The organism is Kineococcus rubinsiae, assembly GCF_011839805.1.
Taxonomy (GTDB): Bacteria; Actinomycetota; Actinomycetes; order Actinomycetales; family Kineococcaceae; genus Kineococcus; species Kineococcus rubinsiae.
The window spans coordinates 1-111,908 of the sequence record NZ_VWPY01000008.1 but is presented as its reverse complement, the minus strand read 5'-3'; the positions used below and the strand labels follow the sequence as shown (position 1 = coordinate 111,908).

Genomic DNA, 111,908 nt, shown 5'->3' with positions numbered 1-111,908 from the left:
AGCCGGGGCGGGCGCAGGGGCCGGCGCGGGGGCCGGCGCGGGCGCGGGGTTCCCGCGCGGCGGGGCGACCTCGCCGGCGGGCAGCTTGTAGACCTGCACGACCCACAGGCGGCCGTCGCCCGAGCGGACCGCCCCGACGCCGAGCTGGGTCACGTCCTGGCGCAGCTCGTTCGCCCGGTGCCCGGGGGAGCCCCAGAACGCCTGCTGCAGCTGGTCGGCGTCGCCGCCGACCCCGACGTTCTCGGCCACGAGGCTCCAGCCGGACAGCTGCCGGGAGAGGTCGGGGTTGTGCGTGAGGGTCCCGACGGTGGCCAGGTGGAACGCCCAGTCGGTCGCGACCTGCGTGGTGTCCGGCGCCAGGCGCAGCGGGGCCAGCCCGGCCTCGACGCGGGCGGCGTTGACGAGGTCGTAGGCGCGCCCGGCGGCCGTGCCGTCGCCCGTGACGGCAGCGGTCGCGGCGGGAGTCGCGGCGGGGTCCACGTCGTCGGCCTGGGCGGGCGCCGCGCCGAGCAGGCCGGCGGAGGAGGCGACGAGCGCGGCGATCGCGAGCGCCCGGCGGGCGCCGGTGCGCGGGCGGGGGGTGCGGGCGGGGAGTGCGGGGGCGGCGGCCACGGGGGTCCTCCAGGTCGGCGTCAGGCGGTGCGGCGTCGGGCGTCGGCGGTGCGTTCCCCGTCTTGGTCGGCGCCCGGGGCGCCCGCCTGTAGGCCGTCCGGGTGGTTCCGCGTAACGCCCGCGCTCCCCGCCGACCGCGCCGCACCCCTCGAGCAGCGCCGTCGGTAACCTCCGGCATGGACACCACGCCGCTGGCCCGCGAGATCACCGCTGCACTGCCCGGCTGGGTCGACGACGAGCTCGCGCCCCTGCCGGCGACGGCCACCGACGAGGGCTGGATGGCCGTCGTGAACACGCTCGCGGCGCGCAACCCGCGCGAGGGCAGCGGTGGCCCGTTCGCCGCGCTCGTCGTCGAGACCGCGACGGGGGCCCTCGTGTCGGCGGGGGTGAACCTCGTCCTCTCCAGCGGGTTGTCCTCCCTGCACGCCGAGGTGACGGCCCTGTCCCTCGCGCAGCGGCGGCTGGGGTCGTGGGACCTCGGGGCGGCGGGGCTGCCGGCCCACTCCCTCGTCGTCAACTGGCGCCCGTGCGCTATGTGCTACGGCGCGGTCGTGTGGTCCGGCGTGACCCGGCTCGTCGTCGCGGGCTCGGGGCCGGAGCTCGAGGAGCTCACGGGGTTCGACGAGGGTCCCGTGCGCGAGGACTGGGCGGAGCAGTTGCAGCGCAGGGGGATCGAGGTCGTCTCCGACGTGCTGCGCGAGGAGGCCCTCGACGTCTACCGCGGCTACGGGGAGTTCGTCGCCGGCAGCGGCGCGACCGTCTACAACGCCCGCGGCACCGCCCCGGCCTGAGGCCCGCGCCCGCCGGCCGGGAAGGGCGTCGAACCGCACGACCCGCCACGCCGTTCTCCGTGGTGAGGGACTCCCCCGTCCCCATCCGCCCCACCTGGAGGACCCGTGCTCGACACGTTCGACGGCCTGCCCGTCCACGCCCTGGTCGTCCACGGCGTCACCGTCCTGGTGCCCCTGACCGTCCTGGGGGTCATCGCCATCGTGGTGCGGCCCCGCTGGCGGGAGCGCTTCGGCCCGCTCGTCGTCGCCGTGGGCGTGGTCGCCGCGGTCCTCTGCCCGCTGGCCACCCAGAGCGGCGAGGCGCTCGCGGGACGGGTCGGGAACCCCGGGCAGCACGCCGAGCTCGGCGACCAGCTCGTCTTCTTCGTCGTCCCGCTCGTGCTGCTGTCGGTCGTCCTGGTCCTGCTGGACCGCCGCACGCGCCGCACCCCGGGGCCGCGCCGCACGGCGAGCAGCGTCGTCGCCGTCCTCTGCCTCGTCGCCGCCGTCGCGGCCGGCGTGCAGGTCTACCGGGTCGGGGAGTCCGGCGCCCGGGCCGTGTGGGCCGACCAGATCGCGGCCACGTCCTCGTCCGGCGCAGCTTCCTGACGGAGTCACTCGCCGTGAACAGAGCGTGACTGTCAGACTGCGGGGGTGATGCCCCGACGAAGCCTGGACACGGCGGTGCCGGAACGCGCCTCCCGGCGCCGCGAGGCGGTCGTCCTCGCGCTCGCCATCGCCTGGGTCCTCGTCCTGGGCGGGGCGCAGGCGACCGTCAGCGGTCGGCTGGTGGTCGTGCCCTGGCTCGCCCTGGGGCCGCTCGCCGCCTCGCTCGTGCTGACGTGGCGCCGGACCGCCGTCGTGGCGGTCCTGTCCGTCCTGGCCGTGGCGCTGCTGTCCCTGCGGGTCGGCGACCCGTTCCTCTGGGCCGGCGCCATCCGCATCCTCGGCAGCGCAGCCCTGGCGGGCTTCGCCGTGTTCGGCGCGTCGGTCCGCGCGCAGCGCGAGCAGCGCATCCGCGCCGTCACCGAGATCGCCACCGTCGCGCAGACCGCGATCCAGCACCCCGTGCCGACCCTCGTGGCGGGTCTCGCCCTGGCCTCGCGCTACGTCTCCGCGAGCGCCGACGCGCTGGTGGGCGGCGACCTCTACGACGTCGTCGCGACCGAGCAGGGCGTGCGGGTCATCGTCGGCGACGTGCGCGGCAAGGGGCTGCCGGCCGTGCACACCGCCGCGGCCGTGCTCTCGGCCTTCCGGCACACCGCACCGCTGCCCGCGGCGCGGCTGGACGACGTCGCCCGCGCCGTCGAGCAGGCCGTCCTCGCCCGGCTGGGGCCGGAGGACTTCGTCACGGCCGTGTTCTGCGACGTGCACCCCGACGGCCGGCTCGACGTCGTGCTCTGCGGGCACCCGTCACCGCTGCGGCTCACGGCCGGCTGCGCCCCCGTCGCGGTGGGCGAGCACCGCTCCCCGCCACTGGGGCTCGGCCTCGACGTGCGCGTGGAGACGGCGACGCTCGGGGAGGGCGAGCGGCTGCTGCTGTTCACCGACGGCCTCGTCGAGGCCCGCTCGTCCGACGGGGAGTTCTTCGACCTGACCAGCCAGCTCAGCCTCCTGGCACCCCGGGAACCCGTCACGCCGCAGTCGCTGGAGACCGACCTCGACCGGCTCCTCGGCGCCGTGCGCGGGCACGTCGGCGGGGTGGTCGGCGACGACCTCGCGCTCCTGCTGCTGCAGCACGTCCCCGCCCCGGGCGCCGGTCGCCGCTGACCCCCGCGCGTCCGGGAGACTGCCGCCATGTCGCCCGACGGCTCCGCGCCCCCTCCCCTGACGCCCGAGGAGGAGCTGACGTGGCGGACCCTCATGCGGCTGATGGTCGCGCTGCCCCGGGCGATCGACGAGGACCTGCTGCGGCGCAGCGGTCTGGGGCTGACGCGCTACGTCGTGCTCATGCGGCTGTCCGAGGCGCCCGCGCACACCCTGCGGATGAGCGACCTGGCCGAGGCGGCCTCGATCTCGCCCAGCCGGATGACCCGCGTGGCGCAGTCGATGGCCCAGGACGGGCTCGTGGTGCGCAACCCCGACCCGAGCGACGCGCGGGCCGCGCTCCTGACGCTCACGGACGAGGGCCGGGAGCGGCTCGAGGAGGCGTGGCCCGCCCACCTGGCGGGGGTCCGCGCCCTGGTGATGGACCACCTCGGCGCCGAGGACCTGCCCCGCGTCCGGCGGTTCACGGACCTGCTGCTGCGGGCGGTCGAGGGCTCCGCCCCCGAGGGACCGTGAGCGCTCAGGAGGCGAACCGCTCGCCCGCCGAGTCCTCCGCCTGACCCGCCTGGTCGACCTCGGCCCAGACGGCGTCGAGGGACAGGCCGAGGACCCCGGCGATGGCGGCGATCGTCGGGAACGCGGGGCTGGGCACGCGGCCTGACTCGATCTTGCGCAGCGTCTCCGGGGACACCCGGGCGGCCAGGGCCGTGTCGAGCATCGGGCGGCCGCCCCGCGCGCGCCGCAGGACGGCCCCGAGGCGCTGACCGCGCGCGATCTCGGCGGGGGTGTGGGGCAACCGGACCATGCCCCGATCCTAGGCCGGGATAACATGGCCGGGATAGTTGTTGGTCGCGAGGAGGGTTGCACGGTGATCGAGATCCTGAACGGCACGGAGCTGGCGCGGGCCAGGGACACGGGGGGCCTGGTCGCCCGCATCCTGCAGACGCTGAAGAGCCGCGCAGCCGTGGGCACGAACCTGCTGGAGCTCGACGGGTGGACCCGCGACGCGATCGTCGAGGCCGGCGCCGTGTCCTGCTACGTCGACTACGCGCCCTCCTTCGGGCGCGGACCGTTCGGCCACCACGTCTGCACCTCGGTCAACGACGCCGTGCTGCACGGGCTGCCGCACGACTACGTCCTCGCCGACGGTGACCTGCTCTCCCTCGACCTCGCCGTGTCCCTCGGCGGCGTCGTCGCCGACTCCGCCATCAGCTTCGTCGTCGGGGACACCGCCGCCCCCGAGGACCTCGCGATGATCGCCGCGACCGAGCGCGCGCTGGCCGCGGGCATCGCCGCGGCGGGGCCGACCGCCCGCGTGGGGGACCTGTCCGCCGCCATCGGCGCCGTCCTCACCGAGGCCGGGTACCCCGTGAACACGCAGTTCGGCGGCCACGGCGTCGGCTCGACGATGCACCAGGACCCGCACGTCGCGAACACCGGCCGCGCCGGCCGCGGGTTCCCCCTGCGCCCCGGCATGCTGCTGGCGCTGGAGCCCTGGATCATGGCGGACACCGCCGAGCTCGTCACCGACGCCGATGGCTGGACGCTGCGCAGCGCCACCGGCGCCCGCACGGCGCACAGCGAGCACACCATCGCCATCACCGAGAACGGGGCCGAGGTCCTCACCCTCTCGTGACACGACCCGTCAGATCGGCTCGTCCGTCCCGTGCCCCGGAGGGGCCGTGCCGGCGACGAGGTAGTTCTGCGCCAAGTGGAAGGACGACGCGGCCACTTCGCCCGGCTGCCGTCAGCGTGTTGGGCCGCTGGGTCGAGTGCCTCGTTGGGAGTCCTGCATGAGTAGCCTCATCCGCTGCCCCGGTCCGGCTGCCTCCTTGGAGGAGCTGCAGGAGTTCGCCCTCTCTTACAACGCCTACCGGCGTATTGCCGACTCGCCGGAGCGCCTGCTGCAGGTAGTGCGGCCCGTCGTCCGCGCCCTCGACGCCAGCAAGTCCATCCCCACCTGGGTGGGGATGGACTTGCTGAGGGCCGCCATGTTCTACGTGCAGCGCCGGGCCCGCGCTACCGAGTACGACGACCCCTCGCCTACGGCGGAACGCTACTACCGCCTCCTGGCACGGCGCATCAGTGAGCTGGCCGGCTCAGAACCTCTCCCGCGTGACCACTTCGGCTAGTGGCTCAAGGCGGGTTGGGTCGAATCCTGTCCTGTCACTCTGCGACGGGCTCCTCCTGATCGCGCTGGCGCAGCACGTCCGAGGTCATGCGCTGACCCTCGGTGAGCACTAACGATGGCACCTGCCGCGCTCGCCTCTGCCTTCCGCCAGACCTTGACCGCCGGCTCATCGCGGTCAATGACCCTTGAGTGCCGACTCGCGTGCCAGGGTGAGGCTCGTGCCTCCCGCACCTCGACCTGGGAGCCTTTGGGCCACCCGTGTGCGGGTCTCCACTGCGGAGCAGGCCGACTCCGGCGCTGGCCTGGAAGCCCAGCGCGCCGCCCTGCAGGCTGAGGCTGACCGGCGCGGCTGGGGGCTGGAGTACCTCGTCGACGCCGGCTGCTCCGCCGAAGACTTCAACCGCCCGGCCCTGATCGGCGCGCTGGGCCAGCTGAACGCACGCGCGGCCGACGTGCTGCTGGTGGCCAAGCTGGACCGCCTCTCCCGCTCGGTGCACGACTTCTCCGGCCTGGTGAAGGAAGCCACCCGGCGCGGGTGGTCCGTGGTCTGCCTGGACGTGGGCGTGGGCACCTCACCCCCAACGGCAAGTTCATGGCCACCGTCACCGCAGGCATCGCCGAGCTCGAGTGCGAGCTGATCGGCCAGCGCACCCGCGAGGCTCTGGCGGTGAGGAAAGCCACCGGCGTACGCCTGGGCCAGCCTTCTGTGCTCCCGGTGAGTTGGTGCGCGGCATCCTCGAAGAGCGCGACGCCGGCCGCTCCTAGCGGACCATCGCCGACGCCCTGACCGCCGACGGCATCTCCACCGCCTGCGGCGGTGTCCCCTGGACCTTCTCCTCCGCGCGAGCCGTCTACAACTCCCAGGCCGCCCCTAGCCGCAACGCTTCTCAGCCCTGAGAAGCGTTCCCTGACTCGCCGACTTCGAAGCTTCTGCTGCCGCGACACACCCGATCGGAGTCTTCAGTCGTCCCCAGGACCGCGTCGATCACTTGAAGCAGTGGCTTCGAACGCAAGGGATGGTCATGAGTCAGTCCAGTCCGGTCTACAGCCCCGACGGGCGTCACCTTTGGGACGGCCAGCAGTGGGTGCCGATCGCCAGCGGTACCTCGGCCACGCTCCTGCCCAGCCGGCCGCCTGCTGCTCCCTGGTACCGCATGCAGATCGCCAGTCCCGGCATGGTCATGATTCTCTTGGTGATTTTCGGTCTGCTGGGCTGGGGCATCGTCTCGCAAGCGCAGGCCGACGACGAGAATTCGCAGCGAGCCGATCAACGCGCCTGCTATCGATTCAGCGAGGACATCAGCCAATGCTGGACCGGTGTGCCGTCACGGCAGCTGCTGTCACCATCGCCGGCCTGATGAGCCTGGCCGGTTGCAGCGGAGGAGCCGAGGTCAGCAGTCAGACCATGAACACCGGGGACTGGCTCGAAGGCCCCATGGACTCCAGCCTCGACTCCTTGACCTCAGCGGGGCACAACCGTCAGCGATCACGCCACCCAGACGACCTTCGTGCCCGCGGACTGCGACGCCCTGGCAGCCGCTGTGTCCGGCGTCCGCACTGAACCGCTGCCCACAGACGTTGAGCTGGCCGGCCACTGGGGCAGCCTCGTAGACACCTTCGACGGAATGGCCGACGCCTGCCGAGCCAACGACCTCGCCGCGTTCCAAGCCCAGCTGCAAGCGATGAGCCCCTTGGTAGATGCCATGCAGGCCCGCATCGAGCAGCTCTGAACGAGGAGGACAAACACCGCACATCGATGAGCTAGCCAGAGCGGCGCGATTCGACCGTCACGGACATGAGTTCTAAGGCGGCATGTCGCGGCCCAGCGGCCTCTCCCCCGCCGCGTCTCGCGATCGGTGCATCTTGAGACGCCGTCACCCTCTGGCTACGCCGGGGCCGTCGGCTCCTGCAGCGCCCGCCACACCCGGTCGGCGCTGAGCGGCAGCTCCCGCAGCCGCACACCCGTGGCGTCGCGCACCGCGTTGGCCAGCGCGGGCGCGACGGGGTTGTAGGGCGCCTCGCTCATCGACTTGGCGCCCAGCGGCCCGATCGTGTCGACGGTGTCGGCGTACAGCACTTCGGTGTCGACGAGGTCGCCGATCTGCGGCACGTGGTACTCCCGCAGCGTCGGGGTCGTGACGCGGCCGTCGGCGTCCGTGCGGACCTCCTCGAACAGCGTCGAGCCGATCGCCTGCGCGACCCCGCCCTCGACCTGGCCGCGCAGCTGCACGGGGTTCATCACGACGCCCGCGTCGACGGCCTGCACCGAGCGCAGCAGCCGGACCTCGCCGGTCGCGGTGTCGACCGCGACCCGGAAGCCCTGCACGTTGAAGGCCACGGACCGGCGCGCGGCGTCCTCGCGCCCGTCTGCGGACGGTGCGGAACCGCTGCGGCGCAGAGCCTCGGCGTGGACGTCGGCGAGCGGGACGAGGACCGCGCCGCAGCGGACCCCGCCGGGTTCCAGGACCGCGTCGTCGACGGGAGTCCCGGCCAGGGCGGCGGCGAGCGCGCGGACCTCCTCCGCCAGGCGGCCGCAGGCCACGAGCAGCGCCTTGCCGGCCACGACCACCCCCGCGGACCCGAACGCCCCCGTGTCGTGCGCCGTGACGTCGGTGTCGGCCTGCCGCAACCGGATCCGGTCGGCCGTCGTGGCGAGCGCCCCGACGGCGATCTGGGTGTGCACGGTCGTGGTGCCGTTGCCGAACTCCGCCGTGCCCACGGACAGCAGCCACGTCCCGTCGGGTTCCAGCGCGGCCGTCGCGTCGGCGTAGTGCCCGCGGGGCGGGGTGGTCGCGATCATCGACGCGGCCATGCCCGTGCCCGTGCGCCACTGCGGACCCTCGGGCGCGGGCAGTCCGTCGCGGCCCAGCGCCTCCTCGACGAGGTCGAGGCACTGGTCGAGACCGTAGCTGCCGTAGCGCAACCCGTCGTCGACGCCGCCGTGCTCGGGGTCGGAGGTCACGACGAACGGGTCCCCCGGCACGACGACGTTGCGCCGGCGCAGCTCGAACGGGTCGATCCCCAGCTCCCGCGCCAGGTCGTCCAGCGCGGACTCCAGCGGGAAGATGACCTGCCCGAGGCCGTACCCGCGGAACGCGCCCGACGGCACGTTGTTCGTGTAGACCGCGCGGGCGTCCACGCGCTTGTTCGCGCAGCGGTACACCGCGATGGACTCGTGGCAGCCGTGGAACATCACCCCGGGCGAGTGGTTGCCGTAGGCGCCCGCGTCGGACAGGACGTCCACCGCGAGCGCCGTCAGGACGCCCTGCGCGTCGGCGCCCAGGCGGACGCTCACGCGCATCGGGTGCCGCACGGGGACCACGGTGAGCTCCTCGGTCCGCGTCAGCTCGAACTGCACGGGCCGCCCCGTGCGCAGCACCGCGAGGCCGACGAGGTCCTCGGTGAGGAGTTCCTGCTTGCCACCGAAGCCCCCGCCGACGCGCGCCGCGAACACCCGGACCCGCTCGGGTGCGAGCCCGAGGATGCGCGCGAGCTCGTCGCGCACGAGGAACGGCACCTGGGTGGAGGTGCGCACCACGAGGCGGCCGTCGTCGTCGAGCCACCCGAGGGCGGCGTGCGTCTCCAGCGCGACGTGGGACACGCGCTGCGTCTGCCAGGTCCCCTGCACCGTGACGTGCGCGGCGGCCAGCGCGGCCTCGACGTCGCCCACCCCGCCGTGCAGCTCGGCGACGAGGTTGCGGTGCGGGTCCGCGATGCGGGAGGCGGCGGGGTCCTTGTCGCCGTGGACGAGGGGCGCCCCGGGCAGCAGCGCCTGCCCGGGGTCGAACACCGCGTCCAGCACCTCGTACTCGACCCGGACGCGCCGCAGCGCCTCCTCGGCGGTGCCGCGGTCCTCCGCGACGACGGCCGCGACCCGCTGGCCGTGGAAGCGGACGACGTCGTCGAGGACGCGGGTGTCGTCGGGGTCGTCAAGGCGGTCCTCGTGGCGGCCGGTGGAGAACAGCACGTCGGGGGAGTCGCGGTGGGTCAGCACCGCGACCACGCCGTCGAGGGCCTCGGCGGCCGAGACGTCGATCGCGGTGATGCGCGCGTGCGCGTGCGGGCTGCCGAGGACGGCCAGGTGCAGCAGCCCCGGCACGGCCGTGTCGAGCGTGTACGGCTCGGTGCCCGAGACGACGCGGCGCGCGGCCGGGGCACCGACCCGCTCCCCCGTCGCGCCGCTGTCCCGCAGGTCGGCCGCAACTCCCTCGACCGCGTCGCGCGCGGCCCGGTACCCCGTGCAGCGGCACAGGTTGCCCTTGAGGTGCTCGTCGAGGTCGGCCCGCTGCTCCGCGTCCAGCGAGGCCGCCGTGACCACCATCCCCGCCGTGCAGAACCCGCACTGGAACCCGGCCGCGTCGACGAACCGCTGCTGCACGGGGTGCAGGGCGGCCGGGGTGCCGAGGCCGGTGACCGTGGTGACCTCGCGCCCCGCGGCCCGCACGGCCGGGTACAGGCACGAGTGCACGGCGGCGCCGTCGACGAGGACGGTGCAGGCACCGCAGTCGCCCGAGTCGCAGCCCTTCTTCACGCCGTGGTGGGCGTTCTCGCGCAGCAGCGTGCGCAGGCACTGGCCCGGGCGGGGTTCGACCTCGATCGCGGTGCCGTCGACGGTGATCTTCACGCGAGCTCCTCGCAGACCTCGGCGACCGAGCGCAGCGTCGTCGCGCGCCGCCAGTCGGGCGCGCCGTGCACGTCGTCGAACCAGCCGCAGCTCGCCGCCACGCGCTGCTCGACGTCGCGGGCCACGACCGGCGCGGGCGGCGCCTCGGGGTAGCGCAGGACGACGGGCCGCTCGGTCGCCGCCGTGACGGTCACGACGAGGCCGCCGTCGAGGTCGCGGCGGCCCACGACGAGCGACGCCGAGCGCCCGAGGCGGCTCAGCGAGGTGCGGCGGAACGCGGTCGTGGCCCGCAGCGCCGCGTCGGGCAGCGTGACGGCCCGCAGCACCTCCCCGGGGCGCAGGGCGGTCCGGCGGTCGCCGAGCACGAGGTCCGCCACGGCGAGGCGGCGCACCGAGCCGTCCGCGGCCCAGAGCTCCGCCGTGCCGTCGAGCGCCGCCGCGAGCGAGGTCATCGACCCGGCCGGCAGCGCGAGGCAGACGTTCCCGCCCACCGTGGCGACCGAGCGCACCTTGAACGAGGCCAGCAGCGCGCGCACGCACTGGCGCAGCAGCGGGTGCGCCGCCCAGCCGGGCTGCGCCGGGACCTCCGCGACCGCCGAGACCGGGCAGGTCCCCGCCAGCCGCAGCCCCTCGCCGGTCACGGTGAACGGTTCCCAGCCGAGGGTCGTGAGGTCGACGAGGCGCCGCAGCTGCGGCTGCGGGGTGGAGAACAACCAGGTGCCGCCGGCGAGCACCGCGGTCGCCGGGTCCCCGTCGTGGGCCGCCGCGAGGGAACCGCGGTCGTGCACGGCGACGACCTCCTCGAGGCCGGCGAGGTCCACGGTCAGTACGCGACCCGGGCGGCCGCGGCCAGCCAGGCGTCGAAGGGGGCGGCCGCACCGGCGCCGCGCTGCTGCTCGATCCGCACCGACCACAGCGAACGGTCGGTGGCGAACAGGTCGTAGAACGCGAGGTCGTCGAAACCCCCGCGCGCGGCGTCGTGGCGGTCGGCCGCGAACAGCACCCGGTCCACGCGCGCCCACAGCGCCGAGGCCAGGCACATCGGGCACGGCTCGCAGCTGGAGTACAGCGTCGCCCCGGCCAGGGAGAACGTGCCCAGCACGCGGCACGCCGCCCGGATGGCCTGCACCTCGGCGTGGGCGGTCGGGTCCACGTCGCGCGTGACGCGGTTCTGCCCCGTCGCGACGACGGCGCCGTCGAGGACGACGAGCGCGCCGAACGGCCCGCCCCCGTCGGTGACGTTGCTCGCCGCCAGGTCCACCGCGGCCTGCAGGTGGCGCCGGTCCAGCTCGGCCGTGCCCTCCAGCGCGGGCGCGCTCACAGCAGCGACCCCGTCTCCCACGCCAGCGGGGCCGCGGGTTCGTCGTCGCGCACGATGCGCGCGTGGATGTGGCCGTAGGGACGGTCGTCGGCGTGGAACACCTCACCGCGGTTCTCGACGCCGAAGCGGGCCAGGTCGTAGTCGAAGTGGTGCTTGTTCGGCGCCGACAGCCGCATCTCCGCGATCTCCGGGACGGCCTCCAGCGCGGACCGGCCCATGTGCCACATCGTCTGCTGCAGCGCGGAGGAGTGCAGGGTCGCGAACACCCCCAGCATCGTGCGGCGCACGGTCTCGTAGGCGGCGTCGAAGTCGTAGCCGTCCGCCAGCGCGGCCGGGGTGTAGCGCCACGCCACCGACAACGACGTGGCCATGACGCGGTCGTCGGTCTCCGGCAGCGTCGTGTACCCGTCGACGAGGAAACCCTTGAACTCCGACCCCGTGGACTTCAGCACCACGAGGTCCTTCAGCCCGGCCACGACGTGGGTGACCTGCTCCGCGCCCGTGCCGTCCACGGTCACGGCCGCCGTGCGGACCTCGGTCCCCGAGCGCACCCAGGAGTGGTCGTGCTCCACGCCGTCGACCACGACGCGGTCCCACAGGTAGGACTCGACGTCGATGCGGGCGCCCGTCACGGGGGCCACGTCGTCGACGAAGTGGCGCGCGAGGTCGAGGGCGTACGTCTCGACGCTCGTGAGGCCCTTCTCCTTGGCGTAGGAGTAGATCGTGTTCTTCTGCGTGTCGGTGGGCAGGACCTTCGCCTGGTCCCCCGCGAGGTAGGCGTCGGAGAAGTCGCCGCGCAGCGTCGAGGTGACGTTCAGGTCGACGATCTCGTGCCGGGCCGTGTCGCGCTGGAAGCGCACGACGCGGTTCTCGGCCTTCCCGTACTGGTGGTCCGCCAGGACGATGGCCATGTCAGCTCCCTCGGTAGGTGGAGTAGGCGAACGGCGACAGCAGCAGCGGCACGTGCAGGTGCTCCCGGTCCGCGGTGACGGTGAAGGCGACGACGACCTCCGGGTAGAACGCCTCCCGCTGCGCCGCCGCGAAGAACTCCCCCGTGGCGAACGCGAGCCGGAACGTGCCCGGGGCGAGGTCGGGGCCGAACCGCGCGCGACCGTCGGCGTCCGTGCTCGCGCGCGCGAGCTCCGCGCCGTCCGCCCCGGTGAGCAGCAGGCCCACCCCGGCGGCCGGCGTCCCGGTGCTCGCGTCGAGCACGTGCGTGCTCAGGGTGGTCACGCCGCGGCCCCCTCGAGGGCGCGCAGCAGCCGGAGACGCGTGATGGCGGCGAGCTCGGTGCGCAGGACGCGGCGCTCGGTGGCGGGGTCGTTGCCGAGGCGGGAGCGCAGGACGGCCAGCAGCTCCTCCGCGCTGCGCCCCGACGCGCACACCAGGTAGACGTGCCCGAAGCGCGCCTCGTAGGCGGCGTTGCCCTCCGCGAGCTCCGCGAGGACGGCCGGGTCCGCGGCCAGCGCGGCCGACTGCTCGCGCTGCGAGGCGGCCCCCGCGGGCCGTTCCCCGATGCGCGGGTGCGCCGCGAGCGCCGCGTCGACGTCGGCCTCGCTCGTCGCCGCCAGCTCCTGCTCCGCCGCCGCCAGCAGGGCCTCCGGGCCGTCGAACGGGCGCCGGGCGAGGACGTGCTCCGCCCACGCCGGGGCGTCGCAGCAGGAGAGCAGCAGCGCGCGGAACGCGTCGTCGTCGTCCACCTCGGGCAGCACCCGTCACCTCCGCACCTCGTGGCCGGGGACGTCCCGGTCCCCAGAGTTCTACGCCATCCCCGGGGGCCCGAGCGCCCGGACCACCCGGACGCACCGCCGCCGGAACCGGCGCGAAACCTGCCCGAAACGTGGCGCCCGGACGCTCCGCCCCGTGTGGTGGGATCTCGATCGTGAGAGCGCTGGGGATCGTGCTGGCCGCCGGGGCCGGGCGGCGGATGGGGGCGCCGAAGGCCCTGCTGCGCGGGCCGGACGGCCGGACGTGGGTGGCGCGGGCCGCGCAGGCGCTGCGGGCGGGCGGCTGCGCCGAGGTCGCCGTCACGCTCGGGGCCGCAGCCCCCGACGTCCTGGCGGAACTCCCCCCGGGGGTGACGGGGCTGGCCGTGCCGGACTGGGCGGAGGGCGTGGGCGCGGGGGTGCGGGCTGCGCTGGAGCACGCCGCGGCGGGCGGCGCCGACGTCCTGGTCCTCGTGCCCGTCGACCTGCCGGGCCTGAGCGCCGACGACGTCGCCGCCGTCCTCGCCGCGGCCGCGGCCGCCCCGGAACCCGCCGCGGTGCGCGCCACGGACGGCGGACGCCCCGGGCACCCCGTCGCGCTCGGGCGCGGGCACTGGGCCGCGGCCCTCGCCGCGACGGGCGGCGACACGGGCCTGCGGGCGTTCCTGGACGGCGTCGGGGTGCGCGAGGTGCCCCGCGCGGGAGCGGTCGCAGACGTCGACTCCCCCGCCGGACTGCCCCCCGGGACGCTGCTCCCGCCGCCGCACGCGTAACGCACTCTTCACACGGCGAGGGGCCCCGGGCCCTGCCGCGGGCCGTCCCCGGCTGCCACCGTGGAACTTCCCCACCCGAGGAGGCCGCGGTGTCCGCACCCACGCTCGAGGTCCACGGCACGCACCCCGTCGACCAGGTCCCGCCGCTCGCGCGCCTCGCGCCGCTCGGCCTGCAGCACGTGCTCGCGATGTACGCGGGGGCCGTGGCCGTCCCGCTCATCGTCGGCGGCGCGATGATCTCCGCGGGGCAGATGGCCCCCGACGACCTGGCGCACCTCGTCGTCGCCGACCTGTTCGTCGCGGGCATCGCGACGATCCTGCAGTCGGTGGGGTTCTGGCGCTTCGGCGTCCGGCTGCCCCTCATGCAGGGCTGCACGTTCGCCGCCGTCGGCCCCATGATCACCATCGGGACGAACCACGGCATCACCGCGATCTACGGCTCGGTGATCGCGTGCGGGCTGTTCATGATGCTGCTGGCACCGGTGTTCTCCACGCTGCTGCGGTTCTTCCCGCCGCTGGTCACGGGCACGGTCATCCTGCTCATCGGCCTCTCGCTCATGAGCGTCGCGGCCGGCTGGGTCGGCGGCGGCACGGGCACCCCGGACTTCGGGGCGCCGTCGAACCTCCTGCTGGCCCTGTTCACCCTCGTCGCGATCCTGCTGCTGGAGCGCCTCGCGCCGCCCGCGGTCGCCCGGGTCTCGATCCTGCTGGGCATCGCGGCGGGCACGGCCGTCGCGGCGCTGACGGGGAAGGTCGACGTCTCGGGGGTCGCCGCGCAGGACTGGGTCGGCATCTCGACGCCGTTCGCGTTCGGGGCGCCGACGTTCGAGGTGGGCTCGGTGATCGCCATGTGCGTCGTCGGGCTCGTCATCATGACCGAGACGACCGGCGACATCCTGGCCATCGGGGAGATCGTCGAGCGGCCCGTGACCCGGCGGGCGGTCGCCGACGGCATGCGCGCCGACGGGTTGTCGACCGTCCTCGGTGGCGTGTTCAACACGTTCCCGTACACGGCGTTCGCGCAGAACGTCGGCCTCGTCAGCATGTCGGGCGTCCGCTCCCGCTACGTCGCGACGTTCGCCGGCGGCGTGCTCATCGTGCTCGGCCTGCTGCCCAAGCTCGGCGCCGTCGTCGCGGCCGTGCCCGTCGCCGTCCTCGGCGGCGCCGGGGTGGCCCTGTTCGGGATGGTCGCGGCCAGCGGCATCCGCACCCTCGCCTCCTGCCGGCTCGACTCCCGCGCCCTGCTGATGATCGCCACGGCGATCGGCGTCGGCCTGCTGCCCACCGTCAACCCGGAGATCTACGCGCAGACGCCGAGCTGGTTCCAGACGATCTTCGACTCGGGGATCTCCTCGGGGGCGATCACGGCGATCGTGCTGCACCAGGTGCTCTGCACCACCCGGCACACCCCGCAGGAGAACGCCGCCGCCGCCGCGGAGGCCGCGGGGGTGGTAGGACTGCGACGGTGAGCCAGGCCACCACGGACGACGCCCCCCGCCGGCGCTGCGGGACCACCGACGTGCACGTCCGGCTGCTGGAGCAGGACCCGGACTACCGCAGCGCGCGGGCCTCGATCGCGCAGGCCCGCACCGCGGCCACCGCACGGACGGCGCCCGGGACCGAGGAGGTCGTGCGGATCCCCGTCGTCGTGCACGTCGTCTCCCCCTCGCCGCAGGACGTGACGGACGAGCAGGTCGCCGGCCAGGTCGCGGTGCTGAACGCCGACTTCCGCGCCGCCAACACCGACCTCGACGCCGTGCCCGAGCCGTTCCGGCCGCTGGTGGGCGACGCCCGCGTGGAGTTCGTCCTGGCCACCACGGCCCCGGACGGCTCGCCGTCGACCGGCACCACCCGCACGAGCACGGACGTCGCGGAGTTCACCACCGACGACGCCGTCAAGGCCGCCGCGACGGGTGGCGCCGACCCGTGGCCCGTCGAGACGCACCTGAACCTGTGGGTGTGCCCGCTGGGCGGCGGGCTGCTCGGGTACGCGCAGTTCCCCGGGGGCCCGCCCGCCACGGACGGCGTCGTCGTGAACATCACGGCGTTCGGCACCACGGGGACGGCGAGCGCCCCGTTCGACCTCGGCCGCACGGCCACCCACGAGGTCGGCCACTACCTCGACCTCTTCCACCTGTGGGGCGAGTTCGCCGCCAGCTGCGAGGACACCGACGAGGTCGACGACACCCCCAACCAGGGCGGCCCCAACCACGGCCGGCCCGCGTTCCCGCACGTCAGCTGCGACAACGGGCCCGACGGGGACCTCTTCGTCGACTACATGGACTACGTCGACGACGCGGCCATGGTCATGTTCACGGCGGGCCAGGTGACGCGCATGCGGGCCGCGCTCGCCGGGGCCCGCGCGCCGCTGGCCGCCGCGGGCGCCGGACCCTCCGGCTCCCCGGCGACGGCGGGCACCCCGTGACGCAGGAGCCGCCGGACCCCGCCGGGGACCTCCTGCCCGGCGCCTGGGGGCACTCCTTCGAGGAGGACCACGACGGCGTCGCCGTCTACCGGCCCGCGGGCTTCGCCTTCCCCCGGGCCCGCGGCCGCGACGGGCTCGAGCTGCACCCCGACGGGACCTTCCTCGACGTCGACGCCGGGCCGGGCGACGCGGGCCGCGCGCGGTCGGGGAGCTGGGAGACCGCCGAGCGGGACCGGCTGCGCCTGCGCGGCCCCGCGGGCGAGCGGACGCTGCGCATCGTGCACCTCTCCCCCGAGCGCCTGGAACTGGGGCCCGGAGACGCGTGACACCGCTCTCACGGGCGAGCACACTCTCTGCACCCGTGATGTGGTGGGACGTCACCACCGAGCGTTCATGCCCGAGCGCGGCCAGTGCGACGACTCCCCCCGGCGAGTCGTGCCTCGACGAGCCGCCCGGAGGACGCCGTGCACCGCATCCAGGACGTGCTCGCGCGCGGAGCCGTCCGCAGCGAGTTCCAGCCGATCGTCGACCTCGTCAGCGGTGACGTCGTCGCCCACGAGGCGCTGGCCCGCGGGCCGGAGGGGCCCCTGCAGACCCCCGACGCCCTCTTCGCGGCCGCCCGCGGCGAGGGGCTGCTCGCCGAGCTGGACCAGCTGTGCCGCGCGGCCGCGTTCCGCGGCGCCCTGGCGCAGGAGGTCCCCACGCCGCTGACGGTCTTCGTCAACGTCGAGCCGGAGGTCCTGGACACCGCGCCGGTGGACGAACTGCTGGCCCTGGTCGACAGCGCCCCGGGGCGGCTGCGCATCGTCCTGGAGATCACCGAGCGCGCCCTGTCCGCCCGCCCCGCGGAGCTGCTGCGCACCGTGGGCCGCGTCCGGGACCTGGGCTGGGCCATCGCCCTCGACGACGTCGGCGCGGACTCCGCGTCCCTGGCCTTCATGCCGCTGCTGCGGCCCGAGGTCGTCAAGCTCGACCTGCGCGTGGTGCAGGAGCGCCCCTCCCCCGACGTCGCGGCGATCGTCAACGCGGTCAACGACTACGCCGAGCGCACGGGTGCCCTGCTGCTCGCCGAGGGCATCGAGACCGAGGCGCACCTCGCCACCGCCCGCGGGCTCGGCGCGAGCCTGGGCCAGGGCTGGCTCTTCGGCCGTGCGGTGCCCGCCCCCGAGGCCCGCCCCCAGGTGGGGGAGCTGCGCTTCCCGCCGCCCGTGCCGCGCCCGGACGACGCCGTTCCGCCGTCGCCGTTCGCCTGCCTGCCCCCGGGCACGGAGCTCAAGCACGCCCCCAAGCGGCTGCTGGTCGAGCTCAGCCGGCAGCTCGAGCGGCAGGCCGTGCAGCTGGGCAAGACGTGCGTCGTCGCCGCGACGTTCCAGGAGGCGCGGCACGTCACGCCGCGCACCATCGACCGCTACCGCGAGCTCGCCGCCGCCACCGCCTTCGTCTGCGCGCTGGGCCACGACGTGGTCCGGCAGCCGCTGCCGGGCGTGCGCGGGGCCGCGCTCGAGGCCGACGACCCCGTCCGCGCGGAGTGGGACGTCGTCGTGGTGAGCCCGCACTTCGCGGCCGCGCTGCTCGCGCGCGACCTCGGCGACGTGGGCGTCCCCGACATGGACCGCCGGTTCGAGTACGCGCTGACCTACCGCCGCCAGACGGTGCTGGCCGCCGCCCACAGCCTGCTGCTGCGGGTCGCGCCCGACGGCGCCTCGACGCTGACGCGGGTGCCCCGGAGCGAGCCCGCCCCGCCCGCCGGGGCCAGCGCGGGCGAGCCGCCCCTGCACCGGGCGCTGCGGGCCGCGACGAGCGGCATCACCATCGCCGACCTCCGCCGGCCCGGTCACCCGCTCGTCTTCGCCAACCAGGCCTACGCCGACCTCGCCGGCCAGCCGCTCGGGGAGCTGGTGGGCCGCAGCGCCCGCCACCTGGACGGCGGGTGGACGGACCGCGCGGCCGTGGACCGCCTCGTCGCCGCCGTCGCCGACGGGCGGAAGGTCCGCGAGACGCTGCTGCAGCACCGCGGCCCCGACCGCACCCCCTGGTGGAGCGAGGTGCAGGCCTCCCCCGTCGTCGACGAGCGCGGCCGGGTGGTGCAGTGCATCACCGTGCACACCGACGTCACCCGCACCCGGGAGCGCGGGCAGGCTCCCCGGCGCGAGGGCCGCGGGTTCGCGGGCCTCCCGGACGTCTCCCGGGAGGGCGCCGGGACCGACGCGCTCACGGGCCTGCTGGACCGGCACCGCTTCCACGACCTCGCCGAGCGCGAGCTGCGGGCGGCGACCGGCGCGGGCACGGGGACGGCCCTGCTCAGCGTCGGCCTCGACGGACCCGGCGTCGACGGGTTCGGGACCGCCGGCGACGCGGGGCGGGCGGCCGCCGACCTGCTGCTGGTCTCGGCCTCGCGCCGGCTGCAGTCGCGCCTGCGGCGCAGCGACCTCGCGGGCCGCCTCGGGCCCCGGGAGTTCCTCGTCGCCCTCGTGGGCCTGGACCGCGACACCGCCCGCGCCGAGGCCGGCCGCATCGCCGCGCACCTCGGGTCCGCGCTGTCCGCGCCGTACCGCATCGGCGGGCACCCGGTGGACGTGTCGGTGAGCATCGGCGTGAGCAGCTGCCCCGGCGACGAGGGGAGCCTGGGCCGGCTGGTGGTGCTCGCCGGGGACCGGATGCGCGAGCGGCAGGAGGCCCGTCGCCGCGCACCGGTCCTCGACGTCGCCGGGGAACCCGGCCCGCGGGGCTGACGGGCGGGGAAACCGGTGGACGGGGGTTCCGGCCGCCGAGCACCCTGGACGGCGTGCAGCAGCAGGACGTGTGGGACGACGAGGCCGCCCGGCGCTACGACACCCCCGGGACGGGGATGTTCGCGCCCGGCGTCCTCGACCCCGCCGTGGAGCGCCTCGTCGCCGAGGCGGCCGGCGGCCCGGTGCTCGAGTTCGCCGTCGGGACCGGCCGGGTGGCCCTGCCGCTCGCCGCGCGGGGCGTCGCCGTGACCGGCCTCGAGCTGAGCCGGCCGATGGTGGACCGGTTGCGCGAGAAGGCGGACGAGACGGCCCTGCCGGTCGTGCTGGGCGACATGGCCACGACCCGGGTGCCCGGGGAGTTCTCCCTCGTCTACCTGGTGTTCAACACGATCTCGAACCTGGTGACGCAGGCCGGGCAGGTCGCGTGCTTCCGCAACGCCGCCCGCCACCTGCGCCCGGGCGGGCGGTTCCTCGTCGAGCTGTTCGTCCCCGACCTGCGCTCCCTGCCACCCGGTGCGGGCGCCGCCGTCTTCGCGCAGGAACCCGGCTACCTGGGGGTGGACACCTACGACGTGCTCGCGCAGCAGCTGGTCTCCCACCACGTGCGCTTCGGCGCGGGCCGCTCGGCCGAGGTGTTCCGCAGCCCCCACCGCTACGTGTGGCCCTCCGAGCTCGACCTCATGGCGCAGCTGGCCGGGTTCGTCCTCGAGACCCGCGACGCCGACTTCGCGGGCGCGGAGTTCACCGCGGAGTCGACGTCGCACGTCTCGGTCTACCGCCTCCCCGGGTAGTTCCCGGCCCGCGCGCGACGGCCCGGTGCGAGGGACCGTGCCCGGGTGCGGGAGCGCCGCGCGTCCCCGAGGATCGGCGCGTGGATCGAACGGTGCGCCTGCTGGACGACGTCGTCGCCGGGGCCTTCCGGCTCGCCGCGAGGCTGCGCTCGGCGAAGGCGGTGCACACCGTCGGCACGGTCGTGGCCGCCGACGTCGTGCGCCACGGGCTGCACCCCGGCACGGGCGTGGCGTGGATCGACGAGGCCGGCGTCGACCGGGCCGTCGTCCGGTTCTCCCGCGGCGCCGGGCTGCCCGCCCCGCTGCCCGACGTGCTCGGCATCGCCGTGCGGGTCAGCAGCCCCGCGGGCGACCCGTGGGACCTGCTGCTCGCCTCCAGCGCGGACCGCTGGCCCGCCCGGCGCTTCCCGCTGCCCAGCGCGCACTGGCGGCGCCCCACCTACTCCAGCATCTCCGCGTTCCGCACCGCCCGCGGTCTGCTCGTCGTCGGGTCCCGCTGGCGCGACGGGCGGTTCCTGCTCGCGGTGGCCGAGCCCCGCGGGCCGTGGCGGCCCTTCGCGGAGCTGCGCCTGCTCGACGACCCCTCGACCGCGCCCGAGCAGGTCATCACCTACGACCCGGTGCTGCACCCGTTCCCGGGCCTGGAGATGCCGGTGGGTTGGCAGCACGTGCGCGAGGCGGCCTACGCCGGGTCGCGCGACGGGCGCTCCGGCGCGCACCACGGCTGAGGGGCCGGGCTCCAGCGCCGCACCGCGCCGCGGTGGCAGGCTCACCACCGTGACCGAGCCGAGCACGAGCGCCCCCGTCGTCGCCGAGCACGAGGACACCCGCTCCGACGGGCCCATGACGGGCGACGAGCGGGCCGTGCTCGACCACTGGCTCGACCTGTACCGCGACACCCTGCTGCTGAAGGTCGCCGGGCTGGACGCTGAGCAGCTCGTCCGGCGGGCCGTCCCGCCGTCCACGATGAGCCTGGCCGGGATCGTCCGGCACCTCACGGAGGTCGAGGCGTACTGGCTGCGGGTCGTCCTGCTCGACGAGCAGGACGTGCCCGACTACTACTGCGTGCCGGACAGCCCGGACGGCGACTTCGACGACGTCGACGCCGCGACCGCCGCGGACGACGTCGCGGCCTACCGGGCCGAGCTCGTCACGACCCGCGCGAACACCGCGTCCTGGACGGACCTGGCGGCCCCGGTGCGCGGGCTGCGGCGCGGGCGCCCCGTGAACCTGCGGTGGATCCTCACCCACCTCGTCGAGGAGTACGCGCGCCACCTCGGCCACGCGGACCTGCTGCGCGAGGCCGTCGACGGCCGCACCGGCTACTGAGGCGGGCGGTCGCGCTCAGTCCGACTCGACTCGACCCAGTCTGACTCAGTCTGACTTAGTCCGACTTAGTCCGACTTAGTCGACTCGGCCCGTCGTGGTCCGTAAGGTGGAGTCGTGACGCAGACGGTGAACGTGCACGAGGCGAAGACGCACCTGTCCCGCCTGCTCGAGGCGGTGGAGCGCGGCGAGGACGTGGTCATCGCCCGCGCGGGCAAGCCCGTGGCCCGGCTGGTGCCGGCCCGCTCACGAGGGGTCCGCCGTCCCGGGTCCTGGAAGGGACGGGTGGTCATGGCCGCCGACTTCGACGAGTCCCCGCCCGAGCTGGTCGCGGCCTTCCAGGACGACCTCGACCCGCACGTCCCGTGAGCCTCCTCCTCGACACCCACGTCCTCCTGTGGTGGCTGGCCGACGACGAGCGTCTCCCCGAGCGGATGCGTGCGGCCGTGGCGGACGACGAGCAGGAGGTGCTCGTCTCGGCGGCCACGGCCTGGGAGATGTCGATCGAGGCTGCTCTCGGCAAGCTGACCGCGCCGGACGGCCTCCGCGAGGAGCTGCAGCGTCAGGGTTTCACCGAGCTGGCGGTCACGGTGGAGGACGGCCTGGCCGCCGGGGCGCTGCCCCGCCACCACGACGACCCGTTCGACCGCATGCTCATCGCGCAGGCCGCCCGACGCGGTCTGCAGCTGCTCACCGTCGACCGACGGTTCGGCGACTACGACGTCCGGCTCCTGTAGCGGGGCGCGCACGGACGGCGGGTGCGGGACCACCCGCCCGGACCGGCTCAGTCCCGGGCGGCCTCGCCGTCCGGGTCGTCGCTGCGCTCGCCGCGGCCGCCGGCCAGGTGGTGCGCCGCCACGACCAGCGGGAAGTGGCTGAACGCCTGCGGGAAGTTGCCCAGCTGCCGCTTGGAGACCGGGTCGTACTCCTCCGCGAGCAGGCCCAGGTCGTTGCGCAGGGCGAGGAGCTTGTCGAACAGGGCCACGGCCTCCTCGGTGCGGCCGATGCCCTGCAGGGCGTCGACCAGCCAGAACGAGCAGGCGAGGAACACGCCCTCGGAACCCGGCAGGCCGTCCTCGGCCTCCTCCACCTTGTAGCGCAGCACCAGCCCGTCGTGGGTGAGCTCGCGCTGCACGGCCTCGACGGTCGCGACCACGCGCGGGTCGTCGAAGGGCAGGAACCCCACGCGGGGGATCAGCAGGAGGCTCGCGTCGAGCGCCTCGGAGCCGTAGGACTGGGTGAACGCCCCGGTGGTCGCCGAGACCCCGTGGGTGAGGACGTCGGTGCGGATCTCCTCGCGCACCCGCCGCCAGCGCTGCACAGGACCGGGCAGCCCGAATTCCTCGGCGCTGCGGACCATGCGGTCGGCCGCGACCCACGCCATGACCTTGGAGTGGGTGAAGTGCCGCCGGGGGCCGCGCATCTCCCACAGCCCGTTGTCGGGCTCCTGCCAGCGCGCCTCGAGGTGGTGCATGAGCGCCTTCTGCAGGTTCCAGGAGTCGTCCTCCTCGTTCTCCAGCCCCGCCTGGCGCGCGAGGAAGAGGCTGTCGAGGACCTCGCCCCACACGTCGAGCTGCAGCTGCCCCGCGGCGGCGTTGCCGATGCGCACGGGCGAGGAGCCCTCGTAGCCCTTGAGCCAGTCCAGCTCCAGCTCCGGCAGGCGGCGGGTCCCGTCGAGGCCGTACATGATCTGCAGGTCCCCGGGGTCGCCCGCGACCGTGCGCAGCAGCCACGCGCGCCACGCGGCCGCCTCCTCGACGTGCCCGGACAGCAGCAGCGCCTGCAGCGTGTACGTCGCGTCGCGCAGCCAGCAGTAGCGGTAGTCCCAGTTGCGGGAGCCGCCGAGCTCCTCGGGCAGCGAGGTCGTGACGGCCGCGACGATGCCGCCCGTCGGGGCGTACGTCATGGCCTTCAGCACGGTGAGGGAGCGGTTGACGGCGTCGCCCCACGGGCCGGTCATCGGCACGGCCGTGGTGGAGCTCCAGTCCGCCCAGAAGTCCAGGGAGTCCTGCAGCGCGTGGTACGGGTCGGGACGGTGCGGCATGTCCTCGTGGCTCTTGCCCCACGTCAGGACGAACGGGACCTTCTCGCCCTCGTGGACGGTGAAGTCGGACACCGACGTGAGGTCGCGGCCCTCGATGGGCGCGGTCGACCAGAACCACACCGAGTCGGGGCCGGCGACGGCCTCGAGCTCGTCACCGCGCCGGCGCACCCACGGCACGATCGAGCCGTAGTCGAAGCGCAGCGCGAGCTCGGAGGACATCCGGACCTCGCCCTCGAGGCCCTCGACGATGCGGATGACGTCGGGGTGGTTGCCGCGGGGCGGCATGAAGTCGGTGACGCGGACGGTCCCGTCGGGGGTGTCCCACTCCGTCTCCAGGACGAGCGAGCTGTCCACGTAGCGGCGCCGCGTGCAGGACGCGCCGCCGCTCGGGCCGATCCGCCAGCGCCCCGCGTCGGGGGTGTCGAGCAGCGCCGCGAAGCAGGCCGGCGAATCGAAGCGCGGGAAGCAGAGCCAGTCGATCGACCCCGTGCGGTCGACCAGCGCCGCGGTGTGCAAGTCGCCCAGGAGGGCGTAGTCCTCGATCCGCGCCATGAGGTCATTCTGGGGCTACGCGTGAGGCCTCAACGACCAGGGCGCGCGGGGACTGGGCCGATCAGCGGAGGTGACCCTTGAGGGCGACGTTCAGGGAGCCGGCGATGATCACGCGCAGGTGACCCGCGGGGGCCGTGGCGCGGGTGGTCACCGTGACGGTCGCGGTGGAGGCCTTGGTGGCCTTCGCGACCGGAGCGGCGGAGGCCGCGGGGGCGAGCGCGGCTGCGCCGGTGAGGAGCGCACCGCTGACGACGACGGCGGCGAACGCACGGGGCAGGGACACGGCGGGGCTCCTCGAGGCTGGTGAAGTCCGGAGACTCTCAGTGACTGACAACCCAGGCTTCGGCGTGCGCCCACGCTGGCTTGAGCACTTCGAGACGTCGGATGTCGTCACTGCGAGTGACAGGCGGGTGAACCGCGTGAACGCTCCACGATCCGCGGCGGCCCCCGGGGCCTGGAGCGGGAGGTTCAGGGGACCGTCGGCAGGGTCAGCCGCATCTCGACCTCGTCGGTCGTCTCGTCGAGGCTGTACGGGAGCCGCACACCGGTCTCCGCGAAGCCGCGCCGGCGGTAGAACCCCCGGGCGCGCTCGTTGGCCTCGTGCACGTGCAGCAGCACGCTGCCGCCCTCGGCCTGGCGCCCCACCCAGGCCAGGGCCTCGTCCAGCAGCGCGTCGGCGACCCCCGCGGCCCGCCCCCGGTGGCCCGGGGCGACGAAGACCGACACGAGGAAGGGCCCCTCGACGGGGTGCACGAAGGCCGACATCGTGCCCAGCCAGCGCCCGTCCGCGCCGACCGCGGCCCACCCGGCGTTGCCCGGCGTGGCGCAGCGGCGGGCCCGGAAGCGCCACTCCGCGTCGTCCAGCGCGAGGGCGTGCTCGAGGGTCTCGCCGAAGGCGAGGGGGGTGTCGGCGAGCATCTCGAGCCGGATCGCCCGGTAGGCGCGCCACTGCGCCTCGTCGATCGCGACCACGCGGACGTCCACGCGCGCAGCGTAGGACCCCGCCCGGCCCTCCCCCCTGCACGCCTCGCGCACGACCCGGCCGGTGCACCGCGCCGCCGGATCGGGCAGCCTCGGGGCCGCACCCTCCGCCCGCCACCTCCCGGGAGCCCCGTGACCCCCACCGCCACCCGGCGTGCCTGCTACACCGGCTACGTCACGCAGGCCGTCGTCAACAACCTGGCGCCGCTGCTGTTCATCGTGTTCCAGCGCCGCTACGACGTGCCTCTCGACGTCCTCGGCCGCCTGGTGCTGCTGAACTTCGCGACCCAGCTCGTCACCGACGTGGTGGCCGTCAAGGTCGTCGACCGGGTCGGGTACCGCGTGCCGCTGGTCCTGGCCCACGTCCTCGCCGTCGCCGGGCTGCTGCTGCTGGCCGCCGGGCCGCAGTGGGGGCCGAGCCCCGCGGCGGGACTGGCCGTCGCTGTGGTCGTCTACGCGGTCGGCGGTGGGCTGCTGGAGGTCCTCGTCAGCCCCGTGGTCGAGGCGCTGCCCAGCCCGGCCGAGGGCAAGGCCGCGCAGATGAGCCTGCTGCACTCGTTCTACTGCTGGGGCCAGGTCGCGGTGGTCGTCGGGACGACCCTGCTGCTCGCGGCGATCGGCGAGCAGAACTGGCAGCTGCTGCCCGTGCTGTGGGCGCTCGTGCCGCTCGCGAACCTCGTGGTGTTCACCCGGGTCCCGCTGCCCGACACCGTGCCCGACGAGCACCGCACGAGCCTGACCTCGCTGCTGCGGGCGCCGGCGTTCGCGGCCGTGCTGCTGCTCATGCTGGCCGCGGGGGCCGCCGAGCTCACGATGTCGCAGTGGTCCTCGCTGTACGCCGAGCAGGGCCTCGGGGTGGGCAAGGTCGCCGGCGACCTCGCCGGCCCGGCGCTGTTCGCCGTCCTCATGGGGCTGGGGCGCATGGCGTACGGCCTGCTGGGCACCCGGGTCCCCCTGGTGCCCGCGCTCACGGTCTCGGGCGTCCTGGCGGCCGCCTGCTACGTGCTCGCGGCGGCCTCGCCCAGCCCCGTCGCGAGCCTCGTCGGCTGCGCCGTCTGCGGGCTCGCCGTCAGCCTGCTCTGGCCCGGCGCCTTCAGCCTCGCGGCGGCGCGCTTCCCCCTCGGCGGGGCCGCGATGTTCGGCGTGCTCGCCGTCGCGGGGGACGCGGGCGGGGCCGTGGGTCCCTGGGCCGCCGGGGTCCTGGCCGAGGCGTCGACGAGCTCCTCGGGTGTCCTGCAGCGCCTCTCGGCCGCGCTGCCGGCCGACGACGGCTCCGGCCTGCGCGTCGGGATCCTGCTCGCGGTGGCGTTCCCCGTGCTGGTCGTCGTCGCGGCCGGGAGCTTCGCCGTCCTGCAGCGGCGCCGCCCGGGGTCCGCGGCCTGAGCCCGCTTCCCGCGGGTGCGCACCGGGGCACCCTGCGGGCTGGCCCTGCGCGCCGGACAGTGCGAGGCTGCCGGGACGTCTTCGGTGCCGAGGACGCGGCCTTTCGACGAGGGGGTCCACGTGAGTGCGACGACCGGACGGTCCGACGCTGAGCTCCGCGCGACCACGGGCAGGCGGCAGTTCCTCAACGACCGCGACGACTTCGTGGCCGAGGCGCTGGAGGGTTTCGCGCTGGCCCACCCGCAGCTCGTGACGCTGCACCGCGACCCCGACTTCCTGCGCCGCGCCCCGGCCGGTCGGCGGCCCGGCAAGGTGGCGCTGGTGGCGGGCGGCGGTTCCGGGCACGAACCCCTGCACACGGGTTTCGTCGGCGTCGGGATGCTCGACGCGGCCGTGCCGGGCCGCGTGTTCACGAGCCCCACGGCGCTGCAGGTCGCGGCGGCCACGCGCGCCGCGAACACCGGCGCCGGCGTGCTGCACGTGGTGAAGAACTACACCGGTGACGTCCTGAACTTCCGCATCGCCGCGGAGATCGCCGCCGACGACGGCGTCGAGGTCGACCAGGTGCTCGTCGAGGACGACCTGGCCACCGACCCGGCCGTCACGGGCCTCGACGACGGCCCCGGCCGCCGGGGCACCGCCGCGGTCGTCGTCGTCGAGAAAGTCTGCGGCGCAGCGGCGGAGGAGGGTGCCCCGCTCGCCGACCTCGTCGCGCTGGGCCGGCGGACGGCCAAGCGCTCGCGCACGCTGTCGATCGCGCTGACCGCGCCCACGCACCCCGGCGAGCGGCTGCCGTCGTTCGACCTGCCCGAGGACGAGGTCGAGTTCGGCGTCGGCATCCACGGCGAGCGCGGCGTCGGCCGCCGCGCGTTCTCCACGGCCGCCGACCTCGCCGAGCAGCTCGTCACACCCGTCGCCGACGCGATCGAGGTGCAGCGCGGCGACGCGGTGCTCGCGGTCGTCAACGGCCTGGGTTCCACGCACCCGCTCGAACTGTCCGTCGTCTTCCGGGAGGTGGTCCGCGTGCTCGAAGCCCGCGGAGTCCGCGTCGTGCGTTCCCTCGTCGGGTCGCACGTCACCGCGCTCGACATGGCCGGGGTGTCCGTGACGCTCACCCCGGCCGACCACGACCTCGTGCGCCTGTGGGACGCGCCCGCGCGGACGGCGGCCCTGACGTGGTGACGCCGCCGCAACGCCCGCCGCGCCGCACCACGATCGCCGCGCCCGAGCGCCTGGAGCTCCTGCACGACGGCACCCCCGTCCCGCCCGTGCGCGGGGGCCGGGCGGCCGACCTCGACGCGACCCGGGTGCGGGCGTGGTGGGTCGGGTTCTCCGAGCAGGTCCGCGAGCGCGCCGAGGAGCTCACCGAGCTCGACCGCCTCGCGGGCGACGGCGACTTCGGGCACAACCTGCGCGCCGCCGTCCGCGGCGCCGACGCCCGCCTGGACCGCACGCGCCCGGGCGACGTCTCGGGCGTCTTCGACGCCGTCACGCAGGCCTTCCTGGACACCGGGGGCACGAGCGGCCCCCTGCTCGGCATGTGGTTCCGGGAGTTCTCCCGCGCGACGGGCGCCACCCTGTCCACGGAGGACCTCGCCGCGGCCGCCCGCGCCGGGTTGGACACCGTCCAGCGCCTCGGCGGGGCGCAGCTCGGGGACAAGACGATGGTCGACGCCATGGGGCCGGCGGCCGACGCCCTGCAGGACGCGGCCCACGCGCACGTCCCCGTCGTGGCGGCGCTCGGGGCGGCCTACCGCGCCGCGGCGGACGGGGCGCGCGGCACGGAGGCGCTGCGGGCCCGGCGGGGGCGCGCGAGCTACGTCGGCGACGTCGCCCGCGGCGTCGTGGACCCCGGGGCCCTCGCGGTGGCCTGGTTCTTCGAGCGGGGCACCGTGGTCTGAGGTTCCCCGATCGGCCTCCAGAAGTCGTTGACGCCTCAAACAAGCGCTGCTACCTTCAAGGACAGCACTTGCGGCGGCAACTACTTCTGGAGGACCTCATGGGCCTGTTCGGTGGCAAGAAGGACAACAGCAGCACCACGACGCTGACGCGCGAGCTCCCCGCGGTGGACGGCTGGCAGGCCGGCACGTGGACGATCGACGCCACGCACTCCGAGGTGTCGTTCACCGTCCGGCACATGGGCATCAGCAAGGTCCGCGGCCGCTTCGGCGAGGTCTCGGGCGAGATCGTCACCTCCGACGCGCTCGGCGAGTCCACCGTGACCGCGGAGATCGACGTCACCTCGGTCACCACCTTCAACGAGGCCCGCGACGGCCACCTAAAGACGGGCGACTTCTTCGAGGTCGAGACCCACCCGAAGGCGACCTTCCGCAGCACCGGCATCCGCCACGACGGCGACGACTACGTCATCGACGGCGAGCTCACGCTGAAGGGCGTCACCCAGCCCGTCACCCTGGTCACCGAGGTCGCCGGCCTGGGCCCCGACGCCTACGGCGGCACCCGCATCGGCTTCTCCGCCAAGGGGACCGTCAACCGCCGCGACTTCGGCCTGTCCTTCGACGCCCGCCTCGACAACGGCGGGCTCGTCGTGGCCGAGAAGGTCGACCTGCAGCTCGACGTCGAGGCCGTCCTCAGCGCCTGAGCGTCCTCAGCCGGACCGTCGCCGGGCCCGCCCGGCGACGGTCCGCAGCATCGGCCCCCGCGGCGAGGACGCCATGAGGCGCAGGTCGTCCGCGAGCCCGGTGGAACCGTCCAGGAAGCCCAGCACGCGGTGCACGGGGTTGCGGGTGAACAGCTGCACGAACAGCTCGTCGCCCGCCAGGCGCGAGCGCGCCACCGCCTCCAGCACCAGCGAGTCCATCAGCAGGTGGCGCCGCCCGTGCGGGCGCGGCGGGACGGGTTCCCCACCCCGCGCCAGCGCCGCGGCGACCGCGTCCGCCTGGCGCTGCACGGCGCTGAACGCGTACCCCGTCGAAGGCCGCACGGCGCCGGCCGCGGCCCCGAACCGGAACACCCCCGGCACGGGGTGCGGGGGGAACGGCGCGTCGGTCATGGGGATGACCCCGCGCTCCTCCTCGAGCACCTCGTGCTCGCCGATGCCGCTGCGGTGCAGGTACTCCCGCCACGCGTCGTCGTAGCCCGCGTCGTCGAGCAGGTCGGGGGAGAACTCCGTGTACTCCACCAGCGCCTCGTGCGCGGACGTCGGCAGCACGTAGCCGAACGCCACCCCGCCGCGCGGCTGGGGGACGCGGAAGTCCATGAGCGTCACGCAACCCGCGTCGAACACCGGGTCCTGCGTGCGGATGCGCCGGCCCAGGAAGTGCTGCAGCAGCAGCGTGCGGCCCGTGGTGGGCACCGGCACGGGACGCGTGTCGAGCACCCGGCGCGCGAGCAGGTCGAGACCCTCGCCGCGCACGGCGACGCCGGCCGGCCCGGCCACCAGGTCCTCGACCACCCCGGCGACGACGGGCACCCCCGCGGCGGTCAGTCGCTCGCGCACGGCGGCCTCGACGTCGGTCGAGCGCAGCATCCGGTAGCGCCACGGGTCCAGCGAGCGCTGCACCTCAGCCCCGTCGGCGGCGACCACCCGCAACCGGGACCAGCTCGCGGCGACGAGCGGGCCGAACGGCCCGGGCCCCGCGGGGCCCCACGTGCACCACGTGCGCACCTGCGTGCGGCGCGAGGAGGCCGGCGGCGGTTCCACGACGGCGAAGCGGGTCGCCGTGCCCGCCAGGCGCCAGGCCAGGCTGCCGCCCGCGGCCCCCAGGCCGACGACGGCGAGGTCCAGCGGTCCGTTCTCGGGCGGGGGCACCCGGCGATCCTGCCTCGCCGATCGCCTCCGGTGCCCGGCGGCTCCCCCTAGGGTCGGATCACCACCCACCGACCAGGGAGTCCCATGCCGCTCATCACCGGGTTCAAGAACTTCGTCCTGCGGGGGAACGTCATCGACCTGGCGGTGGCCGTCGTCATCGGCACGGCCTTCGCGGCGGTGGTGAAGGCGCTCGTCGACAGCTTCATCAACCCGCTCGTCGCCGCCGTCGTCGGCGGGTCCACGCTCGCGACGTCGATGAAGATCCCGCTGCGCGGCGACGCCGCGATCGAGTTCGGCGCCATCCTCGCCGCGATCCTCAACTTCGTGATCGTCGCGGCGGTCGTCTACTTCCTCGTCGTCGTGCCGATGAACCGGCTGCTGGCCCTGCGCAAGCAGGGGGAGGTCGCGGAGCCCGCGGCCCCCGCCGAGGACGTCCTGCTCCTCACCGAGATCCGCGACCTGCTCGCGGCGCAGAACGGCACCGCGACGGCGACCAGCCGGCCCTAGTCCGGCCGGTCACCGGCGGCCGGGCTCAGCGCGCGCCGGGGTTCTCGGGGCCCGTGTCGCCCGGGACGGCCGCGGCCGCGTCCTCCTCGGAGATCTGCACGCCCGCGGTGGGGTCGCCGCCGGCGGTGCCCGCGACCTCGTCGTCGTCCGGCACGCCGGGGACGGCGTCGGCCGGGCGCGCCGGGCTCGGGACGGCCCCGCCGCCGGACGCGCGCGACACCGGGGAGGTGGCCTGCTCGTTGGTCTGGCGGACCTCGGCGTTGTCGTAGACGTCCACGGCCTGCTCGTCGGCCGTGCTGTCGGCGGTGCTGTCGTCGGTGCTCATGCCCCCACCCTCGCGATCAGCGTGGTCCGGCGCCACCGGGGGCCCGACGCGAGGGCTCAGCCGAGCCGGGCGCCCGCGGCCGCCGCGGCCGGGCGGCGCCCCAGCCAGCCCTCGAACTCGGCGGGCGGCATCGGGCGGGCGTGCAGGTAGCCCTGCGTCTCGTCCACCCCGAGCCGGGCCAGGACCTCGAGCGTCGCGCCGTCCTCGACGCCCTCGGCCACGACCCGCAGGCCGAGGCGGTGCGCGAGCCCCACGGTCGCCGCGACGATGTCGGCCGTGCGCGGCTCCCCGAGCACGCGCAGCGTGAAGGCGCGGTCCAGCTTGAGCTCGCTGGCCGGCAGGTCGGTCAGGTAGGCGAGCGAGGAGTACCCCGTCCCGTAGTCGTCGATGCTCAGCTGCACGCCGCGCGCCGTGAGGTCGCGGGTCACGGCGAGCGCGAGCGCCGGGTCGGCCATCAGCGTCGTCTCGGTCACCTCCAGCACGAGCCGGCCCGGCTCCAGCGCCCCGGCGGCCAGCGCGCGGTCGACGACGGCGAGCAGCCCCGGGCGCGCCAGGGAGCTCGCCGACAGGTTGACCGAGACGCGCAGGGGCCGTCCGCCGGCCGACCAGCCGCGCGTCTCGCCCACCGCGCGGTGCAGCAGGAACGCCGTCAGGTGGTCCATGAGCCCGTGCTCCTCGACGAGGTCGAGGAACGCCACCGGGGGCAGCAGGCCCCGCTCGGGGTGGCGCCAGCGCACGAGGGCCTCGACGCCGACGACGCCGCCCGAGGCGAGCTCCAGCTGCGGTTGGTAGAAGAGGACGAGCTGCTCGGTCAGCGCCGCCCCGCCCGGGACCCCGTCGCGCACCTCGCCGGCCAGCAGCGCCCGCAGGTCGGCCAGCAGCGCGGCGCGGTCGCGGGCCGCGGCGTCCGCCTCGGCGTCGAAGACGCTCAGCCCGCCGCCCGCGGCCTTCGCCACCCACATCGCCGCGTCGGCCCGCCGCAGCAGGTCGTCGGGGTCCAGGGTGCCCGGGGCGAGCGCGGCGACCCCGACGCTCACGCCGACGCCCAGCGGGCGCGCGTCGGCGCGGACCACGGCCACGACGGCGTCCACGAGCCCGCGGCCGACGGCCGACCCGCCGCGCTCGGTCCCGTGCGGCACGACCAGCGCGAACTCGTCCCCGCCCAGGCGGGCCAGGAGCGAGCCGGCCGGCGCGGCCGCCTCGAGGGCCCGCGTGATGACCCGCAGGAGGTCGTCGCCCTCGACGTGGCCGTAGCGGTCGTTGACCTCCTTGAAGCGGTCGAGGTCGACCAGCAGCAGCCCCGCGCCGAGCCCGTCGACCGCGAGGGCCTCCAGGCGCGCCACGAGCGCCCGCCGGTTGGCGACGCCCGTCAGGTCGTCGGTCCGCGCCTGCAGGCGGGAGGCGGCGAGGTCCTCGAGCTCGCGCACCAGCCACACGACGCGGGTGCTGACCAGCAGGACGGACAGGCCCGTGAAGACGACGGGGAGGATCCCGGCGGCGGCGCTCGCGTGCCCGTCGACCGCGAGCACGACGACGCTGACCAGGGTGAGGACCACGACCGCCACCGCGGGCGTCTGCGGGGAGATCGCGACGGGCTCGATCGGCCGCTCGTGCAGGGACGAGGCCGCGAGCAGCACGAAGCCCGCGACCCAGCAGACGTGCAGCAGCGGGTCGCCGGCCGGGCCGTCGCGCCCGACGAGGAGGGTCGCCGCCAGGAGGCCGGCCGCGGCGGCCGCGAGCACCCACAGCCGGGCGTCGCGCAGCAGCCGCCCGGCGGCGGCGACCGTCACCGCGGCCCCCAGCAGGACGACCAGCACGGTGCAGCCGAGGAGCCAGCCCTCCACCCGCCACAGCGGCCAGGCCGTGAACAGCTCCGGCGCGGCCGAGGCCAGCAGGACGTTGCCCGCGCCCGTGCCCGCGAGCACGGCCGCGAGGCCGTTGAGGTGGTCGCCGGGGTCGCGGAGGTAGGAGCGGGACTGGTTCCAGCGCGTGAGGCCCGCGTAGGCGAAGGCCCCGCCGACGAGCACCGACGCCCCGACGACGGAGGCCACGGGCACGGGCAGGGGGTGGCCCGTGGCGTCGTGCAGGACCGCGTCGGCGAAGGCGACCGCGCAGCCCGCGGCCACCGCGGTCGTCGCGCGGGCGAACCAGCGCCAGGCGGTGCCCCCGGGCGCGCGCCGCGCGGCGCGGCGCAGCTGCAGGGTGGCGGCCAGGAGCAGCACGGTGAGCAGGCCCTCGAGGGCGCTCGCCGGGACGCGGTCCCGGCCGGCGGCGAGCACGGCGAGCACGGCCGCCGCGGCCAGGGCCCCGGCGCGCGGGACGAGGCGGGGGAGGAGGCGGGCGACGGTCGCGGTGAGGGGTGCGCGCCGCGGCCCGGGGTCCCGGGTCCCGCGCACCTCAGCCGTCGTCACCCGCTGAGGATCGGCGCGTCCGGGCTCCGGGTGGAACCTCCTGCCCCCGAACGGCTCAGCCGACGCGCCGCCCGGGCGCGAGCGTGGTCGCGTGCACGTCGACCGCGAGCCCGCCGCGGACGCCGTCCTCGCGCTCTGGCGGCACCCGGGAGGGTGAGCCGCGCTCAACCGGGCCCCGCGGCCGGTCGATGGAGCTGACGTGTCGACGGTCCGCGCTCCCGGGACCACCGTGCGCCCGCCCGCCGAGCGGCTGGACGCGCTGGTGGCCTCCTCCGAGCACGCCCGCACGCAGGGCGCGTACTCGGAGGGCCGCCGCCTCGCCGAGCGCGCCGCCGACCTCGCCGCCGCCCTCGGCGACGACGCCCGCCTCGCGCACGCGCTGCGGCTGGTCTGCAACCAGGCCGTGCGCCTGGGCGACCACGAGGCCGCGGCCCGCGCCGGCCGCCGCGCCGTCGCCGTGTCCGAGCGCACCGGCGACGTCGCCGGGCACGTCGACGGCCTCAACCTCCTCGCCCTGACCTACCTGGAGCTCGGCCTCTTCGACGAGGCGCTCACCGCGATGGAGACCGCCATGGCCGCCGTCGTCACGCTCGACGACCACGAGCTGCGCTCGGGCACCTTCAACCGGGCCGGGACCGTGCGCTCCTCGCTGGGCGACTTCACCGCCGCCGCCGAGATGTTCGACCGCGCGGAGGTGGAGCTGCGCGCCGCGGGGGTCCGCGCCACCCCCGAGACGGAGTTCTGCCTCCTGACCAACACCACCGACCTCGTCATCCAGAACGCCCACGGCGGCGGGGCCGTCCCGGTCGCCGACCTGTGGGCGGGGGTGGACCGGGCGGCACGCGCCCTGGCGCTCGCCGAGGCGTCCGGCAACCCCTACCGGGTGGCCATGTCGCACCTGAACGCCGGCGCGCTGCTCGTCCACCTCGACGACGCCGCCGCCGAGGACCGGTTCGCGGCCGCCGTCCGGATCAGCCGTGAGCACGGCTACCGCTCCCTGGAGCTCGGGGTGCTGGAGGCGCGGGCCGTCGGCGCCCAGCGCCGCCAGGACCACCGGGCGGCGCTCGCCGTGCTCGCCGAGGTCGTCGCCCTCGCGGAGGAGACGCACGAGTCCTCGATCGCGCTCAGGGCGCACCGGATGGCGTCGGTGTCGTGGGAGGAGGTCGGCGACTTCCGGCGGGCGCTGGAGTCCTACCGGCGCTACCACGAGCTGGAGGCCGCGGCCCGGGTCCAGACCGCGGAGGTGCGCGCCCGCCTGCTCGGGGTCGGCGAGGAGCTGCACCAGCTGCGCCACGAGGCCGCCGAGCTCGAGCGCCACGCCCTCCAGGACGCCCTCACCGGGCTCGGCAACCGCCGGCACTTCGACGCCGCCGTCCCCGGCCTCCTCGCGGCCGCCGCCCCCGGCGAGCAGCTGTGCGTGGCGCTGCTGGACCTCGACCACTTCAAGGCCGTCAACGACACGTTCGGGCACTCCACGGGCGACGTCGTGCTGCAGGCGCTCGGGGCGCTGCTGCGCGAGAGCGTGCGCTGCGGCGACGTCCTCGTCCGCCTCGGCGGCGAGGAGTTCGCGGTGGTGTCCGTGCTGCCCGAGCCCGCGCTGGCCGCGCAGCTGGCCGAGGTCTGCCGGGCCCGCGTCGAGGCGCACGACTGGGACGCCGTCGCGTCAGGGCTGCGCGTGACGGCGTCGATCGGCGTCGTCACCGCCGACGCCCCGCTGCGCGGCACCGTCGGCGACCTCGTCGCAACCGCGGACCGGCTGCTCTACGCGGCGAAGGCCGCGGGGCGCAACCGGGTGCACGCCCTAGCGCTGGGCGAGCAGGTCCCGCAGCCCGAGCGGCGGGTGCCCGGTCACCTCGGCGACGGCGCCGGAGACGACGTCCAGCTCCCCTGACCGGATCGCCGTGTAGGTGCTGACCCAGCCGTCGAGCATCCAGTCCGGCGCGCCCGAGGACGCGCGCGACGCGTACGCCTCCTCGACCGTCTCGTCGACGAAGCGCACCTCGCGGCCCGTGGCGCGGGTCAGCTCCGCGGCCACCTCGGCCAGGCTCAGGCTCTCCGGGCCGGTCAGGTCGTACGTCCGGCCCGCGTGGCGGTCGTCGAGCAGGGCCGCGAGCGCCACGTCGGCGACGTCGTCGCGCGCGACGGCCGCCAGGCGCCCGTCCCCCGCCGGCCCGCGCAGCGCCCCGTCGGTGACGAAGTCGGGCAGCACGTCGAGGTAGAAGGAGTTGCGCAGCGCGGTCGCCTCGAGGCCCGCGTCAGCCAGGAAGCGCTCCGTCGCGGCGTGGTCGCGGCCGAAGGTGAACGTGCAGTCCGGGGCCGCGCCGAGGAACGACGTGTAGACGACGCGGCGCACGCCCGCGGCGGCCGCGGCCTCGACGGCGTTGTGGTGCTGGACCACCCGCTGCTCGTCCTCGGCCGCCGACACCAGCAGCAGCACGTCGACGCCCGTGAAGGCCTCGACGAGGGCGTCCGCGTCGGCGTAGGTGGCGACGGCGACCTCCGCACCCGGCAGCGCCGGCGCGCGCGCCGCGTCGCGCACCACGAGGCGCTGCTGCGCGCCCCCGGCGGCGAGCTTGCGCGCCACCCGTCCGCCGATGTGCCCCGTCGCGCCCGTCACTCCGATGAGTCCCACGGCCTCAGGGTGCCAGCTGCCCGTAGACGTGACCGACCGCGAGGCGCACCACGCACCGCTGGTCGGCGACCATCGCCCGCCGGTAGTCCGCCCAGTCGGGGTGCTCGCCCTGCAGCGTCCGGTACAGCTCGACAAGCTCCTCGACGGTGTCGTCGTCCTCGGCCCGCGCCGTCGGGCTCAGGGTCGCGTCGCCCTCCACGACGGTCCACGCCCAGAAGTCGGGGCGCGTCACGTGCAGGCTCGCGCGCGGATCGCGCGCGAGGTTGCGGGCCTTGGCCCGGTCGGCGGTCACGGAGACGCGCACCGTGCGGGTGGCCGCGTCGAAGAGGTAGGTGATGTTCGACAGCTGCGGGCGGCCGTCCCGCTTCTGGGTGGTGAGCACACCGTCGTGGGAACCGGCGACGAGGTCGAGCAGCTGCGCCTCACGGGCGTCGGGAGTGGTCATGACGGGGCAACAGCGGGGACGCCCGTCCTGCTCCCGGCCGGGGCCTGGGGGCGCTGCGCCGCTGGACGGGAGCCCTTGATCCGTTGTGCTACACCTTTGGGGCCCGCGGTCGCAGGGCGCACGCGCGGGGGTCGGGCAGTGGCCCCACGGCATCGGCGGGAGTGCTCCGGTGGAGACCTGGATGGACCGCGAGCACCACCTGCGACGCCGCGCCGAGCAGGTGCGCCTGCTGCTGGAGGGCCTGTGGGGCGACGGTGCCCCACCCGGCCGCGACCCCCGGCTGACGGTCCTCGCGGACGCCCTGACGGGCGACGACGAGAACGGCCGGGCGGGGCAGGTCGTCGTGCGCGGCGACGACCTCACGTACCGCCAGCTCGTCGAGGCGGTCACGGGGACCGGCGAGCCGTGCTCGAGGCTCGCCCGCCTGCCGGAGCCCCTGCTCGCGCACCTGCGGAGCTCGGGGGCGCTGGACCCTCCGCTGATCAGCCGCGGGATGGCCGCCCTGCCGGACGAGCGTGCCGGCGCCTGGGAGCTGGACGCCGCCACGGGCGTCCTGAGCTTCGACTCCGTCACCGCGCGCCTGCTCGGGGTCGGGGCCACCGAGGGCTGGTGCGACATGGAGTCGGTCGGCCTGCAGGCGCTGCACCCCGACGACCAGTTCCACGTGGCCTCGGCGCTGGAGGAGGCCCTCACCACCCGCCGGCCGTACCAGGTGCGCTTCCGCACGCGCCAGCCGCACGGCGACTACTCCTGGCGGGCCAGCCGCGCCCGGGTCCTGGCCGGCGAGCGCAGCGACGCCCTGCGCCTCGTGGGGTTCGTCGCCGCCGACGAGTGACGCGTGTGGAGGTCCTGCCACGAGACCTGCACCGGGTGTCCCCGGGAACGACGAAGGCCCCGGTCGACTCGACCGGGGCCTCCGCCTGCTGTGCGCGAGGGGGGAGTTGAACCCCCACGCCCTTTCGGGCACACGGACCTGAACCGTGCGCGTCTGCCTATTCCGCCACTCGCGCAGACGATGAGAACCTTAGCAGCCCCCGAGGGTGCTCGCGGACGCGCTGATCACGCAGGAGCGGGTCCGGGCGCCCTCACCCCGTTAGGCTGCCGAGGACCGGGCATCGTGCGGGGACGGGACGACCGAGCGGAGAGGGGTGCGGCGTGGGTGTGCTGGACCGCTTCGAGCGGGGCGTCGAACGGGCCGTCAGCGGCGTCTTCGCGAAGGCCTTCCGCAGCGAGGTGCAGCCCGTGGAGGTCGCGAGCGCCCTGCGCCGCGAGCTCGACGACCGGGCCGCCGTGCTCTCGCGCGGGCGGACCCTGGTGCCCAACAGCTTCACGGTGGAGCTCGGCCCCTCCGACCACGACAAGATCGCGTCCTGGCAGGACACGCTGGCCGACGAGCTGGTCGCGGCCGTCACCCAGCACGCCGACAAGCAGCGCTACTCCTTCGTGGGCCCGGTGCGCGTCGACTTCCACGAGGCCGACGACCTGGAGACGGGCGTCTTCCGGGTGCTGAGCTCCACGGTCAAGGGCCGCGTCGCCCCGGCCACGCCCCGCACCTCCACGGCGGGCCGGCCCCGCCTGGACGTCGACGGCCGCGGGTACGTGCTGACGGAGGCCGTGACCGTCCTGGGCCGCGGCTCGGACGCGGACGTCGTCGTGGACGACCCGGGCGTCTCCCGCCGCCACGCCGAGATCCGGGTCACCCCCCACGGCGCGCGCCTCGTGGACCTCGGGTCGACCAACGGCACCTTCGTGGACGGCGAGCGGATCTCCTCGACCGACCTGTTCGACGGCACGGCCGTGACGATCGGCCGGACCCGCATCGTCTTCTCCACGCCCCGGCGCGACGAGAGCTGGACCTGATCCCCTCGTGAGCGAGCTCACCCTGACCGCCCTGCGGCTCGGCCTCCTGGTCGTGCTGTGGCTCTTCGTGCTCGCCGTCGTCGGCGTGCTGCGGGCCGACCTCTTCGGCACCCGCGTCACCGCGCGCCGCACCGAGCGGGCCCGCCCGCGCGTCCCCCGCGCCGCGCGCGGAGACGCCCCCGACGCGGGGGAGCCCGCGCGGCCGGCGCGCGCGACCCTCGTGGTCGTCGAGGGCTCGCTGCGCGGGACGACGCTGGCCGTGGGCACGGCGCCCGTCCTCATCGGCCGCGGCCCGGACTGCACGCTCGTCCTCGACGACGAGTACGCCTCCACCAAGCACGTGCGCATCTCCCCCGCCCCGGCCGGCGACGGCTGGGTCGTGGAGGACCTGCAGTCCACCAACGGCAGCTTCCTCGGACGCGACCGGCTCACCGTCCCCCGCCCCTTCGAGCCCGGGACGCCGCTGCGCATCGGCAAGACCGTCCTCGAACTGCGGAGGTGACCGGTGGCCATCGCCCTGCGCTACGCCGCCCGCTCCGACGTCGGCCTCGTGCGCTCCAGCAACCAGGACTCCGGCTACGCGGGCCCGCACCTGCTCGTCATCGCCGACGGCATGGGCGGGCACGCCGGCGGTGACGTCGCGAGCTCGCTGGCCGTCGGGGAGCTGTCGGTCCTGGACGGGGAGTCGCACGGCAGCGACGACGCCGCCGAGCACCTGTCGGCCGCGCTGGACGCCGCGAACGCGCAGCTGCGCCGCCGCGTGGGCGTCGAGCCGGAGCTCTCGGGCATGGGCACCACGGTGACCGCGATCCTGCGGGCCGGGTCCCGGCTGGTCCTGGCGCACATCGGCGACTCCCGCGGCTACCTGCTGCGCGAGGGCGTCCTGACCCAGCTCACGCGGGACCACAGCTACGTGCAGAGCCTCATCGACGAGGGCAAGCTCACGCCCGAGGAGGCCGAGCACCACCCGCAGCGCTCGGTGATCATGCGCGTGCTGACGGGTGAGCGGCAGGACACCGCCGACGTCTCCGTCCGCGAGGCCCGCCCGGGCGACCGCTTCCTGCTGTGCTCCGACGGCCTGTCCGGCGTCGTCAGCCACGACACCCTCGCCGAGGCGCTGGGCGCGGGCGACCCGCCGGACGCCACCTGCGAGCGCCTGGTCGAGCTGGCCCTGCGCGGCGGCGGGCCCGACAACGTCTCGTGCGTCGTCGCCGATGTCGTCGAGCTCGGCGGCGGCACCCCGCCCTCGACGACCCCGCAGGTCGTGGGCGCGGCCGCGTTCCACCGCCCCACCCGCTCCGTCGCCGCCGGGACCCCCGCCGCGCGGGCGCGCGAGCTGCGCGCCCCCGGCTCCGACGACGAGGAGGACGACCAGCCGGGCCCCACCGCCCGTGAGCGCCGCCGCACCCGGCTGCGCTGGGTCGCCGGCCCGCTCGTCCTCGTCCTGCTCCTGCTCGCCGGCGGCTACGGCGTGTGGTCGTGGAGCCGGCAGCAGTACTTCGTCGGGGCCGACGACGGCCGCGTCGCCCTGTACCGCGGGCTGACGCAGGACATCGGGCCGCTCGGGACGTCGACGGTGCTGGAGCGGACCACCGTGGCGGTGGCCGACCTGCCGCAGGCGTGGCAGCAGCGCGTCGAGGACCGCATCAGCGCCACCGACCGCGCCGGGGCGGAGGCGACGGTGGTGCGCCTGGGCGACCTGGCCGCGCAGTGCCGGGCCGTCGCGGCCGCGCCCACCCCCGTTCCCAGCACATCAGCCCCCAGCACCCCAGCCCCCACGACGCCGGCGCCCGGCGCCGCCCCCACGACGGAGGTCCCGCTGCCGAGCCCCACCCCGTCCACCCCCGCGGCGGCGAGCCCGACGACGTCGCCCGACGCCGCCCAGCGCGCCGCGGCCTGCGCGGGGATCGGCTGATGGCCACCGTGACGCCGGTGTACCCGGCGACGCGGCGCAACACCGAGCTGGCGCTGCTCGTGATGGCCGTCGTGGTCGCCACGGGCGCGTGGGCCGTGGTGGGCCTGACCGAGGACGGGAGGCTGCCCCCGGGCCTCGCGCTGTACGGCGGCGGGCTGGCGGGCCTCGCGGTGCTGCTGCACCTGGTGCTGCGCTGGAAGGCGGCCTACGCCGACCCGGTCCTGCTGCCGGTCGCGACGCTGCTCAACGGCCTGGGCCTGGTGGTCATCCACCGCCTGGACCTGTCCTCCTCGCGCACCGACCAGGCCCCGCGGCAGCTGCTGTGGACGGCCATCGGGGTCGTCGCGGCCGGCGCCGTGCTGTGGCTGCTGCGCGACCACCGGGTGCTGCGCCGCTACACGTTCACGGCCATGGTCGCCGGTCTCGTGCTGCTCCTGCTGCCGCTGCTGCCCGGGATCGGGCGGACCATCAACGGCGCGCGCATCTGGATCGGGATCGGCCCGCTGTCCTTCCAGCCGGGCGAGCTCGCGAAGATCGTCCTGGCGGTGTTCTTCGCCGGCTACCTCGTCGTGCACCGCGACGCGCTGTCGCTGACCGGCCCGAAGCTCCTGTTCCTGCGGCTGCCGCGGGCCCGCGACCTCGGCCCGATCCTCGTGGCCTGGCTCGCGAGCGTCGGGGTCCTCGTGCTGCAGCGCGACCTCGGGACGTCCCTGCTCTTCTTCGGCCTGTTCGTGGCCGTGCTCTACGTCGCGACCGAGCGGGTCAGCTGGATCGTCCTCGGCCTGCTGCTGTTCGTCGCGGGCGCGGTGCTGGCCGCGACGACCTTCTCCCACGTCCAGGAGCGCGTGGCCATCTGGCTGCACCCCTTCGCCCCGGACAACGCCGACCAGAGCTACCAGCTGGTGCAGGGCCTGTACGGCATGGCCAACGGCGGCCTGCTGGGCACCGGCCTGGACCGCGGGCGCCCCGACATCGTGCCGTTCGCGAACTCCGACTTCATCTACTCCTCGATCGGCGAGGAGCTCGGCCTCGTCGGCCTCTTCGCCGTCCTGCTCCTCTACGGCGTGCTCGTCGAGCGCGGCCTGCGCACGGCGATCGCGGTGCGCGACGGCTTCGGCAAGCTCCTCGCCGCCGGCCTCGCGTTCTCCGTCACGCTGCAGGTCTTCGTGGTCGTCGGCGGGGTCACCCGGATCATCCCGCTGACCGGCCTGACCATGCCGTTCCTGGCCGCGGGCGGCTCCTCGCTCGTGTCCAACTGGATCGTCGTGGGCCTGCTGCTGCGCATCTCCGACCTCGCCCGGCGCCCCGCGCCCGAGGTCCGCAACGGCCCGGGCGACACCGGGGTCACGCAGGCGGTGCGGATCCCGTGAACCGCCCCCTGCGCCGGCTCTCCGCCGTGGTCGCCGTCCTCTTCGTGGCGCTCTTCGCGTCGACGACGTGGATCCAGTACTTCCAGGCCGACTCGCTGAACGCCCGCCCCGGCAACAGCCGCCAGCTCTACGCCGAGCTGGGCCGCGACCGCGGCTCGCTCATCGTGGCCGGTCAGGCCGTGGCGTCCAGCAGCCCCGTCGACGACCCGTACGCCTTCCAGCGCCAGTACGCCGCGGGCCCCGTCTACGCGCCCGTGACCGGCTACTACTCGATCCGCTACGGCACCTCGATGCTGGAGCGCTCGGAGAACGACGTCCTGGCGGGCACCTCGGACCGGCTGTTCTACCGCCAGCTCTCGGACCTCCTCACGGGCGAGAAGCCCCGCGGCGCCTCGGTCGACCTCACGCTCGACCCGGCCGCGCAGCAGGCCGCCTACGACGCGCTCGACGGCCGCAAGGGCGCCGTCGTCGCGCTGGACCCGGCGACCGGGGACGTGCTGGCCATGGTGAGCAGCCCCAGCTACGACCCGAACGCGCTCGCGAGCCACGACACCAAGGCCGTGCAGCAGCAGTGGAACGCGCTGCTCGCCGACGACGACGACCCGCTGACCAACCGGGCCATCGCCGGCGACCTGTACCCGCCGGGGTCGACGTTCAAGCTCGTCACGGCCGCCGCGGCCCTGGAGACCGGGAACTACGAGGAGTCCACGCTGCTGGACGGCCCCGCCGAGCTCGACCTGCCGCAGACCTCGGCGACCCTCGGCAACGACGAGGGGACCGCCTGCGGGCCGAACGACCAGGTCTCCCTGATCGACGCGCTGCGCATCTCCTGCAACACGGCCTTCGCCTCGCTGGGCATGAAGCTCGGCGCGGACGCGCTGCGCAGCCAGGCCGAGAAGTTCGGCTTCGGCCAGGACCTGTCCGTCCCCATGCGCGTGACCCCCAGCACCTTCCCGGCCGACCCGAACGAGCCGCAGACCGCGCAGTCCGCGATCGGCCAGTTCGACGTGCGGGTCACGCCGCTGCAGGTGGCGATGTTCTCCGCGGCCATCGCCAACGGTGGCGTCCTCATGAAGCCCAACCTCGTCCGCGACGTGCGGGCCGGCGACGACCTGTCGGTCATCGAGACCCCGGCGCCGCAGGAGATCGGGCGGGCGGTCAGCGCGAGCACGGCCTCGACGCTGACCGACATGATGAAGGCCGTCGTCGCCCGGGGGACCGGCACGCGGGCCCAGATCGACGGGGTCGAGGTGGCGGGCAAGACGGGGACCGCGCAGCACGGCGCGGGGCTCCCCCCGTACGCGTGGTTCACGTCCTTCGCGACGAAGGGCGACCGCGCGGTCGCGGTCGCGGTCGTGATCGAGGACGGTGGCACGGTGGACAGCGCCTACGGGGGACGGCTCGCCGCCCCGGTGGCCAAGCAAGTGATGGAGGCGGCGCTCGGTGGTTGACGCAGACGGTGGTTACGCGGGGACCGGTGAGGCGGGAGCCCGGCGGCTGCTCGGAGGCCGCTACGAGGTGGGCAGCCTCCTCGGGCGGGGAGGCATGGCCGAGGTGCACGTGGCCCGGGACACCCGGCTCGGGCGGACCGTGGCCGTGAAGCTGCTGCGCGCCGACCTGGCGCGCGACCCGTCCTTCCAGGCGCGCTTCCGCCGCGAGGCCCAGTCCGCGGCGTCGCTGAACCACTCCTCGATCGTGGCCGTCTACGACACGGGCGCGGACCCGTCGCCGCAGCCGGGCGGCGGCAGCGTCGACCTGCCGTACATCGTCATGGAGTACGTCGAGGGCCGGACGCTGCGCGACATGCTCAAGACCGACCACCCCCTGGCGCTGAGCGAGTCCCTGAAGATCACCGAGGGCGTGCTCGCGGCGCTGGAGTACAGCCACCGGATGGGCATCGTCCACCGCGACATCAAGCCCGCCAACGTCATGATCACGCCCGCGGGCGAGGTCAAGGTCATGGACTTCGGCATCGCCCGGGCCGTGTCGGACTCCTCGGCGACCCTGACCCAGACCTCCGCCGTCATGGGCACCGCGCAGTACCTCTCCCCCGAGCAGGCGCGGGGGGAGCAGGTCGACGCCCGCAGCGACCTCTACTCCGCGGGCTGCCTGCTCTACGAGGTCCTCACCGGACGCCCGCCCTTCGTGGGCGACGCGCCGGTCGCCGTGGCCTACCAGCACGTCAGCGAGCAGCCGCGCCCGCCGAGCGCGCTGGAGCCCGGCATCCCCCCGGCCGTCGACCACGTCGTGCTGATGGCCCTGTCCAAGGACCGCGAGCACCGCTACCAGTCGGCCGCGGACTTCGCCGACGACCTGCGCCGGGCCGTCGAGGGCCGTCCCCTGCGCGGCGCCACCGTCGGTGCGCTGCCGACGCCCGCGCCCGCGGCGGCCGACGCGACCCGCGTGGTGCCGACCGTGGCCGCCCCGCTGGCCGCCACCGCGACGGGCGCGCTGCCCCGCGTGGGCGACGACGACCCCCTCGAGGAGGAGCGCCGCCGCCGCTGGCCGTGGGTCCTGCTCGTGCTCGTGCTGCTGCTCGGCGTGGGCGGCGTCGCGTACGCGCTGTCCCAGACCGGGGGCGGGGGGACGCCGACCTCGACGCCGTCCCCGACGGCCACGCCGGTGCCCGAGGTGGTCGGCCAGACGCAGGAGGCCGCGGAGACCGCGCTGACCGACGCGGGGCTCACCTCGACCGTGGTCCAGGCGCCCAGCGACGACCAGCCCGCGGGGACCGTCGTGTCCTCGGACCCGGCGGCCGGCACCTCGGCGGTGCTCGGCTCCGCCGTCGCGCTGACGGTCTCCAGCGGCCCGTCGGCGGTGACCGTCCCCGGCCTCGCCGGCAGCACCCAGGACCAGGCCCGCGAGCAGCTCGCGCAGGCCGGGCTCACGGTGGGCAGCGTCGAGACGACCGACGAGGACCCGAAGGCCGACAAGGGCAGCGTGGTCCGCACCGACCCCGGGGCCGACGCGTCCGTCGCGCCCGGCACGCCGGTCAAGCTCTTCGTCGCCAGCGGTCAGGTGACCGTGCCCGAGCTCGTCGGGCAGGCCCGCGACGCGGCCCGCGCGCAGCTGAACGCGCTCGGCCTTCAGGTGAACATCGACACCCGGGAGTCCTCGGACGCCTCGCCCGGGCAGGTCCTGAGCCAGAGCGTCACCGAGGGTTCCACGGTCGACGTCGGCAGCGAGGTGGACCTCGTGGTGGCCTCCGCGCCCCCGTCGACGCCGTCGCCGAGCACGAGCTCGCCGACGTCCAGCCCCACCGCCAGCCCGTCGGCGTCCTCGCCCGACCCGACCGACTCGCCCACCAGCACCGCCGCGGCCGGCGCCCCCGGGAACGGCAACGGGAACGGCAAGGGGAACGGCAACGGCAACGGGAACGGGAACGGCGGCGGGAAGGGCGACGGCTGATGGCGGACGCCCGCGTCCTGCACCTGTCCGACACGCACCTGCTGGCCGACGGGGGGCTGCACCAAGGCCTCGTCGACACCACCGCGACCCTGCGGCACGTCCTGGCAGGGCTCGCCGGAGTCGGCCCGCTCGACGCGGTGGTCGTCTCGGGTGACGTGTCCGACGACGGCAGCGCCGAGTCCTACCTCAGCGCGCAGGAGCTCGTGGAGGGCTTCGCCGTCGAGCACGGGGCCGCCGTCGTCTGGGCCGCGGGCAACCACGACCAGCGGCTGCCCTTCGCGGAGGTCCTGCTGGCCTCGCCGGCCGAAGGGCCGCTGGACGGCGTGCACGACGTCGACGGCCTGCGCTTCGCCGTCCTCGACTCCTCCGTGCCGGGCGCCGGGTACGGCGAGCTGGGCCCGGAGCAGCTCGAGCGGCTGCGCGAGGTGCTCGCGGAGCCCGCGCCGCGCGGCACGGTCGTCGTGGTGCACCACCCGCCGCTGCCGGCGCCGACGGTCCTGCACGACGCGCTGCGCCTGCAGGACCCCGGGGCCCTGCTGGACGTGCTGCGCGGCACCGACGTCCGCGCCGTCCTGTCCGGGCACTACCACCACCCGTTCGTCGCCACCGTCGACGGCGTCGTCGTCGTGGTGGCGCCGGGCGTGGCCAACCGCAACGACGTCCTGGTGGCGGCCGGGCAGGAGCGGGCCGTGCGCGGCAGCGGCGCCTGCCTCGTCGAGCTGGGTCCGGACGGCGTGCGCACGACCGTCCTCACCGTGCCCGGCCCGGGCGACGGCGAGGAGCTGTTCGTCCTGACCCCCGACGTCGTCGGGCGCATCGCGCGCGACGCCGGCGTGCCCAGCTCCTGAAGGCGGTCAGCCCCTGAAGGCGGTCGGCCCCTGAGGGCGGTCAGCGCAGCCGCAGGACGAGCACCGCGGTGTCGTCCTCACCGTCGACGGAGTCCGTCTCGGCGAGCACGGCGTCGCTGAGGTCCTCCGCGGAGTCGCCCGCGTGCCGGGCCACGACGGCGACGAGCCGCGCGATGCCCACGTCCAGGTCCTCGTCGCGGCGCTCCACGAGGCCGTCGGTGTAGAGGACCACGGAGCAGCCGGGAGCCAGCGCGACGAGGTGGTCGCGGCGCGAGGCCTGCGGGTCGTGGCCCAGCAGCAGGTCGGGGGTGCCCTGCAGCACCTCGACGCTGCCGTCGGGCCGGGCGAGCAGCGGCGGGGGGTGCCCGGCGTTGGCCCAGCGCAGGCAGCGCCGGGTCACGCCGTCGCGCTCGCCGACCTCGAGGCGGGCGACGACCGCGGTGGCCAGGGCGTCGAGCTCCAGGCCGACCATCGCGGCGTCGAGGCGGTTGAGCAGGTCCGCGGGCGGGTCGTCGCTGTCGTAGGCGATGCCGCGCAGCAGGCTCCGGACCTGCCCCATGGCGGCGGCCGCCGCCCGGTCGTGCCCCGTGATGTCCCCGACCGCGAAGAGCGTGGCGCCGCCCGCGGTCACGAAGGCGTCGTACCAGTCGCCGCCGACGCTGGCGCCCCGCGCGGCGGGCCGGTAGCGCACCGCGACGTCGAGGTCGTCGCCCAGGGCGGGCCGGGTGAGCAGGCTGCGCTGCAGCGCCTCGGAGAACTCCTGTACCGCGGCCGCGGCCGCCCGCTGGGCGGCGGCGACCTGCAGCCGCTTGAGGGTCTGGGCGAGCTGCGCCGCGAAGCCGTCGAGGAGGTCGAGCTCGTCGTCGGTGAAGGCGTGCTCGTCGCGCCAGGACACCGCGAGGCTGCCGAGGTGCTCGTCCTGCACGGTGAGGGGGACGAAGGCCCAGGCGCGGCGGCGGGTGTCGGCGTAGACGGTCGCCATGAGCGGGAGGAAGGCCAGCCCGCTCCCGACCGTCGGCAGCAGCACCCGCTCCCCCGTGCGGGCCGCGTGCACCGCCGGCAGGGGGCTGTCGTGCGGGAGGTGGCCGTAGGCGACCTGGACGTGCGGGCCGAGGACCTCGCTGATGGAGAGCCGCCAGCCGCCGCCCTCGGCGACCGTGACGACGGCGCCGCCGTCGGAGCCCAGGACCGCCGGCGCGCGGCCCACGACGATGCGCTCCAGGTCGTCGATGCTCTCCGCCGTCGTCAGGGCGAGGGCGACCTCGGCCAGGCTCGCGACCCGCCGCGCCGCCAGGTCGCGGGCGGCCTGCGCGGCCTGCAGCTCTTGCGCGCGCAGGAAGAGCTCGGCCTCGACCCGCTGCGCCCGGTCCTGCCAGCCCTGCCCCCGGTCCGCACCGGCGAGCAGGCCCTCCCGCTCGCGCACGAAGTCGGTGACGTCCTCGACCCGCTCGACGAGCAGGACGGTGCGGCCCTCGGCGTCGGCCACCGGGGCGGTGACGACGGACCAGAACCGCTCGACCACCTCACCCGTGCTGTCGTCCCGCACGTCGTACTGCTGCAGCGGCAGCGCGTCGGGACGGCCGGTGCCGAGAGCGCGGCGGAAGGAGGTCTCGAGGGGGTTGGTGCCGTCGGGCGCCAGGGTGAGCGGCGACGGCGGGAACGCCTCGAAGACGGGCCGGCCGGCGATGTCCGCCAGCCTCCGCCCGAGCATCGCGAGGTAGGCGGGGTTCGCGTGCAGGATGCGCAGGTCGGGCGTCATCACCAGGTAGGCCGTGGGCAGGGCGTCGACGACGAGCCAGCCGTCGACCAGCGACCCGGGCACGAGCGTGCGGGGTGCGTGCGTCACGGGCCCTCCGTCGGTGGCGCGGCTCCTCCCGCGCGACAGACGGGTGGTCACGCACAGCATGACATGGCTACGAGTAGTGACACGGCCCTTCGTCCCGACCGCTCACGCCGATCGGGCGCCCCGCCCACCGGCGCTCAGGAAGGCCTGCAGCCACCGTCCGCTGTCCTTGATCGTGCGGCGCTGCGTCGCGTAGTCCACGTGCACGACGCCGAAGCGCCGGGTGTACCCCCAGGCCCACTCGAAGTTGTCCATCAGCGACCAGAGGAAGTACCCCCGCAGCGGGACTCCCCGCCCGAGCGCGTCCCGGCACGCGGCGAGGTGCTGCTCGAGGTAGGCGCGCCGCTCCTCGTCGTGGACGCCGTCGGCGGTCAGCTCGTCGTCGTAGGCCGCACCGTTCTCGGTCACGAGCAGCGGCAGGCCCGGGCGCCGGGCCGCGGCCATCTCGAGCACGTCGACGAGCCCGTCGGGGTGGACCTCCCAGCCCATCCGCGTCCTGGGTGCGCCGGTGTCGACCATCTGGACGAACTCGCTGCCGGGGTTGGCGCTCGGCGCCCCGGACGCGGTGCCCGCCGCGGTGGTGTGCCGGCTGTAGTAGTTGACGCCGAGGAAGTCGACGTCCACCCCGATGGTGGCGAGGTCGCCCTGCGCGTGCTCGGCGAACCACGCCTGTTCGCCGAGGTCGCGCAGCACGTCGACCGGGTAGGAGCCCGCGAGGACCGGGTCGAGGAAGAACCGGTTCTGCAGGCCGTCGATGCGGCGCGCCGCGTCGACGTCCGCCGGGCTGTCGCTGGCCGTCCGCACCGAGTAGAGGTTCAGCGTGATGCCGACCTGCAGGTCGTCCGCGGCGGCCCGGATCAGGGGGACGGCCCTGCCGTGCGCGAGCAGCAGGTGGTGCGCGGCGCGCGCGGCCTGCGTCCCGACGTGGCGGCCGGGGGCGTGCTCGCCGCTCGCGTAGCCGAGGAACGCCGAGCACCACGGCTCGTTGAGGGTGGTCCAGTGCTTCACGACGTCGCCGAGCTCGCCGACGACGAGGCGCGCGTACTCCGCGAAGGCCTCGGCCGTGCCGCGGTCCAGCCACCCGCCGCGGTCCTCGAGCGCCTGGGGCAGGTCCCAGTGGTAGAGGGTCGCCCAGGGCGTGATGCCCTGGGCCACCAGGGCTTCCGCGAGCCGCCGGTAGAAGGCGATCCCCTCCGGGTTGACGGCCCCCGTGCCGTCCGGCTGGATCCGCGACCAGGAGATCGAGAACCGGTAGGCGTTCACCCCGAGGTCCGCCATCAGGCCGACGTCCTCGAGGTAGCGGTGGTAGTGGTCGTCGGCCGGCTCGCCCGTCGTGCCGTCGGCGATCGCCCCCGGGGTGCGGGCGAAGGTGTCCCAGACGCTCGGTCCGCGGCCGCCCTCGGTGGTCGCCCCCTCCACCTGGTAGGCGGCGGTCGCCGTGCCCCAGGTGAAGTCCGCCGGGAAGTCGCTCCTGCTCAGCTCCGTCATCGGTCCCCCTCCTCCCGCGACCCGCTCAGCCCGCGGGTGCGTGCGCCTCGAAGGCCGACCGGCCTGCGTGGTAGGCGCTCACGAAGCGTTCGAGCAGGGCCTCGGTGGCCGGATCGGGCGCGGTCGCCCCGGGGTTCGCCGTCCGCCACGCCAGCATCCGGCGCACCGCGCGGTGGAAGGTGAGCCGCTGCCCGAACGCCGGCACGAACCGCTTGATCTTCGTGTTGTCGAAGACCGCGCTGTGCGACAGGTCTCCGACGAACAGGTCGGACCAGAACCAGTCGGGCGCGACGACCGGGTAGAGCTCGCTCGGCACGTGGACCAGCCGGGGCGCGACGCCGAGCACCTCGGCGATGGTCGTGTAGATCTGGTCCCACGTGTGCACGTCGTCACCGGTGATGTGGAACGTCTCACCGATCGCCCGCGGGTTGCCGAGCAGCCCGACGAGACCGACGGCGAAGTCCTCGGCGTGCGTGAGGGTCCACAGCGAGGTCCCGTCCCCGTGCACGGGGATCTCCTCCCCGCGCGCGATCCGGTCGACGACCGTCCAGTCCCCCGGCAGCGGCGGGTTCGCGTCGTCGTAGGTGTGCGACGGGCGCACGATCGTCATCGGGAAGCCCTGCTGCTCGTAGGCGTCCCGCAGGCCGGCCTCGAACCGCAGCTTGGCCCGCGCGTAGGCGAGGAAGCGGTTGTGCGTGGGCGTCGACTCGGTGATCGGCGTCTGCAGCACCGGCTTTCCGTACACCGAGGCCGACGAGATCCCCACGTACTGCCGCGTGTGCGGGCCGAGCACCCGGACCGCCCGGTCGGCGGCCGTCTCGTCGAAGGCGAGGAAGTCCACGACCGCGTCGAACGTGCGCCCCTCGAGCGCGGCGGTGAGCGACGCCTCGTCCGTGACGTCGCCCGTGATCCTCTCCACCCCGTCCGGCAGCGGGCGCTGCTTGCGGTCGGTCCCGCGGTTGAGCACCGCGACCCGCAGGCCGCTCTCGACGGAGAGCCGGACGCAGGAGGCGCTGATGGTGCCCGTGCCGCCCAGGAAGAGGACGGACAGGCCGGCGTCGTCGTGCTGCAGCACCGCTCAGCCCTCCGTGGGGTAGGAGACGTAGGCGAACCGGCGGGAGTCGGGCGCCCAGCTGTTGACGTTGATCGTCCCCTGACCGCCGGGGAGGAGGATCCGCTCCCGCGGCGTCGACCAGTCGGCGGTGTCGACCACGACGAGCGCGACCTCCTTGTCCGCCGGGTGCCCCAGGGTGCCGGCGGGGAACTCGATGTAGACCGCCGTGGCGCCGTCGGGCGAGAGGTGCGGGAACCAGTCGACCGTGCCGCTGGTCACGAGGCGCTCGACCTCACCGCCGCCGTCCGGCACTCGGGCGAGCTGCGCCTGCCCCGGCTCCCCCGCCCAGCGCTCGGTGTTGAAGTAGAGCCAGCGACCGTCCGGGGACCACTCCGGGCCGTCGACGTGGCCCTCCCCCGTGTCGACCAGGGTCGTCTCGCCGCCGGTCGCGGCGATCACGGCGAGCCGGCCCGGCTCCTCGAACGACGCCATCCGCACGTACGCGAGCCGGTCCCCGTCGGGCGAGACGCCGTGCAGGAAGTGCCAGACGCCGTCGTCGCGCGTCACGCGGGTCGCCGCTCCCCCGGACGTGGGGGCCCGGTAGATGTGCCCGTCCGCCGCCGACAGGTAGAGGTGCTTCCCGTCGGGGTCGAGCACGTGGTCGTTGTTGATCTCGGGCAGCGCCTCGTGCTCGACGCGCACCGGCACGGCGCCGGGCACCGGGTCCAGCGACCACAGGACGCCGTCGCCGTTGAGCAGCAGCGCATCGCCCGAGGCGGCCCAGTTGGGGGCCTCGAGCAGCACGTCGCGGCTCTCGTGGACGAGGACGTCCTCACCGGTGACGGCGTCGTGGATGTGGACGCGCGCGGTCTGCCGGGGCGCGAGCACGCGGAAGTTCGCCATGGTCGGGTTCCTTCGGATCGGTCGTGCGCGGATCAGGCCGGGGTGCTCTCGGCCGCGTACCAGGCGGCCCCGTGCACCTCGAGGATCACGCACAGGATGTTGTCCCGCTTGACGCCGAGCGCCGCGAACCCGTCGGCGATGGCGGCGAAGGCCGCCTGCTTCTGCTCGTCGGTGTAGCCGACCCCGGCGGTGAGCTCGATGAAGATGATGTCGGTGCGCTGCTGCGACGGGAACGTCGGCGAGTAGAACAGCTCGCCCTCGTCGTGCAGCGTGAACTTCTGGAAGAAGTCGTCGGCCGGCATGTCGAACCCCTCGACCATGCCCTGGAGGATCGCCTGGCTGAACTCGGGCAGGCGGGGGGCGTGGACCCGGTGGAGGTCGATGCGCGCGTGGGGCATGAGGGGTTCCTTCGTCGGTGGGGGTGCAGCGGTGGAGGTGGCGCGGTGGGGGTGGGTGCGCGGCTACTTGAGCGCACCGGCCGCGAGGCCGCGCTCGAAGTACCGCTGCAGGGCGATGTAGGCGATGACGACCGGCAGGGCGGTCAGGACGGCCGCCGCGAGGACCTTCGTCTGGTCGTTGTTGTACTGGCCGACGAAGTACTGCGGGACCAGCGTGATCGTCTGGTGGTCCGGCGTCTGCAGGAAGAGCAGGGCGAGCAGGAACTCGTTCCACGAGTTGATGAAGACGAGGACGAGGATCGCGGCCATGATCGGCCGGGTCAGCGGCACGAGGACGTACCAGAAGGTCCGCACCGTGTTCGCCCCGTCGACGCGGGCCGCCTCGAGCAGCTCGTTGGGGATCCCGTCGACGAAGTTGCGGGCGAGCAGCGTCGTGAACGGGATCTGCAGGGCGGCGACCGGGAGGATGACCGCCCAGATCGAGTTGTACGCGCCGACCCGCGTGACCGTCGCGAACAGCGGCGCGAGCAGCACCACCCCGGGGAGGGTGAGGCAGGCGAGCAGCAGCCAGAAGAAGAACTCCTTGCCCCTGATGTGCAGCTTCGAGAAGCCGAACGCCGCCGTCATGGTGCAGACGAGCACGATGGCGATCACCGCCGCCGCGATGATCGCGCTGTTGCGGAAGAACCCCGGCAGCAGCGGCAGCGACAGCACCGTGCCGTAGTTGGCCCAGCCGGCTCCCTTGAGCGAGCCCTGCACCATCGCCACCAGGGGGAAGACGAAGGGGACGACCAGCACCGTCAGCAGGACCTGCAGCAGGACGCGGGTGCGGATCCGCCTGGTCTCAAACATCGTTCGCGCTCCCTCGTCGTCCTCTGACGTTGATGATCACGGCCGCGGCGAGCGCGAGGACGAGCAGCACCATCGACAGCGACGCCCCGTAGCCCACCTGCGCGAAGGAGATGCTGACGCGGTAGATCTGCGTGCCGAGGAACTCCGTCCCGTAGCTCGGTCCGCCCGAGGTGACCAGGAAGGGGATGTCGAAGGTCTTCAGCGATCCGATCGCGGTCAGGATGGTGATCGCGATGGTCGTGCCCCGCACGCTCGGCCAGACGATCGAGGCGATGATCCGGAGGTTGCCGGCGCCGTCGAGGCGGGCCGCCTCGACGATCTCCGACTCGATCTGGCCGATGGCGGCGAAGTAGAGGACGAACACGACACCCGTCGACTGCCAGACCTGCACGGAGATGACGATCAGCAGGGCGATCGTCGGGTTCGACAGCCACGTCTGCTGCAGGCCGTCGAGCCCGACCGCCCCGAGCAGCCCGTTGAGCGTGCCGTCCGGCGCGTAGATCTGCCGGAACACCGGGGCGACCGTCGCGGTGGCCAGGACCACCGGGATGAAGATCAGCACCTTGTAGAAGGTCTTCAGGTAGAGCTGCGAGTGCAGGAGGCAGGCGAAGACGATGCCGAGCACGACCTGCACGACCAGCGACACGACGAAGAACACGAGCGTGTGCCGCAGGGCGCCCCAGAACACCGGGTCGCTCAGCATCTTCCCGTAGTTCCCCGCGCCGACGCTGTCCTTCAGCGGGCTGGTCCCGTCCCAGTCGAGGGTCGAGAGGTAGGCCGTGTAGAAGATGCAGTAGTAGAGCAGCCCGACCGACACCACCAGGGCCGGCAGGATCCAGGGCAGACCCGCGGGGCGCCGCAGGCGCCGGCGCGACGACGTCCCCGTCGTCACGCCGGGCCGGTGGGTGGTCGTGGTCATCCTCGACCTCCGTCCGGGAGCGTGGTCACTCGCCGGTCGCCGCGGCCGCCTGGACGGCGTCCACCACGTCGGCGGGCTTCTTGCCGCTCGTCACCTGCTGGCACGCCTGGACGATCGCCGCGCTGAGCTGCGCGCCGATGCCGTAGGAGCGGGCCTCGGTGGCCGAGGCCAGCTGCGTGGTGAGGTCCTTGAGCGCGGGCTCCTGGACGGCCGGGTTGACGAGGGTGGCCTTCTCGAACTGCACGTCGACGCCGTTCAGCGTCGGGAACTCGTCGAGGTTGTTGGCCACGACCTGCTGACCGTTCTCGGTGTTGCCGAGCCACAGCGCGAACGTCTCGGCCGCGTTGCGCACCTTCGACTTGGCGTTCACGGCCTGGCCCGCGTCGGGGTCGGTGAACAGGGTGGAAGGGTTGCCCTTGCCGGCGACGTCCGGGAACGGGATCGGCATGATGGTGATCTTCTTCGTGTCCGCGGGCACCCCGGCGCCCTCCAGCGCGGCCGTCAGGCTCGCCACGGAGGCGTACTGCTGGTACCAGGTGCCCATCTGCACCATGGGGACCTTGCCGGTGAGGAAGTCGTTGTTGACGTCGGGGTACTGCTGGATGCCGGTCGCCCCCTCGTCGAGGATCCCCGACGTCGTGAGGTCCTGCAGGATCTGCAGCGACTGCACGACCCCCGCGTCGGTCCACTTCGCCTTGCCCGCCAGCAGGTCGCTCCACAGACCGGGCTGGTAGCTGTCCATGATCGAGTGGAGGGTGTCGATGACGAAGCCGGACGTGCCGCCCATGCCCTCGCGGAAGCAGCCGAGTCCGTTGGCGCGGAACGTGTCGCACGCCTGCTGCCACTCGGCGAGGTTCGTCGGGACCTTGACGCCGTACTGGTCGAACGCCTCCTGGTTGATCCACATGTTCCCGGCGCCGACCTTGGCCCACTGGGAGGCGACGAGCCGGCCCTTCACGGTGAAGGCCTTGACGCCGATCGGCGAGACCTTCGACTGCCAGTCCTCGCCGAGGAGCTTCTTCGTCCCCTCCGTGAGGTCGAGGGCGTAGGGGGCGAAGGTCGTTCCCGAGAACGACCCGCTCGCGTTCACCGTGAAGACGTCCGGGCCGTCGTCGGAGGCGAGCGCCGGGCGCAGCAGGGCCGCGTAGTTGTCGATCGGGACCTTCTTGTAGACGACCTCGATGTCCGGGTACTCCTCGTTGAACGCCGCGATCTCACGGCCCGCGAGGTCGTTGTCCGGGGTCCAGCTCCACCAGTTCACGGTTCCCGCGGTGGCCGACCCGCCGTCGCTCGCGGCCTCCTGCCCACCCGAGCACGCGGTGAGCGTCCCGGCGACGAGGGTGCCGCCTGCGAGTGCCGCGAAGGCGGCGCGCCGAACGTGCTGAGAAAACGTCATCGTCTTCCGTCCGTCAGGTGGGCAGGGCCGCGAGGCCTCGTCCACGAAGCTGTGTCGCGAGGAGCATAGGGTCGCGTCCGGCGACAAAGCAATACTTGCGAAACTAAGTCTTCCGGGCAGGGCACGTCCCCGCGAGGAGCGTGGGAGACCGCTCTCCGGGAGCGGCCCGCGATCAGGTGACCGGGCCGGTGCGGTGCGGCGTGAGGTGCCGCTGCAGCACGACGGAGGCCGCGCCGAGCGCTGCGGTCTCCGAGCCGATCGACGCGAGGCGCACGGTGATGGGGTGCAGCTCGCGCATGAACCCCGTGGTCGCCACCCGGTGCTGGGCCGCCTCCAGGAAGACGTCCTCCATCCCCGCGAGGCCCGGGCCCGCGAGGACCACGAGGTCGAGGTCGAGCGTGTTGACGAGGTCGCTGACCGCGGACGCGAAGTAGCCGGCCGCCCGGTCGAGCATGGCGCGGACCCCCTCGTCCCGGGTCACGGCCCCGGACGTCAGGCGCTGGAACACCTCGCGGATGGGCGTCCGCGCGGTGACGCCCACGGCCGCGCGCAGGGCGGGGTCGGCCAGCACCTGCTCCACCATCGCGCGGGGGCTGGCCACGGTCTCCAGGCAGCCGTGGGAACCGCACCAGCAGAGCCGGCCGTCGGGGACGGCGACCATGTGACCGATCTCGCCGGCGTTGCCCGAGACCCCGCGGTAGATCGCGCCGTTGATGACGATGCCGGCGCCGATGCCGTGCGACACGTAGACCGTCACGAAGTCGCGGTGGGGCTCCGGGCTCACCCAGAACTCGCGCAGCGCCGCGCAGTTGGCGTCGTTCTCGCGGACCACCGCGTACCCGGTGCGCGCGGCCAGCTCCTCCTCGACGGAGAAGGGCTCCCACGAGCCGAAGAAGGACGCGTCGACGTTCCACCCCTGGGGGAACCCGCGCCGCCCGGCGGAGGCCACGCCGAGCCCGACGACGGCGGAGCGCTCGATCCCCTCCCGCGTCATCAGGGCGTCGATCTCCCCGGCGAGGCGGTCCAGCACGACGGGGGGCTCGTCCACCCCGGTGCCCCCGGAGGAGACGCGCGCCAGCTCGGTGCCGTCGGGCCCGCAGACGACGATCGTGGAGCGGTGGTAGTCGAGGGTGAGCCCGAGCGCGTAGACGCCGCTGTCGTTCATCTTCAGCAGCACCGGGCGCTTGCCGCCCGTGGACTCGGCGTACCCGGCGTGGACGACCAGGCCCGCCGACAGCAGTTCCTTGACGATCTTCGAGATGGTGGGCTCGGTGAGCGCGGACCGCCGCGCGAGGTCGACCCGGCTGATCTTGCCGCTCGCGCGGATGAGGTCCAGGACGGCGCTGCGCGTCTCCGCCGACGACCGGCCGCGCAGGGTGACGACCGACGCACCCGGCGGGTCAGAGGTGTCGGCCACACCGCCCCCCGTCCCGGTCCGTGAGCGACTCGCCGCCCGCGAGCGGCGAAATCTACACGGCACGCGGCGGGGTCGTGACTTCCTTAGGCGAGTAGGGGTAAGTTCGCGCGGGCCGCTCGCAGCGCCCCGGACCGCACGGGGACCGACCGGGCACCCGCTCCCCCGACCCGGATGAGGCTCGATGACGAACCCGCAGGTGACCCCCGGCTCCGCGTCCTGGACGCGCACCCTCGGCGCGACGGGCCTGCGCGTGTCCGCCGTGTCGGCCGGCGGCGGACCGCTCGGCGGGATGCCGGAGCTGTTCGGCTACGACACCCCCGAGGAGCAGGGCATCGCCGTCGCGCTCGGGGTCCTCGCCAGCCCGATCACGATGATCGACACCGCCAACGGCTACTCCGACGGCCGCAGCGAGGAGCGGATCGGCGTCGCCCTGGGCCGGGTGGGCGCCGGGGACGTGCTGATCGCGACCAAGGTGGACGCCGCCGACGGCGACTTCTCCGGCCGGCGCGTCCGCGCGTCCGTCGAGGAGAGCCGCGCGCGCCTCGGCATGGACCACCTCCCGCTGGTCCACCTGCACGACCCGGAGTTCCACCCGGACGCGGGCTTCGACCAGCCCGGCGGGGCGGTCGAGGCCCTCGTCGCGCTGCGCGACGAGGGGGTGATCGGGCACCTGGGGATCGCCGCGGGTCACGTGCCGACCATCGAGCGGCTGCTCGACACCGGCGCGTTCGAGGTGCTGCTCACGCACTCCCGGGCGACGCTGCTCGACCGGGGCGCGGACCCGCTCATCGACCGCGCCCGCGCGGCGGGCCTCGGCGTCGTCAACGCCGCGGTGCTCGGCGGCGGGCTGCTCGCCAGCCGCACCGCGCAGCCGCTCTACGGCTTCCGACCCGCGCGGGCGGAGGTCCTCGCCGCGGCGGCCGCCCTGCACGACCTCGCCGACGAGTTCGGGATCGCGCTCGCCGACGCCGCGGTGCAGCGCTCGGTGCGCGACGAGCGCATCGACACCACCGTCGTGGGCTTCTCGAAGCCCGACCGCATCCCCCGGCTGCTCGCGTCGCTCGCGAACCCGGTCCCGGAGGAGTTCTGGGCGCGCGCGGAGGAGCTGCTCCCCGACCCCGCGCTCTGGCTGGACACCGCGAGCGGGGGCCGCTGACTCACCCGGCCGGTCGCCGCCCGGCCCGGGCGGCGGCCGCGGCCGCGAGGACGGCGAGCAGGAAGAAGGTGCCCATCCCCGCGGCCATGGCGACCACCGTCTGCGCGCCCAGCAGGCCCGTCAGCGGTGTCGTGAGCGCGCCGGCCAGGAAGGGCAGCCCGCCGCTCAGCGCGGAGGCCGCCCCGGCGTAGCGCCGGCCCTCGCGCTGGGCGATCGCGGAGTTCGCCGGCAGGTAGGTGCCGAGGCCGAAGGTCATGACGGCCAGCGGCACCCACACGAGCACGAGCGGCGGCGGACCCGGCGTGCACGCGAGCGCGATCGCCGTCAGCGCGAACACCCCGGTGGCCTGGATCCCGAACGCCCAGCGGCGCAGCAGCTCCGGGCCGAGGCGCACCACGAGGACGCGGAACAGCACGCTCGAGGCGATCATGGTCGAGGCGTTCGTGGCGAAGACGGTGGCGTAGGTGCCGGGGGTGAGCGCGAGGTCCTCCTGGAGCACGATCGAGGACCCGCCGATGTAGGTGAAGAACCCGCACGTCACGAGGCACTGCACCGCGACCGGCGTGATGAAGGCGCGGTCGCGGACGAGCTCCGCGGAGCGCCCCAGCAGCTGCGTCAGCCCCCCCGGGCGGCGCCGCTCGGGCGGCAGCGTCTCCGGCAGGCCGAGGGCCGCCGCCGCGGTCATGAGCACGCCGACGGCGGCGAGGAACCAGAAGACGGTCCGCCACCCCCCGAGCGGCAGCAGCAGCGCCCCGATCGCGGGCCCGACGACCGGGGCCATGAGGCTGACCGCCGTCAGCGTCCCGAACGTCGCGGCGGCCGCCCGGCCCTCGCGGGTGTCCGTCACGCACGCGCGCCCGACCGCCGCGGCCGCGCCGGCGGCCATCCCCTGCGCCACCCGGGCGGCGAGCATCACCGCGATCGAGTCCGCGAGCGCGCAGAGCACGGACATCACCGTGAAGGTGAGGGTGGCAGCGAGGACGATCCGCCGGCGTCCCCGCGAGTCGCTCACGGGGCCGATCAGCAGCTGCCCGAGGGCCAGCCCGCCGATGCAGGCCGTCAGCGTCAGCTGCACGGCGGCGTCCGAGGTGGAGAACGACTCCCGCATCGCGGGCAGCGCCGCGATGTACGTGTCGGTCGACAGGGCGGAGGTCCCCGTGACGAGGACCAGCGCCAGGATCGACGGCGTTCCCGGCCGGGCACTGCGGCGCGTCACGGCTGCTCCGTCGTCCTCACGTGGGGCCACGCCTCCGGCACGGAGCGGCTGCGGCCACCGTAGTGGGGGCGGTCGGGGTGCCCCGCCGGGGTTCGGCCCGGGGCCCCGCAGCCTGTATCCTCGACCCCGGCATCGAGCGTCAGCGTCAAGCCCTGGCTTGCTGACCAGCAACCCTCCCCCGCGGCGGGGTGCTCCAGGTGAAAGCCCGGTGGGACGAACCCGTCCCACAAGCGTGAGTGACCGGGACCCGTCCCGGCCTGCCCCACCCGGAGGACCACCTTGTCCAGCCCCACCCCCCCTGCGCTGCCCAGCAAGCCGCGGCGCAACCGCCTCCCCCTCCTCATCGCGGCGCTCGTCGCCGTCGTCGTCGTGGCCGTCGCCGCCGTCGTGTGGCGCACCACGGGCGACGACTCGACCGCGACCGCGGCGTCCACCCGCACCGTCAAGATCGGCGTGACCGACAAGGCGGAGCCGTACTGGACGACCTACGTCGACCTGGCCCAGAAGGAGCTCGGCGTGGACGTCGAGCTCGTGAACTTCTCCGACTACAGCCTGCCGAACCCGGCCCTGAAGCAGGGCGAGCTGGACCTGAACCAGTTCCAGCACGTGCAGTACCTGGCGAACTACAACGTCACCTCGGGCGACGACCTCCAGCCCATCGGCGCCACGGCCGTGTACCCGCTGCCGCTGTACTCGACCACGGTGAAGGACCCCGCGGCGCTGCCCGCCGGGGCGAAGGTCGCCATCCCCAACGACGCCATCAACCAGGCCCGCGCGCTGCTCGTGCTGCAGGCCGCGGGGATCGTGACGCTGAAGGACGGCGGGACCGCGTTCTCGACGACCCAGGACGTCACCGACGCGAAGGTGGAGGTGGTGGCGCTCGACGCGTCGCAGACCGCCAACGCCCTGCAGAGCGGCTCCGTCGCGGCGGCCGTCGTGAACAACAACTACGCCACCAGCGCGAAGCTCCCGGCCTCCGACACGATCTTCTCCGACGACCCGAACGGGCCGGCCGCCGCCCCGTACGTCAACGTGTTCGCCGCCCGCAAGGCCGACGCCGCGGACCCGACGTACCTGAAGCTCGCCGAGCTGATCCACGACCCGGCCGTCGAGGCGGAGTTCCGCAAGAGCTACCCGAACGGCGTCCTCAGCACCACCGACGCCGCTGCGCTGCAGTCGGAGCTCACCACCGTGGAGAAGGACGCCACGGCGGCGGGCAGCTGAGGTGGCGGACAGCATCGTCCGCCTCGGTTCCGTCACCAAGCACTACGTGCGGGCCGGCGCGAAGACGGTCACGGCCGTCGACGACGTCGACCTCGACGTGACCGAGGGGGAGGTCCTCGCGGTCATCGGCTACTCCGGCGCGGGCAAGTCCACGCTGGTCCGGCTCGTCAACGCCCTCGAGCGGCCGACCTCCGGCACGGTGACGGTGGCGGGTCAGGACCTCACGACGCTGTCCGAGCGGGACCTGCGCCTGGCCCGGCGGAAGATCGGCATGATCTTCCAGCAGTTCAACCTGTTCCGCTCCCGCACCGTGGCCGGGAACGTCGCCTACCCGCTGAAGGTGGCGGGTGTCGCGAAGGCCGAGCGCGACGCCCGCGTCGCGGAGCTGCTCGACTTCGTCGGACTGCTGGACCGGGCGCACGCGCACCCGGAACAGCTGTCCGGCGGGCAGAAGCAGCGGGTCGGCATCGCCCGCGCGCTCGCGACGAACCCGCCGCTGCTGCTGGCCGACGAGGCGACGAGCGCCCTCGACCCGGAGACCACGGCCGAGGTGCTCTCGCTGCTGCGGCGCGTGAACCGGGAGCTCGGCGTCACCGTCATGGTCATCACCCACGAGATGGACGCCGTGCGCCAGATCGCCGACCGCGTCGCCGTCATGGACGCGGGCCGGGTCGTCGAGCACGGCGACGTGTACGACGTGTTCTCCACCCCGCGCACCGCGGCGGCGAAGCGGTTCGTGCGCAGCGCCCTGCACGACCGCCCCGACGCCGAGACGCTGCGGCGGCTGCGCGGGCGCCACCCCGGCCGCCTGGTCTCGGTGTCCGTCACCGACGAACCCGGCCTGCAGCAGCGCATCGACGCGGCCTTCGCCGACGCCGGCGTGCGCACCGAGCTCGTGCACGGCGGCGTCGCGGAGCTGCGCGAGCGGCGCATCGGCTCGCTCACCTACGAGACGACCGGTTCGCCGGCCGCCGTCGACGCGGCGCTGCAGGCGCTGCGCGCGCACGGGATCCGCACCGAGGAGGAGGTCTGACGTGGAGGGCTTCCTCGCCACCGTCGACGTGTACCGCACCGCCATCGGGCAGACCCTGTTCATGTCCCTGGTCTCGATGGTCGTCTCGGGGGTGCTGGGCCTGGCGCTCGGCATCGCCCTGTACGCGACGCGGCCGGGCAACCTCATGGGCAGCCGGGTGGTGTTCGGCGTCCTGGGCGTGGTCGTGAACGTCGTGCGGCCCATCCCGTTCGTCATCTTCCTGGCGGCCGTGACGCCGCTGCAGCTCGCGGTCGTCGGCACCACGGTCGGCACGAACGCCGTGACGTTCGCCATCGCGCTGGCCGCCGCGTTCGCGGTCTCGCGCATCGTCGAGCAGAGCCTCGTCGGGGTGGACCCGGGCGTGGTCGAGGCGGCCCGCGCCGCGGGGGCCTCGCGGCTGGGGATCCTCCTCGGGGTCGTCGTCCCCGAGGGCCTCGGGCCGCTCGTGCTCGGCTACACGTTCGTGTTCGTCGGCATCGTCGACATGTCCGCGCAGGCCGGCCTCGTCGGCGGCGGCGGGCTCGGCGACTACGCGATCACCTACGGCTCGCAGCGCTACGACTACGGCATCGTCTACGTCAGCGTCGCGACGATCATCGTGATCGTGCAGGTGGGTCAGCTCGTGGGCAACCGCATCGCCCGGGGCGTCCTGCGCCGATGACCCCCGGCCCGGCCCCGCGGGGCCGGGCCGCCGTCAGACGTCGCCGCTGCGGCGCAGCAGGAGCAGCAGGACCCAGCCGAGCGGCACCCGCGCCCAGAAGGTCACGAGCCGGTGCAGGAGCGCGGCCGACAGCGCCGTCGTGGGGTCCACGCCGACGGTGACGAGACCCGCGACGAGGGCCGCCTCCGCGGCCCCGATCCCCCCGGGGACGGGCACCGCGCCCGCCACGGCGGAACTCCCCACGACGACGAGCACGAGCAGGCCGAGCGGTGCGGAACCCCCGAAGGCGTGCACGGCGCACCACAGCGTCAGCGTGAACCCCAGCGTCGTCACCAGGTGCCCCAGCACCGCGGCCGTCAGGCGCCCGGGGGAGGAGAGCGTCGCCCGCAGCGGCGGCCACGACGCGCGCAGCGGGGCCAGGACGCGGCGGCGCAGCCAGGCGCGCGCCCCTCCCCAGGAGCGGACGACGACCGCGACCACCGCGAACACGGCCACGACGGCGACGGGCACCTGCCACGGCACGAGCCCGCCGATCTCCCGCACCTGCCCGGACGTCAGCAGCAGGACCGCGACCAGGACGAGCGTCACGAGCCCCGCCGAGGACTGCACGACCCCGACGGTCGTGACGGCCGCGGCCACGGGCACCCCGCGGCGGTGCAGGTAGCGCATGTTCAGCGCGACCCCGCCCGCGCTCGCCGGGGTCACGAGGTTCACGAAGGACGTCGCGAGCTGCACGGCCGCGGTGCGCACGACGGGCAGCCGGCCGGGGGTCAGCGCGACCAGCGAGGTGACGTTGCCCAGGACGGGGAGCGTGGAGGCGAGCACCGCGGCGGTCACCCACCAGCCCTGCGCCGAGCGCAGCCGGTCGCCCAGGTCCGCCGCCTCGAGGCGCCGGCCGAGGACGACGACCGCCGCGACGGTGGCGACGGCCAGCACGACGCGCCACACGGTCCTCCAGCGCACGGTCAAGGGCCCGACGCTACCGTCCGCCTGCGCGGTGCCGGGACGAGGCCGGGACGCTCTGGACGGTCCCCGCGGGCGGTGCCAGGCTCGTCCCGGGGGCCAGGACCCTCACGAGGGGGCGGTGCACGTGCGCGTGGTCGAGATCATCGCGGACCTGCGCGTCGCGGACATCGACGCGGCACGGGACTTCTACGCGGGGTACCTCGGGCTGGGGACCGAGGAGTTCCACCTCGGCTGGGTGGCCCGGTACACGTCGGCGGAGACCGGCGCGCGGCTCCAGCTCGTCACCCGCGACGCGGCGGCGCCGGAGGACCCGGTCGTGACCGTCAAGGTCGACGACGTGGACGCCGCCCACGAGGAGGCGCTGCGCCGCGGCTACGAGATCGTCCACCCCCTGCAGGACGAGCCGTGGGGCGTGCGCCGGTTCCTCGTCCGGGCCCCGGACGGCAACGTGCTCAACGTGGTGCAGCACCGCGAGGACCGCTGAGCCGTGGCCTCCCTGCGCGACGTCGTCGTCGACGCGCGGCACCCCGCGTCCCTGGCCCGCTTCTGGGCCGGGGTGCTCGACGGCTACCGGGTCGCCCCCTACGACGACGCCGAGCTCGACCGCCTCGCCGCCCGGGGGATCGACGACCCGGAGGACGACCCCAGCGTCCTGGTCGAGTCCGCGGCCGGCGGGCCGCGGTACTTCTTCACCCGGGTCCCCGAGGGCAAGGTCGTGAAGAACCGCGTCCACCTCGACCTGGACACCGACGACCACCCGCGCGAGCTGGCCCGGCTGCTCGCCCTCGGGGCGACGGTCGCGGGCGAGCACGAGGGCTGGGTGCAGCTGCGCGACCCCGAGGGCAACGAGTTCTGCCTCCTCCGCTGAGGGGCGCCCGGGACCGGCCGCGACGGCGGTGAACGCGGGCGGGACGGGCCGCGTACCCACCACCGAGCCCGGCACGGACGCTGGGCCACCGACCCTGGAGGACACCGTGCGCAAGCCCGTCACCGCACTCGCCGTCGCCGCCCTCGTCACCGCGGTCGCCGCGGCCCCCGCCGCCGCGAGCGGACCCACCGCGAAGGAGAGCGGCTCGTCGTCGAGCTCGCACCGCGCGGTCGGCCTCGTGGGGGGCACCCAGCTCGTCACGTTCAGCACCCGCGACCCGCGCCGCAGCGGGCCGATCGGCACCGTCACGGGCCTGCAGCAGGACACCCGCCTCGTCGGGATCGACGTCCGCGTGCAGGACGGCAAGCTCTACGGCGTGGGCGACCGCGGCGGGATCTACACGCTCGACACCCGCACCGCGAAGGCCACCTACGTCCAGCGCCTCACCGTCGCCCTGCAGGGCACCAGCTTCGGCGTGGACTTCAACCCGGCCGCCAACGCGCTGCGCGTCGTCAGCGACACCGGCCAGAACCTGCGCCAGCCGTTCGCGACCGCGGGCGCGGCCACCGTCGCGGACACCCCGCTGAGCACCCCGCCGGCCGCGGGCACCACCGCGGGCGTGACCGGGGCGGCGTACACGAACAACGACCTCGACGCGGCGACGGCGACGACGCTGTTCGTGCTGAGCACCGCCACCGACGCGGTCGCCGTCCAGTCCCCGGCCAACGCGGGCACCCTCGCGGCCACGGGTTCCCTCGGCGTCGACGCCACGGGTCCCGCCGGCTTCGACATCAGCTCGACGCTGGTGAAGGGGAAGTCGGTCGACGTCGCCGGGTACGCCAGCCTGTCGGTCGGGGGCGGGCGCGGCCTGTACGAGGTGTCGCTGCTCACCGGGCAGGCGAAGCGCGTCGGGGCGTTCGCCCAGGACGTCACGGACATCGCCCTGCCGCTGCAGCGCTGACCCACCCCTCTCCGCGGGCGGCGACGCCCGCGGGGAGGGCCCGGTCCTGAGCGAGGGGACAGGACCGGGCCGCACCCCGCGGGCGCGAGGACCGATGATCGACCGACGACCGACGACCGACGACCGATGACCGATGACGCGAGAGGAGCAGCCGTGGTGCTGCGGGCCGGCCGGCACTCCCGCGCGCGTCCCGACGCGCCCACCGCGGTGGACGAGGCGCTGCGCGACGAGCAGGCCGTCGCCCGCGCCTACGACGCCCACGGGGCCGAGGTCTACCGGTTCGTCCTGCGCTCGCTGGGCGACGCGGGCAGCGCGCAGGACGTCGTGCAGGAGACGTTCCTGCGGGCGTGGCGCGCGGGTGACCGCTTCGACCCGTCGCTGGGGAGCCTGCGCACGTGGCTGTTCTCGATCGCCCGCAACGCGATGATCGACCACGTCCGGGCCGCGGAGGTGCGGCCCTGGCAGGCGGCGCTCGTCGACGACCCGGCGGCGGCGTCCCCGCACCCGGGTGACGACCCGAGCGAGCGGCTGCTGCGCGGGTGGATCGTGGAGGAGGCGCTGCGCCGCCTGTCCGGGGAGCACCGGACCGCGATCGTCGAGACCTACCTCAAGGACCGGCCGTACGCCGAGGTCGCGGCCGAGATGGACCTGCCGGTGGGGACGCTGCGCAGCCGGGTGTTCTACGGGCTGAAGGCCCTGCGCGTGGCGATGGACGAGATGGGGGTGGAGCCGTGAACGCCGACGACCGCACCGGTCCGCGCCCGCAGGGGTTCAGCCACCGCGAGCTGCGCGAGATGCTCGGCGCCCACGTGCTGGGCGCCCTCGGCGAGCCCGAGACCGTCGCGCTGCGCGCCCACCTCGACGGGTGCGCGAGCTGCCGCGCGGACCTGGAGGAGCTGGCCCCGCTGGCCGGCGACCTGCGCCTCGTCGACCCCGACCGGGCCCCCGGGCCCGTCGCACCGCCGCGCGAGCTGGGCGTGCGGATCGCCCGGGCCGTCGCAGCGGAGGCGGTGCTGCGCGAGCACCGCGACCGGCGCGCGGTGCGCCGCGGCCGGCTGCGGGCCGTCCTGGTGCCGGTGGCCGCCGCCGCCGTGGCGGCCGTGGTCACCGCGATCGCGGTCCTGCCCGACGACGCACCGCCGCCCGCCCCGGCGGTGGCGTTCGAGCAGCTGCCGCTGCGCCCGCTGGACCCCGCGGTGAGCGCGGACACCGCCACGGTGGTGCCGCACACGTGGGGCCTGGAGGTGCGGATGGTCGCGGCTGGCTTCGGCGCCGGCCAGACCTACCGCGGGATCGTGCGCACCACCGACGGGCGGTCGCTGCCCGCCGGGGAGTTCCTCGGCACGGGGGCGAAGGCCGTGACGTGCAACCTGCAGACCGCCGTGCTGCGGGCCGACGCCGTCGACTTCACGGTCGTCGACAGCGCGGGCCGCACGGTGCTGGACCTGCCGCTGCCCGTGGTGCGCGCGGGCTGAGCCGCGGGCGTTGACCGCCGGCGCGGCAGCGGCGACGCTGGTGCGCCGGGGCCGCCGCGCCCCACCGCACGAGCACCTGACCGCACGAGCACAGGGAGCGCACCCGTGGGCAGCCGGCACATCGAGGTCCGCGGGGCGCGGGAGAACAACCTCAAGGACGTCTCGCTGGACATCCCCAAGGGCGCCATCACGGTGTTCACGGGGGTGTCGGGCTCGGGGAAGTCGTCGCTGGTGTTCGGCACGATCGCCGCGGAGTCGCAGCGGCTGCTGAACGAGACGCACACGGCGTTCGTGCAGAACTTCCTGCCGAGCATCCCGCAGCCCGACGCCGACGCGCTGCGCAACCTCTCCGCCGCGATCGTCGTGGGCCAGGAGCGGATGGGCGGGAACAGCCGCTCCACCGTGGGCACGGTGACGGACCTGCAGACCATGCTCCGGCTGGTGTTCGCGCGGCTGGGCGAACCCGCCGTCGCGCACGCCTCGCAGCTGTCGTTCACCTCGCCCGAGGGCATGTGCCCGCGCTGCGAGGGGCAGGGCCGCGTCGACGACATCGACGTGGACGAGCTGGTGGACTGGGACCTGTCGCTGAACGCCGGGGCCATCAAGCTGGCCGACTACCAGCCCGGCAAGTGGTACCACCAGATCTTCACCGAGTCGGGGTTCTTCGACAACGACAAGCCGCTGCGGGAGTTCACCCCGGCCGAGCGCGAGACGTTCCTGCGCGGCGCCACTGCCAAGGTGAAGACCGCGACGATGACCCTCACCTACGAGGGCCTCCTCGACAAGTTCCGCCGCACCCACCTCGCCAAGGACTACGCCTCGCTGCAACCGCACGTCCAGCGCGTCGTCGACCGCGTCGTGACCTCGCAGCCCTGCCCCGACTGCGGCGGCAGCCGCTTCAGCGCGACCGTCCTGCGCTGCCGCGTGGCGGGCCGCAACATCGCCGAGTGCACCGCCATGCAGGTGACCGACCTGCTGGCGTTCCTCGACGGCCTCGACGCCCCGGCGCTGGCCCCGCTGCTCACGGCGCTGCGGGCCCGCCTCGGCGACCTCGTGTTCATCGGCCTCGGCTACCTGTCCCTCGACCGCTCCAGCCCCAGCCTGTCCGGCGGCGAGGCGCAGCGCGTGAAGATGGTGCGGCACCTGGGGTCCGCGCTCACCGACCTCACCTACGTGTTCGACGAACCCTCCGTCGGCCTGCACCCGCACGACCTCGGCCCGCTCACCACGATGCTGCGGCGCCTGCGGGACAAGGGGAACACCGTCCTCGTCGTGGAGCACAAGCCCCTGCTGATGAGCATCGCGGACCACGTCGTGGACATGGGCCCGGGGGCCGGCGCGGCGGGCGGCGAGGTCGTGTTCGAGGGGACGTTCGCGGGCCTGCGCGCGGCCGACACGCGCACGGGCCGGCGCCTGGCGCAGCGGCCCGCGCTGCGCGAGCGGGTGCGGGAGCGGACCGGCAGCATCGCGGTGCGCGGCGCGTCGCTGCACAACCTGCGGGCCGTGGACGTCGACGTCCCGACGGGCGTGCTCACCGCCGTCACGGGGATCGCCGGCTCGGGCAAGAGCTCCCTCGTGCTGGGCGCCCTGGCGGCCGCGTGCCCGGGCGCGCTGGTCGTGGACCAGAGCCTCGCGCGTGGTTCGCGCCGGTCGATGACCGCGACGTACACGGGGATGATGGACGAGATCCGCAAGGCCTTCGCCAAGGCCAACGGCGTCCCGGCGTCGCTGTTCAGCGCGAACTCGGCGGGCGCCTGCCCGACGTGCAACGGCCTCGGCAGCATCTACACCGACGTGGGTTTCCTGGAGCAGATCGTCACGGTCTGCGAGTCGTGCGAGGGCAGCCGCTACCAGGACGAGGTGCTGACCCACACGCTGCGCGGCAGAAACATCGCCGAGGTCCTGGGGCTGTCGGCCGCGCAGGCCGCGGAGCACTTCACGGAGAAGCCGGTGCGCCGCACGCTGGACGCGATGGTCGACGTCGGCCTCGGCTACCTCGGCCTGGGTCAGACCCTGAGCACCCTGTCGGGCGGGGAGCGCCAGCGGCTGAAGCTGGCCATGGAGCTCGGCACCCCCGGGGGCGTCTACCTGCTCGACGAGCCGACGACGGGGCTGCACCTCGGCGACGTCGAGGTCCTCGTCGGGCTGCTCGACCGGCTCGTCGACGGGGGCAGCACGGTCGTCGTCGTGGAGCACCACCTCGACCTCGTGAGCCAGGCCGACTGGGTCGTCGACCTCGGGCCCGGCGCGGGCACCGACGGCGGGGACGTCGTGTTCGAGGGAACCCCCCGGGAGCTCGCGGCGGCGGCCACCACGACGGGGACGTGCCTGCGCGAGCACCTCGCGGGGTAGCTCCTCAGCGGCGGGCGAGGCGCTGGGCGATCGCCTCGGAGTCCTCGCGCGGGAGTTCCGGGACGTCCCGAAGCAGCGGCAGCAGCCCGGGTTCCGTGGTGAACGCGGCGAACGCCGTCGCGACCGTCACGCCGTGCGCGGGGACGTCGAGGACCCTGACGTCGGCCCCGGCCACCAGGGTTCCCGGCACGAGGACGCGCAGGTACGCACCCGGCACGCGGGCCCGGGTGAACCGCGGCACCCAGCGCTGCTCCCCCAGCCACACCGCGAACGTGACGCAGGGGATGCGCGGGCAGGAGACCTGCAGGACGACGTCGCCCACCGCCCACCGCTCGCCGATGACGGCGCGGGTGACCTCGAGGCCGGCGGTCGTGAGGTTCTCGCCGAACGTGCCGTTGGCGAGCGGGCGCCCGAGCTCGTCCTCCCACGCGTCGAGGTCCTCGCGGGCGTAGGCGTAGACGGCCTGGTCGTCGCCGCCGTGGTTGGCGGTGTCGCTGATGTGGTCGCCCACCAGACCGCTGCCCCCCGTGCCCTTGGGCCCGGGCGCCCGCACCGCGACCGGACCGACGACAGGGCGCTTGTCGATCCCGCTGGTCCCGGACTTCGCGGCGATGGGCCGCCGCTCGCCGACGTTGACGCTGAGGATGCTGGGCACCTCGTCACCCTAGGCAGGCACCCGCGGCGCGGACAGGGGGTTTCCGGCCGCGCGCCGGTCGGGCGCGCCGGGCGCCGCGCGCAGGAGCAGCACGGCGGACGCGCTGACCAGCAGCCCGAGGACGGTGGTGGCGCGCAGCGGCTGGCCGAACATCGCGGCGGCCCACAGGGCCGTGGCGCCGGGGGTCAGGTACAGCAGGGTGCTGGCGCGGGTCGGGCCGTCCTTCGCGGTGGTCAGGTAGTACAGGCCGTAGCTGCCGACGCCGGCCGCGGCCGCCCACGCCACGGCGCCCCAGAACCCCGCGGTGGCCGGCGGGGTGAGCTCGCCCGCGGCGGCCGCGGAGGCGGTGAAGAACCCGGCGGCGAACAGGGCCTGGACGGCGAGGGTCTCCCGCACAGGCACGGCCGGGCGCGCGCCGCCGGACCACCGGCGCTGGAGCAGCGTCCCGGCGGTCAGCGACAGCATCGCCACCAGCGGCAGCGCGAGCGCCGCGACGCCCACCCCGGCGCGCAGGTCGCCCGCGGCGGTGAGCGCCACCCCCGCCGTCCCCAGGACCAGCCCGGCGAGGTGCGCGGGGCGCCAGCGCTGCCGCCCGACCAGCACGACCACGGCCAGCACGAGCGCGGGCTGGAGGGCGGCGACGAGGGCCGAGGTCCCTGCGGGCACCCCGGCGGCGGCGGCGAGGAAGACCCCGCCGAGGTAGAGGCACTGGCACAGCAGCGCGAGCACGCCCTGGCGCAGCCACTCCCGCCGGTCCAGGCGGGCGGCGGCCCGGACGGCCCACGGCAGCAGCACGACCGCCGTGACCAGGCAGCGCCAGGCGAGCAGCGTGGCGGGCGGGGCGTGCCGGGCGCCGAGCTCGGCGCCGATGAAGCCGGAGCTCCAGACGACGACCAGCGCGGCGCCGCGCAGGCGGGAGGTCACGGCGGACGGTCGCGGGGTCGGGGTCACCCGTGCAGGTAACCATACCGGTCGGTATACTCGCAGTGCACCCGACCGAGGAGGCACCGTGCTGAGGACCCTCACGACGCTCGACGACACCACGCCCGCGGCCCTGCGCCCCGTGCTCGCGCCGCTGCCGCCGCTGACCACCGCGGGGGCGCGACTGCTCGACGCCGCGGGGTCGCTGTTCTACGAGCGGGGTGTGCGCGCCGTCGGCGTCGACCTCATCGCGGAGACGGCCGGGACGACCAAGAAGACCCTCTACGACCGGTTCGGCTCGAAGGACGCCCTCGTGGCGCTGTACCTGCTGCAGCGCGCCCACCGCTGGCGCGAGCACCTGCTCGCGCGGCTCGGCGGGGCCGACGCGCTCGAGGGACCGGCGGCCGCGGAGACCCGGGTCCTGCTGGTCTTCGACGCGCTGCAGACGTGGATGGGCGGTCAGCGGCGCGGCTGCGGGTTCGTCAACGCCTACGCCGAGCTCGGCGACACCGACCACCCGGCGGTGGCGGTCGTGCGGGCGGAGAAGGCCTGGATGCGCGCCCTCTTCGACGACCTGACGGGCGACGCGGACCTCGGCGCCCACGTCCACCTGCTCTACGAGGGCACCCTCGTGGTCCTCACCGCGGGCGCCGACCCGTCCGCCGCCGCGCAGGCGCGCCGCGGGGTGCGCGTCGCGCTGGCCGCGCGGGGGACCGGCCCCGCCTGACCTCAGCCGGCCCCGAGCAGGCCGGTGAAGCGCTCGGTGAACCCCGCCGCGTCGACGGCCACCGCGACGCGGGCGTTGACCGCGGAGGTCGTCCCCGGCACCTCGAGGAAGTCCGCGAGCACCACGCCGCGCAGCCGGTCGCCCGTCTCGACGACGACGCAGGCGTCGCGCCAGGTGAGCAGGCCGGGGCGCGTGACGGCGGCCACCGCGAGGGGGTCGTGCAGCGCGCAGGAGAGGCCGTCGCCGCCCTCGGACCGGCCGTGCTCGATCCAGGCCTCCGTGTAGCGGCCGGCGAACTGCAGGAACGGCTCGTCGCCCACCGCCATCCGCCGGGCCGTCGGCAGGTCCAGGCGCACCTGCTCGGTGACGTCGAGGCCGACCCACTCCGCGGTGATCCCCGAGGTGAGGACGACGTGCGCGGCCTCGGGGTCGTTCCAGACGTTCCACTCCCCCGGCACGGCCGCGTCGTGGGGCGCGCTGAGGAACCGGCCGCCCATGATCACGAGTCGCTTCAGCCGGCCCGCGAACCCCGGGTCCAGGCGGACGGCGAGCGCCACGTTGGTCAGCGGGCCGATCGCGACGAGGGTGACCTCGCCGGGGTGCGCGCGGACGTGGTCGACGAGCGCCACGGCCGCGTGGCCGTCGCGCGGTGCCCGCACGGGCGTCCCCGCCGGCACCGACCCGGTGCGCGCCTGCGGCCGCAGCAGCGGGCGGCTCGCGCCGCGGTGGACGGGGACGTCCGGGGACCCCAGGCGGTGCAGCAGCTCCAGGGTGAGGAGGGTCGCGGTCTCGACGTCGGTGTTGCCGTTGACGGTGGTGACGAGGTCGAGGGAGACGTCCGGGTCCGCGAGCGCCAGCGCGAGGGCGAACCCGTCGTCGATGTCGCTGCCGGGGGCGCCCATCGCCAGGTCGGTGTCCAGGACCACGTGCTCCACGACGGGCTCCTCCGCTCGGCGAGCCCGGCCCGTCGTCGGGCCGGGTCCCGCGCACGCTACCGGCGGCGGACCCGCGCCAGGACGAGGAGCGTCGCGCAGGCGAGGGTGACGAGCCCGGCGGCGATGCCGACGCCGAGGGGCAGGACCCCCGCCGAGGCGACGACGTTGACGCCGACGGCGACGGTGAGCAGGACCCACAGCCACGACCTGCGGGTCGTGAGGGCGGTGGTGGTCACGGTGTCGGCGGGGGTCTGGGTGTCGGTCACGGGGAGCTCCTCGGGTCGGTGGTCGGTGTCGGGTCCCAGCCTCCGGTGGCGGGGCGCGGCGGGACATCCCGCGGACTGCCCGGCGCGGGTGCAGCAGGCTGTACTCCTCGCCCGCGCGGCAGACGCCGGGCGGCGCGACCTCGTACCGTCGCGACGTGCCCGCCTCCGAGACCCCGCACGCCCTGCGGGGGGCCGCGGCCGGGACGGCCCGCGCCACGCGGGCGGCGCTCGGGCAGCTCGGCGGCGGCCTCGGGACGGCGTTCCCCGCGCTGCTGGTGCTGCTGCGGCTGCTGCTGGTCGCGGTGCTCAGCGTGGTCGGGGTGGGTCTGCTCCTCGCACCGGCGGCGCTGCGCAGCGTGCGCCGCCTCGCCGACCGGGAGCGGCTGCGGCTGGCCCGCGGCGGGCCCGGTCTGCCGCCCGCCGGGGCGGTGCCCACTCCCCTGCGCGCGGCCCTCGCGGACCCCGTGCTGCGCCGGGAGCTGATCTGGGTCGTCCTGCACGCGAGTCTCGGCCTGCTCACCGGCCTCGTCGGGGTGCTGCTGCCCCTGTACGCGGTGCGGGACAGCACGTTCCCTCTCTGGTGGCGGTGGGTGCCCACCGACGTCGACGCGTCGCCCTGGTGGTGGACCGTCCGCACGGGTGCCGACGCGGGCGCCGTCGCGCTGCTGGGTCTCGGCTGGGCCGCGCTGACCGTCGGCGCGACGCCCGCGCTGGCCCGCGCGCAGGCGTCCTGGGGCCTGCGCCTGCTGGCCCCGCCGCCCGGCACCGACCTCTCCCTGCGGGTCGCGGAGCTCACCGCCACCTGGGCCGCCGCCCTCGACGCGCACGTCGTGGAGCTGCGCCGCATCGAGCGGTCCCTGCACGACGGCGCCCAGAACCGCCTCGTCGGGGTGAGCGTCCTCATCGGTGCGGCCCGCCGGTCGCTGACCCGGGACCCGGCCGTCACCGACGACCTCCTGGAACGGGCCCAGACCGCGACGGAGCAGGCGCTGGCCGAGCTCCGCTCCGTGGTCCGCACCATCCTGCCGCCGGTGCTGCTGGACCGCGGCCTTGCCGGCGCCGTCACCGGGCTGGCCGCCGCGTGCCCCGTGCCCTGCGCCGTCGAGGTCGACGTCGAGGGGCGGCTGCCCGCCTCGGTGGAGGCGACCGCCTACTTCGTCGTCGCCGAGGGGCTCACGAACGTCGCCCGGCACAGCGGCGCGTCCGCGGCCCGGCTCACCGTCCGCCGCCGCGGGGACGAGCTCCTGCTGCGGCTCACCGACGACGGCCGCGGCGGGGCGGACCTCGCGGCCGGGTCGGGGCTGGCCGGGGTGCTGCACCGCGTGCGCGCGCACGACGGCAGGCTGACCCTGACCAGCCCGCCGGGCGGGCCGACGGAACTGGAGGTGGTGCTGCCGTGCGGATCGTGATCGGCGAGGACGACGCGCTGCTGCGCGAGGGGCTGACCCTGCTGCTGCGCGCCGAGGGCCTCGACGTCGTCGCCACGGCCGGGGAACCCGCGGGGTTGCTGGCCGCGCTGGACGAGCACCGCCCCGACGTCGCCATCGTCGACGTCCGGATGCCCCCCACCCACACCGACGAGGGGATCCGCGCCGCCGTCGAGGGGCGCCGGCGCCGCCCGGAGCTGGCCGTCCTGGTGCTGTCCGCCTACGTCGAGCAGGCGTTCGCCACGGACCTGCTCGCGGGCGGCGCGCGCGGCCTGGGGTACCTGCTGAAGGAGCGGGTGGGCCGCGTCGGGGAGTTCCTCGACGCCCTGCACCGCGTCGCCGCTGGGGGCACCGCCGTCGACCCCGAGGTGGTCGCGCAGCTGCTCACGCGCACCCGCCCGGACGCGGGGCTGGACCGGTTGTCGGCCCGGGAGCGCGAGGTGCTGGAACTCATGGCCGAGGGCCTCGGGAACACCGCCATCGCCGCACGGCTCGTCGTCACCGATGGCGCCGTGCACAAGCACATCCGCAGCATCTTCGCGAAGCTCGACCTCGCCCCCACGGACGAGGCCGACCGCCGGGTGGCCGCGGTGCTGCGCTGGCTCCGGACCGCCGACGGCAGGTAGCCACGGCGGGTGGTGCAGGCACCACCGGGTTCCTGCCGCCTGCGTGACTGACCCGCCCACGGCCCTCGCGGTGGACTGCAGGACGTCAGCGGATCGCACCCGAGCGACCGCCCGTCCCGGAGGTCGTCCCCGTGGAAACCCCCCGCCCCCGCACCGCCCCACCCCGGCTGCCCGCCGCGCTCGACCGGCGCCCGCTCACCGCGTTCTTCGCCCTCGCCTACGGCCTCAGCTGGCTCGCGTGGATCCCGTACCTGCTGTCCGGCAACGGGACCGGCGTCCTGGGGTTCACGTTCCCCAGCGTGCTGGGCACCTCGCAGCTGCTGGGCGTCCTGCCCGGCGCCTACCTCGGGCCGGTCACGGCCGCCCTCGTCGTCACGGCCCTCACCGAGGGGCGGGCGGGGTTGCGGGCCTGGCGCGGGCGGCTGTTCCGGTTCCGCGTCGGCTGGCGCTGGTACCTCGGCGTCGGCGTCGTCGTGCCGGTGTCCATCCTCGCCGCGACGTTCGCGCTGCCGCAGGCGTGGGGCGCCGTGCGCCCGGTCAGCGCGTTCCTGCTGCTCGGCTACCTGCCGATGCTCCTGGTGCAGATCGTCACGACGGCCCTGGCGGAGGAACCCGGCTGGCGCGACTTCGCCCTGCCCCGCCTGCAGAACCGCCTCGGCGCCGTCCGCGGCACGGTCGTCCTCGGCCTCCTCTGGGGCGGCTGGCACCTGCCGCTGTTCCTCACCGAGTGGGGCGGCTTCCCCGGGGTGAGCTGGACGCAACCCGTGCTGTTCATCGCCTCCTGCGTCCCGCTGAGCCTCGTGATGACCTGGGTGTTCAACCGCACCGGCCAGAGCGTCCCGCTGGTGATGCTGCTGCACGCCGGCATCAACAGCACCTACACGCTGCTGTGGCCGGCCGTGTTCCCGACGCTGGACGCCGGGGGCGACACCCTCGTCGTGCAGCTCGTCGCGACGACCGCGGCCACTGCCGTGCTGCTCGTCGTCACCCGCGGCCGGCTCGGGGCGCCGCCGCGGGGACCCTCGGGCACGGGGTCGTCGCCGGTCCCGCGGCGCGACAGCGCGGCGCTGCCGCGGTGACGGCTCAGCCCGGCGAACCGTCGACGTAGGACCAGGAACCGTCCCGCCGCACGAACTCGCTGACCTCGTGCTGGACCCCCCGGCGGCCCGCCGTGCGGTGGTGGGCCTCGAACTCCACGGTGCCCCGGGTGTCGAACGGGCCGCCCTCGGCCCGGAGCACCACGAGGCGCAGCCACTCCGTGCCGGGGTCCAGCTCGAGTTCCGCCGGCCGGTGCGCCGGGTCCCACGTCGCGAGCAGGTAGGCGGCGTCGCCCACGACGAACGCCGAGTAGCGGGAGCGCATCAGGGCCTCGGGCGTGGGCGCGGCGTCACCGCGGTGGAAGCGGCCGCAGCAGGCGCCGTAGGGGTCGCCGCTGCCGCACGGACAGCGGGCGTCGTCGGGGAGCACCGGCCCATCCTCGCGCGGGCAGGCTTGACACCGCCTCCCCGGCACCGGATCGTCGGCCCGGTCCGTTCAGCACCTCCCCCAGCCCGCGAGGAGAAACCCGTGTCCGACCTGCACCTCGGACTGGTCGGCGTCGGCCGCATCGGCGTGATGCACGCCCGCACCATCGTCAGCACGCCGGGCGTCGACCGGCTCACGATCGCCGACGTGGACCCCGACCGCGCCCGCCAGGTCGCCGACGACCTGGGCGCCTCGGCGGCCCGGGACGTGGACGCCCTGCTCGCCGCCGGGATCGACGGGCTCGTCGTGGCCACCGGGACGGCGTCGCACCCGGAACTCATCCGCGCGGGCGTCGACGCGGGCATCCCCGTGTTCTCCGAGAAGCCGGTCGCCCCCGACGTCGTCCTGTCGATGCCCGTGCTGAAGCACATCGCCGAGCGCAGCGGCACCGTCCGCATCGGCCACCAGCGCCGCTGCGACCCCGGCTACCGGGAGGCCCGGCGCGCGTACCTGGCGGGCGAGCTCGGCTGGCTGCACGCGGTCCGGGCCGTGACGTGCGACGTGTCGCCGCCGCCCGTGGCGTTCCTCGCCACCTCGGGCGGGCTGTTCCGCGACGTGAGCGTCCACGACTTCGACGTCATCCGCTGGATCACCGGCCGCGACGTGGTCGAGGTGTACGCCCGCGGCAGCAACAACGGCGACCCCGCCATCGCGGGCGTCGGGGACGTCGACTCCGCCCTGGCCGTCTGCACCCTCGACGACGGGACCCTCGCCGTCGTCACCGCCTCGCGCTACAACGGCGCGGGCCACGACGTCCGCCTCGAGCTGCAGGGCTCGCTCGGCACCCTGCAGGTGGGCCTCGACGACTCCTCGGCCCTGCGGTCGGCCGAGCCCGGCGTCGCCTTCCCGGGCGGGACCCCGCACACCACGTTCGCGGAGCGGTTCGCCGAGGCCTACCGGGCCGAGATCGCGGCCTTCGTCGACCTCGTCCAGGGCGTCGCGGGCGACGACCTCTGCACCCCGGCCGACGCGGTGGCCGCCTCGGCCGTGGCCGACGCCGCGCAGGAGTCGCTGCGCACGGGAGCCCCCGTCCGCGTCAGCTGAGGGGACGCGTCAGCTGACGACGGGGTCAGCTGACGCCCTCGGGCGGGTCGGGCAGCTCCTCCGCGTAGCGCAGGACCGCCCGGTCGTAGGGGGCGGCGTGCGGGGCCAGGGCCGCGAGCAGGACCGTGACGGCCTCGCGGTCGCGGCCCAGGTCCACCAGCGCGAGGGCCTCGAAGGCGGCGTGCGCCTCGACGGACCCCTCGTCGTCCGCGGCGTCGGCGTCGTCGGCAGATTCGTCGTCGTCGATCGCGTCGTCGCCCGCGGGACGGGGCGCGTTCTCCCGCAGCACCTGCAGGGCGCCCGCCGGGTCGCCCACGAGCCGGAGCGAGCTCGCGAGCTGCACGACGGCCTGCCGGCGCCGCTCCCCCTCGAGCCCCGCGTCGAGCGCGGCGCGGTACAGCGGCACGGCCTGGTCCTCGTGGCCCGCGTAGTCGTGGGCGCTGGCGAGCTCGAAGCGGCCCACCGGGTCGCCCGCGGGGAGCTCCGCGACGAGCGCCTCGACGGCGAGCACGACCTCCTCCTCGTGCACGTCCTCGGCGCCGTCCCAGACGGCGGCGAGGCGGTCCTCGAAGTCGGCGGCGCTCACGAGCAGAGGTCCGCGGTCGCGGCGCGGGCGGTGATCGTCGGCGTCGGCGTGGCGGCCGCGGGGGCCGGGGCCACCCGGGCGCGGACGTCGACGACGGCCGGGGTGCCCGCCCCGAGCTCCACGACGACCGTCCGGCCGAGGCTCGCGTCCTCGCGCAGCACGGCGCCCGGGAAGGCGGCCGCGACGGTGGCGGCGGAGTCGGCGCGGGCGCTGGAGTGGCGGACCAGGACCGTGGTGCCGGGCGCCGTCGGGGCGCCGTCCCCCGTGCCGGCGACGGAGAAGCCCTGCGCGGTCAGCGCCGCGGCCGCCGTCGCCGCGGTGCCGGCGGGGCCGCCGACGTTGAGGACCTGCACCGAGACCTGCGCCGGCGCGACCGTGAGCGTGGACGACGTGGCCGGGTCGGCCGTCGGGGAGGCCGTCGGCGCAGCCGTGTTCCCCGCGTCGGTGCGGATCTGGTCCCACAGGGTGGCCGCGGCGGTCGTCCACTGCACGCGGGCCTTGTCCCTCGGGTACTCCTCCGTGGGCACGGTGATGAACTCGACGCCGCCCGCGGGCATCTTCTGCAGGCTCTGCGCCAGCCCGGCGACCGTGCCCAGCTCGGCGAGGTCCGGGTCGGTCGTCACGGACTTCGTGGCCGCGTCGAGGAAGGAGTAGAGCTTGTCGGGCCGCAGGAGGATCTGCGAGCTCGTCACCTTCTGCACCATGGAGGACATCAGCGCCTGCTGGCGCGAGATGCGGGAGATGTCCGAGCCGTCGCCGATGCCGTAGCGCACCCGGGCGTAGGCCAGGGCCGTCTCGCCGTCCACGTCCTCGTGCGTGCCCGCGGACAGGTACAGGTTGGCCTTCTCGCTCGAGATGGCCTCGGGGGTGCAGATCGTCACCCCGCCCAGCGCGTCGATCATCGAGCGGAAGCCGCTGAAGTCGACGACGACGTAGTGGTCGACGCGCACCTTCGTCAGGGACTCCACGGTCTTGATGGTGCACGCGGCCCCGCCCTCGGAGAAGGCCGAGTTGAAGATGCCGAGGTGGGCCGCGGTCGTCGAGCCGTCGGTGGCCGGGCAGTCGGGGATCCGCACCATCGAGTCGCGGGGGATGCTCACCAGGCGGGCGCTGCGGCGGTCGGCCGCGAGGTGCACCAGGACGGTGGTGTCCGAGCGCGCCCCGGGGTCCGCCGCCGCGCCGCCGTACTCGTCGCCGCTGCCGTCGGACAGGTCCCGGGTGTCGCTGCCCATGACGAGGATGTTGACCGCGGAGTTGCCGGTCGTCGGGTCCTCGGCCGCGTCGACCGCGGGCCGGTTGCCCAGCAGGCCGGACAGGTCCGAGGACTGGATGTTGCCCTGCAGCCGGTGGTAGGCCCACACCCCGCCGCCCGCGGCGACGACGGCCAGGACGATCGCCGTGACGCCCAGGGCCCGCAGCACCCGGAACGCCGCCCCGTGCTGGTGGCTGGCGTGCTGGCCGCGCGCCCGCCGGCCGCCGCCCGGGACGTCGGCGCGCCGCGGCTCGGGGCCGGGAGAGGTGGACACCACTAGACGATAGGAGACGCCGCACCGTGCTCCCCGCCGGATGCCCGAGGTTCCGCAGCGTTCACGCGAGGCCTTCACACGGCCGGGGCCGCGCGGCGCGCGTCAGGGGTTGACGGTGCCGATGTCGTCGACGCGCTGGTTGAAGGTGTCGACGCACTGCTGGACGGCCGCCTCGCTGTTGCCGGAGTCCCGGATGCAGGTGGCGAGCTCACGGCCGCCGTTGCCCCAGACGGCGCCGACGGTCACCGCGAGGACCACGGCGACGATGAGCGACAGCACGATGCCGACGATGCTCGTGATGAGACCGATCATCGCGCTGCCGCGGTTGGTGGCGCGCCCGCGGCGCGCACGGCGCAGCCCCACGATCCCGAGGATCAGCCCGATGACGCCCGGGACCAGCCCGAGCCCCACGAGCCAGAACAGCAGGATCGAGAGGATGCCGAGGATCAGCGAGGCGATCCCGGCGCCGTTCTTCGGCGCCGGCTGCCCGTAGGCGCCGTAGCCGCGCTGGTCGTAGCCGCCCTGGTCGTACCCGCCCTGGCCGCGGCCGTCCTGCTCGTAGGCCTGCCGGCCGTCGCCGTCGGGTCCGGTCGTCGACGCCATGGTCTCCTCCTCGAGTCGCGGGTGCCGTGGACCGGCACCGAGCCGTGATCCTCGCAGGCCCGGAGGCGCGCCGGGGCGTTCCGGCGACCGCCCCACCCGACCGCCCGCCCACCCCGGGGGACGCGCCGGTCAGGTGCCGTCGACCGTGCCGTCGTTGATGGCGAGGTGGTCGGCGACGGCGGGGAAGACGACGGTGAAGCACAGCAGCACCACGGCCGCCGCCGCGACGACGCTGATCAGCAGCCGCAGCCACCACGGCCCGGGCAGGATCCGCCACCACCACGCGTACACGGCGCTACCCCTGCCCGACCGGGGCGAGCGAGGCGGGGGCTCCCGCGCTGCGGTCCTGCACCGACTCCAGCAGGGCGTGCACCACGTAGCGCTGCCGGGCCGAGTGCATGGGGTGGCAGGCGGTCATCGTCAACCACGCCTGGGTCGGCTGCGCACCCGGCTGGTCGGGCACGGGCGCGATGACGGAGACCTGCGTGGGCCGGACGATCTCGTGCGACTGCACCCGGTAGGTGAACCACTGGGTGGCGGTGGCGACGACGACCGCGTCGCCGTCCTGCAGGTCCGCGATGAGGTTGAAGGGCTTGCCGTAGGTGACCCGGTGCCCCGCGAGCGCCAGGTTGCCGACCTGACCCGGCATCGCCGTCCCCGCGTAGTGCCCGATGCCCTCCTGCAGGTCCGCGGTCGCGGTGCCCTCGACGACGGGCACGGCGTAGCCGGAGCCGAAGCGCGGCACGTAGACGATGGCGAACGCGTCGCCCTGGGGCGGGGTCTCGTCGACCGTCACGGCGGGGGTGCTCGGCGACGCACCCGGCGAGGGCGCCGGCCCCGGGGTCTGCGGTGCGGACACCGCCCACTGCGACTGCAGGTCGTCGACGGTCGCGGCCTGCGCCCGGCCGGACGTGAAGTCGGTCCAGTACAGCTGCCACACGACGAAGAGGAGCGTGAGGACCCCCGCGGTGACGAGGAGCTCACCGGTGACGCTCACCGCCGCGCGCCCCCGCGAGCGGAACGGGGCGCTCACGCCGCGCCCGGCACGCGCGCGTAGGACAGGGAGAGCGACCCGTCGAAGGCGCCGAGGAGCAGGTCGTCGGAGCTCGCCGCGTCGTAGCCGAGGCCGTAGGCGTCGACGTACTGGCGGTAGATCGAGATCTGCGCGCTGCCGGCGAGCGCGGCCTCCAGGCGGGCGGGGTCGCCGATGGCCGCGATCGTGTAGGGCGGGGAGTAGGTCCGGCCCTGCAGCACGAGGACGTTGCCGACGCAGCGCACGGCGGAGGTCGACACGATCCGCTGGTCCATGATCATCATCGCCTCGGCACCTCCGGCCCACAGCGCGTTGACGACCCCCTCGACGTCCTGCTGGTGCACCACCAGGTCGTCGGGCGCCGCGCCGGCCGGCGGCGTCGGGGTCCGCGGCGCGTCGTCGAGGGTCACGGTGACGCCCGGGCCGCGCACGGCGGTCGTGCCGGCGGCCGCGCCGAGCGCCGCGTCGTCCAGCGGGTCCGCGGGGTCGCCCGGCGCGCTCGCCGCGGGGACGGACCGGCTGAGGCGGTCCACCTCGGCGCGCAGGGCCGCCACCTGGACCGAGCGCGCCTGCACGGCCTGGGAGCGCTCGCGCACCAGCGTGGGCAGGTCCGCCGTGTCGGAGCGCAGGTCGGTGCCCTGCGAGGTCTGCGCGCTGGTGGCGAACAGCAGCCCCCCGGCGGCGAGCACCAGCGCGACGGCGGCCTTGCGCGCCGCGACGCGCGCGACGAGCCGCGGCCTCCGGTGTGCGCGCTGGCCCATGGCGTCCCGTCCTCGTCGTCCCGCGGGCCGGGTGCCGGCGCCGCGGGGAGCGGATCTCGTCCGCACAGTGTGACTGCTCGTCATCGGCGGAGTACTCGCGGGTCGTGTGCGCACTACGCTGATCGGCAGTCCGCCCCGCGATCCCGGAGGTTCACCGTGCCCGAGTCCCCGCTGCGCCGCAGGAAGCAGCGCGACGAGCCGGCGGCTGCGGCCACCGACGAAGCGGTCACCCCGACGCAGCGCCCGCGCCGTGGCCGCCGCAAGGAGCTGACCACCGACCAGGCGATCAAGGCGGGCAACCGCATCACGCCGCGCTGGTGGGTCGCGACCATGCTCACCCTGATGGTGCTCGGGCTGATCTGGGTCGTGACGTTCTACCTGTCCAGCTCGCAGTACCCCGTGCCCGGCTGGGACAACTGGAACCTGCTCGCGGGCTTCGGGCTGATCATCGTCGGCTTCGCCATGACCACCCGCTGGCGCTGATCCCCGTCCACGGCCTGGGGACGACCTGGGGACGGACGGGCGCCTGAGCGCCCGTCGTCCACAGAGTCTGTCCACCGACTCGTCCACAGCCTGTGGATACCTGTGGGCAAGACCGCGCGTCGTCCACAGATGAGCCCACAAGCCGTGGATGACACGGGTGTGATTCCCCACCCGTCGTCCCCAGGCTGTGGACGGACCTGGGGGGAGTCGATCTCCCGGCGGGTCAGCCGACGGTCATGCGGGCCGCGGCGAACGCCAGCAGGCCGAGCACGACGACGGCCACGGCGCCCACCGCCGACCACTGCGCGGCCGCGGCGGCCGGACCGCGGCGGCGGGAGAGCAGAGCAGCCGTGACGGCGCCGGTGACGAGTCCGCCGACGTGGCCCTGCCAGGAGATGTTCGGCACGAAGAAGCCCAGGGCCAGGTTGATGGCGATGAGCACGAGCACCTGGTTGGACTGCCGTCCCAGGCGCCGGTTGACCACGAACAGCGCCCCGAACAGGCCGAAGACGGCGCCGGAGGCCCCGACGGTGGTGACCCCGGCCGTCATCGGCAGCAGGGTGGCGCCGACCGCACCGCCCAGGGCCGAGACGAGGTAGAGGGCGAGGAAGCGCGCCCGCCCGAGCAGCGGCTCGAGGTACTGGCCCGTGACCCACAGGGCGTACATGTTGAAGATCAGGTGCAGCGGGCTGGCGTGCAGGAACGCCGACGTCAGCGGCTGCCAGTAGTTCCCGGCGGCGAAGCTGGTGATGTAGTAGCTCTCCGCGTTGACCAGGGGCAGGTACGCGGACACCTCCGGCGGGAGCACGAAGCCGGCGAGGTACAGCGCGACGCAGAGGCCGATGACGACCTTGGTGACGAGCGTCTCGCGGGAGCGCACGGCACCGCCGAGCGTGGTCCGGGGCGCGCGGATCGTGCGGGCACCCTCGGCGACGCAGTCCACGCACTGCACGCCGACCGCGGCGGGGCGCTGGCAGGACGGGCAGACGGGCCGCTCGCAGCGCTGGCAGCGGACCCAGGACTCGCGATCGGGGTGCCGGGGGCAGACGGGGACGCCGGCGGGTGCAGGCGCGGGGGACTCCGGAGTGCTCACGGAGTGCCCAACGCCTGCGACCCGGTCGGCGTTACCCCGCCCGCCGCGGGGGTGGTGCGGACCTCAGCTGCGGTCGACCTCGACGCTGGTGATGACGACGGGCTCGCGCGGCGCGTCACCGGGGCCGGTGGCGACCTTCTCGATCGCGTCGACGACGGCCTTGGAGGACTCGTCGGCGACCTCGCCGAAGATGGTGTGCTTGCCGTTGAGGTGCGGCGTGGTCGTCGTCGTGATGAAGAACTGCGAGCCGTTGGTGCCGCGGCCGCCGACCTTGCCCGCGTTCGCCATGGCGAGCAGGTACTTCTTGTCGAAGCGCAGGTCGGGGTGGATCTCGTCGTCGAACTGGTACCCGGGGCCGCCGCGGCCGTCGCCGCGCGGGTCGCCGCCCTGGATCATGAAGCCCGAGATGATGCGGTGGAAGGTCACGCCGTCGTAGAGCGGGGCGTTCTTCTTCTCGCCCGAGCGCGGGTCCAGCCACTCCTGGGTGCCCTCGGCGAGGCCCACGAAGTTGGCCACCGTCTTGGGGGCGTGGTTCTCGAAGAGCTCCACCCGGATGTCGCCGTGGTTGGTGTGCAGAGTCGCGTGCATGGTGCCCATCCTCCCACGCGACCCCCCACTGGACCCGCGGGCCCGGGCACGGGAGGCTGTCCCCGACCGTTCACACCGGTGCTGACGTCCCGACCGCTGCTGTGCGCCGGGCGCCGACCGACGAAGAGGAGGAACGGATGTTCCTGAAGACCAAGCCCGCCAAGAAGACGCCCGTCGAGCAGCTGCAGGCTCAGGTCCGCGAGCAGGGACTGGCGCTGGCCAAGCAGGTGGGCCCGGCTGCGGGTGCCGCCGTCGTCGGCGCGAAGACCGCCGTCGAGGGCGCGAAGGAGTGGGCCACCCCCGTGGCCAAGGACGCGGTCGACTGGGCCACGCCGCACGTCGGCGCCGCTCGCGACTGGGCGCAGCCCAAGCTCGAGAAGGGGTGGTCGGCCACGCAGGAGGCCGCCGCCCCCCGCCTCGCCGCCGCCGCCGCGGCCACGACGGCCGCCGTCACCCCGGTCGTGGAGCAGGCCCGGGAGAAGCTCGTCGAGGACGTGCTGCCGCGCCTGAGCGAGGCCGCGCACCACGCGGGCACCGCCGCCCAGGTGGCTGCGGCTCCCGCCGTGGCCGCGGCGACGGCCAAGGCCGCCGCGGTGGGCGCCAAGGCGACCGGCGCCGCCGCAGTCACCGCGGGCGCGGCCGGTGCCGCCAAGCACCGCTCCGCGGACGCCCTCGCCGTGCTCAAGGGCGAGGCCGTCGTGAAGCCGAAGCACCGCGGGCGCAAGGTCCTGCTCGTCGCCCTGGTCGTGGGCCTCGGCGCGGCGGCGTTCTCCGCGCTGCGCAAGGGCAAGGACGAGGACCCGTGGGCGACCCCGGGCGCGACCTGGACCCCCACGGCCTCCGCCACCACGCCGGCGGCGACGCCCGCCCCGGCGGAGCCCGCCGAGGGCAGCACCGTCGTCATCGAGGACGCTGCCGGTGACGCCGGCACGCAGGACGGCGCGCACGTCGCCGACGGGGACCACCCCGCCAGCTGAGCCCGGACACGCGAAGGCCCTCCCCGCGCTGCGGGGAGGGCCTTCGTCGTCTCGGCTGTTGAGCGTCCAGGGCGCGTCGCGGACGGGGTCCGACGACGAAGGGCCAGGTCGAGGCGACTGCCTCAGACCTGGCCCTCTCGCGGGGTGGAGGCGAGGGGACTCGAACCCCTAACCCCCTGCTTGCAAAGCAGGTGCGCTACCAATTGCGCCACGCCCCCCCGGGCGGACTCAGCGGACCGTGTCGGTCGCCTCGGCCCAGAGGTCCCGCTCGGCCTTCTCGGACGCCTTGCGGCGGTAGACGACCACGGCACCGGCGACGGCGGCCACGAGGAGGAGCTTCTTCACTTCGGGACCTCCGCGAAGGGACGGGAGTGGGCCTAACTGGATTTGAACCAGTGACCTCTTCGTTATCAGCGAAGCGCTCTAACCAACTGAGCTATAGGCCCGTGCCGCGTCGCACGCGGCTCGACGACTGTACCCGAGGAGGGGCGGCACTCCCAAAACGCCGCCCCCGCCCCCGGGGATCAGTCGTCGGAGAGGGTGACGTGCAGGCCGCCGACGAGCGCGGACGACACGTTGTAGAGGAACGCCACGATCGTCGACAGCGCGGTCAGCAGGACCACGTCGATCACGGCGATCACCGTCGCGAGCGAGATGACCTTGCCGAAGCCGACGTAGTCGAGCAGCGAGATGTCGATCTCGTTGCCCGCGATGTCGTGCAGCAGCCCGTCGAGGTCGGTGAAGACGCCCATCCCGTTCAGGACGCTCCACACCACGCCCGTCGCGACCACCAGGGCGATGCCCACCGCGACCGACAGCAGGAACGACAGCTTGGTCACCGACCACGGGTCGATGCGCGCCAGCGTGAGGCGCACACGACGGGGGACGGAGTCGACGGCGCCGGCGGAGGACGCGCGGGCGGTGGGCCGGGGGGCCGCACCGCCGCTCGCCGTGGCCGACGCGGGCGTCGACGCCGTTCGTTCGGCGGGGCTCACGAGGCACCTCCGGGCTGGGTGGAGTCGTCGTCCGGCGACGGGTCGTCGGCCGAGTCCTGCGACGGTACGCCATCCTCCGCCCCCGGGGTGGCCGGAGTCGAGGCCTCCAGCAGGCTCTGCACAGGGTCGACACCGTCGTCCGCGCCGACGGCGGCCGCCGCGTCGTCACCAGGCCCGGCGAGGTCCTCGTCGTCGCCCGCGATCGGCGCCACCACCTCGGTGCCGTCGTCGTCGAAGGCGCCGACCTCCTCGTCCACGACCCGCTCCACGTTGCGGGCCACCGCGATGATGCGGTCCCCGGTCTCCGGCTTGGCGAACGTGACGCCCATCGTGTCCCGGCCCCGGCTGGGGACCTCGTCCACGCGGGAGCGCACGACGCGGCCGCCGGCCATCACGACCAGCACCTCGTCGTTCTCGTCCACGGTCAGTGCACCGACCAGGTCACCGCGGGCGTCGGTCAGCTTGGCGACCTTGATGCCGAGCCCGCCGCGGCCCTGGCGCCGGTAGTCGGCGATGGGCGTCCGCTTGGCGAAGCCGGCCTCGGTGACGACGAAGACCTCGCGGCCCTCCGACGCGACCGCCATGGCGAGCAGCTCGTCGTCGTCGCGGAACTTCATCCCCGAGACGCCGGACGTGGCCCGGCCCATGGGCCGCAGCGTGGCGTCGTCGGCGGTGAACCGCACCGACATGCCCTTGCGGGACACGAGGAACAGGTCCTGGCCCTCGTCCAGCAGCGAGGCCGTGAACAGCTCGTCCTCGGTCTCGGTGCCGTCGTCGTTCTGGCGAGAGCGCAGGTTGATCGCGATCAGCCCGCCGGAGCGGTTGGAGTCGTACTCCCCGAGCCGCGTCTTCTTGACCAGACCGGCGCGGGTCGCCAGCACCAGGTACGGCGCCTGCTCGTAGTCCTCGATGTCGAGGACCGCGACGATCCGCTCACCCGGCTGGAAGGCCAGCAGGTTCGCGACGTGCTGACCGCGGCCGTCGCGGCTGGACTCGGGCAGCTCGTAGCCCTTGGCGCGGTACACCCGGCCGAGGTTGGTGAAGAACAGCAGCCAGTGGTGGGTCGTCGTCGTGAAGAAGTGCTCCACGACGTCGTCCTCGCGCAGCGACGCCCCGCGCACGCCCCGCCCACCGCGCCGCTGGGCGCGGTAGAGGTCGGTGCGCGTGCGCTTGGTGTAGCCGCCGCGGGTGACCGTGACGACGACGTCCTCGACGGGGATGAGGTCCTCGACGGACATGTCCCCCTCGAACGGGAGGATCTGCGTCTTGCGCTCGTCGCCGTAGCGCTCGACGAGCTCCGCGAGCTCGTCGCCGACGATCTGCCGCTGCCGCTCGGGCCGGGCGAGGATGTCGTTGAAGTCCTCGATCTGGCGCATGAGCTCGTCGTACTCGTCGGTCAGGCGCTGGCGCTCCAGGGCCGCGAGGCGGCGCAGCTGCATCTCGAGGATGGCGCGGGCCTGCAGCTCGTCGATCTCGAGGAGCCCCATGAGCCCGTCGCGGGCGACCTCGACGGTGGCCGACGCGCGGATGAGGCTGATGACCTCGTCCATGGCGTCGAGCGCCTTGAGCAGCGCGCGCAGGATGTGTGCGCGCTCCTCCGCCTTGCGCAGGCGGTAGCGCGTGCGGCGCTGGATGACTTCCATCTGGTGGGCGATCCAGTGCCGCAGGAACGCGTTCAGCGGCAGCGTGCGCGGCACGCCGTCCACCAGCGCGAGCATGTTGGCGCCGAAGTTCACCTGCAGCTGGGTGTGCTTGTAGAGGTTGTTCAGCACGACCTTCGCCACGGCGTCGCGGCGCAGGACCACGACGAGGCGCTGGCCGGTCTTGCCGGAGGTGTGGTCCTGGACGTCGGCGATGCCGGAGAGCCGGCCGTCGCGGACGAGGTTCGCGATGTTCTCGGCCAGGTTGTCCGGGTTGACCTGGTAGGGCAGCTCCGTGATGACCAGGCAGGTCCGGTTCTGGATCTCCTCCACCGTGACGACGGCCCGCATCGTGATGGACCCGCGGCCCGTGCGGTAGGCGTCGTTGATGCCCCGGTAGCCGAGGATCTGCGCGCCGGTGGGGAAGTCTGGGCCCTTGATGCGCTGCAGGAGAGCGGCGAGCTGCTCCTCGTCGCCGGCCTCCGGGTTCGCCAGGAGCCACTTCACGCCGTCGGCGACCTCGCGCAGGTTGTGCGGCGGGATGTTGGTCGCCATGCCGACGGCGATGCCGGCGGAGCCGTTGACCAGGAGGTTCGGGAACCGCGACGGCAGGACCTGCGGCTCGTTCGTGTGCCCGTCGTAGTTCGGCGTGAAGTCGACGGTCTCCTCGTCGATGTCGCGGACCATCTCCATGGCCAGCGGCGCCATCCGGCACTCGGTGTAGCGGGGCGCGGCCGCCGGGTCGTTGCCGGGAGAGCCGAAGTTCCCCTGGCCGTCGACGAGCGGGTAGCGCAGCGACCAGTCCTGGGCGAGGCGGACGAGGGCGTCGTAGATCGAGGTGTCGCCGTGGGGGTGGTAGTGCCCCATGACGTCGCCGACGACGCGCGCGCACTTGGAGTACGAGCGGTCCGGGCGGTACCCGCCGTCGAACATCGCGTAGAGCACCCTGCGGTGCACGGGCTTCAGCCCGTCCCGCACGTCCGGCAGGGCGCGCGAGACGATGACGCTCATCGCGTAGTCGAGGTACGAGCGCTGCATCTCGAGCTGGAGCTCGACCTGCTCGACGTGGTCCCCGGTGGGCGGTTCGGTGGTGCTCTCGGTCACGGTGCGGGTTCCCTCTCAGGCGTGCTCGGGCGGATCTCGGCGGGCGGTGCTCCCACGGGGTGTTCCACGTGGAACCGCTACACGTCGAGGAACCGGACGTCGCGGGCGTTGCGCTGGATGAAGGAGCGCCGCGACTCGACGTCCTCCCCCATGAGGACCGAGAACATCGTGTCGGCGGCCGCCGCGTCCTCGAGCGTGACCTGGAGCAGCGTGCGGTGCGCGCGGTCCATCGTCGTCTCGGACAGCTCGTCCCAGTTCATCTCCCCGAGACCCTTGTACCGCTGGGTGTTGTTCTCCTTGGGCAGCTTCTTGCCGGCCGCCAGCCCGTCGGCGATCAGCGCGTCGCGCTCCCGGTCGGAGTAGGCGAACTCGTGCGCCGCCCCGCCCTGCCACTTGATCCGGTACAGCGGCGGCTGCGCGAGGTACACGTGGCCGTTCTCCACCAGCGGCTTCATGTAGCGGAACAGCAGCGTCAGCAGCAGCGTCCGGATGTGCTGGCCGTCGACGTCGGCGTCCGCCATGATCACGATCTTGTGGTAGCGGAGCTTGTCGAGGTTGAGCTCCTCGCCGATGCCCGTGCCGAAGGCCGTGATGAGGGCCTGGACCTCCTGGTTGCCGAGCGCCCGGTCCAGCCGCGCCTTCTCGACGTTGAGGATCTTGCCGCGGATCGGCAGGATCGCCTGGGTCCGCGGGTCGCGGCCGCGCGTGGCCGAACCACCGGCGGAGTCGCCCTCGACGATGAACACCTCGCACTCGGCGGGGTTGTTCGACTGGCAGTCCTTCAGCTTGCCGGGCAGCGAGTTGCGCTCCAGCAGGCCCTTGCGGGTGGCGTCGCGCGCCTTGCGGGCGGCCATCCGCGCGACGGAGGCGGACACGGCCTTCGCCGCGATCGCGCGCGCCTCGCGGGGGTTCGCCTGGAACCAGTGGCCGAGGTGCTCGCGCACCTGCTGCTGCACGAAGGTGCGGGCGATGGTGTTGCCCAGCTTGGTCTTCGTCTGGCCCTCGAACTGCGGCTCGGCGAGCTTGACGGAGATGACCGCGGTCAGCCCCTCGCGGATGTCGGAGCCCTCGAGGGTCTCCTTCTCCTTCAGCTGCTTGGTCTCGCGGGCGTAGTCGATGACGAGGTTGGTCAGCGCGGTGCGGAAGCCGGCCTCGTGCGTGCCGCCCTCGGAGGTGTTGATGGTGTTCGCGTAGGTGAACACCGATTCCGTGTACGCGGTCGTCCACTGCAGGGCGAGCTCGACCGAGATCCCCTTGTCGGTGTCCTCGGCCTCCAGCGAGATGATCGACTCGTGGATCGGCTCGTTCTTCTTGAGCGCGTTCACGTGGCGGACGTAGTCGACGAGGCCGTCGGCGTAGTTGTAGGAGACCTCGCGCAGCTGCTTCGCGTCGGTCGCCTCGGCCTCCGCCTCGTCCTCGCCCGGCTGCTCGCGCTCGTCGACCAGGTTGATGGTGAGGCCCTTGTTGAGGAACGCCATCTGCTGGAAGCGCGTGCGCAGCGTCTCGAAGTCGAACTCGACCGTCTCGAACGTCTCGGCGCTGGGCCAGAACGTGATGATGGTGCCGGTCTCGGTGCTGGCCTCGCCCTTGACGAGGGGAGCCGTCGGCACGCCGTGCGCGTAGGACTGGCGCCAGACGAAGCCCTGCCGGCGGATCTCCAGGTCCAGGCGCCGCGAGAGCGCGTTGACGACCGAGATGCCGACGCCGTGCAGGCCGCCGGAGACGGAGTACCCGCCGCCGCCGAACTTGCCGCCCGCGTGCAGGACCGTCAGGACGACCTCGACCGCGGGACGCCCCTCGCCCTCCATGACGTCGACCGGGATCCCGCGGCCGTTGTCGATCACCCGGATGCCGCCGTCGGCGGTCATGCCCACGTCGATGCGGTCGCAGTGGCCGGCCAGCGCCTCGTCGACGGAGTTGTCGACGACCTCGTAGACGAGGTGGTGCAGGCCGCGCTCACCCGTGGAGCCGATGTACATGCCGGGCCGCTTGCGGACGGCCTCCAGCCCCTCGAGCACCGTGATCGCACCCGCGCCGTACTCGTCGCCCCCGCCCTGCGCGACGTCGCCGTCGTCGGTCAGCGCGTCCGCGAGCGACGGGACCGAACCGTCCGGCGCCTCCGGCCCGCTCGCTCCGGCTGCGGTCTCCTGCGCCGGGGTCTCGGGCTGCTCGTCCTCGGGACGGTTCTCGTCAGGCACGACTGGGTGTTCTCCCTCCGCGTCGGCACGTCGTCGAGGCACAGGCGCGACCGAGCTGGTGCTCAGCGCAACCGGACGCGGAGCCGGAGGGCGCCACGGGCCCGTCGACGGCCAGGTTCTGCGTCCATCTTACCCCGTCCACAGGGGGACAGCCGCGCTGAGCGGCCCTGTGGCGCCCCCCAGACCGTTCGACCCCCCGGGTGGGTGGGGACCTACACGAAGCCCCCTCGGCGGATCCTGCGCCCGATCGGCGGCTGCATCCCCTTCTCACCGGAGGCCGCGGGTGGTAGGGCGTCCGCCTCAGCCGTAGGTGTCGCGCGGACCCCGGCCGCCCGTGGCGCTGCGGCCGCCCTTTCGCCAGGACGGGCGGGTCGGGCCCTTGACGACGACCTTCGTGACGACGCCGTGGCCGAGCTCCTCGTCGAGGCGGCGCACCAGCACGCTGACCAGCAGGCGGACCTGCGTCGCCCACGCCGTGGACTCCGCGCGGACCGTCAGCGTCCCCTCGTCGAGGGACTCCGGCGTGCAGTGCCCCGCGAGCTCGGGGCCCACGACGACGTCCCAGCGCCCGAAGGCGCCGCCGACCGCGACGGGCTGCTCCCACCCCCGCTCCCCGACCAGGCGGTGCAGGGTGCCGCCCAGCGCCTGCGGGTCGCGCGCGTCGGGCCACGCGCCCGAGCGGGCGGACGCGTCACCGCGCCGGGGCCGGCCGTAGGCGCGACCGAAGGCGTCCTTGGTCGCCTTCGTGCCCAGGGGGGCGTTCGAGGGGCGCAGCCCGCGCGCGCCCGCGGCCGCGCGGGCCCGGCCGAGGGCGGAGCGGGCCAGGTCGGCACCGCTCGGCTCGTCGCCGGCGTCGTCGGTGCCGCCCACCGCGGGGGGTGGCAGCTCGACGGCGTCGGAGTCGTCCCCGCCCGGCTCGGGCGGGCGGGAGTCGGGCGGGAGGGGCTCGGGTGGCAGGGCTTCAGGCGGCAGGGGGTCAAACGGCACGGACGGCGCTCCCCGTCACGACGTCCACGCGCGAGGCCCCCGACCCGCGCAGCGCCTCGGGGACGTCCTCGGGCACGGCGGCGGTGACCAGCACCTGCTCGGCGTCCGCGACGACCTCCGCGAGCCGCTCGCGGCGGCCGGCGTCCAGCTCGGCGAACACGTCGTCCAGGACGAGGACGGGGCCGCCCGGGTCCTCCGAGGCGCCGTCGGCCAGCAGCAGCCGGTAGCTGGCCAGGCGCAGGCCCAGGGCCACCGACCAGGACTCGCCGTGGCTCGCGTAGCCCTTGGCGGGCATCCCGCCGAGGGTGAGGACGAGGTCGTCGCGCTGCGGGCCGACGAGGCAGACGCCGCGGTCCAGCTCCGCCTTGCGCTGCTCGCCCATGGCCGCCAGCAGCGCCTGCCGGAGGTCCTCGCGGGTGGGTTGCGCACCCCCGGGCCGGGTGGCGACGCCGTCGGCGAGAAGCGGCAGCGCGCTGCGGTAGGTCAGCTCGAGGTCGCCCTGGCCCCGGCTGACGGCCTGGTAGGCCCCGGCGACGGGCTCGCGCAGGTCCGCCAGGAGCGCGAGCCGCGCGGCCAGCAGCTCCGCGCCGATGCTCGCGAGCTGGTCGTCCCAGACGTCGAGGACGGACGCGTCACCCCGGCCCGAGCGCAGCGCCGCACCCGCCGACTTGAGCAGGGCCGTGCGCTGGCGCAGCACCCGGTCGTAGTCGCTGCGGACGCCCGCGACCCGCGGCCACCGCGTGACCAGGAGGTCGTCGAGGTAGCGCCGCCGCCCGTCGGGGTCGCCCTTGACGAGCGCGAGGTCCTCGGGGGCGAACAGCACGGTCCGCAGGGTGCCCAGCACGTCGCGCGGGCGCCGCACCGGGGAGGAGTTCAGCCGGGCGCGGTTGGCCCGGCCCGGCGTGATCTCCAGCTCCACGAGGGCGCGGCGGCCGCCGCGCACCAGCTCCGCCCGCACGACGGCGCGGGCCGCTCCCTGGCGCACGAGCGGACCGTCGCCCGAGACGCGGTGGCTGGAGAGCGTGGCGACGTAGCCGATGGCCTCGACGAGGTTCGTCTTGCCCTGGCCGTTGAGCCCGACGAACGTCGTCGTGCCCGGGCCGAGGTCCAGCTCGAGCTCGGCGTAGGACCGGTAGTCCACCAGGGAGAGGTGCGCGACGTGCACGCCCGTACCGGGTTCTCGTCGCCCGCGTCTCGGCCCTGCGGGCCTAGCTGACGGAGCCGGCGCCGGAGGAGGGCCCGGCCTCGGTGACCGCGTGGCCGCCGAACTGGTTGCGCAGCGCCGCGACGGCCTTGATGGACGGCGAGTCCTCCTGGCGGGAGGAGAAGCGGGCGAAGAGCGCGGCCGCGAGCACGGGCATGGGCACGGCGTTCTCGATGGCCTGCTCGAGCGTCCAGCGGCCCTCGCCGGAGTCCTGCGCGTAGCCGCGGATGTGGTCGAGCTTCGGGTCCTGCTCCAGGGCGAGGACCATGAGGTCCAGCAGCCACGAGCGGACCACGGTGCCGCGGGTCCACGCCTTGAAGACGGCGGGGACGTCCTTGATGATGCCCTTCGCCTCGAGGAGCTCGTAGCCCTCGGCGTAGGCGTGCATGAGGCCGTACTCGATGCCGTTGTGGACCATCTTGGAGTAGTGGCCCGCACCCACGCCGCCGGCGTGGACGAAGCCCTCCTCGCGGGGGCCGTCGGGGCGCAGCGCGTCGAAGACCGGCATCGCGAGCTTGACGTGCGCGTCGGCGCCGCCGGCCATGAGGCCGTAGCCGTTGTCCTTGCCCCAGACCCCGCCGGAGACGCCGCAGTCCATGTAGCCCGTGCCGCGCTCGCTCAGGAGCTTGGCGTTGATCTCGTCGTCGGTCCACTTCGAGTTGCCGCCGTCGATGACCAGGTCACCGTCCTTGAGCAGCGGGGCGAGGCTCGCCACCGTGTCTCGCGTGATCCTGCCGGAGGGGACCATCACCCAGACGACGCGGGGCGAGGGGAGGGCCTCCACCAGCGCCTGGAGGCTGGGCACGTCGGTGACGTCGGGGTTCGGGTCGTAGCCCGTGACCTCCAGGCCCTTCTCGCGCAGGCGGGAGCGCATGTTCCCGCCCATCTTGCCCAGGCCGACGAGTCCGATGTGCATGAAGTTTCCCCTCGTGTGACCCGGGGCTCCCGGGCGTCTGCGGTCGCCGGCGTCAGCCGGCGAGTCGAACCGGCATCAGCAGGTACTTGTAGGTGTCGTCGTCCCCGCTGTCCGCGCTGGCCTGCCCCGTGATGACGGCCGGTCGCGTGGACTGGGTGAACGACAGGCGGGCGAACTCCGTGTTCAGCGCCCCCAGGCCGTCGAGCAGGAACTGGGGGTTGAAGGCGATCGCGATCGGCTCCCCCGTGAGGGTCGCGTCGAGCGCCTCCGACGCCTGCGCGTCGTCACCCTGGCCCGCCTCCAAGGACAGCAGACCCTCTTCGAAGCGCAAGCGGACGGGGGTGTTGCGCTCGGCGACGAGCGCGACCCGCTTGACGGCCTCGGTGAGGGCCGCGGTGGAGACCACGGCGTAGGTGGGGGACTCGGCCGGGAAGAGGGCGCGCACCTTCGGGTACTCGCCGTCGACCAGCAGCGACGTGGAGTGGCGGCCCGCGGCCTGGAAGCCGATGAGGTCGCTCTTGCCGTCCGCCAGCGCCATGGTGATCGACCCCGTCGCCCCGATGGAGCGGGCGACGTCCGACAGCGTCCGGGCGCGCACGAGGGCGATCGCCGAGATGTCGGGCGTCGAGGGGTTCCAGCGCAGCTCGCGGACCGCGAGGCGGTAGCGGTCGGTGGCCAGCAGCGTGAGCCGGTCGCCCTCGATCTCCATCCGGACGCCCGTGAGGATCGGCAGCGTCTCGTCGCGGCTCGCGGCGATCGTGACCTGGGAGACGGCCTCGGTGAAGGTGTCGCCCGTCAGGGTCCCGGAGGAGTCGGGCAGCGCCGGCAGGGCCGGGTACTCGTCGACCGGCATCGTCAGCAGCGCGAAGCGGCTGGCGCCGCAGGTCAGCGTGACCTTCGAGCCCTCGGTCACGAGCGTCACGGGACGGCCCGGGAGGCTGCGGGAGATGTCGGCCAGCAGGCGCCCCGAGACGAGCACGCGACCCGCGGTGCGGACCTCGGCGGGCACCTCGACGCGCGCTGACACCTCGTAGTCGAACGTCGACAGCGTCAGCGTCCCCTCGGTGTCGGCCTCGAGCAGGACGCCTGCGAGGACCGGGACGGGGGGACGCGTCGGCAGGGCACGCGCAGCCCAGGCGACGGCGTCGGCCAGCACGTCGCGCTCGACCTGCAACTCCACCAGGTACCGCCCCTTCTCCACCGCCGGGAAGCCGGCGTGCTGTCCACGAGGCCCTCACCCCGCCCGGGACGGCCTCCTGGAGGGGCCGGCGACGAACGCGCACGAGAACGGCTCCTGACAGTAGTGGAGTCCCGGGCGGTGGGAGAACGGGGCCCACCACCGCCTCCAGGGCTGCCCGGCCGCCCTCGTCCACCGGGGTTGTCCACCCCTCTCGTGGGTTGACGGACATCTTCATGGAGGAGTTCATCGTCGTAGTAGTCCTTGTGGACGCTGTGGACAACTTCGCATCGTCGCAGGTCAGCGGCTCGATCGCCGTCCACAGGGCTGTGGGTGGCCTGCGGACGGCGAGCTCCGGTCGTCCACAGGCCCGGCTGCCGCTCGCGCGGCGTCCACACCCGTCCACAGGCGCACGGGGCGGCGTGCACGCGCTGTCCACGGGGTTGTCCACGGATCGGGGCGAGGATGTCCACACGCCTTTCCCCAGCGTGTGGACAACCTCTCGGAGCGTGTGCGAGGCCTCCTCGGACCCTCGGGGACGACGGAGAGGGGCCCCCGGGAACGACGGAGAGGGCCCCTCGACGTGGTGTCGGGAGGCCCTCTCGGGTGGCGTCACGAGGACGCCGCGGTGCGGGTGGTGGGGCGCCCTCAGGCGCCGGCCTGCTTCTTGATGCGGTTGGTCAGCTCGGTCACCTGGTTGTAGGTGCTGCGCCGCTCCGCCATCTGCTGCCGGATCTTGCGCTCGGCGTGCATGACGGTCGTGTGGTCGCGGCCGCCGAAGTGCTGCCCGATCTTCGGCAGCGACAGCTCGGTCAGCTCCCGGCACAGGTACATGGCGATCTGGCGGGCGGTCACGAGCGTCCGGGAGCGGGACGTGCCGCACAGGTCCTCCAGCGTGACGCTGAAGTAGGACGCCGTCTGGCCCATGATCGCCGACGCCGTGATCTCGGGCGTCTCGTCGTTGGGGATGAGGTCGCGCAGCACGATCTCCGCCAGCTGCATGTCGACGGGCTGGCGGTTGAGGCTCGCGAAGGCCGTGACGCGGATCAGCGCGCCCTCGAGCTCGCGGATGTTGGAGGAGATCTTCGACGCGATGTACTCCAGCACGTCGTCGGGCGCCTCCAGGCGCTCCCCCGTCGCCTTCTTGCGGAGGATGGCGATGCGGGTCTCGAGGTCCGGGGGCTGGACGTCGGTGATCAGGCCCCACTCGAAGCGGCTGCGCATGCGCTCCTCGAACCCCGACAGCTGCTTGGGCGGCAGGTCGGAGGTGATGACCACCTGCTTGCTCGCGTTGTGCAGCGTGTTGAAGGTGTGGAAGAACTCCTCCTGCGTCTGCACCTTGTTCGACAGGAACTGGATGTCGTCGATCAGGAGGACGTCGACGTCGCGGTAGCGGCGCTGGAAGGCCTGCGCCTTGTCGTCGCGGATCGAGTTGATGAAGTCGTTGGTGAACTCCTCGGAGTTCACGTACCGCACCTGCACGCCCGGGTAGAGGTTCTGCGCGTAGTGCCCGATGGCGTGCAGCAGGTGCGTCTTGCCCAGCCCGGACTCCCCGTAGATGAAGAGCGGGTTGTAGGCCTTGGCCGGCGCCTCGGCGACCGCGACGGCCGCGGCGTGCGCGAAGCGGTTGCTGGCGCCGATGACGAAGGTCTCGAAGATGTACTTCGGGTTCAGCCGCGCGTTCTCGACCTTGCTGGGGGTGCGCCCGCGCGAGGGCTGGCGCCCGGTGCCGGGGCCGCGGTCGACCTTGAAGCCCGTGAAGAGCAGGTCGGGGTCGGAGTCGTCGAGCGGGTTGGCGTCCTCCGCCGTGCGGCGGCCCGAGCCCCGGCCGTCGTAGCCGTCGTCGTCGTAGCGCCGGTTCTCCCCGCCGCCCCGCGCGTCACCGGTGCGGGAGTCACCCGTGCGGGCGTCCGTCGGCCGGCCGTCGTAGCCGCGTCGCGTCGTCGCACCGTCCGGGTCCCCGCCGGCCACCCGCTCGCGCTCCAGGTCGCCGTGCCCCGGGCCGGAGCCCGACTCGCCGTTCAGCTCCGGCGACAGCGTCCCCCCGATGGAGGCGTCCACGGTCACGGCGAGCCGGACGCTGTGGCCGAGCTGGTCGGCCAGCGCCCGGGTCAGCGGCTCGCGGACCTTCTGCTCGATGACCTCCTTGGTGAGGTCGTTCGGCACGGCCAGCAGCGCGGTCCCGTCCAGCAGGCCCAGGGGCTGCGTGAGCCGCACGAAGGCCTTCTGGTGCTGGGTGACCCCGTCGGCGTCGAGCTGCGCCACTGCGCGCTCCCAGACGCCCCGGAAGTCTCCGCCATCGGTGTCCACTGAGGGGTTCTCCCGTCGTTCCACGCTGATCGACGGGCTCCGTCCACACCCCTGTCCACACACTGTGCACGACGGCCGGGGACGACGAGGAGGCCCGTCGGTGCACCGGTCATCGGCGCGGACGTCGGCTCGTCGAGGCGGGACGGTAACAACGGTGGCTCCACCGTTCAAGTGGGGTCCCGCGCCCGGTCGCCCGGGGTTGGCCCGCCCGACGCGCGGAGACCCGAGGATCCGGCCACCGCTGTGCGCAGGCACGACGGTACCCGCCCCGCAGCGCCTCGTCGTCCACCCCGTCGTCCTCTGCGCGGCCTCCCGCGGACGGCGCTTTGACCCCTGCCTCCGGCGCCCGTACTCTGGTCCGGATTGTGCTCTGCGTCCGACCTGCCTCGCGGCGGGCGACGGGAGCCCGGACCTGGCGATCTTGGAGACCTCACGTGAGCAAGCGGACCTTCCAGCCGAACAACCGTCGGCGGGCCAAGACCCACGGCTTCCGCCTGCGGATGCGCACCCGCGCCGGCCGCGCCATCCTCTCCGCGCGCCGTGCCAAGGGCCGCGCGGAGATCTCCGCCTGACCGACCCCGCGACCTCAGCGTGCTGCCCGCGGCGCGCCGCCTGCGACGCAAGGACGACTTCACGTCGGCCCTGCGCGGCGGCAGCCGCGCCGGAACGCGTCGCATGGTCCTGCACTGGACCGCGACCGACGAAGCCCACCCCACGAGGGTGGGCTTCGTCGTGTCCAAGGCGGTCGGGGGATCGGTCGTGCGGCACCGCACCCAGCGCCGGTTGCGCCACCTCGCCGCCCACCGCTGGCCCTCCCTCCCCCCGGAGGGCGGGCTCCTCGTCGTGCGGGCCCTGCCGTCCGCGGCCGGGGCCTCGTCCGCGGAACTCGCCGCCGACCTCGACAAGGGTCTGCGCCGCCTGGGGCTGACGGGCCGTGGCTGACGTCGCGGCCGGGCACCGGGAGGACCGGGCGCAGCGCGAGGACCGGGGACGCCGCTCCCGCTGGCACCCCCTGCGCTGGCCGGCACTGCTGCTGGTCGGCCTGGTCCGCGCCTACCAGCTCGTGGTCTCCCCCCTCCTGGGCCCCACCTGCCGCTTCTACCCCTCCTGCTCGGCCTACGCCGTCGACGCGCTGCGGACGCACGGGGCCGTACGCGGGACCTGGCTGGCCGTCAGGCGCCTGCTGCGGTGCCACCCGTGGAACCCTGGAGGCGTCGACCCCGTTCCGCCGAGGGGTCCATCGCGGCGGCAGCGCTCGTGAGCGGGAGCCCACGGCCGCACCGAGAACCTGAGAGGACGCCAGCGCGTCCTCGACGACAACGTCGAGCGGGCCCCGATCAGCAGGGCCTCGGACACGAGCCGCCGGGCGACCGGCGAGTGGAGGAGAGGACTGCCGGGCGATGATCGATTTCTTCTACCAACTGCTCTACCCCATCCAGTGGGTGGTCGCGTGGATCATGGTGCGCTTCCACGACCTGTGGACGTTCGTGGGCTTCGACCCGGCGGGCGGGACGGCCTGGGCGCTCTCGATCATCGGGCTCGTCGTCGTCGTCCGCATCATCCTCATCCCCTTGTTCGTGAAGCAGATCAAGGCGATGCGCGGGATGCAGGTCATCCAGCCGGAGATGCGCAAGATCCAGGCGAAGTACAAGGGCAAGACCGATCCTGCGAGCCGTCAGGCGCAGCAGCAGGAGATGATGGCCCTGTACCGGTCGTCGGGGACCAACCCGATGGCCTCCTGCTTGCCGATCCTGCTGCAGTCGCCCATCTTCCTGGCGCTGTTCCACACGCTGAACGGCATCGGGCAGCGCAAGCCGGTCGGTGTGCTGACCCTCGACCTGGTCGACCAGGCGGACAACGCCACGATCTTCGGCGCGAAGCTGTCCGGCATCTTCCTGAAGTCCTGGGGTACGGGCGACTGGAACACCATCGTCCTCACCGCCGTGATGATCGTGCTGATGTCCGCGTCGCAGTTCGTGACGCAGCGCCAGCTGATGGCGAAGAACACGTCGTCGGCGTCGATGGAGAACAACCCCTTCGCGCAGCAGCAGAAGCTCATGCTCTACGTGCTGCCCATCGTCTTCGCGGTGTCGGGCGTCAACTTCCCGATCGGTGTCCTCCTCTACTGGCTCACGACGAACGTCTGGTCCATGGGCCAGCAGTTCTTCGTCATCCGGCGCATGCCCAACCCGGGCTCCATCGCCGAGAAGGAGCTCGAGGAGCGCAAGGCGCGCCGGGCGGCCCGCCGCGGCCACGTTCTGCCCTCCGCCGAGACCGGTGGTGGACTGCAGCTGACCAAGGACGGCGACCACACCTCGTCCGTGGCGCCCGTGCGGCGTCAGCGGCAGCAGCCCAAGCGGGGCACCAGCCGCGACGCGCGACGCCGCCCGGGCGCCCCGCCGAGCAGTCAGCGCCCCACCGGGCGCTGACCCCCGCCAGACGACGCACCCCACCGGTGCGGACCAGGACGACGAGCCGCGGACGCGGCACCCAGGAGGACGCGTGAGTCAGGGCACGGCAGGAGCGGTGGACGACACCGAGGCGATGCAGACGGCGGAGCAGCCGGAGGCGGGTGCCCCCGCCGCCGCGACGGGGCGCACCCCGCGCCAGCCGAAGGGCGCGGGAGCGACGCGCCTGGAGGAGGAGGGCGACGTCGCCGCCGACTACCTCGAGGAGCTCCTCGACATCGTCGACCTCGACGGTGACATCGACATCGACATCGAGAACGGCCGCGCGTCGGTCGCGATCGTCGCCGACGGGGCCGGGACGCCGGCGCTGCGCAAGCTCGTCGGGAGCGACGGCGAGGTGCTCGAGGCGCTGCAGGAGCTGACGCGCCTCGCGGTGCAGGCCCAGACCGGGGACCGCACGCGGCTCCTCCTCGACGTCGCGGGCTTCCGGGCCGAGAAGCGGACCTCGCTGATCGGCCTCGCCCAGGAGGTCGTGGCCCGGGTGCGGGCCAGCGGCACCGACGAGAAGCTCGACCCGATGCCGGCGTTCGAGCGCAAGGTCGTCCACGACGCCGTCGCCGCGGCCGGGCTCGAGTCCGAGTCCGAGGGTGAGGAGCCCCGGCGCCGCGTCGTCGTGCTCGCGCCCGAGGCGGCCGGGGACGCGCCCAGCGCGTGAGCTGAGGGGCACCCCCCGCCCGATAGGGTGACGGGGTGTCTGACGAAGTGCCCGAGGGCGGTGGTGTTCCACGTGGAACACCACCGCCCTCCGTCGTTCCCGCTGCCGCAGCCGACGTGTTCGGGGAGCGGGTGGAGCTGGCTGCCGCCTACGTCGCGTACCTCGCCGACGCGGGCGTCGAGCGCGGGCTGATCGGTCCGCGCGAGGTGCCCCGCCTGTGGAGCCGGCACCTGCTGAACTGCGCGTACCTCCACGAGCTGATCCCCCAGGACGCCTCCGTCATCGACGTGGGCTCCGGCGCCGGGCTGCCCGGCATCCCGGTGGCGCTCGCCCGCCCAGACCTCCAGATCCGGCTGGTCGAGCCCCTCGAGCGCCGGTTCCACTTCCTGCGCGAGGTGGTCGCCGAGCTCGGCCTGCGCGACCAGGTCGCCGTGGTCCGCGGCCGCGCCGAGGACGTCGCCGGGGAGTTCTCCGCGCCGATCGTCACAGCCCGCGCGGTCGCGCCGCTGGCCACCCTCTACGGGTGGACGATGCCGCTGGTGCAGACCGAGGGTTCCCTGCTCGCCATCAAGGGCCGCTCGGCTCCCGAGGAGATCGAGGCGGCCGGCGCCGCGCTCAAGGCGCTCGGCATCACCACCACCCCGGAGGTCGTCCACTGCGGGCCGGACGACGAGACCGGGACGACCGTGGTCCGCGTCGGCCGCGGGACGGGTCCGCTGCGCAAGGCGCCGGTCGCCGGTGCGCCGGCCAAGAAGAAGCCCGCCCGCGGTTCAGCCCGCGGCGCCCGCCAGCGGTGACGTCCCCCGCCTCCCTGTTCCGATCTCGTCCCGGAAGGCCCTCAGCGTGAGCACTCTCGGCTGGTTCGGCGGCAGCACCGCCCCTCAGGACTCTCGGCCCCGCGGCCTCGGCTGGTTCGGGCCGTCCCGGAGCGCCGTGGAGGGGGACACCACGGTGGAGTCAGCTCCCTCTGCCACCGTCCACGAGGACGTTCCAGGTGAAACATCGAAGGCTGTCGAGGATGAGCTGTCCGTCTCGGTGTCCGTCGCATCCGGAGATGACCTGGCGCGCGGCGAGCTGACTCCGCCCGCCGCGGTCGCTCGTGTTCCACGTGAAACGGAGGCGGCTGTTGTCGGACCGACCGTGCCGGCTCCCGACCCCGAGCCCTCGGTCCCGACCACGGTGCCGTCGCCTCTCGCGAGTGAAGCGCCTCCTGTGCAGGCCAGCGATGTTCCACGTGGAACCGCGGTGACCGACGTCCTGGTGAGGCCCCCTCGCTACGACCCCCCGCTCGATGTTCCACGTGAAACAGGAGAGGTCGCGCCCGTGCCGATGCCGCAGGCCAGCACGCTGGAGGACCCGGCACCTCCGTCGGCGCCCGTCGTCCCGCCGACTCCCGTCGTGGACGAGCCGACCAACGAGGCGCCACTGCCTCCGGTGACCGCCGCGGCTCGTCCCGCGACTGCGCGCTTCCCGGCGCCGGTCGAGACCCGGATTCTGACGATCGCCAACCAGAAGGGCGGCGTCGGCAAGACCACGACCGCCGTGAACCTTGCGGCGGCGCTGTCGCTGGCCGGTCTCAAGGTGCTCGTCCTGGACCTGGACCCGCAGGGCAACGCCTCCACGGCGCTGGGCATCGACCACAGCGCCGACGTGCCGGGGGTCTACGAGGTCCTCGTCGAGGGCAAGCCCCTCGCCGACGTGGTGCAGCGCTGCGGCGAGGCGCCGGACCTCTGGTGCGCCCCCGCGACGATCGACCTCGCCGGGGCGGAGATCGAGCTGGTGAGCATGGTCGCGCGCGAGTCGCGCCTGCTGCGCGCCCTCACGACCTACCTCAAGCAGGTGGAGCGCTCCGGCGCCGGGCGCATCGACTACGTGCTCATCGACTGCCCGCCGAGCCTCGGCCTGCTGACCATCAACGCCTTCGTCGCGGCACCCGAGGTCCTCATCCCCATCCAGTGCGAGTACTACGCACTGGAGGGCCTGACGCAGCTGCTGTCGAACATCGAGCTGATCCAGCAGCACCTCAACCCGGACCTGCACGTCTCGACGATCCTGCTGACCATGTACGACGGCCGGACGCGCCTGGCGGCGCAGGTGGTCGAGGAGGTGCGCGGGCACTTCGGCGGCGAGGTGCTGCGCTCGCTCGTCCCGCGGTCCGTGCGCATCTCCGAGGCCCCCAGCCACGGCAAGACGGTCATGACTTACGACCCGTCCTCCTCGGGGGCCCTCGCCTATCTGGAGGCGGCGCGGGAGATGGCGCAGCGCGGGGCCGCGCCCGACGACACACCGGCGGCGGTCACCGACGTGCGGACCCCGGCGCGAGATGCTGCCGTCGGGTCGCCGCCGCAGGTGGCGGACCCGTGGTCGCGGTGGACGGACAGTTCGATCGGTCGGCGCGGGATGGCGTCGCAGGAGGGTGGAGCGTGAGCGACAAGCGGCGAGGCCTGGGGCGCGGGCTGGGAGCCCTCATCCCCAACGGCCCGGCGGCATCGCCCCGGCCGCAGCACGCCGACGCCTTCGGCGCCGTCCCCCCGCGCCCTGCGGGGCGGCCGGTCGACGTGTTCTTCGACCAGCGCGAGGTGCCGGCCGAGCCGGAGCGCCCCGCGGACGAGACGCCCTCCGCGGCCCGTGAGGGCCGCGAGAACGACGCACGAGACGCGCAGGACGACCAGCGCGCCGCCGGCGACGACGCGGCCCGTGACGACGACGTGGCGCCTCTCGCGGCCGTCCAGCCCGACGGGCTGGTCGCGGTGCCGGGTGCACGCTTCGCCGAGGTGCCGGTCACCTCGATCATGCCGAACCCGCGCCAGCCGCGGACGGTGTTCGACGAGGACGAGCTCGCCGAGCTGGTCCACTCCGTGCAGGAGATCGGCGTCCTGCAGCCGATCGTGCTCCGCGCCGCGCCGCCCGTGGCGGGTGAGCCGGAGACGTACGAGCTCGTCATGGGCGAGCGCCGCTGGCGCGCCGCCACCGAGGCCGGCCTCGCCACGATCCCCGCGATCATCCGCGACACCGCCGACGACGACCTGCTCCGCGACGCGCTGCTGGAGAACCTGCACCGCAGCCAGCTGAACCCGCTGGAGGAGGCCGCCGCCTACCAGCAGCTGCTCGAGGACTTCGGCTGCACCCACGAGGACCTCGCGGGCCGGATCGGCCGGTCGCGCCCGCAGATCAGCAACACGCTGCGGCTGCTGAAGCTCCCCCCGCTCGTGCAGCGCCGCGTCGCCGCCGGCGTGCTCAGCGCGGGCCACGCCCGCGCCCTGCTGTCCCTGGAGGACGGCGGCGCCATGGAGCGGCTGGCGCAGCGCATCGTGGCCGAGGGCCTCTCCGTGCGGGCCGTGGAGGAGATCATCGCCCTCGGCGACGCCGACACCGCGCCGCGCCGCCGCAACCCCGCGCAGCCGCAGCCCGAGGTCGAGCAGCGGGCCTCCGCCCTCGCCGAGCGGCTCGACACGCGGGTCCGCATCGCCATGGGCCGCACCAAGGGGCGCCTGACGGTGGACTTCGCGGGCCTGGACGACCTCGACCGGATCCTGCGCCTGCTGGAGCAGCAGCCGACGCACGCCTGACGACCGGCGCCCGCCCCACGACGGACGTGCGCCGGCTCAGGCGACGGGGTCGATCAGCTCCCCGACGACGGCGGTGAGGTCGGCGCCGGGGACGACGAGGGCCGCGTCCAGGGGGCGCTGCGGCACGGGCTCGAGCGTCAGGACGACCGTGCAGGGCTCCTCGCCCGCCACGGCGAGGTCGATGCGCTCCACGAGGCCCGTGGCGCCGATGCGGACCGTCCCGGACGCCGGTCCCCGGGCCGCCTGCAGCGGGCCCAGCTCGTCGTGGCGCAGGCTCCGCGCGACGGCGGGCGGGTTGACGTCCGCGGCGAGTGCCAGGTCCAGCTCGACGGCCAGGACGCCCGGGCCCTGCTCGCGCACCGCGGTGGCTGCGCGCAGCCAGTACAGCGGCAGCAGCTCCGTGACGGCGACGCCGTGCACGTCGAGGCTGACCCAGTCGGGCATGCCGAGGTGCAGCGACGTGCCGTGCAGCAGCCCCGGGTGGGTGGGTCCGCCGACGGTGAACCAGGCCGAGGCCACGAGGGGCACGTCGAGGTCGCAGTAGCCGCGGCTGGTGGCGGGAGGGGCCGCGTCCTCCCGGACCGCCACGGAGGCCGTCACGGCGAACGTGGCGTGGGCGGTCGTGCGCTCCACGGCGGTGAGCAGGACGTCGAGGGGGCTCGTCACGGGTCCAGGACTACCAGGCGCCCCGCGCGGGCGCTCCCCCCGCACGACGAACGCCCCCGCCCCGGGCGGGGCAGGGGCGTCCGTCGGCGGCCTCAGGCGGTGAACGCGGTCTGCACGATCCCCCGGTAGACGGCGTCGAGCTCGAGGCCGGCCGCGGCGACGCCCTGAGGCAGGAGCGACGTCTCCGTCATGCCCGGGGCCGCGTTGGCCTCCAGGAACACCGGCGTGCCGTCGGGGTCGACGATGAAGTCGATCCGCGAGACGTGCCGCAGGCCCAGCGCCTCGTGGGCGCCCCGGGCGGCCTTCGCGAGCCGGTCGGTGACGTCGTCGGCGAGGCGGGCGGGGGCGAAGAACTCGGTCGCCCCGGCCGTGTAGCGGGCCGTGTAGTCGTAGGAGCCGCCGTCGGCGACGATCTCGACGGCCGGCAGGACCAGGAGCTCCCCGTCGACCTCGACCACGGAGACGGCGACCTCGGTGCCGGGCACGTGCTGCTGCACCACGGCCGTGTCCCCGTAGGCGAAGGCGTCCACCACCGCCCGGGCGAGGTCGCCCGGGCCGTCGACGACCGCGACGCCCAGCGCGGAGCCGCCGCGGCTGGGCTTCACGACGAGCGGGAAGCCCGCCCACGCCCCGGCGGCCGCGAGGACCGGCTGGGCCCCGAGGTCGCGGAACGTGGCGTGCGGCAAGGCGATGTGCTCAGGGACGGCGATGCCCGCGGCGCGCACGACGCTCGCCGCGATCGGCTTGTCCCACGCCAGGCGGCAGGACTGCGGGCGGGAGCCGACGTAGCGCAGCTCGAGCAGCTCCAGGACGTCGCGCAGGGCGCCGTCCTCGCCGATGGCGCCGTGCAGCACGGGCCACACGACGTCGGGGCGCTCCTCGGCCAGCCGGGGCAGCAGGTGCGCGTCGGCGTCCAGGACGGTCACCTCGCAGCCCGAGGCCCGCAGCGCCTCGGCCACGCGCCGGCCCGAGCGCAGCGACACGTCCCGCTCGTGGGACAGGCCGCCGGCCAGGACGGTCACGCGGGGGTTCATGCGAGCTCCGGTCCGGGCGAGTCCACGCTGCCCTGGCGTTCGTGGGGTGGGGTGCCGACCGAGCCGAAGGTCTCCAGGACCTCCAGCTCGTCCTGGACGACGCCCGCGAGGCGCCGGACGCCCTCGCGGATCCGGTCGGCCGTCGGGAAGCAGTACGACAGCCGCATCGACTGCCGGCCGGACCCGTCGGCGTAGAAGGCCGTGCCGGGCACGAACGCCACCCGCGCGGTCACGGCCCGCGGCAGCATCGCCTTGGCGTCCAGGCCGTCGGGCAGCGTCAGCCAGACGTAGAAGCCGCCGTCGGGGTGCGTCCACGTGGCCTGCGGCAGGTGCGTGGCCAGGGCGTCGAGCATGGCGTCGCGCCGCTCCCGGTACAGCTCGCGGAAGACCTTGACCTGGCCCAGCCAGTCGTAGGTCTGCAGGTACTCGGCGATCGCGAACTGCCCGAACGACGTCGGGCACAGCACCGCGGACTCCGCGGCCAGCACGAGTTTCTCCCGCACGGCGTGCGGGGCGACGGCCCAGCCCACGCGGAACCCGGGCGCGAAGGTCTTCGAGAAGGACCCCAGGTGCACGACGAGCTCGGAGTCCATCGACCGCAGGGCGGGCAGCGGGTCGCCCTCGAAGCCCAGCAGCGCGTACGGGTCGTCCTCGAGCACCAGCACGCCGTGCCGGCGGCAGACGTCGAGGACGGCGGGGCGCCGCTCCAGGGAGAGCGTCACGCCGGCCGGGTTGTGGTGGTTGGGCACCGTGTAGAGGAACTTCACGCGGCGGCCCTGGGCGGCCAGGCGGGTGAGCGTCTCGTCCAGCGCCTGCGGCTGCAGCCCGTCCGCGTCCATGGGGACGTGGACGATCTGCGCCTGGTAGGCGCGGAAGACGTTCAGCGCGCCCACGTAGCTGGGGGCCTCGGCCACGACGACGTCACCCGGGTCGAGGAAGACGCGCGCGACGAGGTCGAGGGCCTGCTGGGAGCCCGTGGTGACGACGACGTCGTCGGGGTGGGCGTGGATCTGCTGCTGGCGCATGACCTCGACGATCTGCTCGCGCAGCACCTCCTCGCCCTGCCCGGAGCCGTACTGCAGCGCGACGGCGCCGCGCTCGGCGACCAGGCGCTGCGCGATGCCCGCGATGGCGTCCAGCGGCAGCGCGGGCAGGTACGGCATGCCGCCGGCGAGGGACACGACCTCGGGGCGGTTGGCGACGGCGAACAGCGCCCGGATCTCCGAGGCCGTCATCGACGCGGTGCGGGCGGCGTAGGTGTCGCGCCAGCGGTCCAGGCGGTTGCCGTGGCGCGAACCGGCGGCCGCGGCCCCGGCCGCGGCGGACGCGGCGGGCGCGTCTGGCGGGCTCGAGGGCGGCGGGTGCTGGCTCATGACGGCCTCCTGGGGCACGTGGTGGATCGCGCGGGTGGAACGGGGTGCGGTGCGTGGTGCAGGCTTACATGGTGCGCCTCGGGTCTCGTCGCACCAGGCGGGACCTCCACCTAGGATGCCCGTGACGACGCGTGACGCGCACGGGCTCCGGCCCGTGTCGCGGCCGCGTCCTCGTACGGGGTGACCGGCGCGAGCGCGGTCACCACCGCCGACGACGGGTCATGGCCGCTGCGCGGTCGTCCGGGAGGGGGCACAGCCCGATGGGTCGCCGGATGGCTCCGCTCACGCTCGACACCGTCTCCGACCTGCCCAAGGCGTCGCGCCGGTGCGTCTTCTGGGAGCTCGACGCCGTCGCCGGCCAGCGCGCCGCCGAGGCGGGCTACCCGGACTTCGAGAAGGAGGCGTGGATCTCCACGGTCCTCCTGCAGTGGGGCCCCTGCGGCCGGATCGTCTACGTCGACGACCAGCCCGTCGGCTTCGTGACCTACGCGCCGCCGGTGTACGTGCCCCGCCAGAACGGCTTCGCGACGTCCCCCGTCAGCGGGGACGCGGTCCTGCTCATGACGGGCTGGATCGACCCCGCCTTCCGCGGCCAGGGCCTGGCCCGGATGCTGATCCAGAGCGCCGCCAAGGACCTCACGCAGCGCGGCATCAAGGCCGTCGAGGCGTTCGGCGGCGGGCCCACCGCGAAGGGCGGGGACGGCAACGACGAGGACGCCCACGACAGCTCCGACCCGTGCGTGCTGCCGGCCCACACGCTGGAGTCCGTCGGGTTCACCGTCGTGCGCCCGCACCACCGCCACCCCCGGCTGCGGCTGGAGCTGAAGAACGCCGTCAGCTGGCGCGAGGACGTCGAGCAGGCCCTCGAGCGGCTGCTGGCCAGCGTCCGCGTCACCTCGCTGACCGGGGTCTCGCAGACCTGACCCGTTGCGCGGCAACGGGTGGAGCCCCGCGGAACGACGGAGCGCCGGAACCCCGTGCGGGGTTTCGGCGCTCCGAGGCGTTGCGGCGCAGCGGGTCAGCCGCGCCCGAGGATCAGAGGAAGTCCTTGAGCTCCTTGAGCAGCGCGGGCTTCGGGCGGGCGCCGACGATGGTCTTGACGACCTCGCCACCGGAGTAGACGTTCAGCGTCGGGATCGACGTCACGCCGTACTTCGCGGCGATCCGCGGGTTCTCGTCCGTGTTGATCTTCACGACCTGGATCTTGTCGCGGTTCTCGTCCGCGATCTCCTCGAGGATCGGGGCGACCTGGCGGCACGGGCCGCACCAGGGGGCCCAGAAGTCGACGAGGACGGGCTTGTCGGCCTGCAGGACGACGCTGTCGAACGTGTCGTCGGTGACGGGGGCGGTGGTGCTCATGGCCGGTCTCCTGTGCTGGGTCGGGTGGGGGTTCGTGCGGTGTTCGCGGACCGTCAGACGGTGACGCGGGGCTGCGGGCGCGGGACCAGGTCGGCCTCGTCGGCCGGCGGCGTGGTCAGCTCCTCGCGCACGGGCTGCTCCTCGCGCTGCGCGTCGTGGCGCTCGGCGAGGAACCGCTCCGCGTCCAGCGCTGCGGCGCAACCGGATCCGGCCGCGGTGATGGCCTGCATGTAGGTGTGGTCGATCACGTCGCCGGCGGCGAACACCCCGGGGAGGTTCGTCCGCGAGCTGCGGCCGTCGACGAGGATGAACCCGTTCTCGTCGAGGTCGACCTGCCCCTTCACGATGGCCGTGCGGGGTTCGTGGCCGATGGCGACGAACAGGCCGGTGGCCGCCACGTCGCGCTCCTCGCCCGTGACCGTGTCGCGCAGCCGGAGGCCGGTGACCTTCTGCTCGCCCTGGATCCCGACGACCTCGGAGTTCCACGCGAAGCGGATCTTCGGGTCGTTCTCGGCGCGCTTGACCATGATCTTCGAGGCGCGCAGCGCGTCGCGGCGGTGGACGATCGTCACGGTGCGGGCGAACTTCGTGAGGAACGTCGCCTCCTCGACGGCGGAGTCGCCGCCGCCGACCACGACGATGTCCTGGTCGCGGAAGAAGAACCCGTCGCAGGTCGCGCACCAGCTGACGCCGCGGCCGGAGAGCCGCTTCTCGTCGGGCAGGCCGAGCTCGCGGTAGGCGGAGCCCAGGGAGAGGATCACGGAGTGGGCGCGGTAGGTGCCGCCGCTGCCGGTGACGACCTCCTTGACCTCGCCGTCGAGGCGGACCTCGACGACGTCGTCCGTGACGAGCTCGGCGCCGAAGCGCTCGGCCTGCGCGCGCATGCCGTCCATGAGGTCCGGCCCGAGGATGCCCTCGGGGAAGCCGGGGAAGTTGTCGACCTCGGTGGTGTTCATGAGGGCACCGCCGGCCGTGACGGACCCCTCGAAGACCAGGGGCGCCAGGTCTGCCCGCGCGGCGTAGAGGGCGGCGGTGTAGCCCGCCGGTCCCGAGCCGATGACGATGACGTTCCGGACGTCGTCCACCGCGTCAGACCTGCTTCCGTGATCGGGAGGTGCTCCAGGTGCTGATCACCTGTCGCGTCGTGCTGCTGTCTCAACCGATCGTACGGGTGCGCTGTTCCCCGCCGGGGGCTCCGCGGTGAGCCGTCCGCGGCGCCTACGGGACGGGGCCGGCGACCGCCTGCGCCGCCAGCGGTGCCTCGCCCGGGACGCAGTCGCGGGCGAGGACCGTGACCTGCACGCGGCCCGGGCCCGCGGGGGAGACGACGACCGCGGCGGGGGTGCCGCGCCACTGCGCCAGGTCGATGCCGAGCACGGTGGCCGGGTCGACCCCGGCGGCCTGCGCGCAGCTCAGGGACTGCGCCACCGCGGGGTCGCCGCGGTCCTCGCCCGCGGCGTCCTGCGGGGAGGTGAGCAGCGTCCGGTCGGGCCCCGGCTGCCCCGGCTGCCCCGGCTGCCCCGGCTGCCCCGGCTGCCCCGACGCGGCGACGACCGCGGCCGCCCCCGCCTGCAGGGCCGCGGGGTCGCCGTAGTCGGCGCCGCTGGACACGACCGGGGGGTCGGGCACCGCCACGGGGCCCGACGCGTCCTTGCGCTCGACCCCGCCGCTGCTCATCGCCGGGGCGCCGGCCGCGGACCCGGCCGACGTGGACGACGCGGCCCCGCCGCCGAGGTCGGCCTGGCTCGCCAGGTACCCACCGCCGCCCAGCACGACGCCGGCGGCCGCGGCGAGCACCCGGTTCCAGCGGCGGGCGCGCCGGCGCCGGTGGTCGAGGGAGGCGACGCGCGTCTCGACCCGGGCCGCGCCGAGCGCCGCGTCCAGGCGGGCGACGACGTCGGCGGGCATCGGGCCGTCCTGAGCGGCCGCGGCGCGCAGGAGGTCGCCGACCGCCCGCGCGGAGGCGTCGAAGGCCGCCACGCCGGCGTCGTCCTGCTCCTCGTCGCTGCTGCTCACGTCCACCTCCCTCGCCCGTCCCCGCTCCTGGTGGCGGCTGCACCGCCGCCGTGCCACCCGTCCTCCGACGCCCCCGCGGGCTCAGCGGTTCCCTGCGACACCCAGGACCTCCGCCAGCGCCGCGCGCCCCCGCGAGCAGCGCGACTTCACCGTGCCGACCGCAACGCCGAGGATCTCCGCGGCCTCGGCGACCGGCACGTCGTACATGTCCACCAGCACCAGCGCGGCCCGCTGCGCCTCGGGCAGCCGCGCCAGGGCCTGCGTCACGTCCAGGCGGGTCTGGACCGACGGCGTCTGGTCCGGCACCACGGCCGGTGCGGCACCCGTGCGCCGCGAGTCCTCGCCGCCCGGGCCGACCTCCTCCTCCAGCGGCCGGGTGGGCCGCACGGCCCGCCGGCGCGCCCGGTCCAGGCAGGCGTTGACGACGATGCGGTGCAGCCAGGTCGTCACGGCCGAGTCGCCGCGGAAGCGGTCCGCGGCCCGCAGCGCGGACACCAGCGCGTCCTGCACGGCGTCGGCGGCCTCCTCGCGGTCGCCCGTGGTGCGCAGGGCCACGGCCCACAGGCGGTCGCGGTGGCGGCGCACGACCTCGCCGAAGGCGTCCGGGTCGCCCGCCACGTGGGCCGCGACCAGCTCCGCGTCGGTGCGGGGGTCGCGCGCGTCGCCGTCCGCCGGGGGCGTCACGGCACCGGGGTGCCGAGGACCTGCAGCTCGGACACCGTCAGGCGGGCCTGGCCGTCCGTGGTCGGCAGCTGCGTCACCCACAGCAGGACCGTGCGCGTGCGGACGGGGGTGAGCGGCGTCAGGGTCGCGACGCCGCCCGCCGCGGACTCGGCGACCGGCACCGAGCCCTCGTAGCCGCCGGTCGGGGCGTTGCGCAGCTCCACGCGGCCGCCCTCGCCGGCGTCGGTCAGCACGACCGAGGTGACGTCGACGTCCGCGCCGAGGTCCACCAGCAGGCCGATGCCGCTCTTGAGGCCGCCGAAGCCCGCGGAGGTGTAGCGCTCGCTGGACCAGCTGCTCGCCGGGTCGCCGTCGACCGTGCGCTCGACGCCGCCGGGGCTCGTGCCGTCGCCCTCGGGGTCGATGGCCGTGACACCCGCGACCCGCAGCGGGACGGGGGCGGGGGCGGCGGGCGGCGGGGTCGTCGACGGGGCCGGCGCGGCGGGGCTCTCGGCCGCCGGCGTGCTCGGCGCGGCGCTGGACGTCGCCGCGGGCTGCCCCGACAGCTCCCCGGGCACGCCGATGCGGCTGAGCTGCCACAGGGCGACCACGAGCCCGACGACCACGCAGACCGCGACGATGGCCAGCACCAGGCGGGAGTCCGACTGCGGCGGGCGTCCCGTCGAGGCCGGGGCCGCGAAGGGCACCGGCGGCTCCTCGTCGGGCACGACCTCGCGGCTCGCGAGCCGCTGCCGGACCTCGCGCGTGGCCCGCTCGCCGCGCATGTCGCGCAGCACGTCGGCCCACACGGCCATCGACCACGGCGCGAGCTGCAGGGCGAGCTCGGACGGGTCGCGCGGGCCGTCCTCGTGGGGGCCGAACGTGACCACGCACAGGGTGTCGAGGTCGTTCGGGACGTCGGGGCGGATGTCCTTCGGCGGCACGGGGTGCCCGTCGCCGGACGGGGCCGCGGGCAGGGTGCGGTGCGCCGCGATGCCCGCGGCCGCCGGCCAGCGGCCCGTCAGCCCGGCGTAGACGAGCGCGACGAGGCCGACGGCGTCCGCGCGGTTGGCCAGCACCGTCGCGCGCGCGGCCGAGACCACCGGGGGGTCCTTCTCCAGCGCGGCCTCCAGGCCCAGGCCGACGACGCGCACGACGCCGTCCGGGCCGAGGACGACCGAGTCCGGGGTCAGGCGGGTGTGGTGCAGGCCGCGGCGGGCGGCCGCGTCCAGGGCCGTGGCGACCTCGCCGACGAGCGAGCGCACCGCGGGGGCCTGCAGGGGCCCCTGGCGCAGCAGGTCCGTCAGAGTGCGGCCCTCGACGTCCTCCTCGACCACGTAGACCGTGCCGCCGCCGGGGCGCTGGTCGGTGCCGGCGTCCAGGACGCGGGGGACGTGCGGGTCGCTGACCATCGCGGCGCGGCGGGCGGCGTCGAGGAACTCCGCGGCGCGGGCGTCGGCGGCGTCGAGGGTGCGCACGCGGACCCAGCGGTCCAGCGTCGTGTCGCGCGCGCGGCGCGGCCGCGCGTCGGGCGCCCCGCCCGGCTCCCCGTCGAGGGCGTAGCGGTCCGCCACGGTGCTGCGGCCCACGGCGTCCAGAACGTCCCCCTCGTGCTCCACGGCGCACCCGCCGTCGCCGGGGGCGCGACCGACCTCGACCGCCGGGGCCAATCCTAGGGGCGCGCGCCGCTGCGCCGGGGCCGTCCGCGCGCGCTCAGCCGGCGGCGGGGCGCACCGCGCCGAGCAGCCCCGGCATCGCGACGCCGGCCTCGCGGACCACGTCGCCCGTGTGCGGGGCGTGCAGGACCTTCCCGCCGCCGAGGTACAGCGCGACGTGGTGGATCGTCGCGGGGTCGGAGCTCGTCGCGTAGAAGACCAGGTCGCCGGGCCGCAGGGCGTCCAGCGGCACCCGCGGCAGGCCCGCGTACTGCTGCCGGGACGTGCGGGGGATCGCCGTGCCCGCCTGCCGGTAGGCCCACTGCGTGAGCCCCGAGCAGTCGCAGGTGGACGGGCCCGTCGCGCCCCAGACGTAGGGCAGGCCCAGCCGGGTCCGGGCGGCGGCGACGGCCGCGTCGGCGGCGGTTCCGTCGGCGGCGGTGTCGGGGCCGGCGGTGGTGCTTCCGTGGGCCGCGGGGGCGTCCGCCGTCGAGGTGGTCCGCGGGGCGCTCGCGGTGCGGGCGGCGTCGG

116 protein-coding genes, 3 tRNA genes, 1 pseudogene and 1 riboswitch are annotated in these 111,908 nt (G+C 74.8%); of the genes and pseudogenes, 59 read left to right on the top strand and 61 right to left on the bottom strand.

Translation table 11 applies throughout. The features are described 5' to 3' along the window. Nucleotides 1-612: CAP domain-containing protein (locus tag F1544_RS24100; RefSeq protein WP_167583731.1), on the bottom strand; the 612-nt coding region annotated here is incomplete at its 3' end. 176 nt (nucleotides 613-788) lie between these two features. Between F1544_RS24100 and F1544_RS07245 the strand changes: the two genes are divergently transcribed. From F1544_RS07245 to F1544_RS07230, 4 genes are all read left to right on the top strand, one after another. After that, nucleotides 789-1,403, top strand: coding sequence for a nucleoside deaminase (locus F1544_RS07245; RefSeq protein WP_167583729.1), 615 nt, complete (start codon nucleotides 789-791; stop codon nucleotides 1,401-1,403). A 105-nt stretch (nucleotides 1,404-1,508) separates the two neighbouring features. Further along, nucleotides 1,509-1,991 carry a DUF2231 domain-containing protein gene (locus F1544_RS07240; RefSeq protein ID WP_167583727.1) on the top strand — a complete coding sequence of 161 codons (483 nt, stop codon included), beginning with the start codon at nucleotides 1,509-1,511 and terminating at the stop codon, nucleotides 1,989-1,991. Between the two features lie 48 nt (nucleotides 1,992-2,039). Then, nucleotides 2,040-3,152, top strand: a complete 1,113-nt coding sequence (locus F1544_RS07235) for a PP2C family protein-serine/threonine phosphatase (RefSeq protein ID WP_244308088.1) — start codon at nucleotides 2,040-2,042, stop codon at nucleotides 3,150-3,152. 27 nt (nucleotides 3,153-3,179) lie between these two features. After that, nucleotides 3,180-3,665, top strand: coding sequence for a MarR family winged helix-turn-helix transcriptional regulator (locus F1544_RS07230; protein WP_167583723.1), 486 nt, complete (start codon nucleotides 3,180-3,182; stop codon nucleotides 3,663-3,665). Nucleotides 3,666-3,669: 4 nt separating this feature from the next. On the opposite strand, the gene F1544_RS07225 is transcribed toward F1544_RS07230, so the two are convergent. Further along, nucleotides 3,670-3,954 (bottom strand): helix-turn-helix domain-containing protein, encoded by a 285-nt coding sequence (locus tag F1544_RS07225; protein WP_167583721.1) that lies wholly within the window; start codon nucleotides 3,952-3,954, stop codon nucleotides 3,670-3,672. A 63-nt stretch (nucleotides 3,955-4,017) separates the two neighbouring features. On the opposite strand from F1544_RS07225, the gene map reads away from it, so the two are divergent. From map to F1544_RS07195, 5 genes and pseudogenes are all read left to right on the top strand, one after another. Next, the gene (map, locus tag F1544_RS07220; RefSeq protein WP_167583719.1) at nucleotides 4,018-4,785 is read left to right on the top strand and encodes a type I methionyl aminopeptidase; all 768 of its coding nucleotides are present in this window, start codon (nucleotides 4,018-4,020) and stop codon (nucleotides 4,783-4,785) included. A 196-nt stretch (nucleotides 4,786-4,981) separates the two neighbouring features. Then, on the top strand, nucleotides 4,982-5,281 hold the full coding sequence (locus tag F1544_RS07215) for a hypothetical protein (RefSeq protein WP_167583717.1): 300 nt from the start codon (nucleotides 4,982-4,984) through the stop codon (nucleotides 5,279-5,281). Nucleotides 5,282-5,489: 208 nt separating this feature from the next. Beyond that, nucleotides 5,490-6,067 (top strand): annotated as a pseudogene (locus F1544_RS07210) (recombinase family protein). 235 nt (nucleotides 6,068-6,302) lie between these two features. After that, nucleotides 6,303-6,638, top strand: coding sequence for a hypothetical protein (locus tag F1544_RS07200; protein ID WP_167583711.1), 336 nt, complete (start codon nucleotides 6,303-6,305; stop codon nucleotides 6,636-6,638). Nucleotides 6,639-6,788: 150 nt separating this feature from the next. Then, nucleotides 6,789-7,010 carry a hypothetical protein gene (locus tag F1544_RS07195; protein ID WP_167583710.1) on the top strand — a complete coding sequence of 74 codons (222 nt, stop codon included), beginning with the start codon at nucleotides 6,789-6,791 and terminating at the stop codon, nucleotides 7,008-7,010. A gap of 155 nt (nucleotides 7,011-7,165) precedes the next feature. Here F1544_RS07195 and F1544_RS07190 read toward each other — a convergent pair whose 3' ends face one another. Genes F1544_RS07190 through uraD form a run of 6 tightly spaced genes read right to left on the bottom strand, consistent with a single transcriptional unit; the run spans nucleotide 7,166 to nucleotide 12,937 of the window. Next, complete coding sequence (locus tag F1544_RS07190) at nucleotides 7,166-9,904, bottom strand: molybdopterin-dependent oxidoreductase (RefSeq protein WP_167583708.1); 2,739 nt, start codon at nucleotides 9,902-9,904, stop codon at nucleotides 7,166-7,168. After that, nucleotides 9,901-10,725: an FAD binding domain-containing protein gene (locus tag F1544_RS07185; protein ID WP_167583705.1), complete on the bottom strand. Its 825-nt coding sequence runs from the start codon at nucleotides 10,723-10,725 to the stop codon at nucleotides 9,901-9,903. The genes F1544_RS07190 and F1544_RS07185 overlap by 4 nt, the downstream gene beginning before the upstream one ends. 2 nt (nucleotides 10,726-10,727) lie before the next feature. Then, nucleotides 10,728-11,225, bottom strand: coding sequence for a nucleoside deaminase (locus tag F1544_RS07180; RefSeq protein ID WP_308469924.1), 498 nt, complete (start codon nucleotides 11,223-11,225; stop codon nucleotides 10,728-10,730). Continuing rightward, the gene (pucL, locus tag F1544_RS07175) at nucleotides 11,222-12,136 is read right to left on the bottom strand and encodes a factor-independent urate hydroxylase (protein ID WP_167583703.1); all 915 of its coding nucleotides are present in this window, start codon (nucleotides 12,134-12,136) and stop codon (nucleotides 11,222-11,224) included. The genes F1544_RS07180 and pucL overlap by 4 nt, the downstream gene beginning before the upstream one ends. A gap of 1 nt (nucleotide 12,137) precedes the next feature. Beyond that, entirely contained in the window at nucleotides 12,138-12,458 is a 321-nt protein-coding gene (gene uraH, locus F1544_RS07170) for a hydroxyisourate hydrolase (RefSeq protein ID WP_167583701.1), read from the bottom strand. After that, entirely contained in the window at nucleotides 12,455-12,937 is a 483-nt protein-coding gene (gene uraD / locus F1544_RS07165) for a 2-oxo-4-hydroxy-4-carboxy-5-ureidoimidazoline decarboxylase (RefSeq protein ID WP_167583698.1), read from the bottom strand. The genes uraH and uraD overlap by 4 nt, the downstream gene beginning before the upstream one ends. Nucleotides 12,938-13,107: 170 nt before the next feature. Here uraD and F1544_RS07160 point away from each other — a divergent pair, with 170 nt between their 5' ends. The 10 genes from F1544_RS07160 (at nucleotide 13,108) to F1544_RS07115 (ending at nucleotide 21,715) form a co-directional block, all read left to right on the top strand. Then, the gene (locus F1544_RS07160; protein WP_167583696.1) at nucleotides 13,108-13,704 is read left to right on the top strand and encodes a nucleotidyltransferase family protein; all 597 of its coding nucleotides are present in this window, start codon (nucleotides 13,108-13,110) and stop codon (nucleotides 13,702-13,704) included. A 188-nt stretch (nucleotides 13,705-13,892) separates the two neighbouring features. Further along, the gene (locus F1544_RS07155) at nucleotides 13,893-15,173 is read left to right on the top strand and encodes a nucleobase:cation symporter-2 family protein (RefSeq protein ID WP_167583759.1); all 1,281 of its coding nucleotides are present in this window, start codon (nucleotides 13,893-13,895) and stop codon (nucleotides 15,171-15,173) included. Further along, a complete protein-coding gene (locus F1544_RS25780; protein ID WP_167583694.1) occupies nucleotides 15,170-16,129 on the top strand; it encodes a zinc metalloprotease in 960 nt (319 codons plus the stop codon). Before F1544_RS07155 ends, F1544_RS25780 begins: the two co-directional genes overlap by 4 nt. Beyond that, the gene (locus tag F1544_RS07145; protein WP_167583692.1) at nucleotides 16,126-16,455 is read left to right on the top strand and encodes a hypothetical protein; all 330 of its coding nucleotides are present in this window, start codon (nucleotides 16,126-16,128) and stop codon (nucleotides 16,453-16,455) included. Before F1544_RS25780 ends, F1544_RS07145 begins: the two co-directional genes overlap by 4 nt. A 138-nt stretch (nucleotides 16,456-16,593) precedes the next feature. Beyond that, a complete protein-coding gene (locus F1544_RS26215) occupies nucleotides 16,594-18,861 on the top strand; it encodes an EAL domain-containing protein (protein ID WP_167583691.1) in 2,268 nt (755 codons plus the stop codon). Nucleotides 18,862-18,914: 53 nt separating this feature from the next. Continuing rightward, nucleotides 18,915-19,652 (top strand): class I SAM-dependent methyltransferase, encoded by a 738-nt coding sequence (locus tag F1544_RS07135; RefSeq protein WP_167583689.1) that lies wholly within the window; start codon nucleotides 18,915-18,917, stop codon nucleotides 19,650-19,652. A gap of 80 nt (nucleotides 19,653-19,732) precedes the next feature. Beyond that, on the top strand, nucleotides 19,733-20,380 hold the full coding sequence (locus F1544_RS07130; protein WP_167583687.1) for a hypothetical protein: 648 nt from the start codon (nucleotides 19,733-19,735) through the stop codon (nucleotides 20,378-20,380). A gap of 49 nt (nucleotides 20,381-20,429) precedes the next feature. After that, nucleotides 20,430-20,981 carry a DinB family protein gene (locus F1544_RS07125; protein WP_308469922.1) on the top strand — a complete coding sequence of 184 codons (552 nt, stop codon included), beginning with the start codon at nucleotides 20,430-20,432 and terminating at the stop codon, nucleotides 20,979-20,981. 114 nt (nucleotides 20,982-21,095) lie between these two features. Then, nucleotides 21,096-21,347, top strand: a complete 252-nt coding sequence (locus F1544_RS07120; RefSeq protein WP_167583685.1) for a type II toxin-antitoxin system Phd/YefM family antitoxin — start codon at nucleotides 21,096-21,098, stop codon at nucleotides 21,345-21,347. Then, nucleotides 21,344-21,715 carry a type II toxin-antitoxin system VapC family toxin gene (locus tag F1544_RS07115; protein WP_167583683.1) on the top strand — a complete coding sequence of 124 codons (372 nt, stop codon included), beginning with the start codon at nucleotides 21,344-21,346 and terminating at the stop codon, nucleotides 21,713-21,715. The genes F1544_RS07120 and F1544_RS07115 overlap by 4 nt, the downstream gene beginning before the upstream one ends. A 47-nt stretch (nucleotides 21,716-21,762) precedes the next feature. Here the strand turns inward: F1544_RS07115 and F1544_RS07110 are convergent, their stop codons facing one another. The 3 genes from F1544_RS07110 to F1544_RS07100 form a co-directional block, all read right to left on the bottom strand. Next, nucleotides 21,763-23,574: a glycoside hydrolase family 15 protein gene (locus F1544_RS07110; protein ID WP_167583681.1), complete on the bottom strand. Its 1,812-nt coding sequence runs from the start codon at nucleotides 23,572-23,574 to the stop codon at nucleotides 21,763-21,765. 61 nt (nucleotides 23,575-23,635) lie between these two features. Next, a complete protein-coding gene (locus tag F1544_RS07105) occupies nucleotides 23,636-23,857 on the bottom strand; it encodes a hypothetical protein (protein ID WP_167583679.1) in 222 nt (73 codons plus the stop codon). A gap of 185 nt (nucleotides 23,858-24,042) precedes the next feature. Next, on the bottom strand, nucleotides 24,043-24,558 hold the full coding sequence (locus F1544_RS07100; RefSeq protein ID WP_208971421.1) for a GNAT family N-acetyltransferase: 516 nt from the start codon (nucleotides 24,556-24,558) through the stop codon (nucleotides 24,043-24,045). Between the two features lie 129 nt (nucleotides 24,559-24,687). Here F1544_RS07100 and F1544_RS07095 point away from each other — a divergent pair, with 129 nt between their 5' ends. The 4 genes from F1544_RS07095 to F1544_RS07080 all read left to right on the top strand — a co-directional run bounded on the left by F1544_RS07095 (nucleotide 24,688) and on the right by F1544_RS07080 (nucleotide 28,540). Continuing rightward, entirely contained in the window at nucleotides 24,688-25,938 is a 1,251-nt protein-coding gene (locus F1544_RS07095) for an MFS transporter (RefSeq protein ID WP_167583678.1), read from the top strand. A 120-nt stretch (nucleotides 25,939-26,058) separates the two neighbouring features. Continuing rightward, the gene (locus F1544_RS07090) at nucleotides 26,059-27,120 is read left to right on the top strand and encodes a dihydroxyacetone kinase subunit DhaK (protein ID WP_167583676.1); all 1,062 of its coding nucleotides are present in this window, start codon (nucleotides 26,059-26,061) and stop codon (nucleotides 27,118-27,120) included. Then, nucleotides 27,117-27,839, top strand: a complete 723-nt coding sequence (dhaL, locus tag F1544_RS24080; RefSeq protein ID WP_208971420.1) for a dihydroxyacetone kinase subunit DhaL — start codon at nucleotides 27,117-27,119, stop codon at nucleotides 27,837-27,839. Before F1544_RS07090 ends, dhaL begins: the two co-directional genes overlap by 4 nt. A gap of 98 nt (nucleotides 27,840-27,937) precedes the next feature. Continuing rightward, a complete protein-coding gene (locus F1544_RS07080; RefSeq protein ID WP_167583675.1) occupies nucleotides 27,938-28,540 on the top strand; it encodes a YceI family protein in 603 nt (200 codons plus the stop codon). A 6-nt stretch (nucleotides 28,541-28,546) separates the two neighbouring features. Here F1544_RS07080 and F1544_RS07075 read toward each other — a convergent pair whose 3' ends face one another. Beyond that, nucleotides 28,547-29,710 carry a lycopene cyclase family protein gene (locus F1544_RS07075; protein ID WP_208971419.1) on the bottom strand — a complete coding sequence of 388 codons (1,164 nt, stop codon included), beginning with the start codon at nucleotides 29,708-29,710 and terminating at the stop codon, nucleotides 28,547-28,549. An 84-nt stretch (nucleotides 29,711-29,794) separates the two neighbouring features. On the opposite strand from F1544_RS07075, the gene mscL reads away from it, so the two are divergent. Next, nucleotides 29,795-30,217: a large conductance mechanosensitive channel protein MscL gene (mscL, locus tag F1544_RS07070; RefSeq protein WP_167583673.1), complete on the top strand. Its 423-nt coding sequence runs from the start codon at nucleotides 29,795-29,797 to the stop codon at nucleotides 30,215-30,217. A 25-nt stretch (nucleotides 30,218-30,242) separates the two neighbouring features. Here the strand turns inward: mscL and F1544_RS07065 are convergent, their stop codons facing one another. Together F1544_RS07065 and F1544_RS07060 are read right to left on the bottom strand one after the other, a co-directional pair. Next, on the bottom strand, nucleotides 30,243-30,542 hold the full coding sequence (locus tag F1544_RS07065; RefSeq protein WP_167583671.1) for a hypothetical protein: 300 nt from the start codon (nucleotides 30,540-30,542) through the stop codon (nucleotides 30,243-30,245). Between the two features lie 56 nt (nucleotides 30,543-30,598). Further along, nucleotides 30,599-32,953 (bottom strand): putative bifunctional diguanylate cyclase/phosphodiesterase, encoded by a 2,355-nt coding sequence (locus tag F1544_RS07060; protein WP_167583669.1) that lies wholly within the window; start codon nucleotides 32,951-32,953, stop codon nucleotides 30,599-30,601. A gap of 199 nt (nucleotides 32,954-33,152) precedes the next feature. Here F1544_RS07060 and F1544_RS07055 point away from each other — a divergent pair, with 199 nt between their 5' ends. After that, a complete protein-coding gene (locus tag F1544_RS07055; protein ID WP_167583667.1) occupies nucleotides 33,153-34,844 on the top strand; it encodes a tetratricopeptide repeat-containing diguanylate cyclase in 1,692 nt (563 codons plus the stop codon). Here F1544_RS07055 and F1544_RS07050 read toward each other — a convergent pair. Then, a complete protein-coding gene (locus F1544_RS07050) occupies nucleotides 34,755-35,585 on the bottom strand; it encodes an SDR family oxidoreductase (protein WP_167583665.1) in 831 nt (276 codons plus the stop codon). The two genes, F1544_RS07055 and F1544_RS07050, sit on opposite strands and share 90 nt — an antisense overlap. Before the next feature lie 4 nt (nucleotides 35,586-35,589). After that, nucleotides 35,590-36,030 carry a PPOX class F420-dependent oxidoreductase gene (locus F1544_RS07045; protein WP_167583663.1) on the bottom strand — a complete coding sequence of 147 codons (441 nt, stop codon included), beginning with the start codon at nucleotides 36,028-36,030 and terminating at the stop codon, nucleotides 35,590-35,592. Between the two features lie 181 nt (nucleotides 36,031-36,211). Between F1544_RS07045 and F1544_RS07040 the strand changes: the two genes are divergently transcribed. Beyond that, a complete protein-coding gene (locus F1544_RS07040) occupies nucleotides 36,212-36,865 on the top strand; it encodes a PAS domain-containing protein (RefSeq protein ID WP_167583661.1) in 654 nt (217 codons plus the stop codon). A gap of 91 nt (nucleotides 36,866-36,956) precedes the next feature. On the opposite strand, the gene F1544_RS07035 is transcribed toward F1544_RS07040, so the two are convergent. Continuing rightward, a tRNA-Leu gene (locus tag F1544_RS07035) sits at nucleotides 36,957-37,040 on the bottom strand. Nucleotides 37,041-37,185: 145 nt separating this feature from the next. On the opposite strand from F1544_RS07035, the gene F1544_RS07030 reads away from it, so the two are divergent. Genes F1544_RS07030 through F1544_RS07000 form a run of 7 tightly spaced genes read left to right on the top strand, consistent with a single transcriptional unit; the run spans nucleotide 37,186 to nucleotide 45,431 of the window. Continuing rightward, nucleotides 37,186-37,890, top strand: a complete 705-nt coding sequence (locus F1544_RS07030) for an FHA domain-containing protein (protein WP_167583659.1) — start codon at nucleotides 37,186-37,188, stop codon at nucleotides 37,888-37,890. Nucleotides 37,891-37,897: 7 nt separating this feature from the next. After that, entirely contained in the window at nucleotides 37,898-38,392 is a 495-nt protein-coding gene (locus F1544_RS07025; protein WP_167583657.1) for an FHA domain-containing protein FhaB/FipA, read from the top strand. A gap of 3 nt (nucleotides 38,393-38,395) precedes the next feature. Beyond that, the gene (locus F1544_RS07020) at nucleotides 38,396-39,805 is read left to right on the top strand and encodes a protein phosphatase 2C domain-containing protein (protein ID WP_167583655.1); all 1,410 of its coding nucleotides are present in this window, start codon (nucleotides 38,396-38,398) and stop codon (nucleotides 39,803-39,805) included. Continuing rightward, complete coding sequence (locus tag F1544_RS07015; protein WP_167583653.1) at nucleotides 39,805-41,175, top strand: FtsW/RodA/SpoVE family cell cycle protein; 1,371 nt, start codon at nucleotides 39,805-39,807, stop codon at nucleotides 41,173-41,175. Before F1544_RS07020 ends, F1544_RS07015 begins: the two co-directional genes overlap by 1 nt. Continuing rightward, a complete protein-coding gene (locus F1544_RS07010; protein WP_167583651.1) occupies nucleotides 41,172-42,626 on the top strand; it encodes a peptidoglycan D,D-transpeptidase FtsI family protein in 1,455 nt (484 codons plus the stop codon). Before F1544_RS07015 ends, F1544_RS07010 begins: the two co-directional genes overlap by 4 nt. After that, nucleotides 42,619-44,583: a Stk1 family PASTA domain-containing Ser/Thr kinase gene (gene pknB, locus F1544_RS07005; protein WP_167583649.1), complete on the top strand. Its 1,965-nt coding sequence runs from the start codon at nucleotides 42,619-42,621 to the stop codon at nucleotides 44,581-44,583. Before F1544_RS07010 ends, pknB begins: the two co-directional genes overlap by 8 nt. Continuing rightward, nucleotides 44,583-45,431 carry a metallophosphoesterase family protein gene (locus tag F1544_RS07000; RefSeq protein ID WP_167583647.1) on the top strand — a complete coding sequence of 283 codons (849 nt, stop codon included), beginning with the start codon at nucleotides 44,583-44,585 and terminating at the stop codon, nucleotides 45,429-45,431. Before pknB ends, F1544_RS07000 begins: the two co-directional genes overlap by 1 nt. 40 nt (nucleotides 45,432-45,471) lie before the next feature. On the opposite strand, the gene F1544_RS06995 is transcribed toward F1544_RS07000, so the two are convergent. From F1544_RS06995 to F1544_RS06955, 9 genes are all read right to left on the bottom strand, one after another. Further along, nucleotides 45,472-47,277, bottom strand: a complete 1,806-nt coding sequence (locus F1544_RS06995) for a SpoIIE family protein phosphatase (protein ID WP_167583645.1) — start codon at nucleotides 47,275-47,277, stop codon at nucleotides 45,472-45,474. Between the two features lie 102 nt (nucleotides 47,278-47,379). Further along, on the bottom strand, nucleotides 47,380-48,762 hold the full coding sequence (locus F1544_RS06990; protein WP_167583643.1) for a GH1 family beta-glucosidase: 1,383 nt from the start codon (nucleotides 48,760-48,762) through the stop codon (nucleotides 47,380-47,382). Between the two features lie 25 nt (nucleotides 48,763-48,787). Next, on the bottom strand, nucleotides 48,788-49,837 hold the full coding sequence (locus F1544_RS06985) for an NAD-dependent epimerase/dehydratase family protein (RefSeq protein WP_167583642.1): 1,050 nt from the start codon (nucleotides 49,835-49,837) through the stop codon (nucleotides 48,788-48,790). A gap of 3 nt (nucleotides 49,838-49,840) precedes the next feature. After that, entirely contained in the window at nucleotides 49,841-50,719 is an 879-nt protein-coding gene (locus tag F1544_RS06980; RefSeq protein ID WP_167583640.1) for a TolB family protein, read from the bottom strand. Between the two features lie 32 nt (nucleotides 50,720-50,751). Continuing rightward, entirely contained in the window at nucleotides 50,752-51,117 is a 366-nt protein-coding gene (locus F1544_RS06975) for a tautomerase family protein (protein ID WP_167583638.1), read from the bottom strand. Nucleotides 51,118-51,180: 63 nt separating this feature from the next. Further along, nucleotides 51,181-51,969, bottom strand: coding sequence for a carbohydrate ABC transporter permease (locus F1544_RS06970; protein WP_167583636.1), 789 nt, complete (start codon nucleotides 51,967-51,969; stop codon nucleotides 51,181-51,183). Then, the gene (locus F1544_RS06965) at nucleotides 51,962-52,888 is read right to left on the bottom strand and encodes a carbohydrate ABC transporter permease (RefSeq protein ID WP_167583634.1); all 927 of its coding nucleotides are present in this window, start codon (nucleotides 52,886-52,888) and stop codon (nucleotides 51,962-51,964) included. The genes F1544_RS06970 and F1544_RS06965 overlap by 8 nt, the downstream gene beginning before the upstream one ends. Before the next feature lie 25 nt (nucleotides 52,889-52,913). Next, nucleotides 52,914-54,284: an ABC transporter substrate-binding protein gene (locus tag F1544_RS06960; protein WP_167583632.1), complete on the bottom strand. Its 1,371-nt coding sequence runs from the start codon at nucleotides 54,282-54,284 to the stop codon at nucleotides 52,914-52,916. A 172-nt stretch (nucleotides 54,285-54,456) separates the two neighbouring features. Further along, entirely contained in the window at nucleotides 54,457-55,701 is a 1,245-nt protein-coding gene (locus F1544_RS06955; RefSeq protein ID WP_167583630.1) for an ROK family transcriptional regulator, read from the bottom strand. A 181-nt stretch (nucleotides 55,702-55,882) separates the two neighbouring features. On the opposite strand from F1544_RS06955, the gene F1544_RS06950 reads away from it, so the two are divergent. Then, nucleotides 55,883-56,857 carry an aldo/keto reductase gene (locus tag F1544_RS06950; protein WP_167583628.1) on the top strand — a complete coding sequence of 325 codons (975 nt, stop codon included), beginning with the start codon at nucleotides 55,883-55,885 and terminating at the stop codon, nucleotides 56,855-56,857. Between the two features lies 1 nt (nucleotide 56,858). Here the strand turns inward: F1544_RS06950 and F1544_RS06945 are convergent, their stop codons facing one another. After that, nucleotides 56,859-58,073, bottom strand: coding sequence for a Bcr/CflA family efflux MFS transporter (locus F1544_RS06945; RefSeq protein WP_167583626.1), 1,215 nt, complete (start codon nucleotides 58,071-58,073; stop codon nucleotides 56,859-56,861). A gap of 128 nt (nucleotides 58,074-58,201) precedes the next feature. Then, nucleotides 58,202-58,312: riboswitch (SAM riboswitch) on the top strand. 40 nt (nucleotides 58,313-58,352) lie between these two features. Between F1544_RS06945 and F1544_RS06940 the strand changes: the two genes are divergently transcribed. From F1544_RS06940 to F1544_RS06930, 3 genes are all read left to right on the top strand, one after another. Then, the gene (locus F1544_RS06940) at nucleotides 58,353-59,297 is read left to right on the top strand and encodes a MetQ/NlpA family ABC transporter substrate-binding protein (RefSeq protein WP_167583624.1); all 945 of its coding nucleotides are present in this window, start codon (nucleotides 58,353-58,355) and stop codon (nucleotides 59,295-59,297) included. A 1-nt stretch (nucleotide 59,298) separates the two neighbouring features. Then, complete coding sequence (locus tag F1544_RS06935) at nucleotides 59,299-60,330, top strand: methionine ABC transporter ATP-binding protein (RefSeq protein ID WP_167583622.1); 1,032 nt, start codon at nucleotides 59,299-59,301, stop codon at nucleotides 60,328-60,330. A gap of 61 nt (nucleotides 60,331-60,391) precedes the next feature. Further along, the gene (locus F1544_RS06930; protein ID WP_167583749.1) at nucleotides 60,392-60,991 is read left to right on the top strand and encodes a methionine ABC transporter permease; all 600 of its coding nucleotides are present in this window, start codon (nucleotides 60,392-60,394) and stop codon (nucleotides 60,989-60,991) included. A gap of 33 nt (nucleotides 60,992-61,024) precedes the next feature. On the opposite strand, the gene F1544_RS06925 is transcribed toward F1544_RS06930, so the two are convergent. Beyond that, nucleotides 61,025-61,954 (bottom strand): lysylphosphatidylglycerol synthase transmembrane domain-containing protein, encoded by a 930-nt coding sequence (locus tag F1544_RS06925; RefSeq protein WP_308469925.1) that lies wholly within the window; start codon nucleotides 61,952-61,954, stop codon nucleotides 61,025-61,027. A 127-nt stretch (nucleotides 61,955-62,081) separates the two neighbouring features. On the opposite strand from F1544_RS06925, the gene F1544_RS06920 reads away from it, so the two are divergent. The 6 genes from F1544_RS06920 to F1544_RS25775 all read left to right on the top strand — a co-directional run bounded on the left by F1544_RS06920 (nucleotide 62,082) and on the right by F1544_RS25775 (nucleotide 67,613). Further along, nucleotides 62,082-62,441: a VOC family protein gene (locus F1544_RS06920; RefSeq protein WP_167583747.1), complete on the top strand. Its 360-nt coding sequence runs from the start codon at nucleotides 62,082-62,084 to the stop codon at nucleotides 62,439-62,441. A 3-nt stretch (nucleotides 62,442-62,444) separates the two neighbouring features. Further along, nucleotides 62,445-62,825, top strand: a complete 381-nt coding sequence (locus F1544_RS06915; protein ID WP_167583617.1) for a VOC family protein — start codon at nucleotides 62,445-62,447, stop codon at nucleotides 62,823-62,825. Nucleotides 62,826-62,931: 106 nt separating this feature from the next. Continuing rightward, entirely contained in the window at nucleotides 62,932-63,786 is an 855-nt protein-coding gene (locus F1544_RS06910) for a DUF4394 domain-containing protein (RefSeq protein WP_167583615.1), read from the top strand. 126 nt (nucleotides 63,787-63,912) lie between these two features. Beyond that, entirely contained in the window at nucleotides 63,913-64,521 is a 609-nt protein-coding gene (locus F1544_RS06905; protein WP_167583614.1) for a sigma-70 family RNA polymerase sigma factor, read from the top strand. Then, the gene (locus F1544_RS06900; RefSeq protein WP_208971417.1) at nucleotides 64,518-65,261 is read left to right on the top strand and encodes a zf-HC2 domain-containing protein; all 744 of its coding nucleotides are present in this window, start codon (nucleotides 64,518-64,520) and stop codon (nucleotides 65,259-65,261) included. The genes F1544_RS06905 and F1544_RS06900 overlap by 4 nt, the downstream gene beginning before the upstream one ends. A gap of 105 nt (nucleotides 65,262-65,366) precedes the next feature. Further along, entirely contained in the window at nucleotides 65,367-67,613 is a 2,247-nt protein-coding gene (locus F1544_RS25775) for an ATP-binding cassette domain-containing protein (RefSeq protein WP_167583612.1), read from the top strand. A 4-nt stretch (nucleotides 67,614-67,617) separates the two neighbouring features. Here F1544_RS25775 and F1544_RS06890 read toward each other — a convergent pair whose 3' ends face one another. Together F1544_RS06890 and F1544_RS06885 are read right to left on the bottom strand one after the other, a co-directional pair. Next, on the bottom strand, nucleotides 67,618-68,268 hold the full coding sequence (locus F1544_RS06890; RefSeq protein ID WP_167583610.1) for an MOSC domain-containing protein: 651 nt from the start codon (nucleotides 68,266-68,268) through the stop codon (nucleotides 67,618-67,620). Nucleotides 68,269-68,277: 9 nt separating this feature from the next. After that, nucleotides 68,278-69,192 carry a DMT family transporter gene (locus F1544_RS06885; RefSeq protein WP_167583608.1) on the bottom strand — a complete coding sequence of 305 codons (915 nt, stop codon included), beginning with the start codon at nucleotides 69,190-69,192 and terminating at the stop codon, nucleotides 68,278-68,280. An 85-nt stretch (nucleotides 69,193-69,277) separates the two neighbouring features. Here F1544_RS06885 and F1544_RS06880 point away from each other — a divergent pair, with 85 nt between their 5' ends. After that, nucleotides 69,278-69,916 carry a TetR/AcrR family transcriptional regulator gene (locus F1544_RS06880; RefSeq protein ID WP_208971416.1) on the top strand — a complete coding sequence of 213 codons (639 nt, stop codon included), beginning with the start codon at nucleotides 69,278-69,280 and terminating at the stop codon, nucleotides 69,914-69,916. 2 nt (nucleotides 69,917-69,918) lie between these two features. Here F1544_RS06880 and F1544_RS06875 read toward each other — a convergent pair whose 3' ends face one another. Both F1544_RS06875 and F1544_RS26210 read right to left on the bottom strand, forming a co-directional pair. Next, nucleotides 69,919-70,851 carry a nucleoside hydrolase gene (locus F1544_RS06875; RefSeq protein ID WP_167583604.1) on the bottom strand — a complete coding sequence of 311 codons (933 nt, stop codon included), beginning with the start codon at nucleotides 70,849-70,851 and terminating at the stop codon, nucleotides 69,919-69,921. A 56-nt stretch (nucleotides 70,852-70,907) separates the two neighbouring features. Beyond that, complete coding sequence (locus F1544_RS26210) at nucleotides 70,908-71,117, bottom strand: hypothetical protein (RefSeq protein ID WP_167583602.1); 210 nt, start codon at nucleotides 71,115-71,117, stop codon at nucleotides 70,908-70,910. 155 nt (nucleotides 71,118-71,272) lie between these two features. On the opposite strand from F1544_RS26210, the gene F1544_RS06865 reads away from it, so the two are divergent. From F1544_RS06865 to F1544_RS26205, 3 genes are all read left to right on the top strand, one after another. Further along, nucleotides 71,273-72,526 (top strand): sensor histidine kinase, encoded by a 1,254-nt coding sequence (locus F1544_RS06865; protein ID WP_167583600.1) that lies wholly within the window; start codon nucleotides 71,273-71,275, stop codon nucleotides 72,524-72,526. Further along, nucleotides 72,514-73,170, top strand: coding sequence for a response regulator (locus F1544_RS06860; RefSeq protein WP_167583598.1), 657 nt, complete (start codon nucleotides 72,514-72,516; stop codon nucleotides 73,168-73,170). Before F1544_RS06865 ends, F1544_RS06860 begins: the two co-directional genes overlap by 13 nt. Nucleotides 73,171-73,301: 131 nt before the next feature. After that, nucleotides 73,302-74,249, top strand: coding sequence for a CPBP family intramembrane glutamic endopeptidase (locus tag F1544_RS26205; RefSeq protein ID WP_167583596.1), 948 nt, complete (start codon nucleotides 73,302-73,304; stop codon nucleotides 74,247-74,249). A gap of 4 nt (nucleotides 74,250-74,253) precedes the next feature. Here F1544_RS26205 and F1544_RS06850 read toward each other — a convergent pair whose 3' ends face one another. Further along, nucleotides 74,254-74,637, bottom strand: coding sequence for a YchJ family protein (locus F1544_RS06850; protein ID WP_167583594.1), 384 nt, complete (start codon nucleotides 74,635-74,637; stop codon nucleotides 74,254-74,256). A 99-nt stretch (nucleotides 74,638-74,736) separates the two neighbouring features. On the opposite strand from F1544_RS06850, the gene F1544_RS06845 reads away from it, so the two are divergent. Then, on the top strand, nucleotides 74,737-75,738 hold the full coding sequence (locus F1544_RS06845) for a Gfo/Idh/MocA family protein (protein ID WP_167583592.1): 1,002 nt from the start codon (nucleotides 74,737-74,739) through the stop codon (nucleotides 75,736-75,738). A gap of 25 nt (nucleotides 75,739-75,763) precedes the next feature. Here the strand turns inward: F1544_RS06845 and F1544_RS06840 are convergent, their stop codons facing one another. From F1544_RS06840 to F1544_RS06815, 6 genes are all read right to left on the bottom strand, one after another. Next, nucleotides 75,764-76,324: a tetratricopeptide repeat protein gene (locus F1544_RS06840; RefSeq protein ID WP_167583590.1), complete on the bottom strand. Its 561-nt coding sequence runs from the start codon at nucleotides 76,322-76,324 to the stop codon at nucleotides 75,764-75,766. Beyond that, nucleotides 76,321-77,850, bottom strand: a complete 1,530-nt coding sequence (locus F1544_RS06835; RefSeq protein ID WP_208971415.1) for an LCP family protein — start codon at nucleotides 77,848-77,850, stop codon at nucleotides 76,321-76,323. Before F1544_RS06835 ends, F1544_RS06840 begins: the two co-directional genes overlap by 4 nt. Nucleotides 77,851-77,952: 102 nt before the next feature. Continuing rightward, nucleotides 77,953-78,453, bottom strand: coding sequence for a DUF4190 domain-containing protein (locus F1544_RS06830; RefSeq protein WP_167583588.1), 501 nt, complete (start codon nucleotides 78,451-78,453; stop codon nucleotides 77,953-77,955). Between the two features lie 129 nt (nucleotides 78,454-78,582). Next, on the bottom strand, nucleotides 78,583-78,744 hold the full coding sequence (locus tag F1544_RS06825; RefSeq protein WP_167583586.1) for a hypothetical protein: 162 nt from the start codon (nucleotides 78,742-78,744) through the stop codon (nucleotides 78,583-78,585). 4 nt (nucleotides 78,745-78,748) lie between these two features. After that, the gene (locus F1544_RS06820) at nucleotides 78,749-79,450 is read right to left on the bottom strand and encodes a class E sortase (RefSeq protein WP_308469920.1); all 702 of its coding nucleotides are present in this window, start codon (nucleotides 79,448-79,450) and stop codon (nucleotides 78,749-78,751) included. Between the two features lie 32 nt (nucleotides 79,451-79,482). Beyond that, a complete protein-coding gene (locus tag F1544_RS06815) occupies nucleotides 79,483-80,247 on the bottom strand; it encodes a DUF881 domain-containing protein (RefSeq protein ID WP_167583582.1) in 765 nt (254 codons plus the stop codon). Between the two features lie 156 nt (nucleotides 80,248-80,403). Between F1544_RS06815 and F1544_RS26200 the strand changes: the two genes are divergently transcribed. Continuing rightward, nucleotides 80,404-80,730, top strand: coding sequence for a cell division protein CrgA (locus tag F1544_RS26200; protein WP_208971414.1), 327 nt, complete (start codon nucleotides 80,404-80,406; stop codon nucleotides 80,728-80,730). A gap of 223 nt (nucleotides 80,731-80,953) precedes the next feature. On the opposite strand, the gene F1544_RS26195 is transcribed toward F1544_RS26200, so the two are convergent. Together F1544_RS26195 and F1544_RS06800 are read right to left on the bottom strand one after the other, a co-directional pair. Then, nucleotides 80,954-81,823: a rhomboid family intramembrane serine protease gene (locus F1544_RS26195; protein WP_167583580.1), complete on the bottom strand. Its 870-nt coding sequence runs from the start codon at nucleotides 81,821-81,823 to the stop codon at nucleotides 80,954-80,956. 63 nt (nucleotides 81,824-81,886) lie between these two features. Further along, nucleotides 81,887-82,411 (bottom strand): peptidylprolyl isomerase, encoded by a 525-nt coding sequence (locus F1544_RS06800; protein ID WP_167583574.1) that lies wholly within the window; start codon nucleotides 82,409-82,411, stop codon nucleotides 81,887-81,889. A 137-nt stretch (nucleotides 82,412-82,548) separates the two neighbouring features. Here F1544_RS06800 and F1544_RS06795 point away from each other — a divergent pair, with 137 nt between their 5' ends. After that, complete coding sequence (locus tag F1544_RS06795; RefSeq protein ID WP_167583573.1) at nucleotides 82,549-83,388, top strand: hypothetical protein; 840 nt, start codon at nucleotides 82,549-82,551, stop codon at nucleotides 83,386-83,388. A 145-nt stretch (nucleotides 83,389-83,533) separates the two neighbouring features. Here the strand turns inward: F1544_RS06795 and F1544_RS06790 are convergent. The 11 genes from F1544_RS06790 to dnaA form a co-directional block, all read right to left on the bottom strand. Then, nucleotides 83,534-83,606 (bottom strand) — tRNA-Ala (locus F1544_RS06790). Nucleotides 83,607-83,616: 10 nt separating this feature from the next. Next, the gene (locus F1544_RS23395; protein WP_208971413.1) at nucleotides 83,617-83,733 is read right to left on the bottom strand and encodes a DLW-39 family protein; all 117 of its coding nucleotides are present in this window, start codon (nucleotides 83,731-83,733) and stop codon (nucleotides 83,617-83,619) included. Nucleotides 83,734-83,760: 27 nt separating this feature from the next. After that, nucleotides 83,761-83,834, bottom strand: a tRNA-Ile gene (locus F1544_RS06785). Between the two features lie 78 nt (nucleotides 83,835-83,912). Further along, nucleotides 83,913-84,383 (bottom strand): DUF3566 domain-containing protein, encoded by a 471-nt coding sequence (locus tag F1544_RS06780; RefSeq protein ID WP_167583572.1) that lies wholly within the window; start codon nucleotides 84,381-84,383, stop codon nucleotides 83,913-83,915. Then, nucleotides 84,380-87,127 (bottom strand): DNA gyrase subunit A, encoded by a 2,748-nt coding sequence (gene gyrA, locus F1544_RS06775; protein WP_167583571.1) that lies wholly within the window; start codon nucleotides 87,125-87,127, stop codon nucleotides 84,380-84,382. The genes F1544_RS06780 and gyrA overlap by 4 nt, the downstream gene beginning before the upstream one ends. A 77-nt stretch (nucleotides 87,128-87,204) precedes the next feature. After that, entirely contained in the window at nucleotides 87,205-89,325 is a 2,121-nt protein-coding gene (gene gyrB, locus F1544_RS06770) for a DNA topoisomerase (ATP-hydrolyzing) subunit B (protein ID WP_167583570.1), read from the bottom strand. Between the two features lie 300 nt (nucleotides 89,326-89,625). Next, on the bottom strand, nucleotides 89,626-90,312 hold the full coding sequence (locus F1544_RS06765) for a DciA family protein (RefSeq protein WP_308469919.1): 687 nt from the start codon (nucleotides 90,310-90,312) through the stop codon (nucleotides 89,626-89,628). Beyond that, a complete protein-coding gene (gene recF, locus F1544_RS06760; RefSeq protein ID WP_167583569.1) occupies nucleotides 90,302-91,477 on the bottom strand; it encodes a DNA replication/repair protein RecF in 1,176 nt (391 codons plus the stop codon). Before recF ends, F1544_RS06765 begins: the two co-directional genes overlap by 11 nt. 43 nt (nucleotides 91,478-91,520) lie before the next feature. Continuing rightward, the gene (gene gnd, locus F1544_RS06755) at nucleotides 91,521-92,432 is read right to left on the bottom strand and encodes a phosphogluconate dehydrogenase (NAD(+)-dependent, decarboxylating) (protein ID WP_167583567.1); all 912 of its coding nucleotides are present in this window, start codon (nucleotides 92,430-92,432) and stop codon (nucleotides 91,521-91,523) included. Between the two features lie 52 nt (nucleotides 92,433-92,484). Then, on the bottom strand, nucleotides 92,485-93,612 hold the full coding sequence (gene dnaN, locus F1544_RS06750) for a DNA polymerase III subunit beta (RefSeq protein WP_167583565.1): 1,128 nt from the start codon (nucleotides 93,610-93,612) through the stop codon (nucleotides 92,485-92,487). 645 nt (nucleotides 93,613-94,257) lie between these two features. Next, a complete protein-coding gene (gene dnaA, locus F1544_RS06745; protein ID WP_167583563.1) occupies nucleotides 94,258-95,919 on the bottom strand; it encodes a chromosomal replication initiator protein DnaA in 1,662 nt (553 codons plus the stop codon). A gap of 434 nt (nucleotides 95,920-96,353) precedes the next feature. Here dnaA and rpmH point away from each other — a divergent pair, with 434 nt between their 5' ends. The 8 genes from rpmH (at nucleotide 96,354) to F1544_RS06705 (ending at nucleotide 102,611) form a co-directional block, all read left to right on the top strand. Then, nucleotides 96,354-96,491 carry a 50S ribosomal protein L34 gene (gene rpmH / locus F1544_RS06740; RefSeq protein ID WP_166607023.1) on the top strand — a complete coding sequence of 46 codons (138 nt, stop codon included), beginning with the start codon at nucleotides 96,354-96,356 and terminating at the stop codon, nucleotides 96,489-96,491. Between the two features lie 19 nt (nucleotides 96,492-96,510). Beyond that, nucleotides 96,511-96,861 carry a ribonuclease P protein component gene (gene rnpA / locus F1544_RS06735; RefSeq protein ID WP_167583561.1) on the top strand — a complete coding sequence of 117 codons (351 nt, stop codon included), beginning with the start codon at nucleotides 96,511-96,513 and terminating at the stop codon, nucleotides 96,859-96,861. Further along, nucleotides 96,854-97,180, top strand: a complete 327-nt coding sequence (gene yidD, locus F1544_RS06730) for a membrane protein insertion efficiency factor YidD (protein WP_167583559.1) — start codon at nucleotides 96,854-96,856, stop codon at nucleotides 97,178-97,180. The genes rnpA and yidD overlap by 8 nt, the downstream gene beginning before the upstream one ends. 139 nt (nucleotides 97,181-97,319) lie before the next feature. Next, complete coding sequence (yidC, locus tag F1544_RS06725; protein ID WP_167583557.1) at nucleotides 97,320-98,348, top strand: membrane protein insertase YidC; 1,029 nt, start codon at nucleotides 97,320-97,322, stop codon at nucleotides 98,346-98,348. 73 nt (nucleotides 98,349-98,421) lie between these two features. Next, nucleotides 98,422-99,042: a Jag family protein gene (locus F1544_RS06720; RefSeq protein ID WP_308469917.1), complete on the top strand. Its 621-nt coding sequence runs from the start codon at nucleotides 98,422-98,424 to the stop codon at nucleotides 99,040-99,042. Nucleotides 99,043-99,089: 47 nt separating this feature from the next. After that, nucleotides 99,090-99,839, top strand: coding sequence for a 16S rRNA (guanine(527)-N(7))-methyltransferase RsmG (gene rsmG, locus F1544_RS06715; protein WP_167583735.1), 750 nt, complete (start codon nucleotides 99,090-99,092; stop codon nucleotides 99,837-99,839). Nucleotides 99,840-100,371: 532 nt separating this feature from the next. Then, entirely contained in the window at nucleotides 100,372-101,469 is a 1,098-nt protein-coding gene (locus F1544_RS06710; protein WP_167583733.1) for a ParA family protein, read from the top strand. Next, nucleotides 101,466-102,611 (top strand): ParB/RepB/Spo0J family partition protein, encoded by a 1,146-nt coding sequence (locus tag F1544_RS06705; protein ID WP_167583555.1) that lies wholly within the window; start codon nucleotides 101,466-101,468, stop codon nucleotides 102,609-102,611. Before F1544_RS06710 ends, F1544_RS06705 begins: the two co-directional genes overlap by 4 nt. A 36-nt stretch (nucleotides 102,612-102,647) precedes the next feature. Here the strand turns inward: F1544_RS06705 and F1544_RS06700 are convergent, their stop codons facing one another. The 3 genes from F1544_RS06700 to F1544_RS06690 form a co-directional block, all read right to left on the bottom strand. Next, a complete protein-coding gene (locus tag F1544_RS06700) occupies nucleotides 102,648-103,277 on the bottom strand; it encodes a hypothetical protein (RefSeq protein ID WP_167583553.1) in 630 nt (209 codons plus the stop codon). A gap of 92 nt (nucleotides 103,278-103,369) precedes the next feature. Next, nucleotides 103,370-104,311 (bottom strand): D-alanine--D-alanine ligase family protein, encoded by a 942-nt coding sequence (locus F1544_RS06695; RefSeq protein ID WP_167583551.1) that lies wholly within the window; start codon nucleotides 104,309-104,311, stop codon nucleotides 103,370-103,372. Continuing rightward, the gene (locus tag F1544_RS06690) at nucleotides 104,308-105,684 is read right to left on the bottom strand and encodes an aminotransferase-like domain-containing protein (protein ID WP_167583549.1); all 1,377 of its coding nucleotides are present in this window, start codon (nucleotides 105,682-105,684) and stop codon (nucleotides 104,308-104,310) included. Before F1544_RS06690 ends, F1544_RS06695 begins: the two co-directional genes overlap by 4 nt. Nucleotides 105,685-105,944: 260 nt before the next feature. Between F1544_RS06690 and F1544_RS06685 the strand changes: the two genes are divergently transcribed. After that, nucleotides 105,945-106,607, top strand: coding sequence for a GNAT family N-acetyltransferase (locus F1544_RS06685; RefSeq protein ID WP_167583547.1), 663 nt, complete (start codon nucleotides 105,945-105,947; stop codon nucleotides 106,605-106,607). A gap of 112 nt (nucleotides 106,608-106,719) precedes the next feature. Here F1544_RS06685 and trxA read toward each other — a convergent pair whose 3' ends face one another. From trxA to F1544_RS06655, 6 genes are all read right to left on the bottom strand, one after another. Then, nucleotides 106,720-107,043, bottom strand: coding sequence for a thioredoxin (gene trxA, locus F1544_RS06680; RefSeq protein WP_167583545.1), 324 nt, complete (start codon nucleotides 107,041-107,043; stop codon nucleotides 106,720-106,722). Nucleotides 107,044-107,096: 53 nt separating this feature from the next. Then, nucleotides 107,097-108,128 (bottom strand): thioredoxin-disulfide reductase, encoded by a 1,032-nt coding sequence (trxB, locus tag F1544_RS06675; RefSeq protein WP_167583543.1) that lies wholly within the window; start codon nucleotides 108,126-108,128, stop codon nucleotides 107,097-107,099. A gap of 133 nt (nucleotides 108,129-108,261) precedes the next feature. Beyond that, entirely contained in the window at nucleotides 108,262-109,059 is a 798-nt protein-coding gene (locus F1544_RS06670; RefSeq protein ID WP_167583541.1) for an RsmA family anti-sigma factor, read from the bottom strand. Nucleotides 109,060-109,140: 81 nt separating this feature from the next. Next, a complete protein-coding gene (gene sigM, locus F1544_RS26190) occupies nucleotides 109,141-109,743 on the bottom strand; it encodes an RNA polymerase sigma factor SigM (RefSeq protein ID WP_167583539.1) in 603 nt (200 codons plus the stop codon). Continuing rightward, the gene (locus F1544_RS26185) at nucleotides 109,740-111,341 is read right to left on the bottom strand and encodes a protein kinase family protein (protein ID WP_167583537.1); all 1,602 of its coding nucleotides are present in this window, start codon (nucleotides 111,339-111,341) and stop codon (nucleotides 109,740-109,742) included. Before F1544_RS26185 ends, sigM begins: the two co-directional genes overlap by 4 nt. Before the next feature lie 94 nt (nucleotides 111,342-111,435). Continuing rightward, nucleotides 111,436-111,908, bottom strand: a 473-nt coding sequence (locus tag F1544_RS06655; RefSeq protein WP_167583535.1) for a C40 family peptidase, incomplete at its 5' end; no start/stop codon positions are given.

What these genes read in the sequence shown, in the direction of transcription:
- F1544_RS06800 (WP_167583574.1), bottom strand. Translation starts at nt 82,411, where the DNA reads ATGCACGCGACTCTGCACACCAACCACGGCGACATCCGGGTGGAGCTC.
- F1544_RS06795 (WP_167583573.1), top strand. Translation starts at nt 82,549, where the DNA reads ATGTTCCTGAAGACCAAGCCCGCCAAGAAGACGCCCGTCGAGCAGCTG.
- F1544_RS07045 (WP_167583663.1), bottom strand. Translation starts at nt 36,030, where the DNA reads ATGACCACTCCCGACGCCCGTGAGGCGCAGCTGCTCGACCTCGTCGCC.
- F1544_RS07000 (WP_167583647.1), top strand. Translation starts at nt 44,583, where the DNA reads ATGGCGGACGCCCGCGTCCTGCACCTGTCCGACACGCACCTGCTGGCC.
- trxA (WP_167583545.1), bottom strand. Translation starts at nt 107,043, where the DNA reads ATGAGCACCACCGCCCCCGTCACCGACGACACGTTCGACAGCGTCGTC.
- F1544_RS06960 (WP_167583632.1), bottom strand. Translation starts at nt 54,284, where the DNA reads ATGACGTTTTCTCAGCACGTTCGGCGCGCCGCCTTCGCGGCACTCGCA.
- F1544_RS07065 (WP_167583671.1), bottom strand. Translation starts at nt 30,542, where the DNA reads ATGAGCACCGACGACAGCACCGCCGACAGCACGGCCGACGAGCAGGCC.
- F1544_RS07235 (WP_244308088.1), top strand. Translation starts at nt 2,040, where the DNA reads ATGCCCCGACGAAGCCTGGACACGGCGGTGCCGGAACGCGCCTCCCGG.
- F1544_RS06980 (WP_167583640.1), bottom strand. Translation starts at nt 50,719, where the DNA reads ATGGCGAACTTCCGCGTGCTCGCGCCCCGGCAGACCGCGCGCGTCCAC.
- F1544_RS07155 (WP_167583759.1), top strand. Translation starts at nt 13,893, where the DNA reads ATGTACGCGGGGGCCGTGGCCGTCCCGCTCATCGTCGGCGGCGCGATG.
- pucL (WP_167583703.1), bottom strand. Translation starts at nt 12,136, where the DNA reads ATGGCCATCGTCCTGGCGGACCACCAGTACGGGAAGGCCGAGAACCGC.
- F1544_RS06695 (WP_167583551.1), bottom strand. Translation starts at nt 104,311, where the DNA reads ATGAACCCCCGCGTGACCGTCCTGGCCGGCGGCCTGTCCCACGAGCGG.
- F1544_RS06970 (WP_167583636.1), bottom strand. Translation starts at nt 51,969, where the DNA reads ATGTTTGAGACCAGGCGGATCCGCACCCGCGTCCTGCTGCAGGTCCTG.
- F1544_RS07080 (WP_167583675.1), top strand. Translation starts at nt 27,938, where the DNA reads ATGGGCCTGTTCGGTGGCAAGAAGGACAACAGCAGCACCACGACGCTG.
- F1544_RS06710 (WP_167583733.1), top strand. Translation starts at nt 100,372, where the DNA reads ATGCCGCAGGCCAGCACGCTGGAGGACCCGGCACCTCCGTCGGCGCCC.
- F1544_RS07245 (WP_167583729.1), top strand. Translation starts at nt 789, where the DNA reads ATGGACACCACGCCGCTGGCCCGCGAGATCACCGCTGCACTGCCCGGC.
- F1544_RS06690 (WP_167583549.1), bottom strand. Translation starts at nt 105,684, where the DNA reads ATGAGCCAGCACCCGCCGCCCTCGAGCCCGCCAGACGCGCCCGCCGCG.
- F1544_RS06975 (WP_167583638.1), bottom strand. Translation starts at nt 51,117, where the DNA reads ATGCCCCACGCGCGCATCGACCTCCACCGGGTCCACGCCCCCCGCCTG.
- F1544_RS06965 (WP_167583634.1), bottom strand. Translation starts at nt 52,888, where the DNA reads ATGACCACGACCACCCACCGGCCCGGCGTGACGACGGGGACGTCGTCG.
- F1544_RS06930 (WP_167583749.1), top strand. Translation starts at nt 60,392, where the DNA reads ATGTCCCTGGTCTCGATGGTCGTCTCGGGGGTGCTGGGCCTGGCGCTC.
- gnd (WP_167583567.1), bottom strand. Translation starts at nt 92,432, where the DNA reads ATGCACATCGGACTCGTCGGCCTGGGCAAGATGGGCGGGAACATGCGC.
- F1544_RS06990 (WP_167583643.1), bottom strand. Translation starts at nt 48,762, where the DNA reads ATGACGGAGCTGAGCAGGAGCGACTTCCCGGCGGACTTCACCTGGGGC.
- F1544_RS06905 (WP_167583614.1), top strand. Translation starts at nt 63,913, where the DNA reads ATGACCGATGACGCGAGAGGAGCAGCCGTGGTGCTGCGGGCCGGCCGG.
- F1544_RS07200 (WP_167583711.1), top strand. Translation starts at nt 6,303, where the DNA reads ATGAGTCAGTCCAGTCCGGTCTACAGCCCCGACGGGCGTCACCTTTGG.
- yidC (WP_167583557.1), top strand. Translation starts at nt 97,320, where the DNA reads ATGATCGATTTCTTCTACCAACTGCTCTACCCCATCCAGTGGGTGGTC.
- F1544_RS06950 (WP_167583628.1), top strand. Translation starts at nt 55,883, where the DNA reads ATGACGAACCCGCAGGTGACCCCCGGCTCCGCGTCCTGGACGCGCACC.
- F1544_RS07230 (WP_167583723.1), top strand. Translation starts at nt 3,180, where the DNA reads ATGTCGCCCGACGGCTCCGCGCCCCCTCCCCTGACGCCCGAGGAGGAG.
- F1544_RS07110 (WP_167583681.1), bottom strand. Translation starts at nt 23,574, where the DNA reads ATGGCGCGGATCGAGGACTACGCCCTCCTGGGCGACTTGCACACCGCG.
- F1544_RS06830 (WP_167583588.1), bottom strand. Translation starts at nt 78,453, where the DNA reads ATGGCGTCGACGACCGGACCCGACGGCGACGGCCGGCAGGCCTACGAG.
- F1544_RS06815 (WP_167583582.1), bottom strand. Translation starts at nt 80,247, where the DNA reads ATGGGCCAGCGCGCACACCGGAGGCCGCGGCTCGTCGCGCGCGTCGCG.
- F1544_RS06685 (WP_167583547.1), top strand. Translation starts at nt 105,945, where the DNA reads ATGGGTCGCCGGATGGCTCCGCTCACGCTCGACACCGTCTCCGACCTG.
- mscL (WP_167583673.1), top strand. Translation starts at nt 29,795, where the DNA reads ATGCCGCTCATCACCGGGTTCAAGAACTTCGTCCTGCGGGGGAACGTC.
- F1544_RS07015 (WP_167583653.1), top strand. Translation starts at nt 39,805, where the DNA reads ATGGCCACCGTGACGCCGGTGTACCCGGCGACGCGGCGCAACACCGAG.
- F1544_RS07225 (WP_167583721.1), bottom strand. Translation starts at nt 3,954, where the DNA reads ATGGTCCGGTTGCCCCACACCCCCGCCGAGATCGCGCGCGGTCAGCGC.
- F1544_RS07040 (WP_167583661.1), top strand. Translation starts at nt 36,212, where the DNA reads ATGGACCGCGAGCACCACCTGCGACGCCGCGCCGAGCAGGTGCGCCTG.